Origin of the sequence: Microbispora sp. H10670, assembly GCF_014161385.1 — a bacterium.
Taxonomy (GTDB): domain Bacteria; phylum Actinomycetota; class Actinomycetes; order Streptosporangiales; family Streptosporangiaceae; genus Microbispora; species Microbispora triticiradicis.
This window is the reverse complement of the sequence record NZ_JABBWW010000008.1, coordinates 1-115,343: the sequence shown is the minus strand read 5'-3', so window position 1 is coordinate 115,343 and position 115,343 is coordinate 1. Positions and strand designations below refer to the sequence as shown.

The following is a 115,343-nucleotide window of genomic DNA, read 5'->3' as shown; positions in this document are numbered from 1 at the left end:
CTGCCCACGACCGCGAGACTCGAAAAGGTCAAGTGTTGGACCAGTGCGGACACCTTCGTGATCAGCACTTATGGCTACGGGCCCAGCCACTACTACCGGATCGTCATCGAGACCGGGGAAGCCGAGCCTCTGCCTGCTCTGGTCCCGGAAGACATGAAAGAGGTGCGTTTCCCCGGGTGTGTGTGATGATCGACAAGCCTGGGGCCGACAGTGGTGTGCGGGCGCTGGACAGGTCTCGCACAGCGACATCCCCTTACACAATCGTCACAGGATAAGCAAGGGCCCCAAGCGATTCACCAGACCGTAGCGCCCGAAAGCAGATCAATCGATCGCATTTCGATAATGTTGGGGATAAATTTCCGAATCGCCCCCTGAAACGCGACACTTCGATACAGTGGCCGCGATCTTGCAGTCCCATTGTTGACATCGTCAACGGACTCCGTTCAGGGGAGACAACCGAGTGGGTACAGCGCTCACATCCGCGGCGTTGATCGATCACGATCTGCCGGAACCGACAAGCTACCGCGGGCAGCACGTCATCCCGCTGGAGGTCCCTTCCGACGCCTGGCTCGCCTATCACGGGCTCAGCTACTGGCTGGACCCCATTGTCGACGGACAGGAGGGCACTTGCGCTATATCTCTAATCTCGGATGACGGGTTGGAGCTCACCTGCGCCGTCTACGACGAAGCCGGACGGGAAGTACCGCTCGCGGACAACTTCGCCGACCCGCGGAACCCCGACGCCCGATCGTTCCTCATCGTCCTGCGGGAGGGGGAGCCGAATCCCGGCACCAAGGCCGACGAGCCTGTCTGGAGCGAGCGGGTGCACGGCAACTCACTCACCTTCCGCTTCAACTACACCGGCAGCCGCGAGGTGCCGGACGTGGTGCTCCCGCTGGAGTTCGGGGCTCCGGTCGTGCAACTTCTCGACCGGCGTAGGCTGTGCTTCCGCCTGAAGAGCCAGTCGGCGACCTCGACCCTCCTGGCGCAGCGGGACCAGGACCGGTCCCCGTCCGCCAGCCCGCTGATCTACCTGCACGGTTACGAGGACCCCGACACCGGTGCCGAGACCATCGGAACACGCCTGCCGCCGATCGCCCTGACCCACGAGCGCATCGCCGCCGCCTGGCAGACCGCCAAGACCACCGGCTACTTCGACCCCACGGTGTTCCCCAACGTGCCGGGCGACCAGGACCAGGCCACCCGCGCCGGACTGATCCAGACGGTCGCCGACCTCGACGAGGCGACCGTGGTACAGCAGTTGTCCTCCGGCGCCCGCCTGGTGATCCGCCGGACCGAGACCGGGGCCTACACCTACCGCTTCCTGCCCGCCCCCTCGCACTGCCGTCCCGGGCTGGTACTGGTGGAGTACTACCGGCTGACCTCGTTCCCCGCCCGGTACGGCCCTGGACGCACGATCAAGACGTTCTCGCTGCTGCCCGGGGAGAAGACCACCATCCGCGTCAGCACGTACAAACGCTCGACCGAGAGTCTGCAGAAGACCGCGTCCATCCTGGACGCGAGCAACAGCGAAACCGAAAGCGAGTTCGCCCGCACCGTCAACTCCGAACAATCCAACCAGGACAACGCGAGCAGGAGTCTCGAATATCGGGTCGAGACCGAGGCAGAGGGGCAGGCCAACTGGGGCTGGGGCAGCGCCAGCGCCAAGGTCAGTGGCGGGGTGTCCGGAAGCTCCAACAGTGCCAGGCAGGAGCTCAGCAAGAACCTCACCAACGCGGTCAGCCGGAACGTCGCCCGCGCCTCCTCACGCCGGGAGGTGCAGATCGACACCAGCCTGGATGTGAAGCTGGAGCAGGGGGAGGAGCAGGCGGTCGAGCGAACGCTGGAGAACATCAACGTCAGCCGCACGCTCAACTTCGTCTTCCGCCAGATGAACCAGGAGTTCATCACGCTGCTGCACCTCGTGGACGTGCGTGTGGCCTTCTTCAACGGCCACGCCGAGTCTCGCGACGAGGTCCCGCTGACCGAACTCGACCGGCTGCTGAGCGACTGCCTGCGGCCCGAGAGAATCGCCGAAGTCCGCGACGGCATCCACCGGGAGGTGAGGGCGATCCGCGACCTCGACGGGCGGGCTCGTCCGGACTTTGTCCGGACGGTCTCCGGTGCTGAGGACGACCCGGCGGCCGCTCTCTTCGTCGACCCCGATTGCAGTTCCTCCCACGCAGGACCCAACAGTGTGGAGTACACCGTCCCCGGGGTCCTCGTCGCTGCCGGTCGGCACATCCTGCGGACGGACGGCATCGTCGTGGACGCCTTCCTCGGCGAGGGCAACGCGTTGGACGACTACTCGATCGGGCTACAGACCCAGGCCGTACGGGCGCGGCAGGTCGAGAACGGCGCCGGCGAGGCCGACAGCCGACTGCGCCGGATCGAGGCCGAACGGCTCGAACTGGCCCTCAAGATTGTCGCGGACAACGACAGCGAGCGCGCCGCGCTCTACCAGCAGCTGTTCGTCCGGCCGCAGATCGTCAACCAGATCGATCACGCGGCGGTGAACGCCCTCCTGGACAACGGGCCGGTGTCTCAGCCGGCCCCGGCGAACTGACCCGGCACGGCCACGATGATGCCGATCGAGGAGCAGGAAGCACTGGGGACGAAGGCGCTGGGAGAGGAAAGCAAGATCACCCCGCAGGCCCGCGTCCTCCGTCCCGACGCGACCCGCAACGCGACGAGAGCGCTGACGGCGTCCGCCCCGCGTCAGGCGCCACCGGCGGTCCCGGTGCAGGTGTCGTGGCTCGACATCCCCCTCCTCCCCCAGTCGGTGGCGACCAGGGATGCGTTGGAGTCCCAGCTGGACAACCGTTTGACCCTGATAGACGCCGCGATCGCGCAGGCGGAGGCGTCGGTCCTGCATGATCTGTACGGAATGATCATGCCGCTCAGTCTGCTGCGTGAGGTGGTGACGACGATGCGCGCGAAGCCACAGGCAAAGCCCGTCGAAGTGCCGGAGACGGTCATGGCGATCAACACCGCCATTGCCCGGATGCGCGCACAGGTGCCACAGCGCAGGACGCTCATCGTCTTCGACAAGAGCGCGGGAGCCTCGGTCGACCGCTTGACCAAAGAGACCAGGAAAGGCCCGTACCGCTCCCGCTGGACCGAGATCCATCCGGTGGGCTCGATCTACGACATAGCCCGGGTGATGGAGGACCTGAAGCGGACGTTGACGACGCTCGACCGGCTCGTCATTCAGGGACACGGGAAGTCGGGCTATCTGTGGGTGGGCGGCGGCACCAATCCAAACACCAAGTATGACAACACGGACAAGGCGTTCTCCGCCTCGGTCGTGACTCCGGGGGAACGGTCGTACGCCGTCACAGACGGTCTGCGCAAGCAGGCGCAAGCACTGGGCCTGGGTTACCAAGGCGGCTTCGCCGACTGCCCCGCCGTGATCCTGACCGGGTGCAACGTCGCCTACAGAGAGATCGGCCGCGACCTCGTCCGGCTGATCTCCGCGAACGTGTTCCCCCTCTGCGTCGTCGTGGCCTTCGTCGACTACACGACCATCTACGACGATCCCGACAACCCGCAACACGGCATTATCTGGAAGCTCGGCGGCACCGGGGTCGAGAAACGACTCCCGCAACCGGACACGATGGTGGTGGCCTATCAGGGTGAGTTCCTGGACTGGGAGCAGTACCAGAACCACCGGCTGATCGGGCAGCGGGGGATGGAGCAGCCGGGGCAGGGACTCCTCACCCAGATGCGGACCATTGGGGTCGATCTCGGACGGCCCCTGAAATGACCTGGCACCGGGTCGCCGTGATGAGGGCCATCTCGGCCTCCCGGCGTCGATCTGCCGCCATCCGGTGCCGGACGTGCCGACGCACGAGAACCCGGACACGGACACGCTCGTGATCTCCCACCGCGCCGGCCTGGTTACCGGGTGGCTGTCCCGCGCCTGCGTGCTCCGGAGCGCGGACGAAGTGGTGGGTTCAGCGCGACTGGTGGCAGACCGCCTCGACGTTGTTGCCGTCGGGATCGCGTACGAAGGCGCCGTAGTAGTCCGGGTGATACTCCGGCCAGACTCGCGGCTCGTGCAGGACCTCCGCGCCGGCGCCGACGGCCGCGGCGAAGAAGGCGTCGACCAACTGGCGGTCGGTTGCCGTGAAAGCGATGTGCGACTCGCGGAAACCGTCGCCGGTCGACTGCCGGCCGATCCAGAACGTGGGGCGGTCGACGCCGTATCCGATGACCGGACCGAACTCCATGATCCGTCTGCCGCCGAGCGGCGCCAGAACGGCGTCGTAGAAGGCCGCGCTCTTGACGAGGTCTCCGCACTGAATCGAAAAGTGATCAAGCATGGCGGCAGTCTGCCAGACGGCACCGACAGCAGCGGGGCACCGGGACAGCAGCGTGATGGAGTGCCGCGTCCTCCGCGGCAGCGTCAGCGGAACTCCTCATCCACCACATCGTCAAGACTGAGAAGTCGAGCTCAGAGATCCGACGCGGGGACGCGCCGCCCTGGGTAGCGTACTTACGCCGGCTAGATCACTTGGTCGGAGTTCTCTACGTCCGGGGGTTGTCCATGTCGATCACGTCTCGTCCGCTCACACAGACGGAGCTTCTCCTGGAGCTCGAACCCGTGGTGGGGCGGGAGCTGGATCGGCATCTCGCGGTGGCCAGGGAGTGGTTCCCGCACGAGTACATCCCATGGAGTGAGGGCCGGACGTTCGACGGTGTCCTGGAAGGCGAAGCCTGGTCGCCGGAGGACTCCTCGATCTCCGAGGCCGCCCGTGTCTCGCTCGTGGTCAACCTCCTGACCGAGGACAACCTTCCGAGCTACCACCACGAGATCGCCACCACCTTCGGCAGGGACGGCGCCTGGGGCACGTGGGTGCACCGGTGGACGGCGGAGGAGGGGCGGCACGGGATCGCCATTCGTGACTACCTCACCGTCACCCGGGCCGTCGATCCGGTCGCTCTGGAGCGGGCCAGGATGCGCCACATGCAGAACGGCTTCGCCACCGAGTACGACGGCATGCTCCGGCAGTTGGCATACGTCTCGTTCCAGGAGCTGGCTACCCGTATCGCCCACCGGAACACCGGGAGGGTGTCGGGGGACGGGGTATGCGAGAGGCTGCTCTCGAGAGTCGCCGCTGACGAGAACCTGCACATGATCTTCTACCGGAACCTGCTCGCCGCCGCGTTCGAGCTGGCCCCTTCGCAGACCATGCGAGCGGTCACCGATGTCGTGACGTCGTTCCAGATGCCGGGCCAGGGCATGGAGGGTTTCCCCCGCAAGTCGGTGACGATCGCCATGGCGGGCATCTACGACCTGCGACAGCACTCTGACGAGGTCCTGCTCCCGGTGCTGCGGCACTGGAAGGCATTCGACATCGAAGGGCTCGACGCCGAAGGGGAGCAGGCTCGCGAGGAGCTGTCGGCCTTCCTGGCTCAGCTCGACGCGGCCGCCGCCCGCTTCGAGGAGCGACGGGAGGCCCGGCGGGCGAGGGCCGAAGCATGAAACAGGGCGGCCGAAGCCTGAAACGGGGCGCGGGCAACCAGGGCAATACGTAGCGAGCGGTCTCTCTGGCGGCACATACTGGAGAGGATGAAGCCAGCCAGCGGCGAGCATCGCCGTCACCTGTCCACAAGTCCCTTCAAACCCCCGCCCCCCGCCGCGCCTCTCGAGCGGTTCAGTGTGAACGACCAGGTGACCCACGATCGGTACGGCCTCGGTGTGGTCATCGGTGTAGAGGACGGCGTAGCCGTGTTCGTCGACTTCCGATCACAGCAGGAACGGATCACGGCTCCGTTCAAGCGGCTGTACAAACTCTGAGACCGTTGCACCCCAGGGGAGACGCCCCCGGGTGTGGAGCGGCGGATTCGGGTTCGCCGGAGAATCCGAGGTCACAGACGGCAACCCCGACGGCAACGTCCACCGCCCAACCGTCGTTCGGCGAGGACGTTGTCGTGGGGAAGCTGAGGACGTGAGTCTCCACGTACCTCCGCATGACCGCGTCGGCCGCCCCGTTCGGCGATGCGACCCAGGAGAGGTTCGTCCTGTCACGCCGGTATGCCGCGGGCACAGGTGGCGTCCGGAGACCCCAGCATCGCCGCTCGCCCGGTCTGCTCTTGACGAGTGGCCAACGTTCGGCATGCTCTTGACGGCGGTAAAAAAGCTGCCATAGCTTCGGGGAGTTCCGCGTTCACAGGACACCCTCCTCTTCCGATATGGGAGCGCTTTCGTGCCTCGACGCCTCCTCCGCATTCCCGCCGCCGTCGCCGGCTCTCTCGCCCTCGCCGCGGCGACCCTGACCGGAACCGCCGGGGCCGCGACGGGCACCCGGACCGGCGCCACCGCTGCGGCCGCCGCCCCCTCGCACCTGTCCGGCACCCTCGCCGACGGCGCCACCTGGATCGCCGACGTGCCCGCGGACTGGAACGGCACACTCCTGCTGTTCAGCCACGGCTATGGTCCGGCCGTCGCGCAGAACGCGCCTTCCGACGAGGCCCGTACGGCCCTGCTCTCGGAGGGTTACGCGCTCGCCGGCTCCTCCTTCGATCCGCAGGGCTCGTGGTGGGCGCTGAACAGCGCCGAACGCGACCAGTTCGCCACCCTGGACGCCTTCGGCCGTACGGCCGGCCGGCCGTCCCGCGTCCTGTCGGTCGGGCTGTCCATGGGCGGCCTGGTCAACGCCCAGATCGCCCGCGACGGGGCCGGCCGCGTCCACGGGGCTCTCGGGCTGTGCAGTCTCGTCGCGGGAGGCGTCGACCTGGACGACTACCAATACGACGCCGAGTACACGATCGCCTCGCTGCTGATGCCCGGCCAGGAGGTGCGGCTCACCGGCTTCGCCGACGCCGCGGACGCCGCAGCGACGGCGCAGCGGCTGACCGACGCCGTGATCGCCGCGCAGGCCACCCCGCAGGGACGGGCCAGGATCGCGCTCGCCGCCGCCTACCTCAACCAGAGCGACTGGGCGCCCGACCACGACCCGCCGGCGGCCGGCGACCCCGAGGGGCAGGAGGCCCAGCAGTTCGCCTGGCTCTCCCAAGGGGTGCTCGGGTTCATCGAGAACGGCCGCTGGTCCATCGAGCAGTCCGCCGGGGGCAACACGTCCTGGAACGCCGGGATCGACTACGCGGCGCTGCTGCGCGACTCCGAGCACGCCGGCCAGGTGCGGGCGCTGTATCGCAAGGCCGGCCTCGACCTGCGCGCCGACCTGGCCACTTTGACCCGCGGCGCTCACCTGCACGCCGATCCGGGGGCGCGGCGCAGGCTGGAGGCGTCCTCCACCGCCGGTCAGAGCCTCGCGGTGCCGCTGCTCAACCTGCACACCATCGCCGACCAGCTCGTTCCGGTGCAGCAGGAGACGGCGTTCGCCGAACGGGTCCGGGCGGCCGGTGACGACCGGCTGCTCCGGCAGGCGTACGTCGCGCGCCAGGGCCACTGCGCCTTCACCACTGCGGAGATCGTCGCGGGTGTGCGGGCGATCGACAGGCGGGTCACGACCGGCCGCTGGGGCGACGTCGCCGAACCCGCCGTGCTGCAGCGCTCCGCTCTGTCGCTGAACCTCGGCGGGGCCGCCTTCGTCCGCTACCGGCCCGGCCGCCTCGTCGTCGGCCGGTGATCGGCTCGCGAGCGGTTCGGGCACACCGCGTATGGTCCCTTCGGTAGTGGTTCGTGCTCAGACCTGGCTGGCGCCGCCGTCCACGTAGATCTCGGAGCCGGTCATGTAGGTGCTGGCGTCGGAGGCGAGGAAGACGACCGCGTCGGCGACCTCCTCCGGGCGGCCCAGCCGGTTCATCGGCACGCCCGCGGCGAGGTTCTCGAGCAAGTGCTGTGAGCCCGCGGCGTCCGGGGCGAGGCCGCTGAGGCCGGGGGTCTCGATCGGCCCCGGCGCGATGCTGTTGACCCGGATGCCGCGGTCCACGAGCTCGCTCGCCCAGCTGCGGGTGAAGGAGCGCAGTGCCGCCTTGCTCGCGGCGTAGACGCTGAACGCCGCCGCGCCCTTCACGTCGATGTTGGAGCTGGTCACCACGATCGAGGCACCGCGGTTGAGCAGGGGCAGCACCGCCTGCACGGTGAACAGGGTGCCGCCGACGTTGGTGTTGAAGGTGTCGGCGTAGTGCTGCCAGGTGATGTCGCCGAGCGCGGCGAACTCGCCGCCGCCGGCGTTGGCGAACACGATGTCCAGCCCGGCGCCGCGGTCCCGGATCGACGCGGCGACGCGGTCGAGGTCGGCCAGGTCGGTCACTTCGGCCGCTACGCCGGTGGCGTTCTCGCCGATCTCGGCGACGGCGGCGTCGAGAGCCTCCTGCCGGCGTCCGGAGAGGAAGACGTAGGCGCCCTCGGCGGCGAGGCGGCGGGCCGCGGCGAGGCCGATGCCCGCTGTGGCGCCGGTGACGAGGGCGGTCTTGCCGGTGAGCTGTCCCATGGTGATTTCTCCTTCGTTCACTTCGTCAGAGCGGCCAGTCCGCGCCGCCGCGGAAGCGGCAGGCCGGGTGAGCCGGGTTCGTTCCTATTTCTGTATCGATCGGTACGCAATAGAGAACCCTGGCGCGCGTCCAGATATTTCTGTACTGATCGGTTAGGATGAGGGGCGTCACCGAGGTGGGAGACGAGAAGATGGCGGAGAAGACCCGGGAGCGGGGCCGTCCGCGAGGCTTCGACGCGAACGCGGCCCTCGACCGCGCCGTGGAGGTGTTCTGGCGCCGGGGCTACGAAGGCTCCTCGCTCAGCGACCTCACCGAGGCCATGGGCATCAACCGGCCGAGCCTGTACGCCGCCTACGGCAACAAGGAGGAACTGTTCCGCCGGGCGGTCGCGCGCTACGCCGAGGCCGACATGGCGTACGCGCGGGTAGCGCTCGCGGAGCCCACGGCTTACCAGGTGATCGCCAGGTTCCTGCGCGCCAACGCCGACGCCCTCACCCGGACCGACCGCCCGCCGGGATGCCTGTCCATCCAGGGCGGTCTGTCCGACGGCAGCGACGGCGGCAGCGTCGCCCAGTTCCTGGCCGCCAGCCGGCTCGCGGGGGAGCGGGCGCTGGCGGAGCGCCTGGCCCGCGCGGTCGACGAGGGCGATCTGCCGACCGGGACCGATCCGGTGGCCCTCGCCCGCTATGTCATGGTCGTCAGCGAGGGCAACGCGGTGCACGCCGCGGCGGGCGCCGATCGGGCAGGCTTGCACGCCACCGTGGACATCGCACTGCGAGCCGTACCACGAAATCCGCAGGGGGCGGGGTGGGGGTATCGATGAGTCCCCCGTCACTCGGCGCCGGCATTTCGGCGAGGGCGTTGTGGTGGGGCAAGCTGAGGGCGTGAGTGTCGTCGTATCTCCGGATGACGTCGGAGTCCCACGGGCGCAGGCCGGCCCCACTCCGCAGCACCTGCTCACGACCCTGCTCGGTGAGTATCTCGACTCCTCGGATGCCGATCTTCCGTCGATGGCGGTGGTCGCGATCCTCGGGGAGTTCGGTATCAGCGAGTCCAGCGCGCGGGCCGCGTTGTCCCGGCTGACCAAGCGTGGCCTGATCGCCGTACGGGGGTCGGGGCGGCCGCCGGTGTATCACCTCACGCCCGCGGCGATCGCCAGGCACCGGTCCCGGATGGATCATTTCCTGAGCTTCGGCGCGCGCCCGCCGCAGTGGACCGGGGAGTGGGTGACCGTCTCCTTCTCGGTCCCCCAGTCCGGCCAAGGCCAGGCCCCGCGGCACGCGGTCCGCAAGGCTTTGGGGTCGCTGGGTTTCGCGCGGCTGTACGACAGCGTGTGGATCCGGCCGGGATCCGATTCAGGTCCGGTGACCCGAGCGCTCCACGACGTTCTGGACGGGGTCGAAGGTAGCCGTTGGTCGGTGACGCGCGCCCGGTTCGAGGAGGAGGCCGGCCCGCACGGTCCGGCCGCCGCCTACGATCTGGCCGGTCTCGCCGCTGCTTATGAGGGTTTCATCGCGCGATACTCCGATTTGCGGGTGGCCGTGCGCAACGGGGAGGTCGACGCGGCCCGGGCGCTGGTGGCCCGGACCTCGGTCATGGATTCCTGGCGGAAATTTCCGGACATCGACCCGAACCTCCCCGAGCACCTCCTGCCGGAACCGTGGCCCTGCCAGGCCGCCAGGACCCTCATGCTGGAGATCCATTCCGCTCTCGGCTCGCTCGCCGAGGCGCGGCTCGTTCAGGTGGCGACCCCGTACTGGCCGGACGCCGCGTCCTGGATCACCCACTTCCAGGCGTCGGAGAACGGCGTTTCGGTCCCGGCCGCCGGAGACGGTCGCAAGAAACGGGCGTTGACACGAACATCGCGGAGCGCAAGGCCCGACAGCGCGTACGGCTGATGCTTCTACAAGGTGCGGAACGGTGTACAGCTCCGTTCCGGCAGTCGCACGAGGGGAAGGGTCTCCGGCTTCCAGGGCGGGTGGTCAGGCGCGAACGAACTCGACGATGGCGCGGGCGAACTCCTGAGGCTGCTCGAGATGGCCCATATGCCCGCTGTTCTCGAGCACCGTCAGGCGGGAACCGGTGATGCTCTCATGGGCGACGCGCGCCCAGCGAGTGCCGCCGAAGAAGTCGTGCGCACCGGAAATGATCAGTACGGGAACCTCCAGCGAACGGAGTTCGTCCCGCACGTCGAACGGCACGGGTTCCTCGCCGCGCATCGGGCCGATCCAGGCGTTCAGCGCGGCGCGCATCGGCTCCAGTTTCTGCTTGTGCGCCCAGTAGTCGGCGAAGTACGCCGGAAGGATCTCCCTTAGGGACGTGGTGTACGCCTCGTCGTCCTGCGCGTCCAGCGCTCGCTGGAACGCGTCGGGGATCTCGCCGGCTGCGGGCCGGTGCGGGAGTCGCTGCGGAAATCCGCTGATGTTCGCCATCGCGTCGGCCCAGAACTCCTCGCCCGTGACCGGCGAGGTGGAGTAGAGGATCGCTCCGGCGACGTGACCCGGGTGATCGAGCGCGTAGCGCTGGACGACGAACCCGCCGTGCGAATGGCCGAGCAGGAAGACGGCGGGTACGCCCAGATGCTCGACCACGTCATGGACGAACCGGGCGTAGGTGTCGATCCGGTAGTCCCGGCGGTCGTCGAGGCGGCCGGAGGATCCTGTGCCGATCGGCTCGAGGTACACCATGGTCAGGTGCTCTTCCAGGGCCGGCGTCCGCAGGTACTCCCAGGCGATGCCCGGACCGCCCGAATGCACCAGGCACACCGGGCCGGTGCCCGCGACATGGAAGACCTGCCGCGTGCCCTCGATGCTGATCTCATGCCTGCCCCGCGCGAGGGAGGGGGAGGTGATGGAACTCATTCGTCATTCCCTTGTCTCTCGGCCGCCGACCGGCTCGTGTGCTCGAACGGGGAGAACAGGCCCCGGGCCCTGACCCCGGCGAGCGGATCAGGGCCGTACGCCGAAGGCCGCGTCTGTCCGCCGCTCAGCTGGGGGAGCCGGATGCCGACTGGATGGCCGCTCGGACCTGCTGGGCGAATCCCCGCACGGTGTAGTCCGCGGGAAGGCTGTCGATCAGCACGAGATCGGAGATGGCGTTGTTGACACGCAGGGGCAGGATCTTCTGGTATTCCGCCGAGTTGTACCACCGGTCGGCGGCGGCGCGGTCGGGGAACTCCATGAGGACGACCAGGCCTGGCCACGCTCCCTCCACGACGCTGACCTCCCCGTTGGCGAGCCACTTGCCGCCGTAGGGCTTCACGGTGGCCTCGACCTCTTCGAGGTAGGTCAGACCCGCTTCGTTCGGGACGTCCCCGGGGATGCGGAGGTGGTTGATCAGGTAGGTGCTCATGTCGAGCCTTCCGTCGAGTGGCTGGGGATCGCTGCAGCGACTCTTAGATTACGCACATAATCTTTCGGTCCGTCCCGTGCGGCCGGGTTCGTGACGCATCTCACGTCGCTCTCGTTGATCCATGGCCGGATCGGCGGGTCTGGGCATGGCGTTGCCCACAACGGCGCCTCGTAAGTGATCGGGTGGAGGCGCCCGGGGGTGCGCGCCCGGAGCTCTGGGGGTGCGGCGGCGCGTATAGATTGCGACTATAATCTACGTCTCACGCGGCAGGCCGGCCCGAACGCCTGGTATCCAGCTTCCGACCCGTTGGTGAATCGAAGCGACGAGGGATCGAAGATGAGTCGAGTATCACAGGCTGAGGCACGGGAAAATCGAAAGCGTGTGGTGGAATCCGCCTCGCGACTCTTCCGCGAGAAGGGGGTGCGCGATGTGAGCGTCGCCGACGTCATGCAGTCGGTCGGCATGACGCAGGGCGGCTTCTACAAGCAATTCGCCTCCAAGGCGGCGCTCGTCGACGAGGCCACAGCCAGGGCCTTCTCCGACATGCTGCGGTATCTGGCGGCCTTGGACCACGACCAGGGTGGTCACGATGCCGCGTGGTCGTCGCTGATCGACTCCTACCTGGCACCCGAAGCACGTGACAACCCCGGCAGCGGATGCCCGGCAGCCGGGTTCGCCGGCGATTTCGCCCGAGACCCTGAATGGCGCGACACCTACGCCGCCGGAGTTCGCGACATGGCCGGCTGGATCGCTCCCGGGGACACCGGGCTGGCGGCCCTGTCCACCCTTGTGGGCGCTCTCCTGCTCGCTCGAGCGACGGCGGGCTCCCCTCTGTCCGAAGAGATCCTGCGAGCAGCGAGAAAGGCAGCAGCTCGACTGACCGACTGACATGGCGATCGTGACCGATGGGACGGCGTTCAGGGGGTGGTTGAGACGGGCCTCCTGATGATCATCCACGCAGGAATGAGCGGATGGCGGGGACGAGGTCGGCGTGGGCGTCTTCGAGCAGGTAGTGGCCCGCGCCGTGATACCGGCGAACCCGGGCGGCGGGGAAACGCCGCCGCCATTCGTCCAGTACGGCGCGGTCGAAGACCGGGTCGTCCATTCCCCAGGCGATCAGTGTGGGCCGGTCGGCGAACCGCGCCAGCGACGCGCCGGTGGCCCGCAGGAGCGGCCAGGAAGGGTCGCCGGGGCGCAGCGGGATGTCCTGGACGAAGCGCTGGATGGCCACACGGTGCTCGGGCCGGTCGTAGGGGGCCAGGAACGCCGAACGCACCGGAGCGGGCATCCGGCGCCGGACTCCCAGCGGGCGCCAGGTGGCGCCGCGGGCGAACAGGTTGTGGCGCAGGAACAGGCGGGTGCCCAGCCGGGTGTCACGCAACACCCGGTACGGCAGGCGCAGCAGGGGACGTACGCGTTCGCCGTGCGGGTTCGGAAAGGCCGCGGTGTTCAGCAGGACCAGGCGGGCGATCCGGTCCGGATGGCGGCAGGCCCAGGCCATGCCGATCGGCCCGCCCCAGTCGTGCAGGACGAGGGTCCACCCGTGTTCCGGGGCGCCTCCGCCGGTGATGAGGTGTTCGGTCAGCGCGTCCAGGTCGTCCACGCGGGCGGCCAGGTCGTAGGGGTAACGGCCGGCGTCCGGCTTGTCCGACAGGCCCATGCCGATGTGGTCGGGGGCGACGCAGCGGAACTCCGCACGCAGCGCGAGGATCGGCCGCCGCCACAGGTAGCTCCAGGAAGGGTTCCCGTGCAGGAACAGCACCGGCTGCCCCGCCCCCTCGTCCAGGTAGTGCTGGCGCAGGCCGTCACGGCGCGGGTGGGCGAACCACCGGGAGGCGAACGGATAGTCCGGGAATCCGGTCACCGGATCTTCTCCGTGGAAAGGTGGGCGGTGAGCCGGGCCAGTCCGTCCGCCATGCTCACCCGGGGCCGGTAGCCGAGATCGCGGCGGGCCGCGGAGATGTCGAACCAGTGCGCCGTCGATGCCTGCTCCACCAGGAACAGCAGCGGTGGCAGGCGCCGCGTTCCCGGCAGCCGGCGAGCCCGCTCCAGCAGCCGGGCCGCCCGCAGGACGGGTCCGACGGGCGCCCGGCGGGTCACCGGAGGCAGACCGGCGGCGCGCAGCAGCAGGTTGAGCCATTCCCCGAAACCGCACGGCTCGCCCTGGGCGATGAAGTAGGCCCGGCCGGCCGGAGGTGAGCCCGGACGCAACCGGTCGAGAGCGAGCAGGTGGGCGTCGGCGGCGTTGTCGACGTAGACGGTGTCGACGGTCTTGTCGGCCTCGCCCAGCAGGCACAGCAGACGGCGTCCCGCCACCAGCCTGGGCAGGAAGTGCGGATCTCCCGGCCCCCAGATGAGATGCGGGCGCAGCGCGACCGCCGTCACCCGCCCGGCCGCGGCGTCGGCGAGGACGAGCCGCTCGGCTTCGGCCTTGGTCCGGGGGTAGGCGGCGGGAAAACGGCGGGCGTACGGCACGGACTCGTCCACGCCCTCCAGGTCCCGCCCGTCGTGGACGACGCTCGGCGAGGACGTGTGGACCAGGCGGGCCCCGTGGCGCGCGCAGGCGTCCAGCACGTTCCGCGTGCCCGACACGTTGACCTCCTCGTAGTCCCGGTCCCGTCCGTGCACGCCGGCCTTCGCGGCGCAGTGCACGACCGCCTCGCACGGGGCGACGGCGGCCGCCACCGCCGCGCGGTCGCGTACGTCGGTCAGGTGCTGGACGACCCCGAGCGCCGCCAGCGCCGGGCTGTGGTGCCGCTGGAGGGCGTGGACGGTGTCACCGCGGGCGGCCAGCCGCCGGCAGACGGCCTCTCCCAGGAAGCCCCCGCCCCCGGTCACCAGGACCCTCATGGCCTGACCGGCCGTACGCGCCGCGCGGCCCACCGGGCGAGCTCGGACCGGCGGATCTTGCTGTTGTGCCGGGCGTCGACCGGGAACCCGGGATGGAACAGCACGTCCCGGAGCCCGGCGGTGTGCGGATGGCGGGCCGCCACGTCCAGGACGTCGGCCGTCACGCGTGCGTCGTCCCGGGATCCCGGCTCGCGCTCCACGACCAGGACCGGGCGCTGCGCGCCGGCGGGACCGACGCCGACCAGCGCGGTGCGGCGGACCCCGGGCACGGCGGCGAAGACGGGTTCGACCTGGTCGGTGTGCAAATCGCCGCCGGTGGTGCGGACCCGTTCCGATTTGCGTCCGGCGAACCAGAGCCGTCCCTGCTCGTCGAACCGGCCGACGTCGCCCATGCGGTGCCAGACGCGGTCGCCGTCGCGGATCCGGGCCAGCGCGGTCGCCTCCGGATCGTCCAGGTAGGGATCGCTGACGGTGGGGGCGGCCACGGCGATCTCCCCGATGGCGCCGGGCGGCACGACCAGATCCGCACTCCACCGTTCGACGGGGTCGTCGCTGAGGGCGATGACGCGTACCTCGGTGCCCGGGAGCGGAGGGCCCAGGCAGGTGCCCGCCCCGGCGGCGGTGGCCGCGGCGTGCTCGGCGAGCAGGCGGCTCTCGATCGCGGCGACCGGCATGCACTCGGTGGCGCCGTACACCGACACCACCCGCGCGTCGTCGCGCAGGCAGCCGCGCAGGCGGTCCATCACCGGCATCGGCAGCGGCGCACCGGCGGACACCACGTCGCCGAGCGTGTCCAGCACCAGGTCATGGGCCGCGCAGTGCCGTGCGAGCCGATCCAGCAGCGCGGGGGCGGCGAACATCCCGGCCACGCGATAGCGCCGGATGTCCGCGACCAGGGCGGCCGGGTCGGCCCGCACCGGATGCCGCGGGTCCATGTCGGGGATCACCACGGTGGCCCCGAACGCCGCCGCTCCGAGGGCGAACGGCGCGAACGTCGACATCACCGGCGTTCCCGGTTCCACCGTGCCCAGCGCGCCCAGCAGGGTGAGCTGTGCGGCCAGGTGCCGGTGCCGCAGCGGCACCCCCTTGGGCGGGCCGGTGGAACCGGAGGTGTACGCGATCAGCGCCAGGTCGTCGGGCCCGGCGGAGGGCTCGCCGGGCCGAAGGCCGCGTGCGGGCACTCCGGACGGCCAGGCCGAGCCGTGGGCCCGCCGCGAGGGAACCGTGACGGACACGCGGACGTCAGGGGCCCAGCCCAGCAGCCTCCTGGCCAGGTGTACGGCGGGGATCGCGACGAAGGCCTCGGGCGCCGCCTGGCGCAGACAGCGCTTGATCGCGGAGAGCGGCAGCCCGGGATCGACCAGCACCGGCACCGCGCGGAGCCGTACCAGGGCGACGGCCAGCGCGCCCAGTTCCGGGCCCGGCGGGACCAGCAGGCCGGTACGCATGCCGGGGCGGATTCCGGCCCCGGAGAGGACCGCGACGGCGTGGTCCACCGACCGTGACAGCTCTCCGTAGGTGGTGGCCGCCGGGCTGCGGCCGCCGACCTGGCAGGCGATCACGTCGGGCTGCTCGCGGAACCAGTGCTCGGCGCGGACGATCAGCTCGCTGACCGGCTCGGCCGGGCCGGAGCCGGTGGGAGGGGTCGCCCGGGTCGTCACCGGATCACCACCGTACGACGACGATTCCGGCGCTGGCCCCGCTGGCCAGGCCGACGAGGGCGACCAGGTCGCCGCGCCGGACCCGTCCCGACCCGACCACCCGCGCCAGTTGCACGAGCAGCGTCGCCGCGACGAGGTTGCCGTGCTGGGCGATGGTGACGACGACCTTGCCCTGCGGTATCCGCACCTGGTCGCAGAACCACCACAGCGTCGGCAGCGTCGCCTGGTGTACGCAGACGGCCGCGAAGTCGTCCCAGGTCAGCCCCAGATCGGCGAGGGGTTTGTGGAAGACGGCGTAGTCGATGTTCTCGATGCCGCGCACCAACCCCGCGGAGTCCACGACGAGCGGCCCGATGGTGGGCCGGCCCGCCCACGGGTCGGTGGTCAGGTTGTCCACAGCGGAGACCGCCGCCTCCCACCCGGCGGAGTACGCGGAGAACCGGTGGGCGAGCACCCCCGGTTCGGAGCCGGCCTCCAGCAGCAGCGCGGCGCCGGCGTCGGAGACGGTGTAGGACGCGGCGACGGTGACGTACTCCTCGGCACTCGCCACCGTCCACGGTGTGCCGGCGGTGGGCAGCTCTCCGCAGCAGACGAGGACCCGCCGGTGACGGCCGGCGGAGATCAGCGCGTCGGCCACCTGGATGGCGTTCAGCACGCTGTTGCAGGCGTTGCGCACGTCGAACACCGGGCAGCAGGCGCCGATCTTGGCGGCCACGATGTGTCCCGTGGCCGGCTCCACCGCGTCGGACGACACTCCCGCGTAGATGAGCAGATCGAGGTCGGCGGCCCGCAGGTCGTTGTCCTCCAGGACCCGGCGGGCGGCGTGCGCCGCCAGGTCGGACGGTTTCTCGTGGGGGAGGGCGATGTGCCGGCGCCGTACTCCGCTGTGCTCGTGGATCAGTCCCCGGGGCAGGTCCAGGGTGGGGTTGCGCTCGGCGAGCCGGTCTTCCAGCTCGGCCGTGCTCAGTGTGGTCTCCGGCAGATGGGCGGCCACCCCCGCCAACCGGGTGTGCGACTGGGTCACTGCGGTCCTCACCTCTCGTTCGCTTCAGGCCGGCCCGCCGGTATGGGGCCCGCACCGGCGGGCGGCTCTTCACGGCGCGGGCCGAGGCGGACGAGGACGCTGTGCGCGATGTCGGCGACGGTGCCGCCGCCGCGCATCAGCTCCATGGGCGGGATGTCGATGCCGAACCGGCCGCGGATGGAGGTCAGCAGTTCGGTGGCCATCAGTGAGTCCAGGCCGTACTCGTCCAGCCGCCGGTCGCTCGCGATCTGGTCGGCCGGGACGAGCATGACGGTGGACAGCAACCGGGTGATCTGCTCGGTGAGGTACGCGTACCCCTGCTCGTGGCTCATCTCCGCCAGCAGCGACGGCAGGTCGGGCCCCGGCTCCTCCGTGCCGGGCGGCAACACCAGCGACAGCCACGGACGCCGCAGGCCGGGCAGGACCTGCCGCAACCGGCCCCAGTCGCAGCGGCCGACCATGGCGACGTCGGCGTGCTCGCCGAGCATGTCCCCCACGGCGTCCAGCGCCCGGGCGGGCGACATCGGCGGGATCCCGGCCTTGGCCAGCGACTCTCCCTGCCTGCCCCGGGTCAGCACCCCGGTCTCCGCGAGCGCGCCCAGGCAGGCCGTGAGGCCGGGCAGGCCCTCCCGGTTCCGCCGCCGGGCCAGCGCCTCCAGGAACAGGTTCGCGGCGACGTACGAGGTCTGGCCGATGTTTCCGACGGTGGTGAGGGAGGAGTACATGACGAACAGGTCGAGGGGGAGGTCCCGGGTCAGTTCGTCCAGCACCGTCGCGCCGGCGACCTTGGGGTGCAGGACCGCCCGGATCCGGTCGTCGCCGAGGTCGGCGAGCAGGCCGTCGTCGAGATGCATGGCCGCGTGGACGACGCCGCGCAGCGGACGGCCGCCGGCGTCCAGGTCGCGCAGGATCCGCCGTACGGCGTCGCGGTCGGCCACGTCGGCCGCGTACGCGCGGACCTCCACTCCCGCCGCCTCCAGTTCCGCCAGCAGAGCGGGCGCCTCGGGCGCCTCGGCGCCCCGGCGGCCGACCAGGGCCAGGTGGCGGGCGCCCCACTGGGCGAGGCGGCGGGCCGTCGCCGCGCCGAAGCCGCCCAGGCCGCCCGTGACCAGGTAGGTTCCCTCCGGGTCCAGGCGCGGCGCCGTCCGCTGGGGCCGTACGGTGACCGGTTCGTCGCGTGGGTCGAAGGACACCACGACTTTTCCGATATGCCGGGAATGGCGCATCATGGCGAAGGCGTCGGCGACGCGGGCGGCCGGGAACACCGTGTGCGGCAGCGGCCGGAACCGCCGGGAGTGGTAGAGGGGAGCGGCCTGCGACGTGCTGTCCGCCATCAGCTCGGGCGCCTTCCACATCAGGGTGCCGATGTCCACGCCGTAGAACGCGATGTTGTCGGAGAACGGGCGCAGCAGCAGGGACCTGTTCTGGTAGATGTCCCGTTTGCCGAGCTCGACGAACCGGCCGCCGTGCCGCAGGCATTCGACACCCCGGGTGATGGCCTCACCGGCCAGCGAGTTGAGCACGATGTCCACGCCCTGGCCCCCGGTCAGTTCCCTGACCTGCTCGGCGAAGTGCAGGCTGCGCGAGTCGAGGACGTGGTCGGCTCCCATCGCGAGCAGCAGGTCGCGTTTGGCGGCCGTGCCGGCGGTCGCGATCACGCGGGCGCCGTGGTGCCGGGCGTACTGCAGCGCGGCCAGGCCGACCCCACCGGCGCCGCCGTGGACCAGGATCGTCTCGCCCGCCCTGACCCGCGCGCAGTAGCCCAGCGAATGATGCGCGGTGGAGAACGCCATCGGCATCGTGGCGGCCTCGGTGAAGGTCATCCCCTCGGGGACGGGGACGGCCGCCCACGCCTTGACCCTCGCGTGACTGGCGAATCCGACCGGTCCCGCGGCCATGACCCGGTCGCCCGGCCGCGTCCCGGTGACAGCGGCGCCGACCGCGGTGACGATCCCGGCGCATTCCAGGCCCAGTCCGTGCCCGCCGAAGACCGCTTCGACGGCCTCGGCGGGCAGCAGGTTCACCGCGTGCATCACGTCGCGGTAGTTCAGCCCGATCGCCCGCACCTCGACCACGAGCTCGTCGGGCTCGGGCTCCGGGACAGGGATCTCCTCCCAGGCCAGCGTGTACGACAGCCCCGGATCGCACACCTTGAGCCGGTAGGCGTCGCCCGAGCCGTTGGCCACACCCCGGCCGGGCTCGCCCGGCTCCAGCAGCCGCGGCACGAAACGTCCCCGGCGGGTGAGCAGGATCTCGTCCTCCTCGTCCGGGGCGAGCAGTTCCGCCGCCAGGCGGCCGGCGTCCTGCGCGGCGTCACCGGTGGGATGCAGGCAGAGCCGGCGTATCGCCGGCCGCGGCTGCTCGTTGCCCAGCGAACGCGTCGTCCCCCAGGTCGCCGCGTCCTCGGGATGGAGCCGGACGCCGGTGAGGCGAGGTTCCGGCAACGCGCCGCAGGGACGGGCGACCAGCCACACCGTGACCGCGACGTGCTCGGGCAGTTGCTCGCAGGCCAGCGCGACGGCCCGCAGCGCCGCGGCCCGCCGGGTGATCCGCTCGACCGCCGCATTCGGCTCGGTGTCGATGGTCGCCTTCGGCTCGGTGCCAATGGTCGCCGCAGGCTCGGCGTCGTCGGCTCCGCCCAGGACGACCGCGATGGTGACCGTCCCGGCGGTGAGCGGGAAGCGGTCGGTCCAGTGGTCGGGGTCGTCACTGAGCGCAGAGTGGAGCACGTCGCCCCCACGGGTTCGCAGCAGCGCGCCCAGCTCGGCGGTCAGCGCGCCGGTCCCGTCCTCACCGGCGAGGATCCACGTGCCGGAGGCGTCCGGCACGGCGTGCACGGTGGCCGGGGCGTCTCCAGCGGTGGCCGGAGCGTTTTCAGCGGTGGCCGGGGCGCCCTTGGCGGTGGCCAGCGTCACCGAGAAGTCGCCGGCCGCGAGTTCGTCGTCGTCGCCGGTCTGGACGACCTCGGTGTAACCGGCCTCCGCCAGCACCTCCGGCCATTGCTCCCGGGACAGCAGCGGTGAGTGCGGGCGCAGGTGCCGGTCGGTGAAGTCCCAGAACTCCTCCTGCACGCCGAGGAACGGCAGCAGGGTCCCCACCCGGTGCGGTTCGGCGATGAGCAACTGGCCGCCGGGCACCAGGAGGGTGGACAGGTGGTGCAGCGCGGCGGGCAGGTCACGGGCCAGGTGCAGGCTGTTCGCCGCGACCACGAGATCGAATCCGCCCGCGGCCAGACCCTGCCCGGCCGGGTCGGAGTCCAGGTCGAGTACGGCGTAGTCGACGAAGTCGAAGCCGGCGAAGCGCTGCCGCAACCGGGGCAACGCCGCTTCGGCCCGGTCGGTGACGAGGTAGCGGGTGCGGTCGGCGGGCAGGACGGGCAGCAGCATGGCGGTGGTGCCGCCGGTCCCCGCACCGGCTTCCAGGACACGCAGCGGCCGGTCGGCCGGCCAGCGCCGGACGATCTGCTCGACCAGTGCCCGGGCGATCCGGTTGGTGAACAGGTTGACCGGCCCGACGTCGTGGAACTGTTCCAGCAGTTCCTGACCGCCGCCGGAGCCCAGGACCTCGGAGGCGGCGAGCCGGCCCGTGAGCAGTTCGGGCAGGCACCGCCCGGCCCGTACGGACAGGGCGCTCTGGGCGGCGAAGGCGGCTCCCCGGGTGAGGAGGTCCCGGTGCAGATCCCGGACCAGGTTCCGGTGCAGGTCACGGTGCAGGTCACGGTGCAGGTCATGGTTGGGGTCCCGGCTGGGACCCCGGGGGAGGTCGCCGTGCGGCTCGCGCGGGTCCCCGCCCGCCGGCGTCAGGCGGAGGCCGCCCTCGCGCTCCAGCAGTCCGTGCCGCTCCAGCAGCGGCAGGGCCGCACGCAGCATCCGCCGGTGGTGCGCCTCCGGGCACGCCTCGATCAGTTCCTCGACGCCGACCGGCCGCCCGTCGGCCGGCCGCGCGCTCGGCTCGGTGCTCGGCTCGGTGCTCAGCTCGGTGCTCGGCTGGGTGCTCAGCTCGCCGAGCGCGCCGGCCAGCGTACGGGCGAAGACCTCTTCGAGCCGCGCCGCGTACCGCGGGTAGTCCAGCTCGTGCCACGCCGAGCGCAGCCGGTCGATCCGCTCGGCCGCGCCGGACAGGATCTCCCCGGGGCCGGGCGCCGGCCACGGCTCGGCGGGGGAGCCGGCCCGGGGCGCGGCCCGCAGCGCCGTCTCGTACCGGGTGACCGGAGTGATGTGGACGCCGGGCATCCGGCGGAGCCGGCAGCCCTCCACCTCGGCGGCGATCCGGCCGTCGTCGTCGGCGACCACCAGGTCCCAGCAGACCTCCTCGGCACTGCTGGAGCGTTCCCGCACGTACACCAGCCCTCGCGCCGAGGGCCTTCCCCACAGGCGGACGGAGCCGATCGCGGCGGGCATGTAGCCGCGGCCCGAGCGCAGCGACTCCACCAGCCACAGCACGCCGGCCTGCAGCGCGCTGTCCAGCACCACCGGATGCATCTGGTAGCGCCCCTGTCCCTGCTCCGGGCACGAGTAGGCGCCCAGCACCTCCCGCTCGCCCATCCACAGCTCGGTCAGGACCTGGAACTCCGGCCCCCACACCATCTGTCCTTCGGCGGCCCGCGCGTAGTAGCCGGGCACGTCCACGCGCGTGCGGATGCGGGCGCGCAGCGCGGCCACGTCCAGCGGCGGCGGGATCCGGCGCAGCAGCGGCCGCACCCGGGCCCGGAAGTGCTCGCGCGGCTGCTCGGCCTGCCGCCCGGCGCCGGCCACGGTCACCACTCCGGTCTCGGCGCAGAGCGACGTCTGCGCGTACACCGGATCGGCGGCGGCCTGCGACGGCACCACCATGGCCCGGCTGATGTCGACCCTGTCCACCTCCACCGCCTCGGCGGTGTCCGGGATGGCCAGCCGGGCCGCGGCGATGGCCATCTCCACGTATCCGGTGGCCGGCATCACGGCGGCGCCGCCGGCCCGGTGATCGGCCACCCAGGGCACCCGTACCCGGTCGATCTCCCCCTGCCAGGTCGGGTCCAGCACCGGCAGCCGCTGTCCGAGCAGCGGATGCTGGATCGTCGGGTCGACGTCGGTCCGCACCCAGGTGTGCGGGCCGCCGATCCAGTGCCGTTCGCGCTGCCAGGGGTAGGCCGGCAGCGATCGCACCGCGCCGGGACGGGGGAAGTACCGATCCCAGTCGAGCCGCGCACCGGCCGCGACGAGGTCCGCGACCGCTCGGCGGACCCGCGCCGGGCCCGGCTCGTCGCGGCGCAGGGTGGCCACGACGGCCGCGCGTACCCGCGCGGAGCCGCTTATCCGGCGCAGGTACGAGCGCAGCACGGGATGCGGGCCGATCTCCAGCAGCACGTCGAAGCCGTCGCCGAGCACCCGCTCGACCGCCGCGGCGAACCGGACCGGCTCCCGGACGTTCCGCCACCAGTACGTCGCGTCGAGTTCCGGCCCTCGGACCAGGTCGCCCGTCACCGTGGACACCAGGGGGACACGCGCAAGGCCGGGCCGCAGCCCGGCGAGTCCGTCGGCCAGGGGCTGCCGCGCCGGCTCCATGGCACCGCTGTGGAAGGCGTAGTCCAGGTCCAGCTCGCGGAAGAAGACCCTGCGTGCGGAGAGGTCCTCACCCAGGGACTTCAGCGACCCGTCCGGTCCGGCGATCGTGACGTCGCGGTCGGAGTTGACCGCCGCGAGCTCCAGATCCGGGTAGCCCGCCAGGATCTGCCTGGCCGCGGTCTCGGGCAGCCCGAGCGCGGCCATCCGGCCCTGCCCCCTGGTGATCGACTGCGCGACGCCGCGCTCGGAGATCACCCGCGCCGCCTGGGCCAGTGACAGGGCGCCGGCGGCGTGGGCGGCGGCGACCTCGCCGACGCTGTGGCCGAGCACCACTCCCGGCCGTACGCCCGCCGCCTTGAGCATCTCCACCAGGCCGACCTGGACGGCGAACAGCAACGGCTGCGCCACTTCCGTGGCCGAGAGCCGGGACCGTTCGGCGGGCAGGGACAGCTCCTCGATCACCGACCAGCCGAGCGCATCGGACAGTTCGGCGTCGACCGCTTCCACGGCCGAGCGGAAGTCGTCGTCGGACAGCAGGTCGGCGCCCATCCCGGCCCACTGAGAACCGTTGCCGGAGAACGCGAACGCCACCCGCCCGTGCTCCACCGCCTCCGACTCCGCCACCGCCGCGTCCCCGGCGCCGAGCCGCCTGCCCGCACCCGGCCCACCGGATTCACCCGACGCGCTCGCGGGGGCGGCCGGCTCCGAAGCGTCCACCAGGCTCGCCAGCGCCCCTGCCGCCGCCTCCGCGGTGCCGGCCAGCACCACGGCGCGATGCCGGTGGCCGCCACGCCGCCGGGTCGCGGTGTGGGCCACGTCGTAGAAGTCCCGTTCGTCGAGTGACGCCAGGTGGGCGGCGGTCCGTTCCACGGCTTCCCGCAGCGCCGGCCGGCTGCGCGCGGACACGACGACGGGCAGCGCTCCTGTGGGGGGTGCCGGTGCCTCGCGGGGGGCGGCCGGTGCTTTGAGGGGAGCGGGTGGCGCGGCCAGCGCCACATGGGCGTTGGCGCCCCCGAATCCGAAGGAGTTGATACCGATCACGGGCCGCTCGCCTGCCGCGTCCAGTGGCCGCGACTCGGTGGCGACGCTCAGCCCCAGGGCGTCGAAGTCGATGCGGGGGTTGAGCGTGGCGGCGTGCAGCGAGGGCGGGATCACCCGGTGCCGGAGCACCAGCAGGGCCTTGAACAGCCCCGGCATGCCGGAGGCGGGTTCCAGGTGCCCCAGGTTGGTCTTCACCGAGCCGATGGGCAGGGCTCCGCGCGTACGCCGGTTGCCCAGCGCCCGCCCGAGCGCCTGACACTCGGCCGGATCACCGGCCTGGGTGCCGGTGCCGTGCGCCTCCACGTACGCGATCTCGTCGGGACTCACGCCCGCTGTGGTGTACACCTGCCGTAACAGGGCCTCCTGCGCGTCGGCGTTCGGCAGCGCCAGCCCTCTGGTGTGGCCGTCGTTGTTGGTGGCGGCGCCGACGATGACGCCGTGGACCCGGTCCCCGTCGGCGAGCGCGTCGGCCAGGCGCTTGAGCACCACCACACCGCCGCCCTCCGCGCGTACGAACCCGTCGGCGTCGGCGGAGAAGGCCCGGCACCGGCCGGTCGGCGACAGCATCGACGCCTGACTGAAACCGATGAAGGGGCCCGGGCTGAGCAGCAGGTTGACCCCGCCGGCCAGGGCCACCCGGCTGGAGCCCTCCGCGAGTGACCGCCAGGCACGCTCCACGGCCGTCAGTGACGAGGAACAGGCGGTGTCGATGCTCATGCTCGGCCCGCGCAGGTCGAAGAAGTGCGACAGCCGGTTGGCCGCGATGGACAGCGTTCCCCCCGACATCGAGTACGGGCCCAGGCCGCCCGGCTCCAGCGCCTGCATCGTGCCGTAGGCCGGATCGGAGATGCCGACGAACACGCCGGTGTCCGTGCCCGCGAGCACCGCCGGGTCGATGCCCGCGTCGTCCAGGGCCTCGACCGCCATCTCCAGCAGCAGCCGCTGCTGCGGGTCCATCGAGGCGGCCTCTTTGGGGGAGATGCCGAAGTAGGCGGCGTCGAAGGCGGTGACGTCCCCGTCGAGGAAGCCTCCGGCCCGGGTGTAACTCCTGTTCGGCCTCGGCGTGACCTCGTCGACGAACCGATCGGCCTCGAACCTGCTGGGCGGAATCCGGCCGACCAGATCGGCGCCCTGCCGCAGCGCCTGCCACAGCCCGTCCAGGTCCACGATCCCACCGGGCAGGCGGCATCCCACGCCCACCACCGCCACCGCGTGCTCCGGCCAGGCCTGTTCCGCTGTCGGGTCGTCCGCGCTCATGTCGCCCTTCCTGCTCAGGTCCACCACGACTCGGCACTTCGCCGGTCGGCTCGCTGTCTCGGCCAGGGTCCACCGTGTCTGACGTGCGCACCTGACACAGGCCAGGCGGATTCGTCACCATGTCACCACAACTGGTGGTATGTGCCTAGGTACACTCCGTATTTGTCCGGAAGAATGATGTTGTGCGAGGAATGGCCAAAACCATTGCGGCCCGTACCCGCCCGTCGTTCAGGCCAGGACAATCGGCGGCTGAATCAGAATCTGATTGAATGAAGGTGATGACTGCCACTGAGGCGTCCCGGAGCTTCGCGACCGTTCTGGACGAGGCTGAGCGTGGAGAGACGATCGTGGTCACCCGTGGTGGAAGGCAGATCGCTGTGATCGGTCCTGCCCCCACGGCGCCAGGTCCTATGGTGAAGGCGTTTCTGGCGAGAAGCGCGAGGAGCCTGGACGACGATTTCGAGACCGACGTGGCGGCGGCCCGTGAGATGGTCCGTGACGAGATGAGGGCCACGTGGCCCGACGCCTGATTCTGGGCACCGGGGTCCTGATCGCGGCCGAGCGAGGCAAGGCGTCCGTGGACACGGTGCGAGAACTGTGATCACGATGGATTCCTCGGCCGCGTTCGACGATCTTCCCGGTGTGCGCGCTCAGGTCGTTCCCCGCTGACTCGACGACTCCAACGCCGACGTCTCCTGCCGGAGGTTCGCATGGAGCTGTGGGAGCGCTCCGGGCAACTGGAGCTCCTCGGCGATCTGCTGCGGGCGACCGCCCACGGCGGTCGCGTGGCGGTGGTGGCGGGCGAGGCCGGGATCGGCAAGTCCGTGCTCGTTACCGAGTGTGCCCGGCGGTGCGGGCCGGCGGCGTGGGTGCTCTGGGGCGGTTGTGATCGGCTGATCACTCCGCGGGCGCTTGGTCCCCTGCACGACATCGGCCGCCAGACCGGAGGCGCACTGGCCGAGCGGCTGAACACCGGTGCCTCGCAGGAGGAGCTCTTCACGGCGTTTCTGGACGAGATCTCCGGCCCCGCGCAGCGCCCGCGCCCGGTCGTCGTCGTGGAGGACGCCCACTGGGCCGACGAGGCCACACTCGACTGGCTGACCTGGTCGGCCCGGCGGATCGGCCGCACGCCGGTCCTGTTCGTGGTGACCTACCGCGACGACGAGGTGGGCGCCGAGCACCCGCTGCGCGGCGCCCTCGCGACCCTGCCCAGCGCGATCACGCGGCGCGTGTCGCTGCCGCCGCTGTCGCGGGAGTGCGTGGCGGAGCAGGCACGCCTGACCGGGCGCGATCCGGAGCCGGTCCACCGGTTGTCCGGCGGCAATCCGCTGCTGGTGACCGAGCTGTTGAAGGCGGAGGGGCGGGCGGTTCCGGTCACGGTGCGGGACCTGGTCCTGGACCGGCTGCGGTTGCTGCCCCGGCCCGCCCGGGAGCTGGCCCACCTGGTGTCGGTGATCCCCACCCGCGCCGACGCCGCCGTCGTGGCGGAGGTGCCGGACCTGGTCGACGCGTGCGTCGACGCGGGGGTGCTCGTGCCGTCCGGTGACGGTGTGTCGTACCGCCACGAGCTGCTGCGCGGCGCGGTGGAGGAGTCGCTGTCACCCGCGCGCCGCGCCGCGCTGCACCGGCGGGTGCTGGGCACGCTGTCCGGGATCGCAGGGGTGGACCCGGGCCGTCTGGTCCACCACGCGACGCGGGCGGGGGACGAGGCCGCCGTCCTGCGGTACGGACAGGTCGCCGGGGCCGGCGCCGCCCGGCAGGGCGCCCATCGGGAGGCGACGGCGCACTACCGGGCGGCCGCCGGGTACGCCGACAGGGTGCCGGCCGCGCGGCGAGCCGAGCTGCTGGAGGCGTACGCCTTGCAGGCGTACCTGGCCGGGCTGGCCGAGGAGGGGTTGCGGGCCCGGCGGGCGGCGCTGGCCGTACGCGAGGATCTGGGGCAGCCCGGACCGGCCGGGGAGAACCTGCGCTGGATCTCCCGGCTCGCCTGGTGGGCGGGGGACGCGCGGCAGGCCTGGGAGGCGGCCGAGCGAGCGGTGACCCTTCTGGAGACCGAGCCGCCGGGCCGGCCGCTGGCCATGGCCTACAGCAACCGGTCCCAGTTGCACATGCTCGCGGGGGAGCGGGAGGCGGCGGTTTCGTGGGGCGAGCGGGCGCGAACGCTGGCCGTCCGGCTGGGGGACGTGGAGACCTCCCTCCACGCCGAGATCAACGTGAGCACCGCCCGGCTCGTGGGCGGTGACGCGGCCGCGGCGGCGGCGCTGCGGGAGGCGCACGAGCGTGCCGCGGCCCTCGGGCTGGCCGATCACGCGGCCCGGGCGCTCGTCAACCTGGCGACCACGCTGGTGCAGCTGGCCGAGTACGAAGCCGCCGCACCGGCGGTCGAGCGCGCGCTGGCGTACGTCACCCGGCAGGACCTCGACGGCTACCTCCAGTACCTGCTCGGCGTGCGGGCGGGGGTGCGGCTGACGCGTTGTGACTGGGCGGGCGCTCTGGCCGACGCGGACGCCGCGCTGGACCGGCCGGTCCGGGACGGGGTCGCCGTGGTGCCCGCACTGCTGGCGCGGGGCCGGATCCAGGCGGCCCGTGGCGAACGCGAGGCGCGGGCCACGCTCGACGAGGCCGCCCGCCAGGCCGAGCGCACCGGCGAGGTGCAGCGGGTCTGCCCGGTGGCGGCGGCCCGTTCGGAGTACTTCCTGCTGTACGGCGACGTCGGGCGTGCCGCCGAGGAGGCCCGGTACGGCCTGGACCTGGCCGTCCGGGCCCGTCATCCGGTGTACGCCGGTGAGCTGACCTACCGGCTGTGGCGGACCGGGGAGACCGGGTTACCCCGTGTGGAAGCCGGGCCGTGGCAGATGATGATCGACGGAGACTGGGCGGGCGCGGCCGCGGAGTGGGCCCGGCGCGGGGCCGCGTACGCGCGCGTCGAGGCGCTGGCGGGCGGTGACCGGGACGCCGCGGCCGAGGCCCTGCGGGTCCTGGACGGGCTGGGGGCCACCCGGGTGGCGGACAGGGTGCGGGCCGACCTGAGAGGGCGAGGCCTCACCCGGGTGCCGCGCGGCCCTCGCCGGACGACGGCCGCCCACCCCGCCGGCCTCACGCCGCGGCAGGCGGAGGTGCTCGCACTGGTGGCCGAAGGGCTGTCCAACGCCGAGATGGCCGCGCGCCTGTCGTTGTCGGTCAAGACCGTCGATCACCACGTCTCCGCGTTGCTGGACAAGCTCGGCGTGGCCACCAGGGGCCAGGCGGCCGCGGTGGCGCACCGGCTGGACCTGGCCGGGAAGCCCGCAAGTTAGGCAGTTCTCCCCAGTCGCGGATCGTCGCGAGGACCTACCGTTCCGCGCGAAGACGCCGTCCCAAGGGGGAGACATGAGCTATCTCGGCACACCTGACGAATCACCCCTCTACGAGGCCGAGCGATCCGCCCGGGGGTACGTGCCCAACTACCTGAGGGTGCTGGCGCTGCGGCCCGAGGTGTACGGCGCGTGGCTGCGCCTGGCGGAGGAGGTCAGGGCGGGCATGGACCTGCGCCGGTACGAACTGGTCACGCTGACGGCCGCCCGCCGCCTCGGTTCCTCGTACTGCGGTCTCGCGCACGCGGCCGTGCTGCTCGAACGGTTCTACGACGACACGGAGTTGCGGTCGATCATGACCGACCGCCGCGATGCGGGGCTGGCGCCGGTGGACGTCGCGGTGATGGACTTCGCGGACCGCGTCGCCCGGGATCCCACGGGTGTGACCGAGGGAGACGTCGCGGTCCTGCGCGGGCACGGACTGGCCGATGCCGACATCCTCCAGATCGTCCTCGCCGTCTGCCTGCGCCGGTTCTTCAGCGGTGTCCTCTCCGCCGTCGGCGCCGTCCCCGATCCGGTCTTCGACGGGCTGCCGGCGGGTGTCCGGGCGGCTTTCGGAGGAACCGCCGAGACCTTCTGATATGGCAACGCCCTGTCGCTGTCGAACCAGGTTCGGGGATCCGCCGTCCAAGACACCATGACGGCAGACGCGCTGCGCCCGGGGGACCCGGAGAGGCTGGGCCCCTACCGGCTGGCGAGCAGGCTCGGCTCGGGCGGTCAGGGTGTCGTCTACGAGGGCTACGACGAGGCGGCCAACCGCGTGGCGGTCAAGGTCCTGCACGCCTACCTGTCCGGCGACTCTCCCCTGCGCCGCCGCTTCACCCGGGAGGTCACCGCGGCGCGGCAGGTGGCGTCGTTCTGCACGGCACGCATCCTGGATCACGACCTCGACGGCGAGCGCCCCTACATCGTCACCGAGTTCGTCCCCGGCCCGAGTCTGCGTACGGCGGTGCGGGAGGAGGCTCCGCTCTCGGGAGACCGGCTGCACCGGCTGGCGCTGGGCGTGGCCACCGCGTTGGCCGCCATCCACCAGGCGGACGTGGTGCACCGTGACCTGAAGCCGGAGAACGTCCTGCTGGGCCCCGACGGGCCACGAGTGATCGACTTCGGCATCGCCCGGGCGGCGGGCCTGTCGCTGACCTCGCTGGGGGAGCTGGCCGGCACGCCCACGTACATGGCGCCGGAGCTGTTCTCGGGAGGACGCGCCGAGCCGGCGGCGGACGTGTTCGCCTGGGGCGCGGTGGTCCTGTTCGCCGCGACGGGACGCGACGCGTTCACCGCCCCGACGACGTTCGCGGTCGTCAACCGCCTGCTCAACCACGACCCCGACGTCGACGTCCTGCCGGAAGGGCTGCGCGAGCTCGTCCGGGCCGGGCTGTCGAAGGACCCGTCCGCGCGTCCGTCGGCGCGGCGCCTGCTGCTGGCGCTGCTCAGTGGTGGCAGTGGTGGCAGCGGTGGCGGGCGCGTCACGCTGGCCGAGGGCGCCCGGGCCGCCGCCGACGTACGGCCCCCGGGCGCGGGGCCGGGCGGCGAGCCGGCGTTGGGCGCGGTGGCCGAGCGGTGCTACGCCGGGCTGACGCCGTCCGAGCGTCAGGCGGCGCGGGATCTGCTGCTGCGGCTGGTGGACGTCCGCGACCACGACGAAACGCCGCGCAGCGCGGCCTTGGACGAGCTGATCGAGGTACGGCACGCCGAGCCGGTGCTCGCCGCGTTCGAGCAGGCCGAGGTGGTACGCCGGCAGGGGGACACGGTCGCGCTGCGCAACGCCGCTCTGCTGTACGCCTGGCCCAGGCTGCGCGAATGGGTGACCGGCGACCGCGACGCGCTCGGCCGCCACCGCGAGCTGGGCGAAGCCGCCCGGCGGTGGGCGCGGAACGGCCGCCGCCCGGAGGACCTCCTCCACGGCACCGCCCTGCGTCAGGCGCTGGAGTGGACCGCCGCCACGCACCTGACCCTCAACACCACGGAGCGGACGTTCGTCGAGGCGAGCAGGTCCGGGTCGGTGCGGCGGACGAGGCGGCGCCGCCTGACCACCACGGGCCTCGCGGTCCTGCTGGTCACCTCGCTCACGGCCGGCGCCTTCGCCTGGCAGCAGTCGGTCAGGAGCGACGAGACCGGCGGCCGCCTGGCCGACGAGCGGGCGCGGGCCACGGCCCGGCGGGTGGCGCTGCAGGCGGACGCGCTGCGCGAGGCCGACCCGGTGAAGGCGATGCTGCTCAGCGTGGCCGCCTACCGCATCGCGCCGGTCCCCGAGGCCGGATCGGCGGTGCTGAGCTCACTCGCCCAGCGGGAGCGGTCGGTCTTCACGGACCCCGCCCCGGCCAACGAGGGACGCACGCTGAGCCCCGACGGGCGGACGCTGGTCAGCGCCGGCGCCGGCCGGGTGACGGCCTACAACGTGGCGACCGGACGGCCGGTCAGGACCTTCGCCGGGATCGGCGAGGCGCCCGCCACCGCCGCGCTGGGCCCGGACGGCGACACACTGGCGCTCGCGCGGGGCAAGACGATGGAGCTGTGGAGCCTCCGGACCGGCAGGCGGCTCGGCGGGGGCCGGTGGGGGCCGAAGGAGATGATCGGCGACGCCGGCCGTCCGGACAGTGTGGAGTTCAGCCCGGGCGGGGGCTACATAGTCGTCCGGGACAACATCGGCGGGCCGTACACCGCGCTGTGGAAGGTGGCGCGGCGGGCGCCGGAGAAGCCGGAGAAGCGGTACGGATACCTTGGCGGCGCGCTGCTCGGACCGGGCGACGGATTCGGCGTCGTCGACGGAGCGCTGCGGACGTTCCCCGGCGGGGGGACGCCGGCGGGCAAGCGACTTCCGCCCGGCCGGGCGGGGGCCGTGCTCGCCTTCAGCCCCGACGGCGCGCTGGCCGCCGTGCAGGGCACCGGGACGAGGCTCTGGAACCTGTCCACCGGCAGATGGGACCGGCGCGTCCTCCCCGGGCTCTCCACCGACGCCGTCTTCGGCCCGGACGGCCGCTTCCTGATCACTTACGACGACTCCGCGGGTGGACACCTCACGCTGTGGCGGCTTGAGGACGCGGCCCCGATCCTCCGGCTCACCGTCGCCTCCGAGATCGTCGGATCTCCGCGGCTCGACTCCGGAAACCGCACGCTGAGCATCCTGGACGACGCCGGACGGGTGACCGCCTACGACGTCGGCCGGCTGACGGGTCCCCGGCGCGTCCTGCCTCCCGGCGCTCGGCAGGCGCGGTTCACCGCATCGGGAGACGCGTTGTTCGCCCTGACCGGCGACACCGTACGGCGATGGTCGGTGCCCGGCTTCCGAGAGACTGGACGTATCGGGGCAGGCGGGAAGGGACTGATCATGCGGGTCGGTCCCGACGGGCGCACCGTGGTCACTCTGCACCCCGACGGCCTGGCCGGCCCCACGATCTGGGACGCGGCGTCCGGGCGCAGGCTGGGCGAGGTGCCCCTGACCCACGAGCACGACAGGTCGGACATGCGGATCAGCCCCGACGGCCGCCTGCTCGCCGTCAGCCACGCCCTGCCCAACGACTACTACGGCCAGGGCACCGTCGTCATCGTCGACCTCGCGCGACGCGAGCAGGTCATGCGGTTCGGCGACGTCGCGGGAGGCGCCCTGTCCTTCAGTTCCGACAGCAGATACCTGGTGACCGCCGACCAGGGCGGCGCCGACGTCATCGACCTCGTCGCCCGTAAGGTGCTCGACCCGGCCGAAGGCCCCGGCACGCTCGCGAGGAGGTGGATGACGTTCGCGCCGAGGGGCCCGCTGGCCGCCTCGCCGTACGGGAGCAGGGCGGTGGCCCTGTGGGACACCCGCTCCTGGCGTACGACGGGTCAGGTGTTCAGGGTGCCGGGAGACGTGCTGGGGGTCACGTTCTCTCCCGACGGGCGAATCCTGGCCGTCGCCCACGACACCAGGGTGACAATGTTCGACACGGTCGCGGGCAGCCGGCTCGGCGGCAGTTGGACGGTGACCACCGGCGGGTTCGATTCGAGCGTGATGGACGGGCCCACACCCGCGCTCGCCTTCACGGCCGACGGCGCACTCCTTCGCGTGGTGGGGCACGACGGCGCGTCCCAGGATCTGCCCGCCGACCCCGCGAAGGCCGTCCCCGCCGTGTGCGAACGAGCGGGGCGCCCGCTCACCCAGCAGGAATGGCGCGAACACGTCGGAGCGGAGCTCGACTACCAGCAGGTCTGCACTCCCTGACACGTGGCCCCCACCGGACAGAGCCACGCGCGGGAGGTCGCTTGTGGAGCTCTCCCCGGCGAACGCCTGTCTCTGCCCGCTGGGGCAGGGTTGACCCTGACACCGTGTGAGGTCGTAGACCGGAGGCGTCATGTTCAGTATCGGAGATTTCGCCCGCCTCGGCCGGGTGTCCGTGCGTATGCTGCGGCACTACGACGCGCTCGGACTGCTCCGGCCCGCGAGGGTCGACCACGCCACCGGCTACCGCTACTACGAGGCGGGGCAGCTGTCCCGGCTCAACCGCCTGATCGCACTCAAGGATCTCGGCCTGACACTCGAACAGGTGGGGCGGATCCTTGAGCAGAAGGTCGGCCCGGAGGAACTGCACGGCATGCTGCGGTTGCGCCGGGCCGAACTGGCGGCGCGGCTGGCCGACGAGAGCATGCGGCTGGCCAGGGTCGAGGCGAGGCTCCGATTGATCGAAACGGAGGGTCTCATGTCCGTGGACGTCGTCGTCAAGAGTGTTCCCGCGGTCCGTCTCGCCGAGCTGAGCGGCATCGCGGAGAGCTACGAGTCCGAGAAGATCAGCCCCGTGATCCAGCCGCTGTACGACGAGCTGTGCCGGCGGATCTGCGAGGCGGGCCTGGCCGTCACCGGCCCGACGGTCGCCTACTACGAGCAGGTCCCCGAGGGGGTGCGGGTGCACGCGGGAGCCCCGGTGAACGCGGAGCCGGGCGGCGCCTACGACTTCGACGTCGTGGACCTGCCCGCGATCGAGCAGGCGGCCACCGTCATCCACCACGGCACCATGGACCAGGCGGATCTCACGACCCAGCGGCTCGCCCAGTGGATCGAGGAGAACGGCTACCGCAGTTCCGGCTTCGCCCGGGAGGTGTACCTCACGTACGGTCACGGCGATCCGACCACCTGGGTGACGGAACTGCAGGAGCCGATCTCCCGGGACGCGTAGCGGACTGGGAGCCGCGCCCTCGGGCGTCGCTCGCCGCCGGTGAGCCGCGTCGCGCTCCCACTTCCGGAGGGCTGCGATGTCTTCGGCGACCCCTTCCCTTGGATCTATCCGGGAAGGCGTTGAATTACTTTCGATCGAGGGTGGTATCCACTCCACATTCCTCGGCGCCCTCTTTTTCTTGCACGGGATTTTGGCGGCGCGCCCCCGGAAAGACACACCGGTGTTTATCGATCGCGGGCCCGGGGACGGTTGTCCGCGAATCACCCCTTTTAGGGGTGTCGCCCAGTTCCGGGAGGCTGACATGAACGGATTCTTGCCGTACCGCGATTCGACTCCGGCTACCCGTGTCGGCGGCGTACGCGGCTGGCAGGCGGACATTCTCCGCGGTGAGTGATAGCCGAGGCGAGTCACAGCTGAGCGATTCAGCGAGTCGAGGTGCTGCGGTGCGCAGAGGCCGCAGTGCCTCGATCGACGGCAGGCGGGTCGGCGCATTCCGGGGGGCGTTTCATGGCGCGCTTGTGCTATCCCGCCGCATTTCGCGGCGACATCGTGGAGGATCTGTTCGGAATTCCGGTCTCCGATCCCTACCGATGGCTGGAGAACGGCGACGACCCGCGCGTACGGGAATGGGCAGAGGCCCAGGACCGTCTCTTCCGGACCTGCCGCGCCGGATGGCGTGAGAGGCGGTCGTGGGCGGCTCTGGTGGACCAGGTGTCGTCCTACGGCGTCTCAGAGCCTCCGATGGCGCGCGGTCCGTTCCTGTTCCTGACCGAGTGGCCCCGCGGGGACGAGCAGCGGCGCCTTCTCGTCGTCGACGCCGAGGGGAACAGGCGGGTGCTTGTCGATCCCGCGCGGATCGATCCGTCCGGGCAGACCGGGCTGCACGCCTGGTGGCCGTCCCGGGAGGGCGAACGCGTGGCCGTCCAGATGGAGGTCGCCGAACAGCCCGGCAGCGACATCGTGGTGCTGGACGCGCGTACCGGCGAGACGGTGGACGGCCCGTTGCCGCGCGCCCGCAACACCTCGCTCGCGTGGCTGCCGGGAGGGGACGCGTTCTACTACGTCAGCCGGGTGCCCGACGAGGACCTCGCCCCGGGCGACACGCGCCTGCATCGGCGGGTGCGTCTCCACCGGATCGGCACTCCCGACCGGCGGGACACGGTGGTGTTCGGCGGCGAGGACGCCCCCGACCACTACTACGGCCTCACGATCAGCGCCGACGGCCGTTTCATGGCGATCACCGCGACGGCCGGGCCCGCCCCGCGGAACGACGTGTACGTGGCCGACCTCACCGATCCGGAGGCTCCGCGCGTCGTCAGGTTCGTGGACGGTGCCGCCCTGGGCGCCCGCGTCCTCCCACGCTTCCTCGCGGACGGCGATCTCCTGCTGGTGACCGACCACCAGGCCCCGTGCGGCCGCGTCTGCGTCGCCCGCCGGCCCGACACCGGCCCGCACGCGCGGCACGACACCGATCCGGCCGCGTGGCGCGACCTGGTGGCCGAGGACCCCGAGGCGCCCCTGGACGAGTGCGTGGTGCTGGACGACCCGGCGCTCGCGCGGCCCCTGCTGCTGGTGGCTCGCGCCCGGCACGGCACGTCCACCCTGACGCTGCACGACCTCGGCACCGGCCGGCCGCTCACGGACCTGCCCCTGCCCGGCGCGGGCGTCGTGTCGTCCCTGCGTACGGCCCTCCCGCACGGGCGTCGGGCGTGGTTCGGCTACTGCGACGCGACCACGCCTCCCGCCGTCTACCGCTACGACGGCGTCACGGGGACGGTCGAACACGAGACGGGCGCGACGGCGGGCCGTACCCCGGAGATCCGCAGCCGCGTCGTCCGCTACCGGGCCGGTGACGGCACCGAGATCCCGCTGTTCCTCTTCACCCCGGCGGGGCGACTGGAAGGCCCAAGCCCCACCCTGCTGTACGGCTACGGCAGCTTCGGCATGCCGATGCGCCCGTGGTTCTTCCCGGCCGCGGCGGCATGGGTCGCCGCCGGAGGGATCTACGCCGTCGCCTGCGTACGCGGAGGCGGCGAGGAAGGGCAGCGGTGGCACGACGCCGGTCGCGGGCCGCACAAGCACCGCGCGATCGGCGACTTCAACGACGCCGCGGCCTGGCTGACCGGCACCGGCGTGACGACCCGCGACCGGCTGGCGAGCTACGGCCAGTCCGCGGGCGGGCTGCTGGTCACCGCCGCGGCCGTCCGGCGGCCGGACCTGTACGCCGCGGTCGTCGCCGAGGGCCCGCTGTGCGACATGGCGCGGTACGAACGCTTCGGCCTGGGACGCACGTGGACCGAGGAGTTCGGCACCGCCTCCGACCCGGAGCAGCTTCGATGGCTGCTGGAATACTCCCCCTATCACCACGTCACGCCCGGAACCTCCTATCCCGCGTTCCTGCTCACCGGCGCGGTGACCGATCTGCAGACCGGAGAGGCCCACGTCACCAAGATGTGCGCGGCTCTCCAGCACGCCACCGGCGGCGACCGGCCGATCCTGATGCGCCGGGACCCCGGCACCGCCCACGCCGCCTCTCCCGCGAGCAAGGAACGCGCCCTGACCGCGGACATCCTCGCCTTCGCCGCGGAACACACCGGTCTCTCACCCGATCGCCACGGCGGAACGAACCGGAGCGGCGACCGGCGGTCGGTGCTGGTGAACCCACCGGAGGGGACGTACGTTTCTGGGGCATGAGATTGCGAACGATCCTGCTCGTGGCGGTGTTGTCGCTGGCAGCGGCGTGTGGAGAGGCGACGTCGGCCACAACGGCGGCCCCCGCCGGCGACGGGCCGGCCACGCCGGTCGCCCTGTGGGGCGCCGAAGGCGGGTTCGTGACCCCGACCGTGAACGTGCTGCGTCCGCCCCGGGTGGTGCTGTACGGCGACGGCCTGGTGGTCGCGGACGCGAGCAGGCAACTGAGGCTCACCGACGCCGAGACCGTCGGTACGGTCGCGGCGATGGAGAGGTATCTGACCGGGCAGCCGCCGACGGCCCGGCCGAGCCCGGGCGCGCCGTCGGTGGCGGACGTGCCGACCACCGTCCTCGCCGTACGGGGGAAGGACGGGAAGATGCGGGAGGTCCGGGCCGAGGCCCTGGAACAGGTCGCGGAGTTCTACCCCAGGGAACTCGTGGACGCGAAGAAGCTGATGGAGGGTCTGGCGGCCCGCGCCGGCACGGAGGGCACCGCCTACACCGCCCCGCGCGTACGGATGGTCGCCGAAGGGGTCGATTCGGCGGAGGGCAGGCCGGCACGGTGGCCCGCGAAGGTCCCCGAGCCCGACGGCCCGGCCGACCCGGTCTGGCGGAAGGACCTGGACGGCGAGGCGGCGAGCGCGCTCGCCAAGGCCGTTCCCGCCGGGCAGGACCACGGCCGGCCGATCTTCAAGACCGCTTCGGGGAAGGTGTTCGTGCTCTCCTGGCGATATCTGCTGCCCGACGAGTGACCCGCCGCCCGGCGGCCGGAACGGCCAGAGCCGTGACGACGAGCCCGCCGAGGACGACGAGGACGAGCAGCGCGGCCCAGGGGACGGCCCAGGCGTTCGTGGTGCTCTCGACGGCGGCGAGCGGGGCGACCGAGCCCGCCGCGTCGGCGAGCAGCGGGACGAGGGTGACCGTCCCCGTCAGCCTCAGCGCGGGAGCCACTCCGCGCACCGGCACCGAGACCTTCCAGGTCTCGCCCGGCAGCAGCGGGGGCGAGTCGGCGATCCGCCCCGCGCGGACGCCGAAACGCCCGAAGGGGCCGGAGGTGGACACCTCCTGCCGCGCGGTGAGGATGGCGTTGCCGGTGTTGCGGATCGTGTACGTGACGGTGGCGTCGCCCTTCCCGAACGGATCGGGCGTGCCGGAGTAGCCGACGTGCAGACCCTCCACCGACAGGCTCGGCCTGAGCTCCCCGCCCACCCGGAGGCGGATCCGGATGCCGAGACGCCGCCCGTCCGCCTCGCCGGACCGGGGTGGGCCGGTCACGACGCCGCCCATGTACTCGCCGGGTGCGGCGTCGTCCGGCAGGGCGACCGTGAACGGCACCTCGGCCGACCCTCCGGGCGGGACCGTCACGTCGGGCCGGGCGGGGTGGACCCACGCGCCCACCCCGGCGGGCGTCGCGTCCTCGCCGGCGAGGTCGAGCCCGCCCTGTCCGGTGGTGAACGCGTCCGCGGCGTACATGGCGAGGTGGAGCGGCGTCGTGCCGTGGTTGACGACCACGAGACCGTCCTCGATCCGCCCTCCGGGGTCGAGGGTGTAGGCGTAGTTGCGCCGGTCGGACCCGAAGTCGTTGGAAGCCGTCCGCACCGTCCAGGAGACCTCGCCGTCCGCCGCCGCGGCGGGTCCCGCCCCCGCCGCGAGGAGACCGATCGCGGCGAGCAGCGCCACGACGACGGCCCGGGCGAGGGCGGCGCGGGCGAGGGCGGCGCGGGCGAGGGTGTCGGCCGCCGTGGTCGTACGTGGTCCGGGGGAGTACATGCGAATGGTCCTCGGGTGGGTCGGGAGCGGAGGGAGGGAGGACGTGCGGTGGGGCGGGTGCCGGACGGCGCCCGCCCCACCGGGCCGAGCGGGCCGGATCAGCTCGTGGTGACCGGCCGCGCGTCACCGCCGGTCGGCTACTGCAGCCAGCCGGACTCGGCCGCCGCCGGTGCGTCCTCCGTGGCCTTGCCCTCGTTCGTGTGGATCACGACCTTGTCGACCGTGGAGCCGACCGGCTGAGCGGCGGTGGCGCCGCTGTCCGGGCCGCACCAGGACTCCTGGCCCAGCTCCACCGCGGCGTTGGGGGCGGCGCAGGTGCCGCTGCGGATGTTCTCGACGACGAGCTTGTTCCCGCGCACCTGGACCCGCACGTAGGTGCGGACGTGCTCCTGGTTCTCGACCGAGTTGGCCCAGTGGCTCTTGGGGTTCAGCGGGTCGGGACCGTAGTTCGGGTCCTTGGTGGTGTCCGGAGCGGTGAGGTCGTAGTACTTCGAACCCGACGCCGAGTTGGCCGTCACGTAGATGACGCCGCCGGGGCCCTTGGACACCTGGGCGGCGCCGGGCTGCTCGTCCTTGTTCGCCTTCTGCCCGTTCTTGATCACGTAGCTGCGGGAGTAGCTGTGGTCGTGGCCCTGCAGGACCAGGTCGACGCCGAGCTTCGAGAAGGCCGTCGGGAAGTCCTGGCGGCGCACCTTGTTGTCGCCGTCGTTCGCGTGGCTGGCCGGCGAGTAGATCGCGTGGTGGTAGACGAGCACCGTGTGCTTGACGCCGGCGCCGTGCTTGTCGACGACATCGGTGATGTAGGCGATGTGCGCGGCGTCGGAGCCGCTGGCGTACGCGTTGCTGTTGATGTCGATGAACAGGATGCTCTTGTACTTGAACCAGTAGTCGCCGCCCGACCTGGTCGTCGCGCTGCCGTTGTAGTACGGCGCGGACCGGTCGGTGTTCGGCGTCCAGAAGTGCTGCTCGTACGCCTTGCCGCCGACGTCGTGGTTGCCGATGGTGGCGGCCCAGGGGTACTGGCGCAGCTTGTCGGACGCGAGGAACGCGTTCCACTGCGTCTCGGTGTTGGCGGTCTCGACCTGGTCGCCGCCGGAGACCAGCAGTTCGGCCTTCGGGTTGGCGGCGAGGGCGACGTCCAGGGTGTCCGCCCAGCCGGCGCCGTCCTTCGCCACGTTGCCGGACGAGCCGATCTGCGGGTCGCCGAAGAACAGGAAGTCGAGGTTGTTGCCGTTGAAGTCCTGCGTCGTGAAGGAGTACGCCGGGGACCAGCTCCCCTCGGCGCCGACCCGGTAGGAGTACTCCGTGTTCTGCTTCAGGCTGTCGATCGTGGCGTGCGCGTTGTAGCCGCCGTTGACGCTGTTCGCGGTGACGGTGGCGGAGAAGGTCACGGCGTTCGCGGGGAACTGGCCCTTGACGAGCTTGGCCGTCGGCGCGACCTGGACCACCTGCGGGGTGCCGGTCGAGGAGTACCACGACACGACGCGCTGCGTCTCGTCGGCGCCGACGCCGAGGACGACGCCGGTGAGCGTCGCGCTGTCGGCGTGGGCGGCGGTCGTCAGGCCGCCGCCGAACACGGCGGTGGCGCTGAGAGCCGCCGCGCCGGCGCTGACGGCGACCCGCCGCAGCACCTGGCCGGGGCCCTTGGTCCCGTTGTCGAACTTCATTACTTTCCATCCATTTATGGGATATTGGAGCGATTTGCACGCTTTCGGGGTTTGGTGTCGCGAAAGTGAATATCGGGCGGGCGGGCCGTTGCGCCTGCCGGAAGTTGTGATGCGATCTCGGATTCCGGCTCAGACTCCGAGCACGCGTTGCGCGAACCACACCAGGCCCATCGCGGACACCCCCGCCGCGATCGCCCCGGTCGTCCACAGCCCCGCGACCGGCCGGCGGTGCCGCAGCAGGGCGAGCAGCGGGAAGACGGCGACGATGATCGCCAGCTGGACGACCTCGATGCCCACGTTGAAGACGAGCAGCGACCACAGGAGCGTCCACGACCAGGCCTGGTCGATCCCCAGCGCCGCGGCGAAGCCCAGCCCGTGCACGAGGCCGAAGCAGAAGACCACCGCGAGCCGCGCCAGGCCCGCGCGGTCCAGGCCGAGGCGACCGTGCCCCGCAGTTTCAAGATCCGTGGCGTGCGATCGGCGCCGCCAGACGCGCCACAGGTGCCACCCGGCGACGACCGCGATCGACAGGGCGATGACGGGCTCGACGAACGACGCGGGCACCCGTACGAGGCCGAGGGCCGCGAGGACGAAGGTCACCGAGTGGGCCAGCGTGAAGGTCGTCGCCGCGAGCACGATCTCGCGCAGGCGGCGCGATCCCGCGATGAGCGCCAGCAGGAAGAGGATGTGGTCGACTCCGCCGAGCAGGTGCTCGGCTCCGAGCCGGAAGAACTGCCAGAACCGCTCGGCCCAGGACTGTTCCGTGGAGAACGACCGGTGCCGGGAGTCGAGAGCCGTGCTTCCGGACCTCAGGTCGAGGTCGTAGGTGACGATCGTCTTGCTGTCGCGCACGTAGCCCTCGGAGCCCGGGAACAGCCCGCTGCGCACCTCGTGCGCTCCGGCGGACTCCGGGCACCGGTAGTCGAGGACCAGCCGCGCGTACGGGACGCCCTCGCGTCGCCCGATGGTGAAGCCGCCGTCCCGGGCCGGGGCGCACGCCGCGCCCCCGGCCGCGACGCCGAAGCGCTCGGTCACGTACGCGACGACCGAGCCGGCGTGCCCGTCGAGCGCGGCGGCCTGCTCGGCCGCGTCACCGCCCTCGAACGCGGCGGTGCCCTCCCTGAAGAGCGGGTCGTCCTTCCCGGAGTCGGCGGCGGAGACGACGAGCAGGTCGTACTCCAGCTGGAGCTCGGCGCGGACGTGCCCGGTCCGGGGCGAGGCGAGATGGACGTAGGCCGTCGAGGTGAACCCGTGGGCGATAGCGGGGACGGATCCGAGCACAGCGGGCAGGACACTGGCCAGGACGGCCACGGCTACGGCGGCGGTGACGGAACAGACGCGACGCCGCGCGGCGGGGGACATATTACTCCTTTTCGGGCTTGGCGTACGAAATCTGGCCGATCCGGATGAACGACCGATATCTCGTGAATAAACCGATGACGAACCAATCCCGGTGAAGGACGCTTGAGGTCGGAAAGGGCGCAGGCGATGAGATAGGAAGTAGGCGCACTTCCCGCGCCTCCGGAGGACGATCCCCATGCGCTCTCGGCTTCTGCCTGCCGGCACACTGGCCGCGGCGGTCGCGACCGCCCTGCTGGCCGGTGGGTGCGGCTCCGGTGACGACTGGTCCCGGCCGCACGCGAAGGCCACCGCAGTCGGCACCCCGGGCCCGGGGTTCCTCCCCGCCTCCTCGCCCGCGCCGGAGGCGACGATCACGCCCCGGCCCGGCTCGTGGAACGGGGTCCGGCCGTCGGAGGGCTACCGCGTGGTGCTGCTCACCGCGGGAGCGGACCGCCGGACCCGGACGCTGGTGAACGCCGTGACGGAGTGGGCCGAGGAGGAGCGGGTCAGCCTGAGGACCATCACGGCCACGAAGCCGGCCGACTTCGTCCCCAGCATCAGCAGGGCGATCGAGCTGAAGCCCGACCTCGTCGTCAGCGCCGGCGACGACCTCGTCGATCCCCTGGCCCTGGTCACGCCCAACCACCTCGACCAGCAGTTCCTGGTGGTCGGCGCCGAGCTGGCCGAGCCCACGGCGAACGTCACCGCCGCCGACTGGGCCGGTGCGTCGTTCCGCGGCGAGGGACTCGGCATGTCCTCGACGTACGACTCGGCCAGCTTCACTCCCGAGCGCGCGGGGCGTGACGTCCGGGCCGGTGTCGCCGCCGTGCTCACCGGCCTCACCGGCAACGTGATCTGGCTGGACTAGGCGGCGGAGGAGCTGACGGAGGAGCTAGCGGCCGTGACGAGGTGGGCGTAGACGATGACGTTGTCGCGGTAGTGCCCGGTGGCGGAGTCGAAGGTTCCGCCGCAGGTGATGAGGCGCAGGCCGGGGAACCTCACCATCCCGTAGACCTTGCGGGTGGGGAAGCGGTCCTTCGGCACCCTCTCCAGGGAGTCCACCTCGAAGGTCACCCGGCTGCCGTCCTTCCTGGAGATCTTCACCGTGTCGCCCGGGCGCAGCTCCCCCAGGCGGAAGAAGACCCCGGGCCCCTTCGCCGAGTCGACGTGACCGGCGATGACGGCGGGACCGCGCGCGCCCGGCGACGGGCCGAGGCGGTACCAGCCCGCCTCGCCGACCCTGGAGAGAGGCGGGACCTCCAGCGTGCCGTCCGGGTTCTTGCCCAGCGTCATCAGCGTGGTGCGCACGCCGATCTCCGGGATCTCCAGCATCACCGGCGGTGACGCGGGCAGCGCGCGTGCCGTGGCCTTCGGGTGCGCCGGCGGGGTGGAGACGGCGGCGGGAGGGGCGGGCGGAGCCGCCGGGCGGCCGCCGGTGCGGCCGGCGACGACCACGACGGCGGTGACGGCGGCGAGGGCCGCGGTCAGGCCGACGAGGACGGCGGCGGGCCTGCCCAATTGATCACCGCTTCTGATCGAAAGCTACCGGCCACATCATATGTCGCTTTTATGTAATCCAGTCCCCTGAGTCACTCGTGTACGCTCATGGGAGTAGTAAACAGTTATGTGGCGGCTTGCAAAGATCTGGACGGTTTTTTAGTGGTTCAGTCAGAAACTCTGTGCAGGCCGCCGCAGCCGGACCACGTCCCCGCGATCTTCGATCGCGAGCGGGCCGGCCCGGGCCGCCACCGGGCCGCCAAGGGTGCGGACGGCAGGCGGGACCTCCCGGAGGTCGACCACGCGCGCATGCGCGTCACCGTGCTGGTCCCGGCCCACGACGAAGAGGACCAGATCGCGGAGACGATCACCTCGCTGCACGCACAGCGGCGCAGGCCCAACCGGATCATCGTGATCGCGGACAACTGCACGGACCGGACCGCGGACATCGCGCAGGCGCACGGCGCCGAAGTCATCAGGACGGTCGGCAACCGCCACAAGAAGGCGGGCGCGCTCAACCAGGTGCTCGAAGTGCTGCTTCCTCTGATGGGGTCGCGGGACGCCGTGCTGGTCATGGACGCGGACTCGGCGCTCGATCCCGGTTTCGTCCACCACGCCGTGCTCCGGCTCGCCACCGGCCGGCTGGCCGCGGTGGGCGGCACCTTCACCGGCAAGCCGGGCGGCGGGCTGGTGGGCATGTTCCAGCGCAACGAGTACGCGCGCTACGCCTGGGACGTGCGGAGGCTGCACGGAAAGGCGCTGGTGCTCACCGGGACGGCGACGCTCTTCCGTGCGCTCGCCCTCAAGGAGGTCGTCAGGGCCCGCCGCGCCGGACGCCTCCCCGGTCGCGACCAGGTGTACGACGTGCGCGTCCTCACCGAGGACAACGAGCTCACCCTGGCGCTGCTGCACCTGCGGTTCCGCATCCTGTGTCCGGCCGAGTGCACGCTCACCACCGAGGTCATGGAGACCTGGAAGGACCTGTTCAAACAGCGCCTTCGATGGAAGCGGGGCGCGCTGGAGAACCTCACCGACTACGGCTGGACGCGGGTCACGTTGCCCTACTGGGGCCGCCAGCTCCTGTCGCTGGTCGGGATCGTCGTGATCTTCGCGTACCTCGGCGCCACGGCCTGGTCGATCGCCGTCACGGGCACGCTCGACTTCCATCCGCTCTGGGTGGCGGTGACGGGCGTCTTCATGATCGAGCGGATCGTCACCGTCCGGAGCAGGGGCGGCGGGCAGATGGCCGTCGCCGGCCTGCTGTTCGTCGAGATGATCTTCGATGTGTTTCTGCAGATCGCACAGGCGAAAGCCTTCTGGGATGCCGCGTGGCGTCGGGAAAGGAAATGGTGAACATGTACAACAATCCACCCATCGGGGGCGTGGCGGCGGGCTTCGGCGGTGCGGCGCTGACCGCCCCGTTCATGGGCTGGAACGCGCTCTGGATCGCTCTGGGCCTGTTCACGCTGGTGTCGGCCGCGGTGGCGGTCAAGCGGATCATCCCCAAGCGCGAGGCCTGACCCGGTCAGGCGCTCCCGGCCCTCGCGTGGGGTGGGACGACGGAAGGACGACGCGGCGGCCGGGAGCGGGGCGCGAGTGCCTACGCCTGGAGCTTGCGGCGCAGGTCGGCGGCGTGGGGGTGGCCGAGATCACGGAAGATCTCGTACGCCTCCCGCCAGTGCTCGTGGGCCGTCTCCGGGTCGCCGACGGCCTCGCTCGCGTCACCGAGGTGTCCGAGCAGCTGGGCCCGCAGGGCCGGGTGGTCCGTCGGGCCGGCCAGCAGCAGGCCGCGCCGGAAGTGCGGGATCGCGCTCATCGGGTCGCCGAGCCGCTGGTGGAGCAGGCCCAGCGTGTCGAGGGCGACCAGCTCGTTCGGCCGGTCGCCGGCCCGTCGCTGCAGCTCCAGCGCCTGCAGGTGGTAGGGCAGGGCCTCCTGGAGGGAGCCGAGCTCCGACAGGTACCAGCCCACGGCGAGGGCGGCCTTGCCCGCCCAGTAGGGGTCGTCGATCTCGGTGAAGAGCGACAACGACCGCCCGGCCTGGTCGAGCGCGTGCTCGCCGTCGCCCTGCAGCCAGTAGACGTAGGACAGCACGAAGCGGTTCTCGGCCTCGCCCGCCCGGTCTCCGGCGGCGAGGCTCAGCCGGAGCGCCTCCCGCATGTGGGCGTGCGCCTCCTCGAACCGGTCGAGCCTGCCGTGCACGGCGCTCAGGAAGCGGTGCGCGTGCGCCGCCGCCGGCCGGTCGGTCATGGCGGTGGCCGCGCGCAGCGCCACCGCCCACGCCGCCCCCTCGTCGTGCCAGCGCCGCTCGTCGTTCAGGAACGTGTCCAGCGCCCAGCTCAGCTGCCAGGCGTGCCGGTGCATCCCCTCCTCCTCGGCCTGCCGCAGCGTGGTCAGCAGCACGGCGTACTCGGCCTTCAGCCACCGCACGGCGGCCGCGAGGTCGAGCACCGGCTTCGGCTCGGCGCCGTCCACGGGCGCGCCGAGGGCCATCGGAATGGGCGCGCGCACCGGGTTCAGCACGAGTTCGGCGTGGTACGCGGTGTGCGTGTAATGGTCGAGCAGCCGGGTCAGCGCCTCCTGCCGCGCGGCCTCGGACTCCTCGGCCCGGACGCGTTCGGCGGCGTACGCGTGCAGCAGGTCGTGCATCCGGTAGCGGCCGGGCGCGTGCTCCACGACCATGCTGGCGTCGGTCAGCTCGGCCAGCGTGCGCCGGACCTCGGGCAGCGCCCGGCCGGCCAGCGCGGCGGCGGACGCGAGCGCGATGTCGGCGCCCGCGACGAGCCCGAGCAGCCGGAACAGCCGTGCGGCGTCCCGGCTGAGCGCGTCGTAGGACCAGGAGAAGACGACGTCGATCTCCAGCGCCGCGATCCTTCCACGGGGATTGCGCAGCTCCGTGGCGATCGCATCGGGCGGGAACCCGGTCAGCTGCGCCCGCGCGCCGACCAGGGCCAGCGCCAGCGGGAGCCGTCCGCACGCGGCCGCGATCGCGGCCACCGCGTCGCCGCGCCGGGTCCGTGCCGTGCCCGGGCCGAGGCGGCGGCCGAGCAGTTCGACCGCCTCCGGCAGGTCCGGGACGTCGAGCGTCAGCGCCGTGGCGCCGGTCTCCGCCACAAGGGCGGTGAGCCGCCGGCGGCTGGTGACGATCGTACGGGCGGCGGGTCCGGCCGGCAGCAGGGGCCGGACCTGTTCGGCGTCGCGGGCGTTGTCGAGCACGACGAGCAGGGTGCGCCCGGCCGTGTGGCTGCGGTAGAGCGCCACCTGTGCCGTGAGGCCGGACGGAACGCGGTCGAGCGGCACCCCGAGCGCGTCGAGGAACCCGCGGACCACCTCCGCCGGCTCCATGGAGTCGTGGCGGGAGAAGCCGCGCAGGTCCACGTACAGCCGGCCGTCCGGGAAGCGCGGCGCGGCCAGATGGGACCAGTGCACGGCGAGGGAGGTCTTGCCCACCCCGGCAGGACCGGAGACGGCGACCACCGCGGACGTGGCCGCGTCCAGCGCGCGCAGCGCCTCGGCCCGGCCGGTGAAGCCGTCGACGTCGGCGGGCAGCTGCTCCGGCGCCGGAGGCCGCCCGGCGTCCCCCTGTGCGGCGTGCTGGAAGTCGGCCCGGTCGTCCGGGGACAGGTTCAGCGCGCCGGCGAGCATCCGGACGGTGCCGGCGCGGGGCACCGGGACCCGGCCCGACTCGATCTCCCGGATCTGCCGCTCGCTGACGCCGGACAGCGCGGCCAGCTCCTCCTGCGTGAGCATCGCCCGGATCCGCAGGTCACGCAGCATGTCGCCGAACATCGATTCCCCTCCGTCGGCCCACGGTATTCGATCACGTTCGCGCGGACGGCAGCCTAACCGCCGGTCAACCGCCGGTCGAGCGCCTGCCCCCCGTACCGCCGCCGCTGGTTGGCTGGAGGGGCCTCACCGGTCCTGACAGGGCGTGGAGACGCACCGGGTCGGCGCTCGCGACGGGGGCAGCGCTGACAGCCATCGGGCTCTGGAGCCGCCGGGGGCTCCGGAGGCGCCGGGGAGGGCGGGAGGGACGGGAGGAGCACGGGGGCCTCGCCGATCGCGACGGCCGAAATCACGGGGGTGATGGTGTTCGAGTTCGACGTTCTCGGGCCGCTGCGGGTGAGCCGTGACGGAGTTCCCGTGAGGCTGGGCGCGGCCATGCTGCGCCGCCTGCTCGCGACCCTGCTGTGCACGCCGGGCAGGCCGGTGGCGGTGCCGGCGCTGGTCGAGGCGCTCTGGGACGATGATCCGCCGCGCAGCGCGCACAAGACGCTGCAGATCTATGTGCTGCGGCTCCGGCAGGCAATGGGCGATCGCGACCGCGTCGTCCACGGCCCCGGTGGTTACGCCGCCGCCGTCTCGGAGTCCGAACTCGACGCGCTGCGGTTCCGTGAGCTGACGGCGGCCGGACGGGCCGCCAGGAGGAACGGGGACCCGGCGAAGGCGGGCGCGTTGTTCCGGCGGGCGCTCGGCCTGTGGCGGGGGCCCGCCTTCGCCGACGCCGGAGACGGGGCGCTCGTGGCGGACGAGGCGCGGCGGCTGGAGGAGGAGCGGCTGCTGACCTGTGAGGAACTGGCCGTGGCCGACCTGGCGTGCGGCCGCCACGCGGAACTGGTCACCGGCCTGACCGAGATGGCCGCGCTGCATCCGTACCGGGAACGGCTGCACGCCTGCCTCATGCTGGCCCTCTGCCACGCCGGGCGGCAGGCCGAGGCGTTACGGGTCTACCAGAGGGTGCGCACCATGCTCGGGGAGGAACTCGGCGTGGAACCCGGCCACACGCTGCGGCGGGTGCACGAGGCGGTCCTGCGGGGCGACACCGGCGATGACGGCCGCGATCGCCGTAGTCATCACTGCGGCGATCACGGCGGTGCGCCCGGCTCGGTCGCCGCACTGCTCCTCGGGCCCGAGGAGGAGCCGTACGGGGAGAGCGCGGGGTTCCCGTACGCCCGCCGCACAGACACGGCGGACCAGGCCGGTGCGGAGGACGCCGGGCCCGTGGTGGCCGCGCCGTGCCATCTGCCCCCGGACATCGGGGACTTCACCGGACGTCACGAACTGGCCGATTCGCTGCGGCAGTGTCTCACCGGTGCGCAGGACCCGCCCGCGACACCGGTCGTGGCGCTGTACGGCAGGGCGGGCGCCGGCAAGACGACGCTGGCCGTCCACGTCGCCCACAGCCTGGGGGAGGTGTTCGCCCACGGCCGGCTCTACGTCGACCTGCACGGGACCCGCCCGCGGCCGGCCGACCCGGCCGATGCGCTGGCGCGTCTCCTGACCGCCCTCGGCGTGGCCGCGCGGGCGTTGCCGGACGGGCTGGAGGAGCGCGGGCGGCTGTTCCGCGCCGTCCTGGCCGACCGCCGCGTACTGGTGGTGCTGGACGACGCCGCGAGCGAGGAGCAGGTCAGGCCGCTCCTGCCGGGCGGCCCGGGCTGCGCCGTGCTGGTGACCAGCAGGCGCAGGCCGGCCGGGCTGAGCGCCCGCGCCGTACGCGTCGACGCGCTCGGCCCGGCGTCCGCGGCGGCGCTGCTCGGGCGGATCGCCGGACCGGAGCGGGTCGCGGCCCGGCCCGCGGTCGTGGCCGAGATCGTCCGCCTCTGCGGCCACCTGCCCCTGGCGGTGCGGATCGCCGGGGAACGGCTCGCGCAGCGCGAGCACTGGACTCCCGAACACCTGGCCGACCGCCTGCGGGATGAGCGGCGGCGCCTGGACGAACTCGTCGCGGGCGACCTGTCGGTGCGCGCGAGACTCGACGCCGACTACCGCGTGCTCGGCGCGCCCGCCAGGCGGGCGCTGCGGATGCTCGGCCTGCTCGACGTCCCCGAGTTCGCCGCGTGGGTGCTCGCGGCGGCCCTCGACGTCCCGGTGCGCGAGGCCGAGGCGTACGCCGACCTGCTCGTCGACGCCCAGTTGCTGAGCTGCGCGGCCGACGACGCCGGCGGCCGGTTCCGCTACCGCTTCCACGACTTCGTGCGGGCCTACGCCCGGGAACGCGCCGAACTTGAGGAGACCGGCGGCGAACGGGAGGAGGTGATCGCCCGTGTCCTCGGCGCGTTGCTCGCCGTGGCCGAGGCGGCGGAACGCGGCCTGCCGCAACACGTGGCCTCCGCCGTCCCGGGCGGCCCGATCAGCGGGACAGGCTGCGGATGACCACACCGAGCACCTCGTCGGTCCGCAGGTAACCCCAGCGCCGGGAGTCCATGCTGGCGGGGCCGTCGCCGAGGACCACCAGTCGTCCGGCCGGGACGAGGTCTCCGGGCGCGGCACGCACCCCCGCCATCACCTGGTCGGGCACCCTGTCACCCGGCACCGCGGCGATCCGCTTGATCAGCCACGACGTCCCGCCCAGCCGCGCCACCTCCGTCGCCGCCCCGCCGTACGGCGAGCGCCCGCCGTACGGGCCGGCGTTCGTGCCGCCGGGGAAAGGGGAGCCCGGCCCGCCGGGCGTGCCTGGGCCCGACCCACCGGGCATGCCCGGGTCCGTGCCGTCGGGCGTGCCGGGGCCCGTGCTGTCGGGCGTGCCGGGGCCCGTGCCGTCGCGGGAGCCGTGCCGGAAGACCACGACCTGGCCGCGCCGCAGGGCCGTGCGCCCGCCGCGCCGTACGAGCACCCGGTCTCCCGGCCGGTAGGCCGGGACCATGCTCGTCCCGGACACCCGGACGACGACGAAGCGACGCCGGGCGAACAAGCCGGCCACGACCCCGGCGACCAGCAGCCCGGCGACCAGCGGCCCGGCGACCGCTGCCGAGGCCGGCAGCGGAGTAACGAGATGTCGCATGGCCACCCTCCGGACCCCGTCAGCCGGTCCCGGCCCCCCGGCCGGGCCGGATCCCGTACGGCCGGCCCCGCACGCCCGCGGATCCGGCACGGCGCCGACTCTGCCCGGATCCGGTTGCGCGCCGGTTGCGCCGCGCCTGCGCGGCGCCTGCGCCTCGGCCCCGGCCGGCCGCGACCGCGGCGCAGGTCGCACCGCGCATCCTCACAGGGCGGGCGGCCTACCACGCCCGCGAACCCCCTCCGAAGGGAGCAACACACATGATGCGGACGCTGAACCGTCTGGGAGACCGGATGCTCGAGCGGCTCCTTCCCGCCGCCGAGGCCAAGGCGGACCGGTGTGTCGAGTACTGGCCGACGGGCGGCTGCAACCGCTACAAGGACTGCTACCCCAACCCCACCGGCTTCCTGTGCATCACGTACTTCCGCAGCAGCTGCAGCGGCGCCTGGCAGAACATCGGGTACTGCTGAGGCCGGCTGACAGGTTCGTGATCCACGCCGTCATGGTCTACGCCGTGCTGACCGTCCGGCTCGTGCTGGCGGGGGTCTTCCTGGTCTCCGTCCTCACGAAGCTGCGCACGCGGCGGGCTTTCGGCGAGTTCACCACGGCGGTACGGCGACTCGGCGGCCTTCCCACGCCCCTCGTCGCGCCGGCCGCCGTGGTCGTCGTCGCCGCCGAGGCCGGAACCGTCGTCCTGCTGGCGGCGCCCGGCCTCGACGGCGACGCCACCGCCGGCCTCGTCCTCGCGGGGGCCCTGCTCCTCGGCTTCGCCGTCATCCTGGCGAGAGCCCTGCGGCGGGGCGCGACCGGACCCTGCCGATGCTTCGGCGGGTCGGACGAGCCGATCGGTCTCCGTGACGTGGCGCGCAACGGCGTGCTCGTCGCGTGCGCGGCCGCCGGGGTGGTCATGACCTCAGCCGGGGCGGGCGCGTCCGCGGGGACCGGCGCGGCCGTCTCGCCGGCCGCCGCCGCGCTGTGCCTGCTCGGGGCCTCGGTCGCCGTCGGCGCCGTCGTGCTCCTCGACGACCTGCTCGACCTCCTCCGCTGACCACCGAAGCCCTCTCCGCTGTCGAAGGGAACGCCCATGGCCGTCCTGGTCGCCGCCGTCATCGTGCTCGGCGGGCTCGTCCTGGTCAACCTCCTCCTGACCGCCGCCGTCATCAGGAAACTCCGGAAGATCACCAAGGAGCTCCCCGCCGGGAGGGCGCGGGACGGCTTCGGGCTCCCGGTGGGCGCCGAGGTCCCGGCCTTCTCCGCGCTCACGGTCGCGGACACGAAGGTCACCACCGACGACCTCGCGGGCGGGCGCACCCTCGTCGGGTTCTTCAGCACCGACTGCCGGCACTGCCTGCCCAACGCGCCCGGCTTCGCCGCCACCGCCCGCGACGCCGCGGCGGACGGCGTACGCAACCTGGCGGTGGTCGTCGCGGGGGAAGAGGAGCCCGCGGGCCTGCTCGACGCGCTCGGCGACGCCGTCACCGTCGTCGTGGAGAACGAGGGCGGCGCGCTGACGGACGCGTTCGCGGTCGCGGGGTTCCCGTCGTTCTTCCTGGTCGGGCCGGACGCGACCATCGCCGCCAGCGGCCACGAGCCGGAGTCGCTGCTCGCCGCGCCGTCCCTCACCTGACATGGCCGATGTGAGGGCGCGGCTCGGGCCGCTGCGACCCACCCTGGCGCTCGTCTGGCGGGCCGGGCCCGGGCTCGCCCTCACCCATCTCGCCATGGCGGTCCTGGGCGGCGCCTCTCCCGTCGCCATCACCTGGCTCACCAAGCTCCTGATCGACCGCCTGACCACCGGCACGGGCCCGGCGACGGCCCCGCTGGCCGCCGCGATGGCCGCACTCGGGGCACTGACCGCGCTGCTTCCCCACCTGTCCGGGTACATCCAGCAGGAACAGCGGCGCCGTATCGCCTGGCGCACCAGCGACGAACTGTTCACCGCCGTGTGCCGCATGCAGGGCCTGAGCAGGCTGGAGAACCCCGGGTTCCACGACCGGCTCCAGATGGCCCAGCAGTCCGCGCAGACCGCGCCGCAGCTCATCACCGAGTCGGCGCTCGGCGTGCTGCGCGGCGGTGTCACCATCGCCGGGCTCCTCGGCGCGCTCGCCACGCTCAGCACGCCGCTGGCCGCCGTCGTGGCCGCGGCGGCCGGACCCGAACTGGTGATGCAGTTGCGGCTCAGCCGCCGCCGCGCGCACCTGCGCTGGGAGGTGGCCCCCGCCGAGCGCCGCCGGATGTTCTACCAGGCGCTGCTGCTCGACCATCAGGCCGCCAAGGAGATCCGGCTGTTCGGGATCGGCGGTTTCCTGCGCGGACGCATGCTGACCGAGCTGGCCGCCCAGCAGCGGGCCGAACGCCGGGTGGACCTCGCGGCCGTCCGTTACAACGGAGCGCTCACCGCCCTCAGCACGGTCATCGCGGGCGCGGCGCTGATCGTCATGGTCTCCCGCATAGCGGCGGGGCACGCCGGCATCGGCGACCTGGCCGTGCTCACCGCCGCCCTGGCGGGCACCCAGTCGTCCCTCTCCGGCATGGTGATCCAGCTGGCCCACCTGAACGAGGCGCTCGTCCTCGCCGGTCACTACACCCATGTCGTCACCATCGGGCCCGACCTGCCGGAGCCCGCCACCGGTGGCGGCGTCACGCCGCTGCGGCGCGGCATCGAGCTCCGTGACGTGTGGTTCCGGTACGACCCCGACCATCCGTACGTGCTCCGCGGCCTGAACCTGACCATCCCGTACGGCCGCAGCGTGGCCCTGGTCGGCCTGAACGGCGCGGGCAAGAGCACCGTCGTCAAGCTGCTGTGCCGCCTGTACGACCCCGAGCGCGGCAGCGTGCGCTGGGACGACGCCGACGTACGGGACCTGCGGATCGACGACCTGCGCCGACGGATCGGGGCCGTGTTCCAGGACTACATGGCCTACGACCTCACCGCGGCGGAGAACGTCGCCGTCGGCGACGTCGGCTCCCTCGACCGGCCGGAACGCCTCCACGAGGCGGCCCGCCGGGCGGGCATCCACGACAGGCTCGCCGGCCTGCCCCGCGGCTACGACACCATCCTGTCCCGGTTCTTCGCCGCCGACCCGGACGAGGACCCCGGCCAGGGCGTGCTCCTGTCCGGCGGGCAGTGGCAGCGCGTCGCCCTCGCCCGCGCCCTCCTCCGCGCGGACACCGCCGACCTGCTCATCCTCGACGAGCCCAGCTCCGGGCTCGACCCCGACGCCGAGTACGCCGTCCACCGGCGGCTGCGCGACCTCCGCGCCGGTCGTACGAGCCTGCTCATCTCGCACCGCCTCAACACCGTGCGCGGCGCGGACCACATCGTCGTCCTCGCCGACGGCCGGGTGGCCGAGCAGGGCACCCACGACGAGCTGATGGCGCTCGGCGGCGAGTACGCCCGCCTGTTCACCCGCCAGGCGGCCGACTTCCAGCTCGCCCGGCCGCTCGGTTCACCGGCCGACACGTGACGAGACCCGGGCGCCGCGTCACCTCGCCCACCCGGCCAGGAACTCCTCCCAGGTCCGCCCGCCCGCGCCGGCGCCGTCCAGGGGCAGGTTCGCGCCGTTGCGGAACGCGTGGGCGGCCCGGCCCGGAGCCGGCATCGGCATGACGAGCCGGCGCCTGCCGACGGCCTTCAGGTAGTCGCGGGCGAGATCCTCCATCGGATACACGCGCGGCCCGGCGACGTCGGGCACCAGACCGGCCGGCGCGCCGAGGGCCAGCCCGGCGAGCCGGGCCGCCACCTCGCCCGCGTCGACCGGCTGGAACCGTACGCCGGCCCAGGTCGGCAGCACCGGCGGCAGCGCGCTCAGCCGGCTCAGCGTCGTCCAGACGAACTCGTGGAACTGGGTGGCGCGCAGGGTGGTCCACGGCAGTCCGCTGTCCTCGACGATCCGTTCGGCCTCCCGCTTGGCGGCGAAGTAGCCGAACATCGCCCGGTCGACGCCGCTGACGACGGGGACGCGATCGGCGCCGACGACCGAGACGAACACGAGGTGCGGCCCGTCCGCCCGGGACGCCGCACCCACCAGGTTGCGGGCCTTGACCTCGTCGCCCTTGGCGCTGCCCGCGCAGTGCACGATGGTGCCGGCGCTCTTCACCGCGGCGTCGAGCCCCTCGCCGGTCGACACGTCACCGGTCACGAACTCCACGCCGTCCCGGTGATCGCGGGCGCTCCTGCTGAGCACGCGCACGCGGTGGCCCGCGTCCCGCAGCAGCGGTACGACGAGCCGCCCGAGCGTGCCGGTGCCGCCGGTGACCAGGGTGAGCGAGGTCATGATGGTCAACTCCTCGGGTCCGGGGGCCCCGGTCACATCGGCCGGGCCCTCTGGGTCTACCAATGAGGGACACCGGGGCGGAGAGGAATGTGACGCGGTGGACGAGCGGGAGTGGTTGACGGAGCGTTTCGAGGAGCACCGCACCCGGCTGCGGGCGGTGGCCTACCGGATGCTCGGCTCGATGAGCGAGGCCGACGACGCCGTACAGGACGCCTGGCTGCGGGTCAGCCGCGCCGGCGCGGGCGGCGTGGAGAACCTCGGCGCGTGGCTCACGACGGTGGTGGCGCGGGTGTGCCTCAACGTGCTGCGCTCCCGTGAACACCGGCGCGAGGAGCATCCGGGGGTGCGTGTGCCCGACCCGGTCATCGATCCCGAGTCGGGGGCCGACCCCGAGCACGAGGCGGTGCTCGCCGACTCGGTCGGGCTCGCGCTGCTGGTGGTGCTCGAAACGCTCTCTCCGGCCGAGCGGCTCGCGTTCGTGCTCCACGACATGTTCGCCGTGCCCTTCGAGGACATCGCCACGATGATCGACCGCTCCCCGGCCGCGGCGCGGCAACTGGCGAGCCGCGCCCGGCGGCGCGTACGGGGACAGGCGCCCGCCCCCGATCCCGACCTCGCCCGGCAGCGTGCGGTCGTCGAGGCGTTCCTGGCCGCCGCCCGCGACGGCGACTTCGGCGGGCTCGTCGCCGTGCTCGCCCCCGGCGTCGTGCTGCGTTCCGACGGCGGCGTCGCGCGGGCCCGTCACAGCACGGTCGTCACGGGGGCGCGGGAGGTGGCGGCGCAGGCGGCCGTCTTCGGCTCGCTCTCGCCGTACGCGCGGCCGGCCCTGGTCAACGGGGCCGCCGGAGTCGTCGTCGTGGCGAACGGCCGGCCGCTGTCCGTCATGGCCTTCACCGTCACCGGCGGGAGGATCGCCGCCGTCGACGTGCTGTCCGACCCCGAACGCCTGGCCGGGCTCGACCTCACCGTTCTCGGCGACTGAGCACCGCCACCGGCCGCCGTCGAGCGCCGCCGGCCGGGCGGCGTTCGTCCCGGTGCCGGCTCAGCGGCCGGCGGAGCCCGCCTCGCAGCGGCGCCTGAGGCTCTCCGCCTCGGTGCGGACGTACCTGCGGGTGCGCCCGCCGGTGAGCAGGCCCACCAGCGGCGCCAGCGGGCCGGACTGGGCGATCGTGAGAAGGACCGACACCCCGCCGCCCGGCCGGGGCGTGAGCACGTGGCCCGCGACCGTGACGACGCCCCCGCTCGCCGCCCGCCACGTGAAGGACGTGCCGTCGGTGAACTCCGTCACCTCCCAGACCATCGGGGGAAGCCCGGGCTGCTTGATCCGTACGCGGACGCCGTGCCCCAGCGGGCCGTCGCCGGCGTACGCGACCCGGGTCATGGTGGGGAGGAACTCCGGCCACCTGACGACGTCCGCCAGGATCCGCCAGACCCGTTCCTGAGATGCGTCGATGTCGACGCCGGTCTCGAACCGCATCGCAGTGGTCGCTCCTTCTCCGTACCGGAGCCGCGCGGGGGCCCGGGGGCGGACCACCGTGGCTCACGTCACGATGATCACACCTTGAGCCGGCGGCGCCGCACCCGGGCCGCGACCGGGGCTCCCCCCGGCTCACCCCGGCCGGGGTGAGCCGGCCGCGGAAGGGCCGGGCGCCCGGAGGACGCCCGGCCCGCGACATCAGCCGGTCGGCCTCGTCAGACCCGCTTCCACGGGCCGTTCGGGTCGCCGGGCGCCTGGTTGCGGCTGTACCACTTCGCCTGGTAGACGACGCCCTGGTACTCCGCCCGGTCTCCGGTGAGGAAGATCCGTGACGGGGTCCACACGGGGGTGCCGTCCGCCGTGGACACGATCTGCTGCCAGGCCCCGTACGGGTTGCCGGGGATCTGGTTTCTGGAGTACCACGAGTTGAGCCAGACGGTGCCCTGGTAGGTCACCTGGTCACCGGTGTGGTAGATCGTGCTCGCGGCCCAGGCCGGCGGGTTGTCGATCACGATGGAGACGGTCTGCTCGGTGGTCAGCCCGTTCGTGCCGACCGCGTCGATCCTGAGCTGGTAGGTGCCGTTCGGATAGGCGGTGGTGTCGACGACGAGGTCGGGGTGGAGCCCGTCGTCGTGACTGCCGGGCGCCTTGGTGTTGTCCGTCAGCGCGACGCCGTCGCGGACGAGCGCGATGGTGGTGTGGGCCACGTCGGACGCCTCGCCGCCGAGGTCGACGGTGAAGGTCGGCGTGCCGGAGACGGAGGCGCCGTCCGCCACCGAGACGTGCTTGATCGTCAGGTAGGGCGCGAGGGTCCAGAAGTGGTCCGGGACGCCGGCGTCACTCGTCGCGGGTGCCGGGCTGGCGACGAGGGTCGCGTTGCGTCCGTTGCCGGACGAGTCCGCGACGGCCGTTCCTCCGTTCTCGTCGAACGTGTAGCGCAGCACGTCGCCCGAGCCGGCCTGCCCGGCCGCGAGCGCGGCCACCTCCGACGCGGTCAGCGCGCGGCCGTAGACGTTGAAGTCGTCCACCGCGGCGGCCAGGTAGGGGTCACCTCCGTACTGCGAGCGGCCGATCCAGTTCTGGGTGGTGGCGCCGAGGTTGGCGGGGCGCCTGGTGAGGCCGGGGTTGGTGCCCACCACCTGGTCGTTGACGTAGAGGGTGCCGGTGGTACCGGACACGGTGACCGTCACCAGCGACCAGGTGTTGAGCGGGAGCGTCGTGGTGGAGCTGATCTGCTGCTCTCCGCCGGCGCCGCTCGTCGTGATGGCGAACCGGAGCCCGGTGTTCTTGTTGAGCGTCAGGAACATGTAGGCCGACGTGCCGGTGCCGAAGTCGAACACCCGCGACCAGGTCGAGTTCTTGGCCGGGTTGACCCACGTGGAGACCGTGAAGTCGCCCGTGACGCCGCTCACCGCGCCCCGCGGCACGTTGACGTACTGGTTGGTCCCGGACAGCGCGACGGCCTTCCCGAGCTTGCCGGTCACCCGGGTGCCGCCGATGCCGGAGGACGTGACGGTGGTGTCGTTCCACTGCACGACCTGGGCGCCCGGGTCCTTGCTCATGCCGTCGACGGCGAGCACCAGACCCGTGCCGTAGTTGACGAGCTGGTTGTGGCCCTTCCCGTCGGGGACGACCTGCCAGAGCTGGGTGTTGCCGCCGGTGTCGGTCTCCACGACGGCGGACGCGCCGTTGCCGGACGAGGCGTCCTTCACCCCGAGCACCAGACCGCCGGCCGCGTTGACCACCTTGTACAGGCCGGAGCCGGTGGAGACGAGCTTCCATCTCTGCGTGGCGCCGCCCGCGGCGGTGGCCTGGTTCACCAGGGTCCCGGCCGACGTCCCCGCATCGTGGGTGTCGAGCGCGAGCCCGCTGTTGAGGTTGGTGATCCGATACGTGTTCTCGAGGTCGGTCGCCGTACCGGCGCCGCTGATCACCAGGTGGTAGGCGTCGGCGGAGCTCATCGCCACCGGCACGGTGATGGACCCGTCGGTCACCTTGTAGACGGTGTCGGAGATGGTGATCGGTCCGGCGACGGGGTTGGTGCGCCCGTACGACGGGGTGTACTCGAGCGTGGCGTGGACCGTTCCGCCCAGGTCGAGCTTGTCCAGCCCGTCGACCTTGACGGCGGTGGCGCCGCTGCCGCCGCCGAAGACCACGCTGACCTGCTTCTTGTCGGCGGGCACGGCGGCGGCGCCGTCGAGGCCGCTCGTGGCGTTGGGCGGGGTGGTGGTGACCATGTCCCCGCTCATGTCGGCGTACCACTTGTAGAGCCAGTAGGCGCCGTTCGGGCTTCCGCCGGTGCCGGTCAGCAGGTCGCCGAGCGCGCCGTAGCCGTTCCAGAACGCGAGCTCGGCGTCGTGGATGCCGTATCGCTCGAACTTCGCGATGTACCCCACCAGGGAGCCCGGGATGCCGACCTCGGAGGGCGCCGCGTACTCCTCGATGGAGATCGGGCGCGGGCTGATGCCGAGGTCCTTCATGATGGCGTTGACCTTGGCGAGGTCACTCACGATCTTGCCGGAGTTGATCAGTTCGTGCCAGGCGAGGATGTCGGGGACCGTGTCGGTCGCGACCGCGTTCCTGAGGAACTTCTCCATGTCGTTGATGTTGTCGGAGAAGCTCGGGCCCTGGATCGGCGTGGTCGGGTCGAGCGACCGCACCTGGCGGAAGGTCTTCGTCCAGAAGTCCTCGTAGGTGCCGTTGGACGCGAGCCAGGTGTTGTCCGACTCGTTCCACAGCTCCCACGCCGCCATGTTCGTCGCGCCGGACGCCTGGACGGCCTTGACCTGCTGCTCGACGACCGTCGGCCACGTGCTCCAGCTGAACTGGTACGGCCAGCCCGCGTAGTAGTCGGACAGGCGGTTCACGACCTTCGCGCCCGCTCTGGCCGCCTTGTCGGCGACCACCAGCACGTCGCCCTTCGCCTGCTGCCTGCCGCCCACGGCCATCTGGACGAACGTGTTCGGCTTGATGGCCTTGACCAGGGCGTCGGAGGGCGTCGCGTCGTCGGCGAGGCCGTACAGGGATCCCGTCGCGACGTGGGTGACCGGGCGGAAGGGCTGGTCGGCCTGCACCACGAGCGTGGCCGCGGGGGCCGGGTCGGCCGACGCGGGCGAGGCGGGGAGGGCGGCCCCCGCGGCCGCGATGGTGAGCGCGGCCACCAGAACCGCCGCCTGGTGGGAAGTGCCCTGGCGCCGGTTCGGGCGAAGGCGCGGGGCCGATGCCCTTTCCGGGGGGGATGCCGCTCGAGACATGCGTACTACTCCTTTGCGTTCGTGAACGAGGGAGTCGTTCACACTTGCGTTACGCGTCGTCTCGGAGAGCGGGGCCGTATCAGCCGGGCGATGTTATCGCTAACATCGGCACGCATGATGCGGCACGTCCTCCAAGAGGGCGCGTGGCTCCGGGGACCGTTCGGCCCGCGGGAAGCAGGGGATCGTCGAGGATGACTTGCGAGGTGGCCGGGCGGAGGGGACTCCTCAGTCCTTGACGGCGCCGGCGGTGACTCCCGCGGCGACGTAGCGCTGCGCGAGGACGAGGAGCACGGTGGCGGGGATCGAGGCGATCACGGCGGTGGCCATGATGGCGTTCCACTGCTGGTTGTTGTTGCCGATGTAGTGGTAGATGCCGAGCGTGATGGGCTGGTGGTCGCCGCCCTGGTCGAGGGTGCTGGCGAAGACGAAGTCCGACCAGGCCCACAGGAACGCGAACAGCGAGACCGTGATGACCGCGTTGCGGCTGACCGGCAGCACGATCGACCAGAACGTCCGCAGCGCCCCCGCGCCGTCCACCCGGGCGGCCTGCAACAGCTCCTCCGGGATCCCGGACATGAACGTCGTGAAGATCAGCACCGCGAACGGCACCGCCAGGGTGGAGTCGGCCACGATCAGCCCCGGTACGGTGTTCAGGACCCCGGTGCTCAGGTAGATCGCGTAGAACCCCATCGCCATGATCACTCCGGGGATCATCTGCGCGACCAGCAGCAGGAAGCTCAGCACGCCGCCGCCGCGCGGGCGCAGTCTGGCCAGCGAGAAGGCGGCCGGAGCGGAGATCACCAGGGTCAGCGCCACCGTGCCGAGCCCCACCACGAGGCTGGTGGCGAGGTAGGGCCCCTGCTGCTCCAGCACGGCCCGGTAGCCCTCCAGCGTCCCGTTCACGGGGAACCAGTCCGGCGGCGACTTGCGCATGTCCTGGTCGCGGGTGAACGACACGTTGATCATCCAGTAGACCGGGAACAGCATGAGCGCGGTGAACACCACGCCCAGGCCGGTGTGCCACCAGGTGCGCCGGTTCGCCGTCATGCCAGTGCCTGCCTTCGCTGTACGCGGATGTAGACGAGGCCGGAGACCAGCGCGATCACGATCAGCAGGTTGCCGACCGCCGCGCCGGGGCCGAAGGAGGGCAGCAGGTTGCCGAAGCCCAGCCGGTACGACCAGGTGGCCAGCGTCGTGGACGCGTCGCTGGGCCCGCCCTTCGTCATGATCCAGATGATGTCGAACACCTTCAGCGTGTAGACCAGCCCGAGCAGCAGCGTGATCGCCGAGACCGGCCGCAGCAGCGGGAAGGTCACCCGCCAGAACCGCTGCCACCCGCTCGCGCCGTCCAGGGCCGCCGCCTCGTGGATGTGGGACGGGATCGCCTGCAGGCCGCTGTACAGCACCACGAGGTTGAACGGGATGCCGATCCAGATGTTGGCGATGGTCACCGACCACAGCGACCAGTCGGGTGAGGTCAGCCAGTTGACCGGTCCGATCCCGAACGTGTGCAGGACGGCGTTGACCACACCGGAGTCGCTGTTGAGCATCCACGACCAGGTCGAGGACGACACGATCAGCGGCAGCAGCCACGGCACCAGGAACAGCGCGCGCAACGTGGCCGACAGCCGGAAGTGCCGGGTGAAGAACACCGCCAGGGCGAGCCCGACGGTGAACTGGAAGGCCAGCGACACCAGGGTGAACACCACCGTGTGCCACAGCGCCGGTCCGAAGGTGGCGTCGCCCACGGCCTTCGCGTAGTTCGCGAGCCCGGTGAACGGCGCGTCCCCCTGCACGAACGACCGTACGGTGTAGTCGCGCAGGCTCAGGTCGACGTTCCGGTACAGCGGGTAGGCGTAGAACGCGAGCAGATAGATCACCACCGGCGCGAGGAACGCCCACGCCGTCCACTGCCCTGCGCTCTTTCCCGGCGCGCTCTTGCCCGGCGCCCGCTGTCCCGGCCGTCGTACGATCCGGCGGAGGGCGCCCCCGGCCGCCCCGGCCGGCGCCGGTTCCCGCCCGTCGTCCGCCGTGGGCGCGGCCGGCGTCTCTGTCGCGTGTCTCATGCTTTCCTTCGTCTGACGTCCGCGGGACGGCGACGTGCGCGCGGGTGGATGCTCCTGGGGCCCGCGCGCACCGTGCCTGCTTGCTGCGCGCCTGCTGATTACGTGCCTGCTGAGTGCGTGCCTACTGGGTGGCGCTCGCCGCCGTGCCCTGGGCGGCCGTCAGCGCCTCCTGCGGCGGCTGCGATCCGCTCAGCGCGGCCTGCATCGCCTTCCACATGGGCTCGGAGATCTTGGGGTACTTCGTGCCGAGGTTGTCGCTGGTGCGGCCCTTGGCGGCCTTGACCGCCTCCACCCACACCTTGAGCTCCGGGTTCTGCTCGACCTGCTTGGCCTGCACCGCCTCCGTCGGGGCGATGTACGACAGCGTGGTCGTGGTGTTGAGGGAGTTGTCCGTGCTGGCCAGGCAGGTCACGAGCTTCTGCGTCGTCGCGTAACGGGCCGCGTCCTTCTGCGCGGGGATCGTGACGAACTCGCCGCCGGTCGGCGCGGGGGCGGTGCCGCCGTCCTTGGCGGGGATCGGGATGATGCCGTAGTCGAAGCCGGCCTTCTTGGCGTTGGCGAGCTGCCAGGTGCCGTTCTCGGCGAAGGCGAAGTCGCCGGTCGCGAACTCCTGCCAGCTCGTGGTCTGGGTGTTGTTGATGACGGAGTTGGGGGCGTACCCCTTCTTCACCCAGTCGGCCCACAGCGACAGCGCCGCCACGCCCTGGGGGGAGTCGAGCTTGGTGAGGTTCGCGCCCGAGCCCCAGAACCACGGCAGGAACTGGAAGCTGCCCTCCTCGGTGCCGATCGCCGAGAACGTGATCCCCTTCTTGCCGGCCGCCTTCACCTTCTCCAGCGCCGCCGTCAGCGACGCCCAGTCCTTGATGCCGTCGGCCTCCACCCCGGCCTTCTTCAGCACCTCCTTGTTGTAGTACAGCGCGAGGGTGTTGGCCCCGATCGGGATGCCGTACGTCTTGCCGCCGAGCTGGCCCGCCGCCAGCAGGTTCGGCGACACGGCCGAGGTGTCGATCTTCGTCTCGTCCGTCGAGGTCAGCACCCCCGCCTCGGCCAGCGTCGAGACGACCGGGTTGTCCACGATGAGCACGTCGGGCGAGTTGCCCTGCTGCGCCGCGAGCAGCGCCTTGTTGGTCAGGTCGGTGGTGTCGTAGCCGGTCCGCTTGACGGTCACGCCGGCCTGGGTGCCGCACTGGGTGAGCAGCTTCACCCAGTCGGAGGAGTCGTCGAACTGCGGGTACGGGTCCCAGATCGTGTAGGTCCCGCCCCCGGCGGCCGCCTGGCTCGCGCCCGCCGAGGCGGTGTCTCCGTCACCGCCGCCGGACGACCCGGAGCACGCGGTCAGTCCGCCCGCGAGGGCGAGAGCCGCCAGGCCCAGGCCGGTGGCGCGCCGGCCCCTGTCGAGGCTTTCCATATCGTTCTTCCTTTCGACGGCCGGCGTCCGGCCGATGTCATCTCTTCCACCGGCGCGGATCCGCTTTCTGCGCTTGGGGGGTAGAGCAGGAGGTGAAGCGGGGCCACCCGCCCCGAGTCCGGCGAGGCGCGCCACGGGCGGTTCCCATCGGCTTTCGCGGGCCGCGTGCCAGGCGCGGCCCGCGCGGTCATCCCGTGGCGGCGATCGGAATCCAGACCCGCATCGGGCCCTCGCTCCGGTTGCCCCACAGGAAGTACGGCACCGCCGTGAGCGTGAAGGGGGTGCCACGTCGCCCCCGTCCGCTCGTGGCGGTGTAGAGCGCGTCGCCGGTGTCGGCGAGCGTGCCGCCGGCCGTGAGGACGACCGGGAACTCCGGCAGGTCCTCCCGGCGGTCCGCGACGGCCGGTGCCGCGGGGTCCAGCCGCACGTCCTCCATGACCGCGCCGGGCGGCAGGTCGGCCTGCTCCAGGCAGTACACGAGCGGCCCCCGGGCCAGCGCCACGCAGCCGCGTACGGCGTCCACCCGTGGGTGCGCGCTCACCTGCCGGACCGGCATCTCCAGATCGAGGACGACGGTCGTGCCCGGCGCCCAGGCCCGGGTGAGCCGTACGTAGCCGTCCCGGACGGGGGCTATCACCGGGCCGCCGTCGATGCGCACGGTGTGCGCTTCGCACCATTCCGGCACGCGCAGCGCGAGGGTCCAGGGGACGGTCGCGGCACCGTCCAGGGTCAGCTCGATCCGGCCCCGCCAGGGATACTCGGTGCGCATGTCCACCCGTACGGCGGAGCCCGCGACCTCGGTGTCCACGCTGCCCGAGGCGTACAGGTGGATCTGCAGGCCGTCCTCGTGCGCGGTGGCCAGGTAGCCGTGCAGGGAGGCCATCAGCCGGGCGATGTTGGGCGGGCAGCAGGCGCAGGTGTACCAGGGCAGCCGCCGTGCCGCCGACTCCTCTCCGGCGCCCGTGTGCCCCGTGCGCAGCTGCAGGGGGTTGGAGTAGAAGAAGTGCCTGCCGTCGTGGGACACGGCGACGGCGACCGCGTTGTACAGCGCCCGTTCCATCTCGTCGGCGTACCGCGCGCGGCCGGTCGCCAGCAGCAGCCGCCAGTTCCACTGGAAGCTCGCGATGGCCGCGCAGGTCTCGGCGTACGCCCGGTCCGGCGGCAGTTCGTACGGATCGCCGTACGCCTCGTCGCGGTGGCGCGACCCGTGTGCCCCGGTCACGTAGGTGCGCCGGCGCACGGCGTCCTCCCACAGTCGCTCGGCGGCGTCGAGCAGTGTGCGGTCGCCGGTCTCCACGCCGACGTCGACCATCCCGGCCAGGAGGTAGAGCTGGCGTACGGAGTGCCCGGCGACCTCCGTGGCCTCGCGTACGGGCACGTGGTCCTGGTAGTAGACGGGGCCGAACCGGCCGGGCCCGAGCAGCCCCCGTCCGCGCAGGTCGAGGAACCGGCGGGCCAGGTCCAGGTAGGGCCGGTGCCCGGTCAGCCGGTACAGCTCGGCCAGGGCGGTCTCGATCTCCGGGTGCCCGCAGACCTCGTCGGCGCCGCCCGGCCCGAAGCGCTCCACCAGCAGGTCGGCGAAACGGCGGGCGACGGCCACCAGGCCGGGACTCACGCCGGTCCTGGCGGCGGCCACGGCGGCCTGGATGAGATGGCCGGCGCAGTACAGCTCGTGGCTCCACTCCGGCCTGCGCCACCGGTCCTCGGGCGCGGCGACGGTGAAGTAGGAGTTGAGGTAGCCGTCCGGCTGCTGGGCGCGGGCGAGCAACGCGGCCGTGTCGTCCACGAACGACCGCAGCCCGGCGTCACCGGGTGAGCGCCCGAGCTCCCAGGCGGCGGCCTCCAGGGTCTTGTGGACGTCGGAGTCGGCGAACCACATGCCCGCGAACGCCTCGTCCGCCTCCCCCGCGGCGGCGCGCAGGTTGCCGATGTTCCCGGCGCCGTGCAGGTTGTCCACGCAGTGCGGGAGCGTGACCGTGGCGTTGCGCCGCTGCCACCGCCCCAGCAGGCCGTCCGGATCGAGACGGACCTGGTCCGGACCCAGCGGCCACAGCGCGGCGACCGCCCCGGGCCCCGGAGCGACCGGCCCCGTGGCGCCGTCGGGGACGGACGGGGCCGGCGCCTGGATCGGGCGGACGCCGGGAGCGGCGGGTGTGTCTGACAGCTTCTGCTGAGTCATGCCTCAATCTTTCGTGCGACAGGGACGTCCTTCACGCCGCCGAGGACCTGTCCCGGTTACGGCGAGGAACATGCAGCAGGAAAAAATTAGGAAAGAAGGAAAACGATTGCCGTCACGGTATCCAACCTGGATCAGGACCGTCAATAGCCTGTTTCCACGCTGTTACAGTGACCTTGCGGCCGATTGCGGGGCCTATAAAGTGAGGCCTAGGCAACCGGCAAGGAAAGTGGGGGAAACGTGGGGAAGTCGGAGCGTCATGCCACGATCGCCGACGTCGCGGCGCTCGCCGGGGTGTCGGTGGGCACGGTCTCCAAGGCCCTCAACGGTCGCGGGTCGTTGCGCGAGGAGACCCGGATGCGGGTGCGCGAGGCGGCCAGGCAGTTGGCGTTCGAGGCCAACGCGGGTGCGCGGAGCCTGCACTCGGGACGCACCTACACAGTCGGCATGATCACCACCGACACGATCGGGCGGTTCAGCATCCCCGTGCTGATGGGGGCGGAGGACGCGTTGGGCGCCGGGGAGATGTCGGTCTTCCTCTGCGACGGGCGCGACGACCCCATCCGCGAGCAGTACTACGTCAAGACCCTCCTCAGCCGCCGGGTCGACGGCATGATCGTGACCGGCCGGCGCACCGAGGCGCGGGCGCCCATCGGCGCCAACCTGCCGGTGCCCGTCGTCTACGCCTTCATCAGCTCCTCCGACCCCCAGGACTGCTCGGTGGTCCCGGACGAGGCGGGCGGCTCGCGCAAGGCGATCGAGCATCTGCTGGCCGTCGGGCGCACCCGGATCGCCCACATCACCGGACCCGAGCACCACGACTCCGCCCGGGTGCGCGCGGCCGCGGCGACGGAGCGGCTCACCGAGGCCGGGCTGTCCCTGGTCGCTCCGCCGCTGTTCGGCGGGTGGAGCGAGGTGTGGGGACGTCAGGCCGTCGGCATCCTCCTGGCCGGCCGGACCGAGTTCGACGCCGTCTTCTGCGGCAACGACCAAATCGCCCGGGGCGTCTGCGACGCGCTGCGGGCCGCCGGGCGCCGCGTTCCCCAGGACGTCGCCCTCATCGGCTTCGACAACTGGGATGTCATGACCGAGGCCAGCCAGCCGCCGCTGACCAGCATCGACCTGAACCTCGAAGGGCTCGGCCGTTCGGCGGCCGAGATGCTGCTGGCGGCCATCAACGGCTCCCCCTCCCCGGGCCGCCACGCCCACCCGTGCCGGCTCGTGGTGCGGGAGTCCACCTCGGTGCCGCTCTCGTGACCGGTCCGGCCGCCCGGCCGTAACGGCCCGGCCGCGCCGCGGCACCCGTTCCAGTGTCTTGTTTGCGGTGACTTGCCTAGATCGTCCCTCCCAACCTAGTATTCCGGCAGAGTTACTAGGAAATGCCTGCCGCCCCTGAGCGCGCAGTGCGGGAAGGGGCGCACCATGCCCACGACCACGCCCGCGACCCTGCCGTCCACGGCCCAGTCCGTGGACACCCTCTGGTTCACCCGCTGTCCGGTCCCGACGGCGAGCGGACTCGCCCACGCGCTCGGCTGGCTGGCCGGCCGCTACGCGGACCTGGGCGTCGACATCGGGGTCCTGCAGGACGCGCCCCTGGAGATCGCCAGGCACCACTACGACCACGACCTCGTCGGCCTGATCCGCGAAGGGGGGAACGTCCCCGCCATCGCGGCCCGCGCCGAGGGCGCCAGGACCCGCCTGATCGGGCTGACCTGGATCGACGAGGGACAGTCGATCGTGGTCCGCGGGGACTCCGCGATCGACTCGCCGGCCGCCCTGCGCGGCGCCCGGGTCGCGGTTCCCGGCTGGGCCGCGACCAGGGACACCAGCATGGCCCGCGCCATGGCCCTGCACGGGTTCAAGGGCGCGCTCGGCCTCGCGGGCCTGTCGCTCGACGACGTCGAGTTCGTCGAGCTGCCGCTCGACCCGGTGGTGCCTCCCGGGCGCGTCCGCGCCGAGCGGGCCGCGCCGCGCTTCCCCGAGCTGGACGCGCTCGCCGCCGGCCGCGTCGACGCGGTGTACGCCAAGGGCGCCGCGGCGCTGGAGGAGGCCCGCCTCCGCGGCGCCGTGGTCGGCATCGACCTGGACGCGCTGCCCGCGCGGCGCTCCAGGGTGAACAACGGCACCCCGCGGCCGATCACCGTGCACGAGGACCTGCTGCGGTCACGGCCCGAGCTCGTGGTCGAGTTCCTGGTCCAGTCGCTGCGCGCGGCCGACTGGGCGGCGGGCGACCTGGAGGGCGTTCGCGAGGTGCTGGCCGCCGAGACCGGCTCCGGCGCCGACGGGGTGCTCCTCGCCTACCGCGACGGGTTCCACCGCACCCTGCACCCCACGCTGGACGACGAGCGCGTCGACCTGCTGCGGACACAGAAGGCGTTCCTCCAGCGCCACGGCTTCCTGAGCGCCGACTTCGACCTCGACTCCTGGATCGACCCCGACCCGCTGCGGCTCGCGTACGAGCGCGTCTCCCGGCGGGACTGACCCGAAAGGCCATGCAGTGATCAGCACACCCACGCCCGGCGGCCCCGGCTCCGCGGCCCGCCCCGCCGGACGTGCATCCGTCCGCCGCCTCCTGTTCCCGACGGCGGTCGCCGCCCTCGGCGCGCTGCTGGCCGCCTGCGGCGGTCCCGCGGCGTCGTCCGAGACCGGACAGGGCTCCGGGCAGGGCTCCGGACAGGGAGTCGACACCGTCCGCGTCGGCGTCATCGCCGGATCGCCCCCCGGCGTGTACTCCGCGATCGAGAACGGGTTCTTCGCCAAGGAGCGCATCAAGGTCGAGCTCGTGACCCTCAGCGGCGGTCCCGCCCTGGTGGCGGCCACCGAGGGTGGGTCCATCGACATCGCCTGGGCCGACATCTTCGCCTGGACCTCCGCCATCCAGCAGGGGTTCAAGCTGACGATCATCAACCCGGCCAACGCCCTGAAGCCCGGTCAGCCGGTCAACGTCATCGTGGCCAAGCCGGGCAGCGGCATCACCTCCGCGAAGGACCTGGCCGGCCGGAAGCTCGGCGTCCCGGCGCAGGCGCTGACCACCGTACAGATCAAGAAGTGGCTGGAGGACCAGGGGCTCGACCCGAACGGGCCGAAGTACACGACGGTGCAGGACCGCACCACCTCCGGCGGGCTGGTCGCCCAGGGCACGCTCGACGCGGCGGCCACCAGCGGGGCGTACGTCACCGCCTGGCAGGCGCAGTACGGCCTGACGGTGGCCGGCGCGTTCGACTCCGGCGTCCCGGACGGCGCGGCGACCTCCGGCTACGGCGCCAAGCGCGCGTACGCCGAGGCCCACCCCGACCTGGTCAAGCGTTTCGTGCGGGCCGTCCGGCAGGGGGTGACCGCGTTCCAGTCGGTCGCCCCGCTGGAGCAGAACACCCTGCTGGTGAAGTACGGCGGCGCCGACGTCGGCAAGCTGGAGTCCAAGTATCCGGGCGCCCTGCAGAAGGCCTCGGCGGCGACCAGCGGCGAGTTGCGCGGCCCGTTCGACGTGGCGGCGGAGAACAAGTGGATCGAGATCGGCGCGCGGTACGGCGCGCTGAAGCAGGCGATCGACCTCACGCCCTACCTGTGGCCCACCGCCACGGCCGCCAATCCCTGACCTCACGACGAACGCTGGGAGCTCTTCGGATGGCGATTTCGACGACATCGACGACATCGACGACATCGACGACATCGACGACATCGGCGGCATCGGTCGCGTCCCCGGCCGGCGGCGCCGGACGTCCCGCGCCCCTGCTGGAGGCGGAGGACGTCCGGATGACCTACCGCGGCCGGCGGCGCGAGGTCACCGCACTGCGCGACCTGTCCCTGCGCGTCGGCACGGGGGAGTTCGTCGCCGTGGTCGGCCGTTCCGGCTGCGGCAAGTCCACGTTGCTGCGGCTCCTCAGCGGGCTGCTCCCCGCGTCGGCGGGGGAGATCCGGGTGGCGGGGCAGCCGATCGACGGGCCGCCGCGGCAGGCCCGCTGCGTCTTCCAGGACTACGCGCAGTCCCTGCTGCCGTGGAAGACCGTGGCGGGCAACGTCCGGTTCGGCCTGCGGCACGCGTACGCGGCCCCGGCGGGGGACCACGACGCGCTGGTGGCGCACTACCTCGACCTGGTCGGCCTCGGTCACGCGGCCGACCGCTACCCCTGGGAGCTGTCCGGCGGGATGCAGCAGCGGGCGGCCATCGCCCGGGCGCTGGCCGCCGGGCCCCGGCTGCTGCTGATGGACGAGGCGTTCAGCGGCGTGGACGCGCTGAGCCGGGCCACGCTGCAGGACGTGATCCTGCGTGCCTGGGCCGAGGCCGGGGTGACCGTGCTGTTCGTCACCCACGACATCGACGAGGCCGTCTACCTCGCCGACCGGGTCGTGGTGCTGCACCCGGAGGGCCACGGCGTGCTCGCGGACGTGCGTACGGACCTGCCCCGCCCACGCGAGCAGGTGACCACCCGGGAGCTGCCGGACTTCCTCCGGCACCGGCGCGACCTGCTGAACCTGGTGCTGGACTGAAAGGACGCGGCCGATGGCCACAGACTCCACCGTGACGACGCCCCGGCGGGCGGGCCGCCTGCCGCGTGCGCTGCGCAGCAGGTTCTTCGGCTGGCTCGTCTTCGCCGGCGTCCTGCTCGCCTGGCAGCGCTACGCCTCCACCCATCCGTCGCCCAGGTACGCCACCGTGACCGACGTCGCCGCCAAATGGTGGAGCGAGATCCTCGGCGGGCCGCTGCCGGCCGCGATCCTGCAGACGCTGCGCACGATGCTGATCGGGTACGCCGTCGCCGCCGTCCTGGCGGTGGCCGTCGGCGTGCTCATGGCCCGCGTGCGGTTCGTCTACGTGCTGGTCGAACCCCCGCTCGAACTGCTGCGGCCGATGCCGATCTCGGCGGTGATCCCGCTGCTCATCCTCTATCTCGGCATCGACGACGCGATGAAGATCAGTGTGGTCGCGCTGGCCTCGTTCTTCCACATCCTGCTGAACGCGTACTCGGGGGCGGGCTCCACCCCGCGCACGATGATGGACACCGCCCGCACCTTCGGGCTGACCTGGCGGCAGACCATGGCCGAGGTCGTGATCCCGGCCGCCGCGCCGGCCATCTTCGTCGGCCTCCGTTCGGCCCTCGCCGCGTCGCTGGTCATCTCGGTGGTGGTCGGGATGATCGCCGGAAACGACGGGCTCGGCCACCTTCTGATGATCCAGCAGCAGAGCTTCCTGGTGACCGACCTGATCGTCGGCGCGGTGACGATCGCGATGCTCGGCTACCTCCTCAACTTCGCGTTCCTGTTCGTCGAGAGACGGATCCTGCACTGGCACTTCGGCGCCACCCGCGCGCAGGACTGAGATCCACGAGAAAGAAAGAAGACCAATGACGTCGACACTGACGAGCCCCGTCCGGGAGGACGGCTGGCTCACCGCCGGAGAGGTCGTGCTGACCGGCGCCGACGCGGCCGTGCGCGCCGACCTCATCAAGGCCGTGCACCTGCTGCACCAGCTGGGCGCGCTGCGGAACCCCTACTCGGCCAACGCCAGCGTCCGGCTCCCGGGCTCCCCGGGGCATGTGCTGATCAACGCCAAGGGGCTGCCCGCCGACATCTCCGAGCAGGATTTCGGCGTGGTGACGCTGGACGGCGACCTGGTCGCCGGGAGGCTCGGCCCCGGCGTGCGGCAGGTCCTCCAGATGCACACCCTGGCCTACGCCCGCCCCGGCGTGCACGCGGTCATCCACACGCACTCGCTCCACGCCACCGCGTTCGCCCTGGCGCACCGGCCCATCCCGCCGAACTACGAGCCGCTGGTCAACCGCGGGCAGACGGTGGAGATCCCCTGCGCGCCGTACCGCGCGCGCAACAACGGAGATCTCGGCGCCTCGATCACCGCGCTCCTCGAACAGCACCCGGACACCAGGGCCGTGCTGCTGGCCAACCACGGGCTGCTCGCCTTCGACGACGGCCCGCTCAGCACGGCGCGGCTGGTCGCCACGATCGAGGAGGCGGCGGCCCTGGAGATCCTCGCCGCACCCCTGGGCGGCTCGAAGCCGATCGTCCGATGAGCCGGAACACGATGAGCCGGAGCACGACAGCAGGAGCGAACTCATGACCGACCCCGGCTCCCTCCCGCCGCTCCCCGAGCGCCGCCTGGAGATCCTCTGGTACCTGATCGCGGGCGACGGCCGGTATCCCTGGGACCCGGCCTGGAGGCGCAGAGTCGACTTCGAGTACGTCCAGGCGTGGGCGAAGTCGATCGACGTCAACGGCTTCTACGGGGCGCTGCTGGCCACCCAGCCGACGAGCGGCATGGACCCCTGGATCACGGCGGCCTCGCTGGTCCCGACCACCCGGCGGATGAAGTTCGTGATCGCCGTCCACCCCTCGGTCTACACGCCGACGTCGCTGGTCAAGCTCGCGACCACGCTCGACCAGAACTCCGGCGGCCGGGTCGTCCTGAACGTCGTCAGCGGCCACACCGGGCTGGAGGCCGCCGGCGTGCACCTCAAGCACGAGGAGCGGTACGAGCACACCGACGAGTTCCTCACCGTCTACCGGGCGCTCATGCGCGGGGAACGGGTCGACTTCGACGGTAAGCACCTCAAGATCCGCGGAGCCGAGGCGGCGTTCCTGTCGCTCCAGCAGCCGTACCCGCCGCTGTGGTTCGGCGGCGCCTCGCCGATCGCCCGCGACGTCGCCGCCAAGCACATCGACAACTACCTGACCTGGGGCGAGCCGCCCGCCGAGACCGCCGAACTGATCGCGGACGTCCGCGCCCGCGCGGCGCGGCACGGCCGGAGCCTCCGATTCGGCATCCGCCTCAACCTCATCGTCCGGGACACCGACGAGGAGGCGTGGGCCGCCGCGCAGGACATGCTCGACCACCTGGACGACGACGTCGTCGCCCGGGTGCAGGCGGAGTCCGGGCGGCAGGAGTCGGTCGGGCAGGCGCGGCAACTGTCGTTCCACAAGGGCGTCAAACCCCGCTTCGCGAGGGACCTGGAGGTCTACCCGAACGTCTGGTCCGGCTTCGGCCTGATCCGGGGCGGTCCCGGGCTGGCGCTGGTCGGCAGCCCCGAGTCGGTCGCCGCCCGGATCCGCGAGTACCACGCCCTGGGGATCGACTCGTTCATCGTCTCGGGCAACCCGCTGCTGGAGGAGACCTACCGTTTCGGCGCCCAGGTGATGCCGTTGCTGCCGGTGACGCACGACGACCCCGGAGCGCTGCGGCCCGCGGGCTACACGAGGCCCAAGCCCGCCGGGCCGCCGTCATCCGGTCCGGCACCGTCCGGTCCGGCACCGTCCGGTGCGTCACAGCCGGGTTCGCCGCTGGTCGCCGCCGGCTGAGCCCCGGAACTTCCCGGAACCGTCCGTACGCGGCACCGCCCTCCTCGTCGCGAAGAACGAGGAGGGCGGGCTTCATGCGGTTTTTCGCCATCACAACACCGGGCGGCTTTGTTGGCGATGGGCCGCGGGGTCGCGCCCGGCGAGGCGGGCGCTTGTGAGAAAGCCTCTCACGGCGGAATTCAACCCTCAGCGGCATCGAGGGCAAGAATTCGCCGCGTTTCACCCAAAATGCGGCGCACCGTCATTCGAGACGTCCGGGAATCCCGCCGCGGCCGCGAAATTCCTCCCGGCAAAATTTCCTTGATGCCGTACGTGAAACCGGATGACCTCGCCTGCCGCGCGCCTACCGTTGGGGCATGCAGCGACAGCCATACGTGAAAAGGCCGCGGTCACGTCTCAGCTACCAGGTGGCCTACGCTCTGCGTCATCCCGGAAAGGTCTGGCCGCATCTGCGGCGGGTGACCCGCGACACGCGGCTGCGGCTGACGACCGCCGACCACGTCTCGTACTACCGGGAGGTGATGCGGGCCGACATCGCGGAGATGAACGCGGACGCCGCGATCGGCAGTCACGGCAGGGAGAGCTGGCTGCGGATCGGGAAGCTGCAGTTCGACTACCTGGTCCGGCACGGGCTGACGCCGCGCGACCGCGTGCTCGACATCGGCTGCGGCAACCTGCGCCTGGGGTGGCGGCTGATCGACCACCTGGAGCCGGGCCACTACCACGGGCTGGACATCTCGCCGGAGATCCTGCTGGCCGCCGCGGACACGGTCGCGCAGCGCGGGCTGCAGTCGCGGCTGCCGCACCTGACCCTGGTGAACGACCTGACCTTCGGCTTCCTCCCCGACGCGCACTTCACCGTGGTCCACGCGCACAGCGTCTTCTCCCACAGCCCGATCGAGGTGATCGACGAGTGCCTGCGGCACGTCGGGCGCGTCCTGCACCCCGACGGCTTCTTCGACTTCACCTTCGACCGTACGGAGAAGGCCGAGCACCACGTGCTGCGCGAGGACTTCTACTACCGCACCGAGACGCTGGTGCGGCTCGCCGAGCGGTACGGCCTGAAGGCCAGGTTCATGGACGACTGGGAGCGGTCCCGGCACAAGCAGTCCAAGCTGCGCGTCACCCACTGAGGGCGTCCCCCTGACGAGTCCAGTGGGGACGCCCTCAGTGGGACGCCAACGGTGGGGACGACTACAGCGTCGAGCAGACGGCGCCGTTCAGGCGGAAGACCGTGGGGGACGGATACGCCCCCTCGTTCGCGCCGACGAAGCCGACGGAGACCGAGCCGCCCGCGGGGATCGTCCCGTTCTGTTCACCGGGGACGACCCGCACGTCCTGACCCTCCGACGTCCACGTGCCGCCCGACCCGCTGCTGACGCGTTCCCCGGCCACCGGGAAGCGGAACGCCAGCGTCCAGCCGGACACGTCGGCCGCGCCGCGGTTGGTGACGGTGACCGTGGCGACGAAGCCGCGGCCCCAGCCCTGCGTCACCCGGTAACGGACCGCGCAGGCGCTGTCCGGAGGCGTGGGAGCGGTGAAGGTCACCGGGGCGGAGGGCCGCGACAGCCGTCCGGCCCGGTCCCGGGCCAGCACGTTGACCGTGTAGGCGGCGCCGGGCTCCAGACCGCGCAGCGTCAGCGAGGTGTCCCGGGTCGTGCCCAGCAGCGTGGTCTCCGTGCCCACCTGGCGGTACACCTCGTACCGGTCCGCCCGCGGTCCCCCGATGGCGGGCCAGCTCACGGTGACGCCGTCCGCGGCGCCGCGCGCCGCAGGCGTCCCCGGGGCCGGCGCGGGCTTCGGGCCCTTCGCCGCGCTCAGCGTCATCGTCGTCACCGAGTACGGCGGCAGCGTCGTCGTGTACGGGCCGCCCTGCCCCGCCCGGACGATCGAGTCGGCCCCGCGCGTGAAGGCGTACGTCACGGGGGTCCGCCCCGAGGGGGTGAACCCGTCGTACCGGAACCGCACGGGATAGGCGGTGGCCGGATCCTTGTTGATCAGCACGACGGACAGGTCGCCGCCGGCCCGCCGTACGGCGTGCACGGCCACCTTCGACTGGTCGGAGGCCGCCCTGACCAGGTCGTCGCCGGGGCGGGCGGCGGTGCCGAGGATCTCGATGCCGTGGTAGGAGGGGAACGGCGTGTTGACGGGGGGCTCGCAGACGCCGTCGGCGCACTGGCCGAGCGACAGGAAGCCGATGTCCTGGAAGTCGGTCTCGCCGTCGATCGTGCTGACCTTCTCGACCGTGTTGTGGGTGTCGAACCAGTCCACGGTGAAGACGCCGTTCTCCAGCGCGGTCAGGTAGGCGTCGGCGGCGAACAGTCCGGCCGCGTGCACGTTGCGCCCGATGTTGGAGGCGACCTCGGTCAGCGCGAGCGGCACGTCGCGGCCGCCCAGGGCGGCGACGTCGGCCCGCACCTGGGCCAGCATCTCGGCGAGCCTCGGCGGGGAGGCCAGCAAGGCGGTGACGTCGCCGGTCGTGTCCGGGATGCTCGTGCCCGGATACCAGTGCACGGTGAAGAAGTCGACCTCGGAGGCCAGCACCGGGATGACGGTGTGGTTCCAGTTCGCCGAGTCGCCCGCGGCCACCACGCCGTCCGGCCAGCTTCCGGGGATGGTGAGCACCGCCCCGACCTTGACGGCGGGATCGACGGCCTTCATCGCGCGGACGTAGTCGAGCGCGTTGCGGGCGTACGCCGCGGGGCTCTTGTCCGGGTGGTCGTCGGACTCCCAGGTGGCGCCGTAGTGGCCGTTGCCGTAGAGCTCGTTGCCGATCTCCCAGTACTTGACGCCGTACTTCTTGGTGACGTTGGCGTACCGGACCCATCCGGCCGCCTCCTCCGGGGTCCCGGTCCCGTAGTTGGCGATCACCACCGGTTGGGCGCCGGCGGCCCTGACCGTGCGCATGAACGCGTCGAAGTCCGTGCCGGGCGCCACGGTCCCGCCCGGCGCCGTGTGGGTCTTCCAGTGATAGAGGTCGCCGTACGAGCCGCCCGGGTAGCGCACCGCGGCGATGCCCGCCCGCCGGTACAGCCGCGCGACCTCCGGGTCGTTCATGTGCGCGTCCCAGATGGCGGCGTTGGCGCCGGACGCCGCCTCGTGGACGGCGCCGAGCCCGGCGTTCGCGTTGACCGTGACCGTGACGGCGTCGCCCCGCACCGGTGGGGCGGGCGGCGGCGGAGGGCCCTGGGCGGGGGCCGCGGCGGCCAGCAGGGGCGCGGCCACGAGCGCGGCGAGCGGAACGGCCAGGGCTCTTCGCATGTAGTACTCCGGGTTGCGGGGAGGGGTGCTTCCAGTGTCACCAGGCTCCGACGATCGAGCGCTGTGATCGTTTAGTCAAGCCCGGCGCCCGCCCGTCCGGCGCCGTCCCCGGGGCCGGCGCCGATCAGCGCCGATCAGCGCCGATCAGCGCCGATCAGCGGTGTCCGGCGGCGGGCACGGCCGTGATTCGTTCAGCCCCGCTCGGCCGCGGTCGGCGGGGGGCCGGCGGCGGGCACGGCCGTGATTCGTTCAGCCCCGCTCGGCCGCGGGTTCGGCGTCTCGCGGGCCGGTCACCCCGAGCCCTCCCTCGCCGTGCCCTCCTTCTCGGCGGGCCCGCAGGACGGCCGCCGCGGCGGCCACGGCCGGCAGCATGATGACCGCGGCGGCGATGTTGACCGCCTGGAACCCACCGGCGGCGAGGATCGGGCCCGCCAGCGCGGCCGCCACCGCCCCCGCGTAGCTCATGCCGGCGTCGGTGGCGCCCTGCAACGGGATCCGCAACCGGTCCGGTGCGGCGTTCGCCAGCAGGACCGACGCGGAGAGCATCGACGCCGACCAGCCCAGGCCGAGCACGGTGAGAGCGGTCGCGGTGAGCACGCTCCCGGCCTGCAGGGCGGCGGCGGAGAAACCGAGGACCACGGACGCCGCCAGCATCGCCAGACCGGCGAGGGCGACGCGGACCGGGCCGAACCGGTCGGCCAGCCACCCGAAGAGCGGGCTGAGCGCGTACATCCCCAGCACGTGCAGGGAGATCACCACGCCCACCAGTCGCAGCGACATGCCGTGGTGCTGCATGTGCAGCGGGGTCATGACCATGACCATGACCATCACCGCGTGCGCCACCGCGATCAGCACCACGCCGAGCCGGGCCGCCGGATGCCGCAGGGCCCAGCCCAGCGCGGCGCGCGCCCCGCCCGGGGACTCGCCCCGAGAAGCGCCGGGAGACGTGCCCGGGGATCCGCCGGGGGATGCACCGTCCGCACCTGTGGGATCACCCGCTCCGGCCGGCGCTGTGCAGGTCGCTGTGCCGGTCGCCGTGCCGGCCGCCGGGAGGGGGACGCGGGCCGCGCGCGGCAGGAACAGCGCGGCCACGGCCGCCAGCGCGAAGGACAGGACCGCGAACAGGTACGGCCCGGTCAGGGCGGGCAGGCCCAGCAGGCGGCCGGTGCGCTCGCCCGGCTCGCTCAGGTTGGGCCCCGCCACCGAGCCGATCGTGGTCGCCCAGATCACCAGCGACATCAGCCGGGCCCGGGTCGCGGCGGGCGCGCCGTCCGCCGCGGCGTACCGGGTCTGCAGGTTCACCGCCTGGGCGACGCCGAAGAGGGCGAGCCCGGCCAGCAGGACGACGACCTGCGCGACCACCGCCGCGGTGATGATCAGCACGGCGCCGGCCATCGCCAGCGCGTATCCCACCGCGAGTGACCTGCGCCGCCCGTACCGGGCCGCCAGAGCGGCCAGCGGGACCGCCGCGACCGCCGAGCCGAGCACGCTCGCGCCCTGGCCGAGCCCCGCGAACGAGGTGCCGCCCAGCCGTTCGACCAGCAGTCCGCCGACCGCGAATCCACCCGCGACCCCGATGCCGCCGAGCAGGTTGCCGGTGACGAGGAGCCCGATCCTGCGCGTCTGGAACCCCGCCCCGCTCACCGGCGGCCCCCTTCTGTCGGTGCGGCCCACCGTCCAGCGGACCGGCACCGATCGTACGCACTCGAACCGACACAACCCGGGCGCGGGCGGCGGCCCTCGGTCGCTGCTCCGGGCGGTGGGCCGCCCTATCGGGAAATCGTCCCATGACGAATTCGCGGCGCCGGCTCCCGGCAATTGCGGCGAGCGCGTTAAAAGGTGATGCCGAATCGGTCGCGGCCCTGACAGGGGGCCATTCGGGTTCTATCCTTGACGGCGTCCTTGACAGAACTTCTCGCGGATTGCGGGAGAAAACGTGCCCAAGACCACGTGTACGCCGCGAAGGGAGAAAGCGCGAAGCGAGATTTCGTGGGGAGAGGGGCTTCGTGATCGGGATGTCGAGTCTTTCATGGAGGTGATGCGGGCGCGCATCCGCGCCGACGCCGAGACGACAGGGGTGGATCTCCGGGCCCTGGAGATCCAGGTGAGGTTGCACCTGCCGCGGCTGAGCAGAACGGCGATCGTCGGATGGTCGCCGGACAAGGTCTACGAGGAGATCCGGCTGCCGGCCGTCGTACGGGCGGCGCAGGTGGAGCAGTCGGCGCAGGACGCGGCGCACCAGGCGCACGCCTCCGTCCTGCTGAACGTCGAGAAGGTGCGCCGCGACCTGAGCCTCTCGTTCACCGACGGGTACCGGACCCGGCTGCGCTTCGGGAAGGTCAGGCCCAGCGTCGGTCATCTCGTCCAGTCCCGCCTGCACTACCTGCACAGCGAGCGGGCCGACACCCTCCTCCAGTTCGGGCTGTTCCTGCCGGGCGCCACGATGCCGCTCACGTACGTGGCCTTCTCGCGGTGCGACCGGCAGTACGTCATGGAGGCGCTGGCGGGGCACGGGCTGCGGGTGGAGCCCGGCCGGGTGCTGGTCCTGACGAGGATGCACGGACTGGCCGGGATCCCGGCCAACCTCATGAGCCTGACCGTCGCCCGCGCCGTCAGGGAGATCAGGCTCGCGGACGCCGGCGACTACGTCGTCACCGCCTGCAACCCGATGCTCGGCTTCGACGGCGCCGCGTTCCTGGCGTCGGGGTTCGTCCCCGTCGCGCTGTCTCCCGTGGCGTACCGGTACGACGAGACGGGGCTCTTCCAGACGCGGCGGATGCCGGGGAGGTCGGTGCCGCAGCTTCTGGACACGCCGCGCAACGTCCTCATGATCCTCGGCGTCACCACGGCGGCGAAGCGGACCGTCCGGGCGCTCGACGGCCTGATCACGGTGCCGCGACGCACCCACTCAGGCGGTGAGCACGTGAGACCCCGGCAGGCGGATCTCGCCTCGCCCGAGTGGCGGGCCCGGCTCCTCGGCTACCGGCGGATGCTGGAGGCCTGCTGGTCGGACCGGACGGTCCACCCGCGCTACCAGGAGGAGCGGGCGGGCGACGGAGACCCGCGCGGGCAGTGCGGTGTGACGTCGGTCTGGCTCGCCCGCGAGCTGCGGGCCGGCCTGCTGCTCGAACCCGCGTACTGCTACGGCCGCCTGCGGGTCGGCCGCCGCGACGACGAGGACGTGAGCCACCACTGCTGGGTCGAGATCGGCCCGTCCCACGACCCCCGGCGGCTCGTCGTCGACCTCACCGGAGACCAGTCGAGGAGCGTGCCGGAGCCGATCGTCCTCGGCGAGCACCGGGCGCTGGCCGACCGGGGCCTGCGGTACGAGCCCACGACGAGGCTCGGCCTCGACGAACTGCCGAAGGACCGGGTGTGGCCCCGGTTCCTCGCGCTCGACGACCACCTGCTCGACGGCCATCCGCTCGACGGGCGATCGGAGGCCCGGCGATGAGGGCCCCGGGTCTCCTCCGGACGAGGGCGGCGGGCCCGGCGGACGCCCGGCCCTCGGTGCTCCTGCTCTCGTCCGACCTGCGGCGGAGATACGCCGAGGACGTCCTGACGGCGCTGGCCCTGCCCCGAGGGGCGGTCATCCAGTTCCGGTACAAGGCCGGTTACGTCGCGCGGGCCCTCCAGCGGGCGGTCGCGGACCGCTCGGTCGTCGGGCGGCGGTGCCTGCTCGGTTTCGTGGCCGACGCCCAGGCTCCGGCGCCCCTGTTCCCGACGGCGCAGTCCCCGGTGCCGCAGTCCCCGGTGCCGCAGGGTCCGGTGCCGCAGGGTCCGGCGTCGCGGTCCCCGGGGCCGCCGCCGTTCGTGGTGCCGGTGCGCCTCGCCGTGATCGTCGCCGCCGTCCGGGTCGCCGACATGTTCGTGTTCCGCCTGCGGGTGGACGACTACGCGAACCTGGACGACTTCCCCCTCACCGAGGCGGAGATCAGGGAAAGGGGCGCGTCGTTCGTCGCCGGGCTCGAAGCGGTCAACGGCGCCCGCTTCTACCCGGCCACCGCCCGGTTCCCCGACCCGCTCCCGCCACCACGGACCCGTGCCGACGACCCGCACCTGTGGCTCGGCGTGGCCCGGCGGCTGGCGCAGCATCCCACCTTCAGGTCCTCCTACTTCGTACGGGTGGAGGAACCCGTGCTGGGCGACGACAGGAGGGCCGGGCTCGACGCGGCGGGCCGGCTGAGCCTCAGCGACAGCGACTCGGTGAAGGTGCGGGTCACGTTCTACGCGGACGGCTACTGCGAGCCGATGCGGCAGCTCGCCTGCGCGACCGACGGCACCTACCTCAAGATCTCCTCCGACTGGTCGTACGACCTGTCGCTCCGCTACGACACGGTGGAGTTCTGGCTCCAGCCCGAGGCGCTCGCCTTCGACGCGCTCGCGCGGGTGACGATCAGGCTGGCGGCGGACGGGCAGGCGGAGCAGGCGCCGGGCTCACTGACGACGAAGGTGGGTTTTCCCGTGGTCGTGCACCGGTCGCGGTCGCGGCTCTTCCTCCGGGTGTCCGCGAACGCGGCCGGCGCCTTCCTGGTCGCCCTGCCCGCCGTGCTCGGGCCGTCGTTCCCGTTGCACCTGCGGATGCTGTCCGCCGTCACCGGGGCGGTCCTGCTCGCCCTGGCGACCATCGTCATCTCCCGCGGCGGGAGGTGACGACCCCTGAAGTGGCGCCCCGCCGGAGAAGAGGTGGGGCCGCCGGGCGAACTCCCGGCACAGCTCCTCGAAGAGAGGCAGCAGTGCCGGGCAGCTCGCCGCGATCTTCCGCCTGGCCGTGATCTCGGTGCGCCGGTACGCCGCCCAGGTCGGCCGCAGCGGGTGGTGGTCGGCGAGGAGCACGTTGACGTGGGGGAGCAGCTTGTCCAGCGCGTAGACGAACCTGCTCTCCGCGTCGCGCTGCGCCCGGTAGCCGTCGAGGTCCTCGACGAGCCAGGGGAACGTCCCGCCGAAGTCGCGGGCGATGATCTCCCGCGCCTCCTCCTCGCGTACGGCCTTCTTCTCCCGTTCCGCCGGGCCGGCGTAGACGGAGACGTCCCCCGCGTGGACCTCCGGCAGGTCGTGCACCAGCGCGTACCTGGCGATCCTGCCGAGGTCCAGCGCCGGGTCGACCAGCGGGGCGAGGCAGACGGCGGCCAGGCCCAGGGCGAAGGAGTGCTCCGCGTCGTTCTCGCGCCGCGTGACGTGCTGCGGCACGACGGAGGACCGTTCGATCAGGTACGGCGGGAAGACAAGCTCACGCATGACGGCCAGCAGGGCCGGCGCGTCGGCGGCGCCGGCGTGGCCCGGCGGCAGCGGGGTGCCCGTGCCGTTCGCGTCGTCCCTCGCCATCGGGCCGCCCTCGCGTCGTCCGCCCGTACCGGGCCGCCGCGCCACGCGCGGGCCGTACGGGGTCGCCCCTGGGGGACGTCCCCACCCGCGTCGTCGCGCTTCGGCCTTCCGATCAGGGTAGCGACCGTGCGGCGACGGGGGAAAGCGTCACGCGCCAGGCGTCCCCGGGAGGCCGGACACCCGCCGCGCGCCGGGGCCCGGGGTCACGGAGGAGTAGGGGGGCGGAGGTCCCACCAAGAGCGGCGAGGAGATGTACGCGCTGGGCCTGCTCCATATGCGTGACATGCACGGGGGTGCATTAGAGCTCGACCGGCGCGAGGAACACCGCGAAAGGGGGCCCACATATCCGGCGGGCCCCTTCGTCGTACGTCAGCGGCGGTCGAGCACCATCACGTCCATGACGGGGGCGTCGGGCGCGGGACGGCAGGTCCCCACGACGTTCCAGCCCCAGTGCTCGTACATCGCGTGTGCCGGGGCGTCGGGGTGGGAGAGCAGCGTCGCGTACGGCTCGGGGCGCGGAGCGACGAACTCCGCCAGCAGTCGCTTGCCATGGCCGTGCCCCCGGTAGGCCGGCAGCAGCACCAGCTCGATCACCGCGACGTCCGGCACCGCCTTGACCCCGGCGGGCGCTTCCGACACCTCCCCGCCCCACCAGCGTTCTTCGCCGAACGTCAGGCCGAAGCTGAACCCGGCCAGTGCCCCGGTCCCGGCATCGAGCGCGGCCAGCAACTCGAACCCGGCTTGTTCCACCTGGGCGCGGGTCCGCTCAATGAAGCGGTCACGGGAGAACAACGGTCCCCCGTGGTAGGGCGGCTCGGAGTAGATGACGCTGTAGGCGTTCGCGTACTCGTCGGACAGCGCCTTGGCGGCCTCCTCGCCGTGGTAGCGGACGAATTCGACGTCACCCATGTCAGGCCTCCAGGGGGCGGCGGGCGGGCGGAAGGGACAGCCTTTCACGGTAGTCGGCTACGGGAGCGCTGGCCGCTGCGACGGCGGGCACGGCCGTCAGGACCCACTGGGCGGCTCTGCGGACGAACATGGTGTGGTGCCGCGTGTCCAGGTGGTCGAGTGCGGTGGCCGCGTGGCCGATCCCTCCGGGCACGTCGCCGTGGGTGCGTAGGGCGAGCACCGACCGGTGCATCTCTACCTGGGTGATCTGCCGTTGCCTCCAGGCGGGGTAGGAGGCGACGGCCTCGTTGATGGCGGCCTCGGCCACGGGCGCTGGCGCTGTCCTGGACAGCACCAGCGACCGGGTGTGCAGCAGCCGCGCGGGCGGCCATCCGAAGGCTGTGGTGGTGTCGTCGGTGGTGAACGCCGGGAGCCGGTCGTACAGCTCCTCCAGCGCGTGCAGCGCGTTCAGCGCGGCCGGTTCGTCACCGGCCAGGGCCGCCGCCTGGGCCAGGACGCTGTGCGCCTCGGCGGCGCCGGCGCAGGGCCGCCCGGCGGCGACGGTGATCGCCGAGCGGGCCCGCTCCATGATGACCTCGGCGGGCCGGTTGGAGTATTGGGCCTGCCCGGCCTCGAAGCCGAGGACGGCTGCTTCCACCTCGGGGTCGGCGGCCTGCTGCGCCGCGCGGCGGGCCGTTCGCCACCAGTGGCGGGCCTCGCGCGTCTCCTCCATGAAGCCCAGGCACTGAGCGGTGAGGTACGCCATGCGCGCGTACGCCCGTGCCCACGCCGCGGCGTCGCCGGGAGGGCCGCCCCGCATGACCCTGTGCAGCGCGTAGGCGTCCAGGACCAGGTCAGGCAGAACGTCGGCTGGGGGGTCGCGCCACAGCAGGTGCCCGTACTCCCACGCGGTTTCCTCCCAGTCGCCGACGCGGTCGCTGCCGGTGGTTTCGTTCATGGCGAGGCGGACCCGTTCGACGGCGTCGATCGAGACGGCTCCCGCAGCCGCGATCACTGCGAAGGACCGCAGGATCTGCCGACGTTCCATGTGCATGTCATCAGCATCCACCTCCAGGCGCGGTAGTCCAGACCGCTGTGGCTGGGCGTCGGCGGCCTCGGCCATCGCGTGCAGGCTCCTCAGCACGCCGTCAGCGCCGTAGATGGCGTCGAGCGCGGCGACGGCCTCCCCGGGTGGGCGGCGTTCCCCGCGCTCCCATTTCGCCAGGTGGGAGTGGTCGAGGAACGCCTGGGTGGCGGCGGGGCGCAGGCCCAGGCCCGCATTCGTCCGCCATATGCGTAAGACAGCTCCCAGCGTCTCCCACGGCCCACAGGCGGGCGGGATCGGGTCGGGCATGTGTGCTCCCCATGGTGTGGCCTGCTGTGGCCATTTGCTTTGGCCACAGTGATCACCTTGGCTCCCCCGCGTTCTGTGGCGACTATTGCACAGCAGCCCACTTTTCGCACTCGTCCCAACGCGCACAGTCACAATCGGGAATGGGTGCTTACCGCCGGATATTCGCCTCGGAGACGACTCCCATGCAGACGCTCGCACCCCCACCGCCCACCCGCACCCGCGGGGCCGCCGACGTACTGGGGCACCTGCGCGACGCCCTGACCAGACACCACGCCATGCCGCGCGCCCGGGTCACGATCAACGACTACAAGCCGGACGCGGGCGTCCTGGTCCTCGACGACGTGTACGTCTGGTACACCGACGGCGAGTTCCACTGGCGGGACCTGCGGCCGGACGACCAGGGGCGCAGGCGCGGGCGGGAGGTCGTCAAGCCCGTCGCCGAGCTGGACGAGGTCGTGAAGGCCACCGCCGAGCGGTGGGCCGATCTCGGCGCCCCCGCCTACGGGTTCTGCCTGCCGCGATGATGATGCTGTTCGCCGTCGCGCTGACCAAGCTGGGACTGCGGGCGCCTGCGCCGCCCGCCGTTCACCTGTTCGTTCGTGAGGATCTTGAGGGCGCACCGCAGGAGTGGCGCGTCACCCTCGGGCGGCTGGAGGCCACCGAAATCTGGACGGCTGCCGACCAGGAGATGAGCCGGTCGGGCACGCGCCTGACCGGGACCTCGCCCGACGCCTGGTTCGCCCGGCGCTGCGCGGAGCTCCTCGACGCCGGGTGGCGGTACGCCGGCAAGGAGCCCGCCACCCCCTAAGAGCACCCGGCGGCGTGGTCGAGCCGCCCTCCAGCCGGTGGAGGGCGGGCACCCCATCTCCTGCGCCGCCGGGGTGGCCCTCCTCAGGGCGAGGGAGGAGCGACCCGCCCGAGGGGGTCGCCTCCGTGAGGGGACCGCGAAGTTCCTGTCACCGTTACGGAAGGAGCCCGATGATCATGCCTGACTTAGCAGGTGTTGTGCGGGTGCAAAGCCCGTACAGCTCAAACAACGGCGCCTGCGTGGAGGTAGGCCTGCTGGACGGCGGCGACATCGCCGTACGCGACATCGCCGTACGCGACAGCAAGGACCCTGACGGCCCTGCGCTGAGGTTCACCGCCGCCGAGTGGGACGCCTTCCAGCCGCCAGGCCGCCACCATTCGGGGCCGATCACCAGCCCCACAAGAGAGAAGGCAGACCTTTGGACACGATGAGCGCCGATGAACTCCGAAACGCGATGGTCGAACGGATCGCGGTCCGGCACCAGGCGCTGGGGCTGGTACTGCCGCCCGAGATCGAGCGGGCACTGCGGACGGTCCCCCGCCATCTGTTCACCGGGGACGTCCCGCTGGAGGATGCCTACGGCGACGGTTCGATCATCACCGTACGCGGCGAGGACGGCCTGCACCTCAGCTCGGTGTCAGCGGCGTGGCTCCAGGCGATGATGCTCGGCCAGGCGGCCCTGAAGCCCGGTGATCGGGTTCTTGAAGTGGGCTCGGGCGGCTACAACGCCGCCCTCATCCGGGAACTGGTCGGCCCGACAGGATCAGTGACCACCGTCGACATCGACGAGACGGTCACCGACCGGGCCCGGCGCTGCCTGGCTGAGGCCGGGTACGGCGATGTCGAGGTGATGTGCGCGGACGCCGAGTTCGAGATCGACCCGGGCCGGCGAACCTTCGATGTCATCATCGTGACCGTCGGGGTGCCCGACATCTCCCCAGCGCTGTGGACCCAACTCGCCGACAACGGTCGGCTGGTCATCCCGCTCCGCACCCTCGGTTTGACCCGCTCGTGGGTGCTGCACCGCGACGGCCCGGCGCTGGTCAGCAGCGGCCACCTGATGTGCGGGTTCGTGCCGCTGCGCGGCGCGGGTGCACGGCCGGGCCTCAGCATCCCGCTGCGCGAGGACCCGTCGGCCAACCTGTGGCTGGGCGAGGGGAGGGGCATCGACGGGGCCGGGGAACTGACCGGGGTCCTGGACCTACCGCGCGTCCAGGCCCGCTCTGGCGTCACGATCGGTGAGGCGCAGCCGAGTGATGACCAGGACGTGTGGCTGGCCGCGACCGTGCCCGGCTTCTGTCTCCTGGTCGCCGACCAGACGGCGATCGACACCGATGTCGTCCGGCTGTCCTGGCCATACGGCAGCCCCGCCTGCGTCAACAGGAACACCCTGGCATACCGAGGCATGCCGGTTCCGGTCGATGGCCGGGACGGTGTGCGCGAGTTCGTCACTTATGCCCACGGGCCCGACGCTGAACAGGTGGCCGCGTTCCTTGCCGGACAGATCACGGCCTGGGACGCCGCCGGACGGCCCGCCCCCTGTCTGCGGGTCTATCCCGCAGGCACATCAGACGCCGACCTGCCGGATGGTTACGTGCTGGACAAACGGCATTCGCGTCTCGTGATCTCCTGGCCGACGGCCAGGTAGCACCACCACTTCCCAACGAAAGGATTTGTGATGCAGGAGGACTTCCACCTCAACGTCCGTCTCGTGGCCACCGGACCCGCGATCACCAGGGCGGACACCGAGGACTGCACCAGCGACACCTGCGGTTCCACCCCGGGCAGCGCGGGCATCGCCAACTGCTGACCCCGTTCCAGCGCTCCCGACCCCTCTCAGGGGGTCGGGAGCGCCCCCTCTCGTCCCCTCGGAGGCTGGACCGACATGGCGTCATCATCATTCGATGCCGTGGACGCGGCGCTCATCCGGGTTGCCGCCTACCCCGACAGTCTGATCCTGCCGCCCTTGCCCGACCTGACCGGCGACGACACTGCCGCGCTGCTGGTCTGGCTGCGCCAGGTGTGGCCGCTGGAAGGCGTCGCCCGCGCCGTCACGGTCGCCAGCCCCGACCTGGCCCGCACCCTCACCCACCTGCATGACGGCCTCCCCCCGGCCCGGCCGCGGCAGGTCCACCGCGCGGTCGAGGCACTCGTCCGGTACCTGCTGCGCTGGACGACCCGACCGACCCCCTTCGGCCGCTTCGCCGGGATCGCCCCCGTCGACCTGGCCGACCACGCGTTCGTGCGGTGGGGCGGCCAGCACGTGATCGCCGAGCGCGCCGACGCGACCTGGCTGGCCGACCTGATCACCCGCTTGGAGGCGCGGCCGGACATCCTGCGCCGTACCCTGGTCCAGGCGAACAACCTGGGGTTCCGGCGGGGTGCGGAATGGATCATGCCCTGCCAGCCCGCCGAGGAGGGCCGATTCGCCGACGTTGCCCTCACCCTCTCCCCGCCGATCTCGCGGGTCTTGGCCGAGACGTCGACCCCGATCAGGTTCTCGCGGCTGCTGGCGCGCATGAGCGCGGCATACCCGGATGTTCCGGCAGAGGCCATTGAGGACATGCTGACCGGACTGGTGAAGCTCGGCGTCCTGGTCACCGCCCTACGGCCGCCGATGACGGTCACCGACCCGCATCACCACGTCCTCACTCGCCTCCAGGACCTCGACGCCGCCGTGCCCACCGGACCTGGGGAGCGGCCGGCAGTGGATGTGCGGCTGGACTGCTCGGTGGCGCTGCCGCCCGCCGTGGTGCGCGTGGCTGAGCAGGCCGCGTCGCTGCTGTCGCGGGTCGGCCCGCAGCGGCCCGTCTGGCAGGCCTACCGCGCAGCGTTTCTCGAGCGGTACGGGCCCGGCGCTGTCGTTGCCGTCCGCGAGATGGTCGACCCAGACCGGGGGATCGGCTACCCCGCCGACTACCGCGGATCAATCACACCGATGCCGCAGCGGCTGTCCCGCCGCGACGCCACCCTCGCCCGCCTCGCCCAGACGGCCGCGCTGGAGGGATGTAGCGAGGTGGTCCTGGACGACCGGCTCATCAACGACCTGTCCTGGAGCACGCCTGGCGACCTCGCGCCCCACACCGAACTGCGGTTCAGCCTGTCCGCCGCTACCCCGGCCGCCCTCGACTCCGGCGACTTCACCCTGACCGTGGCCAGCGCCTCCCGGCACGCCGCAACGACTGTCGGCCGGTTCCTGTACCTTCTGGAGCCCTCCGACCGGGACCGGATCATCAAGGCATACCGGAATCTGCCGACCAGCGTCCCCGACGCGGTCACCGTCCAGCTGTCCTGCCCGCCACTGCGAGCCCGCGCCGGCAACCTCGCCCGCACCCCCGCGGTGTTCCCGCTGCTGCCGCTCGCTGAGCACTACACCCCGCAGCAGGCCGCGTTCCGCCTCAAGGACCTGGCCGTAACCGCTGATGCCCACCGTCTCTACCTCCTGTCAACCACGACCGGGCAGATCATCGAGCCCGTCATGCTCAATGCCGTCGACCTGCGGTTCGGCACCCAGCCGATGGCACGGCTGCTCTGCGAGATCAGCACCGGCCACACGATGCCGTGCCGACCGTTCCTCTGGGGCCAACCCGCCGAAGGCTTCCCCTTCCTGCCCCGCCTGCGCCACGGCCGCATCATCCTCAGCCCCGCCCGCTGGATAATCACCGCCGACCAGTTACCGTCGCTTACCGCGCCGAACAGCGAGTGGATCAGCGCGTTCGATGTGCAGCGGACTCTGCGGCGCGTCCCCGACCGCATCCTGGCTGGTGACGACGACGTCGTGCTCGGCCTCGACCTCACCGAACCGGAGCACCTGGTCATCCTGCGCGGCCAGCTCAACCGGGCGGGGACGGTGACGCTGACCGAGGCGGACATCGACGCCGGCTGGATCGGCGGCCGCCCGCACGAGATCGTGCTCGCTCTGGCCAAGGCCGCCACCGCTCCCACGGCCCCGGCGCGGCCCATCGGGCGGCGCCGCACCGCCACCGGCCCGGGGCACCTGCCCGGCGCCTCACCCTGGCTGTACGTCCAGCTGTTCGTCCACCCCGGCCGCCAGAACGACCTCCTCACCACCCACCTGCCCACCCTCCTGTCCGGCTGGACCAGCGGACCCCCCGACGACTGGTGGTACCTGCGCTATCACGAGCCCGAACCTCACTTGCGGGTCCGGCTCCGCCTCCACCACCCCGACCAGTACGGCAACGCCGCCCGCGCCCTCGCCGAGTGGGCCGCCCGCCTGCACGACCACGGGCTGCTGCGGGACCTCGTCCTGGCCACCTACCGGCCCGAAACCGGCAGGTTCGGCCACGACGCGGCGCTGCGCGCGGCCGAGACGGTATTCGCCGCCGACTCCGCGCTTGCCCTCGCCCACCTGCAGTCCGGCAGCAACCCCCAAGCCGCGACGGCCGCCAGCTACCTCGATCTGGCCACCGGCTTCCTCGGCGCTGACGCCAAGGGCTGGCTGATCGACCACGTCAGCCCCGGCGGCGCGCCCGCCCTGGACCGGACCGTCCTCACCCAAGCCCGCCATTACCAGGGGCCGGCCGTGCTGGTCGAGCGCCGCCGCAACGCGCTTGCCGCCTACCGATTCCACGTCCTGGACATCGACAGCGCACTCGCCGACCTGCTGCATCTGCACCATGCCCGCATGATCGGAATCGACGCGGCATCCGAGCGGACCTGCATGCGGCTGGCCCGCGCCGTCGCCCAGACACTGATCACACGAGGACGCTGACCATGGACATCCGCCAGCGGGCCCGCTTGCACGCCGAGGCCGTAGCCCGCCACCTGACGACACCTCACCCGGTCGCGGCGCCGGATCAGTCACTCGGCGGTGGAGCTGCCGGGATCGCGCTCTTGCACATCGAGCGGGCCACCGCCGGAATCGCCGAGTGGCAGGCCGCGCATGACTGGCTGGCTGCAGCGACCCGCAACGACGTCACCGTCGGCGCCGGCGCCTGTCTCTTCCACGGGGCTCCCGCGCTCGCGTTCGCCCTCCACCCCGCACGCCAGCCCGGCTACCGGCCCGCGCAACAGGCTCTGGACGAGGGCGTCGCCGCCATCACCCGAAACCGGCTCGACGCCGCATCCCAGCGCCTCGCGCGGGGGGACCGGCCCGCCCTCACGGAGTTCGACCTGATCAGCGGACTCACCGGCCTCGGCGCTCATCTGCGCAGACACGACCCGGACGGCGACCTGCTCAAGCAGGTGCTGGCCTACCTCGTCCGACTCACCGAACCGGTGGGCGCTCTACCCGGCTGGTGGTCGATGTCATCGCCCGGCCGCACGACGCAGACCCCGCCGGGCGGGCACGGCAACAACGGGATGGCGCACGGCATCAGCGGGCCGCTGGCGTTGCTGTCGCTCACCGCCCGGCGCGGCCTGCTCGTGCCTGGCCAGATGGACGCGATCGGCCGTATCTGCGACTGGCTGGACTCCTGGCAGCGGAGCCACCATGGCCACCCGTGGTGGCCGGAGACCGTTACTCTCGCCGAGGTCCAGCAGGGGTCGACCGCCCAACCCGGGCCGCTGCGTCCTTCCTGGTGTTACGGCACTCCCGGTATCGCCCGCGCCCAGCAGCTCGCCGCCCTCGCGACCGGCGACCCCTCCCGCCTCCGCACTGCCGAATCCGCGATGACCGGATGCCTCAACGACCCCCACCAGCTCCAGCGGATCACCGACCGCAGCCTGTGCCACGGTTCGGCGGGACTGGTCATGACCGTCACCGCCTTCGCAGCCGACGCGTCGGCACCCCACGCTCTCCCCCTGTCCAGGCTCACCGGATCGCTCCTGGACGCCCCCGCTGTGACAGGCGCTCCGCCCGGGTTCCTGACCGGGCACGCAGGCTACGGGCTCGCTCTCCACGCCCTCGCCTGCGATGCGCCCACCAGCGCGTGGGATGCCTGCCTGCTGCTTCGCTAACCCACTGGAGGTCCACCCCGTGCAGCCCAACCGCTGGCGGCAGACCAACGTCGCCTTCGCCGACCGAAGCGAGGCCCAACACCTTGCCGTCTCACGCATCGGACCCATCCTGCGGGACGCCGAGGACCGTGGCCTCATCTCCGCCTGGTGGTTCATCCGCAAACAGCAATGGCGGTTTCGCTGGCTGCCCGCCGGCCATGCCGAAGCCGACGCCGTCCTCCACGCACTGGCCGACGCCGGCGAGTCGATGAGCTGGACCTCGACCGTCTGCGAGTTCGAACCTGTCGCCTTCGGCGGACCCGCGGGCATGGAGGCAGCCTGCGCTCTCTTCCATGCCGACAGCGACCACCTCCTGTACTGGTTGGAAGCCGACCGGCCGCTCGGACAGCGGGAGACGTCGATCTTGTTGTGTAGCGCCCTGATGCGTGCCGCTGGGCTCGACTGGTTCGAGCAAGGGGACGTGTGGGCCAAAGTCGCCGATTTACGACCGCACAAAACCTTCATCCCCACCCACCGAGACCGAGTCCGAGAACTCCACGACGCGATGGGCATCCTCATGGCAACCGACGCCCACGGTCTGTGTGACCCCGCGAGCGACGGACCGCTATCGAGCCGGCAGGCATGGATGAGCGCATTCGAGACGGGCGGCCAGTCCCTTGCCCGCCTCAACCGCAACGGCCAACTGGAACGCGGCCTGCGCGCCGTCCTCGCCCACCACCTCATCTTCCACTTCAACCGGGCCGGCTTGAGCGGAGCCGACCAGGCTGCCATGGCTGCACTCGCCGTCGACGTCGTCTTCCATGGGTCCTGAAGCCAACACCACTGTGGTCACCACAGGAGAGGCCGTCTGGGCGGGCGGATGCTCACATATTGATCATGTGGCCGGCCAGTCCGTGGATCGCCTCCTTCACCGCCTCGCCGAGGGTGGGGTGGGCGTGGACGTTGCGCGCCACCTCGTGCACGGTCAGGTCCCACTGCTGGGCCAGCGTCAGCTCCGGCAGCAACTCGGTGACGTCGGGCCCGATGAGGTGGGCGCCGAGGAGCTCGCCGTACTTCGCGTCGCTGAGCACCTTGACGAACCCGGCCGGGTCGGCGAGGCCGTGGGCCTTGCCGTTCGCCGTGAACGGGAACTTGACCACCTTCACGTCGAAGCCCTGCTCACGCGCCTGGGCCTCGGTGTAGCCGAAGCTCGCGATCTGCGGCTGGCAGTAGGTCGCGCGGGGGATCATCACGTAGTCGAGTTCCATGGTCTCGGCGCCGGCGATCGTCTCGGCGGCCACGATCCCCATCGACTCGGCGGCGTGCGCCAGCATGAGCTTGGCCGTGACGTCGCCGATGGCGAAGATGTGCGGGACGCTGGTGCGGCACCTGCCGTCCACGGCGATCGCGCCGCGCTCGGTCAGCCGTACGCCCGTGTTCTCCAGGCCGTATCCCTCGACGCGCGGCTGGAAGCCGATGGCCTGCAGGACCTTGTCGGCCTCCAGTACGGACGTCTCGCCGTTCCGGGAGACCGTGACCTTCACCTTCTCGCCGGTGTCGTCGATCGACTCGACCCGGGTGGAGGTCAGCACCTCGATGCCGAGCCGCCGGTAGCGCCGCGCGAGCTCGGCGGACACCTCCTGGTCCTCCAGCGGGACCATCCGGTCGAGGAACTCGACGATCGTCACCTTCACGCCGTAGTTGTGCAGCACGTACGCGAACTCGACGCCGATCGCCCCGGCGCCCGCGATGACGACGCTTTCCGGCAGCGTCTCGCTGAGGATCTGCTCCTCGTACGTCACCACGCGCTCGGACAGGGACGTCCCGGGCAGCAGGCGGGTCGTCGCCCCGGCCGCGACGATGCAGTGGTCGAAGGTGATCGTCCGCGCCGAGCCGTCCGCACCGCGCACCTCCACCGCGTCGGGGCCGGTGAAGGCGCCCCGGCCGTCGTACTCGGTGATGCCGTTCTTCTTCATCAGGTAGTGGACGCCCTTGACCCGCCCGTCCGCGACCTGCCGGCTGCGGCGGAAGGCCGCGCCGTAGTCGAGCGTGATCGGGCCGTCCGCCTGGATACCGAACGTCTTGGTCTCGTTCGTGAGGATGTGGGCGAGCTCGGCGTTGCGCAGCAGCGCCTTGGAGGGGATGCACCCGACGTTGAGGCAGACACCACCCCAGTAGCGCTCCTCGACGACCGCCGTGCTGAGCCCGAGCTGGGCCGAGCGGACCGCGGCGGTGTAACCGCCGGGTCCCGCGCCGAGGACCACGACATCGTAATGATCGGTCATGCACCGGACCCTACGCCGCCGCCTTCTCCCGCGTTCCCCGGGGCCGGATGGACGGGCCCGCCCGGGGTAGGGGCCGGTTACGCGCTAGACAGGGAGGAATGACCGACCATGAGCGAATTCGAGCGTTCCCGCAGGATGCCCGCCCCGGCCGACCAGGTCTTCCGGCAGGCGAGCGACGTCGGCGGTCTCGATCTGTGGATGCCGCGCGACCTGCACGTGCGCGAGGAGGAGCCGCCCGCGGTCACCGTCCACGAGGACCAGACGGGGGAGGACGAGCGCGCGCTGCTGCGGGCCGAGCGGGACCAGCTGCGCATGGAGTGGGGCACCCGGGACGTCGATCGGTACGCCGGCTGGCTGCAGGTGGCCGGCATCGACGACGACAGCAGCGACGTCACGGTGCATCTGTCGTTCTTCGACGAGGGGCACACGCCGCCCGCCGAGGCGATCGAGCGGGCACTCGACGAGAGCCTCGAACGCCTCGCCGAGCAGGTGCGCCACGAGGCCGCCTGACCCGCCGGACCCGTTCCCCGGAGGACGGTTCGCGGAGCCGCGCGCAGGCGCACGGCGCGGCTCGCCGGGACCCCCGTGCCGCAGGGACCGCCATGCCGCCGTGTCCATGCGCCGCCGTGTCCATGCGCCGCCGTGTCCATGCGCCGCCGTGTCAGGCGCCGCCGGTGTCGTCCGTGTCCGGCCCGGCGGCCGGGTTCCCGGCCCGGGCGGTGTCGGCATGAGCGGTGTCGGCATGAGCGGTGTCGGCATGAGCGGTGTCGGCATGAGCGGTGCCGGGCTGAGCGCCTTCGGCCGGGGCGGCGTCGGCGGGGGCGGTGGGCCGGGGCAGCGGAAGGGTGAACGCCGAGGCCCGGGCCCCGGCCAGGCCGAGGACCTGCCTTATCCACGCCTCCAGACCCGTGGGGTCCGGCGAGATCATCCCGTTGGGTTCCGGCGAGCCCGGCGCCGTGTGGTCCGGTGAGGCCAGGCCCGCCGGGTCCGGAGAGGACGGCCACGCTCCCGCACGGCCGATCGGGCGTCCGACCTCGGACGGCTCGACGGCGGGCAGTCGCGTGTCCTCGGTCATGCGGATACTCCTTGTCTTCAGCGGCATCGGCGACAGGGTGTCCCGGCGGGGGGCGTCATCGGCATCCCCCCGTCGCCGGCCTGCCGGCCGTGCCCACGGGCCGCCGCGGGTTCAGCTTCGCACCGCCCGGGGCGGACGCCCGCGTACCTCCTCGTGATCGTTCCGCGTGTCGGCGCGCCCTCCGCCGGCCCTCCAGGGGACCTCGCGTGGACGCGGCGCGGCTGTACGGCTTCGGGTCGTCTTCCCGGGACGCGGCGGTTCATCCGCGGACGTCCGTCCTCCGCCGCGAAGGGGCGGGAGATCGGTGAGGAGGAACCCACGGAACGGCAAAGCCCTGTCCCCGATCTTGGCGTCCGACGGCGGCAGCCCCGGCGCCGCGTGTGTCCTTGGAGCCGACTCGCCCACTTCCGAGGAGGCCGAACATGAGGAAACTGCTGTATGCCGGCGCGGTCGCGCTCAGCCTGCTGGCCGCCGGATGCGGCGGTGCCGGTGACAACGAGGCGAACCGTGTCGCCAACGACCGGGTCGAAGAGCCGACCCCGGCGGAGCCCTCCGAGTATCCCTCGGGGACGGTCGCGCCGAGCACCGGAGTCCCGGCGACGCCGACCTCTCCCGTCCAGGCCACCCCGACCGGTCCCGCGCGTCTCGACGCGGCGTCCACCTCGCTCGGCACCGTGCTGGCCGGTGTGGACGGCCGGACGGTCTACCTGTTCACCAAGGACAAGGGAGGCGTCTCCGCCTGCACGCAGGCCTGCGCCGCGGCCTGGCCGCCGGTGCTCACCGCGGGCACGCCCCAGCCGGGCTCGGGAGTGCGCGCCGACCTGCTGGGGACGATCAGACGGCCGGACGGCGGCACCCAGGTGACCTACAACAAGCACCCGCTGTACTACTACGCCAAGGACCGGAAGGCCGGGGACGTGACCGGCCAGAACGTCCGCGACTTCGGCGGCGAGTGGTACGCCGTCACCCCCGAGGGGAAGAGGGCCAAGCACTGACGCCAGGGCCGTTCGAGGCCCGCCATCCGCCCTCCCGTACGGCTCCCGCCGAGCCGTACGGGAGGGCGGTTTTCCGTGTCCCTCACCACAGCCGGGGCGGCCTGTCGGCCAACCCTGAGGATCACCTGGCTTCAACTGCTCAGAGCCCACTAGGCTTAGGGGCAATCCGCCCTGTGTCCGCGGCCGCTTGATCGTTTGAGAGTGGGCTCGCGATGGCATCGGACGCGTCGTCGGTATTGGAGAACGTCCTCACCGGCATGGCCGGTCTGTTCGGCGTCGACGGCGCCGCGTTGATGCTCCTCGACGCGCAGGACCGCCTTCGCGCGATCGGTGCGACGGACGACGACGGGGTCCTGCTGGAGTCCGCCCAGGAATACGTGGGCGACGGCCCGGCCATCGCGAGCGCCGCGAGCGGCGGTCTCGTCGCGATCCAGGATCTGCACGCCGATCGCCCCCTGGGGTTCCCGCACGTGGCCGTCCACGCGCTCCCGGTCCGGGCCGTTCTCTCCGTACCTCTCGTCGAGGGCGGGGAGCTCATCGGCGTCCTGGACTTCTACGCCCGAGCGGGGCACGTCTGGGACCGCACAGAGGTGGAAGCCGGTTACCGCCTCGGTGAGCTGATGGTCATCGTTCTGCAGGTCCTGGCAGAGAACAGGACTGATCGCGCCCCTCTGGGGCAGTTGTGATGGCCGAATCGCCACCTCTCCCACGGCCACGGCGGTGCGAGGTGAGGTTCACGAGAGGATACGGAATGACCCATATCGATCCTGAGGCTCTTGTCGCCAGCCTGCGACGTCTGCAGAAGGACAGGTCGGCGACCGGGATCGTGCACCACCTCGAGCGCATCGTCCAAGTGGTCGATCGGCTTTTCGGCTACTCCGGCGCCGGCCTGATGTTCGCCGAGGAGGATCGCACCCTGCGCTACCTTTTCGCGACGGACGAGCGCGGCCGCAGCCTCGAACGGGCCCAGGCGGTGACGAGCCAGGGCCCGTGCGTGGCGGCGTACGTGGGGGACACCGCGGTGACGACGGTCGACGTGCGGGCCGACCGGCGGTGGCCGGCTCTGCGTGACCTGTTGCACCCCGAAGTACGCGGGGTGGCGGGGGTGCCGATCCGGCTCGGCGGTGTGCCCGTGGGCACCCTGAACGTCTACCAGGACGCGCCGCACGAGTGGCAGGAGACCGACACCCAGGCCCTCCACGCGTACGCGCACGTGATCGAGCAGGTCCTGCTCGCGTCCATGGAGGCGGACGAGAAGGCGGTGCTCGCCGACCAGCTCCAGTACGCCCTGGACTACCGGGTCGTGATCGAGCGGGCCATCGGCTATCTCATGGGCAAGCACGATCTGACCGCGTCACAGGCGTTCACGGGACTGCGCAAGCAGGCCAGGGACAGCAGACGGAAGGTATCCGAGCTCGCGGCGGAGCTGCTGGGCGAGCAGGGTCCGCGGAATGTTGCGAATCCAGACCACGTCGTCTGAGGCCGGCGTCGGGCTCGTCCTGAGCGGCGACCTGGACCTGTCGGGGGCGCCGGAGTTCCGCGCGTGCCTGGGGCAGGTGCTGGAGACCTGCCGGCCCGGGCACGTCGAGGTCGACCTGTCCGGGGTCGGCTTCCTGGACTGCGCGGGCGCCCGGAGCCTGCTGTGGGCCGACGAGCGCATACGGAGCTGGGGCGGCAGCGTGACCTTCCATCACCCCGGCAGAAGCCCGTTGCGCCTGCTGCGGCTGCTGGGCTTCGACGCCGCGCTGTCCATCCGGGTGGCGAAGCGGGTGCCGCTCGTCCAGCCCACCGCCCAGGCCCGTCCTCGGCTCAACTGACCCGCGCCCGGACGATAGTCTGGCCGTGATGTATCGACTCGTGTTCACGCAGGTCCTGAGCCGCCTCGACGCCGAGGCCGCCCACCATCTCACGATCAGGCTGCTCCGCCTGCTCGCGATGTTCCCGCCCCTCACGCGGCTGCTGCACCGGCTGCTCGCGCCGCGGGCGGAGTCGCTGCGCGTCCAGGCGTTCGGCGTCCACTTCCCCTCGCCGTTCGGGCTCGCCGCCGGGTTCGACAAGGACGCCCGGTGTGTCGAGCCGCTGTCGGCGATCGGCTTCGGGCACGTCGAGGTCGGCACGATCACCGCGCACGCCCAGCCGGGGAACCCGCGCCCGCGGCTGTTCCGGCTGCCCGAGAGCCGCGCGGTCATCAACCGGATGGGCTTCAACAACGCGGGAGCGGCCGCCGCCGCCACCCGGCTGCGCCGGGTGCGGCATCTCCCGGCGGTGGTCGGCGTCAACATCGGCAAGACCAAGGTGGTGCCCGAGTCCGAGGCCGTACGGGACTACGTGGACAGCGCCCGCAGGCTGGCGCCGCTCGCCGACTACCTGGTCGTCAACGTCAGCTCGCCCAACACCCCGGGCCTGCGCGACCTCCAGGCGGTCGACCGCCTGAGGCCGCTGCTCTCGGCGGTGAAGGAGGCGGCCGGGCGCACCCCGCTGCTCGTGAAGATCGCGCCGGACCTGGCGGACGAGGACGTGGACGCGGTGGCCGAGCTCGCCGCCGACCTGGGCCTCGCCGGGATCATCGCGACCAACACCACGATCAGCCGTACGGGTGTCTCCAGCACCGAGACCGGAGGGCTGTCCGGACGGCCGCTCAAGAGCCGCTCGCTCGAAGTGCTGCGCCGCCTGCACCAGAAGGCCGGCGACCGGCTCACGATCGTCTCCGTCGGAGGCGTGGAGGACGTCGACGACGTGTGGGAACGGCTGCTCGCCGGGGCCACCCTCGTCCAGGGATACACCGGCCTGATCTACGAGGGCCCGCTGTGGCCGTCCCGGATCAACCGGCGGCTCGCCCGCCGGCTGCGGCGGCACGGATACGGCTCGGTCCGCGAAGTGATCGGCCGGACCGCCTGAACCCCGTTCTCTCGGATAGGAAGACCGTCATGAGCGTGAAGACCTACACCGTCGAAGGCATGACCTGCGGCCACTGTGTGAGCTCGGTGAAGGAGGAGGTCGGGGAGATCCCCGGCGTCACCGGCGTCGAGGTCGATCTCGGCAGCGGCCGCCTGGAGGTCTCCGGCGACGTCACCGACGACGCCGTGCGCGAGGCCGTGAAGGAGGCCGGTTACACCCTGGTGTGACCCGGCCGGCCTCTGTGGCGGAAGGGCCGAACGCGATCTTTTCGGGGGGAAAGTGCGAGATCATGCATGGGCGACGTCTCGCAGCCCGCCCCGACGAGAACTGGTAAGCGTGACACCCCCATGAGCGCCATCTACGACCAGGCCGACGGCGAGAGGATCGCCGTGGCCGACAGCGGTGATCTCGTGAGCATCGTCAACCGCTCCGGGCGGATCGTCGTCGCGAAGAAGGACGTCCGCAGGCTCGCGGAGCGGATCCTCGCCGCGGCGGGCAGGGTGGCCGTCGTCCTGTTCCCGCCCGCGCTGCGGAAGGACACCCTGTCGGTCGCCGCGCGGTCCGGTGGCTGGACGGTCCGCGTCTCGCCGAAGAACGGCGCCCGCGTGCTCGCCGAGATCGACCCACAGGGGCTCGGGCCGGACGACGCCTACGAGTTCGCCGCCGCCGTCGCGGTGGCCGCCCACCACATCGGCGACGCCGCCCACGCCGACCTGAGCCTGACCACCAGGATCCGGGAGGTCATCGAGGCCCACCGGGACCTCGACACCGAGAAGATCGCCGCCGCCATCGTGGCCGAGGTCCTCGACGGGGCCTGACCGTCACATGCTGGGACGGGTGGAGTCGGCGGAGAGGCTCAGCTCGTGCAGGTGGCGCATGACCTCCTGGACGGTGACGATCCCCGGGCGGTGCCGGCGCCGGCCGGTGCCGCCGCGCTGCCAGGGCCGGGGCCCCGAGAGCGGGCGATACTCGACGCCGATCGCGTCCAGCCGTCCGAGATGCCTGCCGAGACGGCGTGCGAAGTCCTCGGACGCGGGCGGGCCGCCGGTCCAGGCGACCTCCGCCGCCGCGCAGCCCCGGGGCCAGGCGCGGTAGTCGAGCGAACGGCCGTCCGGGATGAACTCGCTCCACAGCTGGAACTGCGTCCCGACGACCCGGGCCCGCTCCTCGGGCGACCACGACGCGGGCGCCGGCTCGAACGCCGCCACGTCGGCCACCGTGATCGCGTCACCCAGGCCGGCCGGCTCCTCGGGTGAGGCGGCCTCGGCGTAGTCGAAGTACATCGGGAAGACCGGCGTCGCCACCACGTCGTGCCCCGCCGCGGCGGCCCGCCGGGCGACGTGCTCGCCGCGCCACGGCATCACGATCGTGTCCGGCCTGAGCCCGCCGCTGACGAACGCCTCGTCCCACACCACCGCCCGGCTGCCGTGCTCGGCCAGCGCGTCGGCCAGCCGCCGCAGGAACCACGCGTGCAGGTCGCCCGTGCTCTCCAGCCCCAGCGACGCGCGGTACGCCGAGATCTCGGCCGAGGCGGCCCAGTCGTCCAGCACGCACTCGTCCCCGCCGATGTGGAAGTACGGCACCTCGCCCAGGGCGTCGGCGATCTCACCGAAGACGGTGAGCAGGAAGTCGACGGTCGCCGGAAGCGGGGAGAGGATCGCCGGCGAGATGCCCCACCGGTCGAGCACCCGGTAGCGCTCGCCCGGTCGCGACGCGAGCGCCGGATAGGCCGCCAGCACGGCCGAGGCGTGTCCCGGCACGTCGATCTCCGGCACGACGACGACCGCCCGCGCCCGGGCGTAGGCCGCGATCTCGGCCAGGTCGGCGAGCGCGTAGTGACCGCCGTGCGGGACGTCGTCGAAGGCGAGGTCCTCCCCGTGACGGCTGACGACCGTGCGAGGGCGGTGCGAGCCCACCTCGTGCAGCAGCGGGAACGCCCTGCTCTCCACCCGCCAGCCCTGGTCGTCGGCCAGGTGCAGGTGGAGCCGGTTCAGCTTGTGCGACGCCATCAGGTCGATCATGCGCAGCACCTCCCGCTTGGGCAGGAAGCTGCGGGACACGTCGAGATGCGTGCCGCGCCAGGCGAAGGCCGGCGCGTCCGCCACCCGCCCGCAGGGGAGGGTCCAGCGTGTCCCGGGCGGAAGGGCCGACCGGAACGCCTCGTCCGGCAGCGCCTGCCGCAGCGTCTGCGCCGCGTAGAAGGCGCCCGCCCGGTCCCCGGCCGCGATGCGCACGCCGTCCGGGGCGATCGTGAGCACGTACGCCTCCGGCCCGAGCCGGGGGTCCTCTTCCACCCGCAGAGCCGCCGTGGCGGCGTCGCCGGGCCGCGGGTCGAGCACGCCGAGCGCGAGCCGTACGGCGTCGCAGAGGGCGGCCGGGCCCGACACGACGGCCCCGGCCGCGATCTCGGCCGACCCGGCGCCCGTCTCGATCGACCTCGGCAGGGGTAGCAGGTCATCCATCCCGCGCCGCCTCTACTGAGTGGTGAGGTAGGCCTTGAGGCCCTTCGCCAGCGACTCGGCGATGGTCTGCCGGAAGCTCGCGTCCCTGAACCTGCGGGCCTCGCCGGCGTTGCGCATGTTGCCGCACTCGATGAAGATCTTCGGCACGGTCGACAGGTTGAGCCCGCCGAGGTCGCTGCGGTAGTTCAGCGCCTGCCTGCCGATGTAGGTCGAGTACGGCAGCCCGGTGCCGTTGTGGAAGGCGTCGCGGACCTTCCGGCCCAGCCGCTGGGAGTCGCCGACGACCGGGTCGACCGGCCCGCCGATCTTCTTCGGCATGATGACGTGGAACCCGTGCGCGCCGGGCGCCGCTCCGTCGCCGTGGATGGAGATCGCGGCGTTCGCGTGCGCCTTGTTGCCGATCGCGGCCCGCTGGTTGATGCACGGGCCCCAGCCGGTGTTGTCCGCCCGCGTGAGCCTGACCGTGGCCCCCTGGTCCCGCAGCAGCCGGGCGAGCCGGTTGGACACGTCCCAGGTGAAGGCCGCCTCGGTGTAGCCGTCGTTCGTCGACGTCCCGGTGGTGTCGCAGGCCTTCTTCTGGGTGAGGATGTTCACCTGCCTGTTGATCTCCCGGGTGTGCCGGAAGTTGCCCCCGTTGTGGCCCGGGTCGATCACCACGATCTTGCCGCTCAGCGGCCGGGCGGCGGACTCGGACGCCGTACGGGTGACCGGGGCGGCCGTGCCGGTGTCCGGGGCGGCCGGCGTGCCGTCCGCGGAGCCCGCAGCGGTGCCGCCGGCCGTGCCGGAGGCGGTGTCCGGGGCCGCGGCCGGCGGAGAGGCGGCGGGGGCCGCGGCCCCCGTGCCGGTGGCCTCACCGCCGCCGCAGGCGGCGGCGCCGAACCCGCACAGGGCCAGGGCTGCGGCGGCGAGCGGGCGTCTGATCACGCTGGAAGTCCCTTCCCGGAGGTGTGGTCTCACCAACCTAACTGGAAGGGGCTCGTGATCAGACCGTTATGCCGGGAACCTGGCTATCCAGGCCGGCTCGGGGATCTCCTGCCGGTGCAGGAGGGCGGCCAGCTCACGGGCGTCCTCGGCGTCGAGGCCCAGCACCACGCGGGGCCGTCCCCACGGATGGTCGATCGAGTGGGCGACGTAGCTCGCCACCGACTCCGCGACGTCCTCGCCGTCCAGCCCCCGGCTCTCCCGCCAGTGCGCCCAGGCCCGCTCCAGCTCGACCGCGGCCCGCTGGGCGCAGGAGACCAACTCAGGATCACGCATGAATCCCCCCGATTCTCGGTCGCCGGCCCGCGGGAAGCCACTCGGCGACCCGCCGGGGGGCCGGCGTCACGGCCGCAGTCAACACCGGCCGCGAGGGGACACGTCGCCGGTTGACCTAGCTTTTGGCGTCGCTTGGCGCGGGGCCGGTGCTGCGCCGTACGACGAGCTGGGGGGTCACCTGCCGCAGCCGCGCGGTCTGGCCCGGCTCGGTGATGCGGTCGCTCAGCAGCGCCGCCGCCGAGCGGCCCATGGCCCGCCGGGGCTGGTCCACGCTGGTCAGCGAGATGTGTGTGACGGACGCCAGGTGCGTGTTGTCGTATCCGACGACCGACAGGTCCTCGGGCACCCGCAGGCCCAGCTCGCTCGCCGCGGACAGCACGCCCATGGCCACGATGTCGTTCGCCGCGAAGATCGCCGTCGGGCGGGGTTCGCGCCGGAGCAGCGCCAGCGCCGCGCGCCGGCCGCCCTCCTCGCTGAAGTCGCCGTGCTCGACCATGATGTACGGCGCCAGCGCGTGGCGGCGCATGGCCACCAGGTATCCCTCGCAGCGGCAGCGGGCCGCCGACGACGGAGCGCCCTCGATGTGGGCGATGCGCCGGTGCCCCTGCTCCACGAGGTGGTCGACGGCGAGGCGGGCGCCGTACTGGTCGTCGTCGACGACGATGTCCACGCCCTCGAGTTCGACGTCGCGCTCGCCCACCACCACGGTCGGGGTGTACGCCGCGGCCTCGGCCAGCGTGTCGCTGGAGGGCGCGACGCCGAGCAGGACGAGGCCGTCCACGCGAAGTTCCAGGAAGGCCTCCACGGCCTCGTCCTCGAACGCCGGGTCCCAGCGGCCGCTGCCGATCAGCAGCCGCAGTCCGTCGCCGTGCAGGCTCTCCTGCAGGCCGTCGAGGAACTCGGCGTAGAACGGGTTGTGCAGGTCGGCCACGAGAGCGCCCACCAGGTGGGTCCGCCCCTCGACGAGGCTGCGCGCCACCGCGTTCGGCCGGTAGCCGAGCTCGCGGGCGGCCTGCAGCACCGCTTCCCTGCGGTGCTCGCTGACGTGCGGGGAGCCCCGCAGTACGAGTGACACCAGCGACTTGGAGACGCCGGCGCGTTCGGCCACGTTGCGGATCGTGGGACGTGGCCGAGGGCTGAACCCGTCGGACAGTCCGCAGTCGGGTATCCCGACCCCGGCGTCTTTCCGGGCAGTGGTCTGCATGGACGGTCCTGACATGGTTCTCCCCACGATGCGTGGACGTGCACCTGACACACCAAACGATCGAGTTGCCCTGAGGGTACGGGTTGACCGCCTTAAGAGCGCCTTAAAGCGGGATCATTCCTTCCCAGCGGGTGTGGGAAGGGTAGCCGGAACGCGGGTACGGCGCCCGCCGCGGATGCGGTTCCGGGGTCAACCCTTGATCTGCCCGATCCCCCCATAACGAGGACGATTCGCTAGGGTGCGGGATGTGGGTGCCACACGCCAGGCGGAGAAGGGCGCACGGCCGGCGCGGCGCAGGCTGAGCGTCGACAGGCGGCGGGAAGAGCTCATCGCCGCCGCGCTGGAGCTGTTCAGCAGGCATGACGCCGAGGACGTCTCGATCGACGACGTGGCGGTCACCGCGGGCGCCTCCCGGGCGCTCGTCTACCACTACTTCGGGGGCAAGCAGGAGCTCTACGTGGCCGCCCTGCGCAGCGCCGCCGCCGAGTTACAGGCGCGGTTGCAGCCGCAGAGCGAAGGCGGGCCCCTGGAGCGGCTCGCGCTGGGCCTGACGCGCTACTTCGACTTCGTGGAGGAACGCGCGGCCGGGTTCGCCGCGCTGCTCAGGGGTGGCCCGGCCAACCGCGCGGGTGAGATCGGCGAGATCGTGGACGGCGTGCGGCAGCGCATGCTCCGCATGATCACCTATGAGCTGGGCGTCGAGACGCCCGGCCCGGCGCTGCGCGTCACGCTGAGGTCGTGGATCGCGTCGGTGGAGACGGCCGGGCTCGACTGGCTGGAGCACCGCGACATGGCGCGGGGCGATCTGGAGCGGCTGCTGGTGGGCCAGGTGGTCGCGCTCCTGGAGGTGGCCGGTGGGCACGACCCCGGAGTCGGGACGCTGCTGGGCTCTCCGGTGCTCGTTCCGGGCGGCGAGCCGGTCCCCTGAACCGGATCAGGTCAATCGCCGAACGGGCCGGTCTGATCGCCGAACGGTCGGGTGTGCTCCCCATGCGGGAGCGGCGAGGGCGCCTGCTCCGGGCGTTCCGGTAAGGATCGGATCGCCGTGGAGGCAGGGAAGAAAGACGCACGGGACAGCGTGTGCGCGGGGAGGCGCCGGGCGGGCGGCGCCGGCCCCAGATCCCTCCCGTGACCGGTGATCGGTCACGGGAGCATGGTGGGCGCGCTCACATCCCCGACGCGAGCGCGCCGTCGTTCCCCCGTGACGCGGCGGCCACGTCCTACTCGGACCGCTGCTGCGGAATCCCCGCGAGCAGTGCGCGGACCTCGGTCTCCCGGTACCGCCGGTGACCGCCGAGGGTGCGGATCGACGTCAACTTGCCCGCCTTCGCCCACCGCGTGACGGTCTTCGGGTCGACGCGGAACATCGTGGCGACCTCCGCCGGGGTGAGCAGTGGCTCGGCCTCGGGTGTACGAGCTGACATTTGTGCGGCCTCTCCTCCGTGTGGACCGTCGGCAGCGATCCTCCGACTTGTCTGACGCTCGTGCCGCTCCGTACAGCACAATGCTGTCGGCGCGGCACTGTCACGGATGTCCGTCAATGATCCAAAAACGTGCGGTTTCTAGGATCATTTACGGCATCACCCGATGTGACCATACAGCCACGTAGCGCGATTGGCGAGCCCTCCGGGCACAACGTCTCGACCACGGGTTGATGTCACGCTGGGTGATTCTAGCGACACGTTTCGTGGTATCGCAGTGAAAACGGCAAACTACTCAGTTCGTAGATGTGTGATCGACTATCCCATGACCAGAATCTGCAGGTCGGGGCGTGTTGATGACCCTCAGTTTGCCGATTCGAGGGCGCGGATCGACCTCCAGCGGACAATCACCCGCTGGTACATCGCGAAGGCAAGTTCTTCCTGACCCGTATCCAGGCCCGCCAGGGCCGCGGCGACCTCCGCGACGGACTGGTCGCCCTGGAGCGTCCGGTCGTCCATCAGGTGGACGAGGCCGCCGTAGTCGAGCTCGACGAGCGAGTGGGGATGGAACTCCTCCAGCCAGCGGCCGATGTCCTCCACCTCGGTCAGCGCGGCGACCTGCCCGACATGGCGGCGGATCACCACCAGGGCCCGGGCCACCCGGCGGCGGGCCTGCGCCATCGAGGTGACGTACAGCATGTTCCTGGGCGGCGCGGCGGTGGTCTGCGAGACGGGCTCGGCCGGCTGCTCCGAGCCCAGCACGAGCCAGCGCTCGGCCGAGTCGAACGGCACGAACCACGCGGTCGGGACATGCCAGGTGCTCGTACGGATGTAGGTGCGCAGGGACTCCTCCCCGCGTTTGAACCGGTCGAAGTCGTCGGCGGTCTGCTCGGCGATGGCCTGGGGGACGAACCGGGAGGCCAGCCTGACCGGCGTGCTGCCGCGGAAGGAGGCGAACGCCAGCCACGACCGGAGCCTGCTCTGCCAGGGGCAGACGTAAAGCGTCTCCTCCACCCGCCGCAGGTAGGCGTTGGGGCTCTCGCGCTCGGGCGCGGGCAGGGGCGGGACGCTCAGCAGGCGGCGGACCGCCTCGCCGTGCTCGACCTCGAGCGCGCCGGCCCGGCGCGGCCGGTCGCGCGACCCGGCGTACCGGGCCCACCGCGCCCGATCCTGAGGGGTGAAAGCGGTCAGCGGCTCGTACACACGGAGATAGGCGGCGTAGGGGAGCACACCAGAATCGTGCCATGTCGGGGGAGGAACGCGCAGCACTGTCCCGGTTTTTCATGATCGTTTCATGGCCGGGTCGGCTAAGCTGGAGGCGAATCGCCGCGACGAGGCGGCGTACACGATCAGGAGTCACTACCGTGACCGACGTTTTCGGGCTGTCCCACAAGGAATCCGGCTCGGGTGACGGCGTCAACCCCGTTCAGCCGATACGGCACGAGCAGGTCGTCTTCTGCACCGACGAGCGCAGCGGCCTCTACGCGATCATCGCGATCTACAGCACCGCCCTCGGACCGGGGCTCGGCGGCACCCGGTTCTATCCCTACGAGAGCGAGCAGGCCGCCCTCGCCGACGTCCTCAACCTCTCCCGGGCCATGGCGTACAAGAACGCGCTGGCCGGGCTCGACCACGGCGGCGGCAAGGCCGTGATCATCGGCGATCCCTCGGCCGACAAGAGCGAGGCGCTCCTTCGCGCGTACGGCAGGTTCGTCCAGTCGCTGGGCGGTCGCTACTACACCGCCTGTGACGTGGGCACCTACAGCGAGGACATGGACGTCGTGGCGCGGGAGTGCTCCTACGTCACCGGCCGGACCCCGGCGCACGGCGGCGCCGGAGACTCCTCCATCCTCACCGCCTTCGGGGTCTTCCAGGGCATGCGGGCCGCCGCCGACCACATGTACGGCACCTCGTCCCTGAGGGGCCGGCGGGTCGGGGTCGAGGGGGTCGGCAAGGTCGGCCGCCGGCTCGTCGACCACCTGATCGAGGACGACGCCGAGGTCGTCGTCTGCGACGTCGACGAGCGGGCCGTCGAGTGGGTGCGGCAGCGCCATCCGGCCGTCGAGGTCGTGCCCGACGCCGCCACGCTGGCGGCGTCCGACATCGACGTGTACGCCCCCTGCGCGCTCGGCGGGGCGCTGGACGACGAGACCGTCCCCCGGCTCAAGGCGAAGATCGTCTGTGGCGGGGCGAACAACCAGCTCGCCCATCCGGGCGTCGAGAAGCAGCTCGCCGAACGGGGCATCCTGTACGCCCCCGACTACGTCGTCAACTCGGGCGGGGTCATCCAGGTGGCCGATGAAATCGAGGGATTCGACATGGAACGCGCCCGCGCGCGGGCCGCGATGATCTTCGACACCACCCGCAGGATCTTCCGGTCGGCCGAGGAGGAAGGGGTTCCTCCCGCGGTCGCCGCGGATAGGCTGGCGGAGCGCAGAATGTCGGAAATGGGTCGGCTTAGGGGGATTTGGCTCCGGCGCTGACCGCCGCCGCTCTTACGACGTACCGAGCGGCGCACAAACCAGGTACGGTAATAGGCGAACGAGAGACTGACGCCTGAAGTCAGGTGGCGTCGGTGCGCGGTGCGTTAGTGACGAGGGGTCGGGCACGACCCCGCATGAGGGGGTCGAGCCAATGGGGCGCGGCCGAGCCAAGGCCAAGCAGGTCAAGGTCGCCCGTCAGCTGAAGTACAACAGCGGCGGGACGGATCTTGAGCGCCTGCGCGCGGAGCTCGGAGTCGTGGACGCCGACGATTCCGGCCACAGTGACGAGCATGACCCTTACGACGAGTTGGCTGATCGCTACAGCGATTACGCGGCCGTCGACGACGATGACGGCGACGACGGCAGCCCCGGGCGGCGCTGAGCCGTTACCGATCGCCAGTTGAGTGACCCGGCGGGGACCGTTCCCCCGCCGGGTTGCTGACTCATATGCGGTGATCAGCGTGTCCGCGACCTGCGACGCGCCTTCACGCGAGGTGGTACGCCCGGTTGTGTGCGTGCCCGCCTCGCGCACTCGCCACGTCGGCCTGTTCGGGAGCCTGTCAGGGGAGTGCCCGAGGATGCCCGCGTTCTTCCGCTGACGGGCGCCCTGCGACGGGAGTCCGTGCGACAGGAGCCGAGGCGAGCCCTCGCCGCCGGTCGGGGTGAACGGCGGACACGCGGTGAGACGTGTCACACACCGGCCGCCGGACGACGCGGGCTCACCGACGGAAACGCGCCCGCCCCTCTCCGGCGACGATCTCGCCCAGCACCCAGGCGGGCAGGCCGCGGCCGGTCAGCAGCGCCAGCGCCCTGTCGACCTCCGCCGCCGGGACGATCGCGCACATGCCCACGCCGAGGTTGAACGTCCTGTCCATCTCCTCCTGGGGCACGCCGCCGTGACCGGCCAGCACCTCGAAGATCGCGGGAGGCGTCCAGGAGCTCCGGTCGAGCACGGCGTCGGCCGTCGCGGGCAGGGACCTGGCCAGGTTCGCCGCGAGCCCGCCGCCGGTGATGTGGGCGAGCGCGTGCACCTCGGTCTCCCGGATGAGCGCCAGGCAGTCGAGCGAGTAGACGCGGGTCGGCGTGAGCAGTTCCTCGCCGAGCGTGCGGCCCAGCTCGGGCAAATCCCGCTCCAGGTCCAGCCCGGCCTTCGCGATCACATGCCGGACCAGCGAGTAGCCGTTGGAGTGGACGCCGCTGGAGGCCAGCCCGAGCACCACGTCCCCCGGCACCACCCGGTCGGGCCCGAGCATCTCGTCGGCCTCGACGACCCCGGTGCCGGCGCCCGCGAGGTCGTACTCGTCGGGGCCCATCGCGCCGGGATGCTCGGCGGTCTCGCCGCCGACCAGCGCGCAGCCCGCGAGGCGGCAGCCCTCGGCGACGCCGCCCACGATGTCGGCGATGCGCTCCGGCACCACCTTCCCGCAGGCGATGTAGTCGGTCATGAACAGCGGCTCGGCCCCGCACACGACGAGGTCGTCCACCACCATGCCGACGAGGTCGATGCCGATCGTGTCGTGCTTGCCGAGCCGCTGCGCCAGCATGACCTTGGTGCCCACGCCGTCGGTGGACGTGGCGAGCAGCGGCCGGCGGTAACGCAGGAAGGCCGAGGCGTCGAAGAGCCCGGCGAAGCCGCTGGCGTCGTCGACGACCTCGGGCCGCCGGGACCGCGCCACCCGCGACTTCATCAACTCGACCGCGCGGTCGCCCGCCTCGATGTCGACGCCGGCGTCGGCGTAGCTGGTCATCGCTGGGCCTCCAGCACGAACTTGCCCACCCGGTCGTCCTCGATCGGGATGGGGTACTCACCGGTGAAGCAGGCGCGGCAGAGCCGGTCGGCGGGCAGCGTCGTCGCCCGGGTCAGCCCGTCGAGCGAGATGTAGCCGAGGGAGTCGGCGCCGAGCGAGGAGCGGATCTCCTCCACCGACAGCGACCCGGCGATCAGCTCCGCCCGGGTGGCGAAGTCGATGCCGTAGAAACAGGGCCAGGCGACCGGGGGCGAGGAGATTCGGACGTGCACCTCGGTGGCGCCCGCCTCGCGCAGCATCTTCACGATCGCCCGCTGGGTGTTGCCGCGGACGATCGAGTCGTCCACGACCACCAGGCGCTTGCCCTCGATGACCTCGCGCAGCGGGTTGAGCTTGAGCCGGATGCCGAGCTGGCGGATGGTCTGCGACGGCTGGATGAAGGTGCGGCCGACGTAGGAGTTCTTCACCAGGCCCTGGCCGTAAGGGATGCCGCTCTGCTCGGCGTAGCCGATGGCGGCCGGGGTGCCGGACTCGGGCGTCGGGATGACGAGGTCGGCGTCCACCGGGTGCTCGCGGGCGAGCACGCGCCCGACCTCGACCCGGGTGGACTGCACGCCGCGCCCGGCGATCGTGGTGTCGGGCCGGGCGAGGTAGACGTACTCGAACAGGCAGCCCTTCGGCTCGGCCACCGCGAAGCGGCGCGAGCGCACGCCGCGCTCGTCGATCGTCAGCAGCTCGCCGGGCTCGATCTCCCGGATGAACGACGCGCCGACGATGTCGAGCGCCGCGGTCTCGGAGGCGACCACCCAGCCGCGCTCCAGCCTGCCCAGCACGAGCGGCCGGATGCCCTGCGGGTCGCGGGCGGCGAACAGCGTGGTCTCGTTCATCCAGACGAGCGAGTAGGCGCCCTTGACCTCCGGCAGCAGTTCGGCCGCGACGTCGTCCACGGGGCGCGAGGCGTCCTGCGCGAGCAGCGCGGTGAGCACCTCGGTGTCGGTGGTGGCCCGCATCGCACCGGACGTGAGCCGTTCGGCGAGCTGCGCGGTGTTGATCAGATTGCCGTTGTGGGCGAGCGCCAGCCCGCCGCCGTCGGTGGAGTTCAGTGTCGGCTGCGCGTTCTCCCAGACGCTCGATCCCGTCGTGGAGTAACGGCAGTGCCCGATGGACAGGTGCCCGCGCAGGGTGCCGAGGATCGACTCGTCGAAGACCTGGGCCACCAGGCCCATGTCCTTGTAGACGAGGATTCGGCTGCCCTCGCTGACCGCGATGCCCGCGGACTCCTGTCCACGGTGCTGCAGCGCGTAGAGGCCGTAGTAGGTGAGTTTGGAGACGTCCTCCCCAGGCGCCCATACGCCGAAGACGCCACAGGCGTCCTTCGGAGCGCGGTCCTGGGGGTCGAGGTCATGGCCCAGCCGGCCGTCGCCCTTCAACACACAGTCGAGTCTATTCAGGCATTGACGCTGCTCAAACCGGCGCATGCCCTTCGGCCGCCGTAACCCTCAACCGCTCTTTGCCGTGTCGTCCCTGCTCACACGGTGATTCCGGGAGAGCCTGAGGGCCGCGGCAGAGGCCAGAATCACGTACGGGAGGGATCATCGTGGCGAGACCCGGCGACCCCGGGCCCCCGCGCGGGCCGTACGGCGGGCCCCCGTACGGGGGACCTCCGGGCGGGCCTCCTCACGGCGGGCCGCCCTATGGCGAGCCCCCTACCGGTGGGCCTCCGGGCAGGCCACCGTACGGCGGGCCGTTGCCGCCGCCGCCCTGGGGGCCGGACGGTCCCGGCGGGCCCTGGGGACCCGGAGGGCCGGGCGGTGGGCCCAGCGGTGGGCCCGGTGGACCCGGTGGCGGCCTCGGTACGGCGGCGCTGGTGCTCGGGATCTGTTCGCTCGTCCTGCTGCTGTTCTGCGGCGTCGGGACGGTCCTGGCCGTCGTCGGACTGGTCCTCGGCATCGTGGCGATCGCCAGGAACTCCAACAGGCGCAGAGCCACCGCCGGGGTCGTGCTGAACGCGCTGACCCTGGTCCTCGCCCTGATCCTCGGCGTGGTGCTCTACAACTGGTTCCAGAGCAGGCGCCTCGGCGAGTGCTTCGACTCCCGGCTCTATCCCACCCAGGAGGACGCGCGGCGCTGCGTGGACGACAGGCTCGGCCGGCCGCGGTGACCCCGGCGCGCCGGTCACCGCGCGCCTCGGGGTCGCCGCATGACAGGCCGGTGGCGGCGGGGCGTCCTGGCGTAAGGCCATGCCAGGGCGCCGGAGCGCGAGGTCATGCCAGCGGCAGGAGCCAGGACAGGTCGGCTCTGGCGCCGCTGGCCGCGATCTTCCCGGCGTCCGTCGCGTCGGCCCAGGACAGGCGGCCGGTGGCCAGTTCGAGCCAGGTGCGCGGATCGGTCTCGATCACGTTGGGCGGAGTGCCCCGGGTGTGCCGGGGCCCTTCCACGCACTGCACGGCCGCGTACGGCGGGACCCGCACCTCCACCGACCGCCCCGGCGCCCGCGCGGCCAGTTCCTCCAGCAGGTGCCGTACGGCGGCGCGGGCGGCGGTCCTGACCGGCGCCCGCCCGGCCTCGAAGGCGTCCAGCACGGCCCCCACACACGCGCCGGCCGCCCTGGTCGCGGGGCCGTCGTACGGCGGCCGTCCGAGATCGGCGAGCTGGGCGTCGAGCGCCTCTCTGATCTTTTCGGGGTCGAGTCTGCGTGCCGGCACCGGCCCATTGTCCCGGATCCCGGCCCGCGGCCCGGCTCCCCGTCGGGTCGCGTCCGCGCCGCGGTCCGTGCCGCGCGGCTCGCCCTGCCCGGCGCCCGGCCGTCCGGCTGGGGCTATGAACTTCGGGGGACGGTGCGTCGATCCTCCTGGCGGTCCGGGAGCGGGTCCTGACCGAGGATCCGAGTGCCGTTGGCGGCCGAGGCGCGTACCGCGGCGAAGCCCGAGTCGATCATCTCGCGCTCGTAGGAACGCAGCCCCGGGATCGGCGGGCCGCCGCAGGCGAGAGCGGCGGTGAGCCGCGCGGCGTCCTGGAGGGCGAGGTTGGCCCCGGCCCCCGCCGCCGGGCTCATCGCGTGGGCCGCGTCGCCGAGCAGCGTGACGCGGGTGGTGCACCAGGGGTCGACGGGGATGCTGGTGCGCAGCGCCAGCGGGACGATCTCCCGCCAGTCTTCGAGCATCTGCCGGACGCGGGGGTGCCAGCCGTGTGTCATCTCCATGACCAGGGACTTGAGCTGCTGCTGGGTCATGCGGTGGAGATCGGGCGGCAGTTCGTCGATCCGGGCGCTGAACGAGCAGGTGGCGTAATCGCGGGTGCGGGCGACGCCCACCACGCGGTGGCCGGGTCCGGTGACCGCGCTGAACACGTTGTCCAGGTCCTCGGTCAGGCTGCGGGAGGTCTTGCCGTAGAGCTGTGCGAGGCCGGTGCCGACGACGCGGGCGTGCGGCAGGTACTGCCTGCGGACCGTGGAGTTGACGCCGTCGGCGCCCACCAGCACCTCGCCGCCGGCCGTGGTGCCGTCGTCGAAGTACGCGGTCACCCGTTCGGCCTCGTTCCGGAAGGCGGTGAGGCGCCTGCCATAGCTGATCATGTCGTTCACATCCGTCAGCAGGACGTCGCGTAACTCCTGCCGGTCGACCGACAGGTGCCGGCCGCCGAAATCATGCTCTTCCACAACGTGGAGTGCCGTATCGAAACGCACGAACCGGGCCTTGGGCGCGTGAGCGCCGGCCAGGAACGCGGACGCCCGCGCGGGCGCGAGCACCGATGTCAGCGCGTCGATGCCCAGGTCGCCCAGATGCAGACGGTAGCCCTGGCCGCGGACCACGGGCGAGGGATCACGCTCGTAGACGGCCACGTCGATGCCGCGCCCACGCAGTCCGTTGGCCAGGGCCAGGCCGCCCAGGCCGGCTCCGACGACGATCACTCTCATCGCGGCCCACCGCCGAAGCCGGCCGCGCGCTCAGCGGCCCATCGCGACAGCGGCATGGCCGGAGCAAGGCGTTCCATGGCGGAGTCCGCCCCGACGAGCCGCTCCACGAATCGCCTTCCGGCGTTCCCTGTGGCGCCGGAAACCAGATAGGTGCTCATGCGTCCACGATCGCCGCGGCACGGCCGGGCCCGCAGCTCAACGGCCTGTACGTGGCGGCAAATCGCAGGAAACCATGCAATATGGCGAAAACTGGCGTGCTGGACGACATTGACCGCGCTCTCGTGCACGCGCTCCAGATCGACGGCCGGGTGCCCTTCCGCCGGGTCGCCGAGGTCATCGGCACCTCCGAGCACACCATCGGGCGCCGCTACCGCAGGCTGCGCTCTCAGAGACTCCTGCGGGTGGTCGGCATGCTGGACGGCACCCGCTTCGGGCAGGTCTCCTGGGCGGTGCGTCTGGTGTGCACGCCGGACGCCGCCGGGCCGGTGGCCGAGGCGCTGGCCCGGCGCGAGGACACCGTCTGGGTACGGCTGCTGTCCGGCGGCACCGAGATCGCCTGCGGGGTCCAGGCCGGTGAGGAGGGGGACGACCTGCTGTTGAAGAGGCTTCCCAGAACTCCGCGCATCGCCTCGATGTCGGCTCACGCCACGCTGCACATGTTCGCCGGGTGGCGCAGCCGGACGGCCGCGCTCTCCGAGGAGCAGGCCGCCCGCCTGCGCCCGGATCCCCTGGACGACGAGCACGAGATCACCCTGAGCGGCGAGGACCACGCCCTGCTGCGGGTGCTGGCCCAGGACGGCCGGGCCGGCCTCGGTGAACTGGCCGCGGCCGCAGGATGCTCGCAGACCACCGCCCGCCGGCGACTCGAGCAACTGCGCGCCGCCGGGGCCCTGCGTCTCGACGTGGAGATCCCCGCACAGGTGCTCGGCTACCACGCCGAGGCATGGTTGTGGATGAAGGTCGAGCCACGGGCCCTGACCGCCGTCGGCGCGGCCATGGCCGGTCACGCCGAGGCCGACGTGGTGGCGGCCACCACCGGCCCGGCCAACCTCATGGCCGGGGTGACCTGCCGCGACACTCGGGCCCTCTACCGCTACCTGACCGAACGGGTGGCGCCTTTGAGCGGGGTGCTCGAGGTGGAGACCGCTCCGGTGATCCGCACGATCAAGCGGGCCGGCGCCCTACTGCCCGCCATCCCGCTCCCCGGCCTCGCCCTGTCGTCCTGAACCGTCGCCGCCCTGCACCCTGTCGCCCTGCACCGTCAGCCGGCCCGCCGGCCTGCGCGGCGGCAGGACGCGGGCGGTGCCGACGGCGCGGGAGCGCGAGGTGCGGGCGCGACCGGCGCCCGGCCGTCCGGCCGTCCGGAGAGTCAGGCGACGGGCTCGGGCACGGCCGATTCGGCGGGCACGGACGCGGCGGTGCGGGTGCGGCGCAGCGAGTAGAGGCTCACCGGCACGCCGACCAGCACGATCGCCCCCGCGATGAGCAGCGTGAACCGGTACGCCTCCAGGAAGGTGTGCAGCGGAGGGCCGGTGAGCGCGCTCTGCCTGGCGCTCAGGACGGCGCCCAGGATCGTGACCCCGAGCAGGCCGAAGACCTCGCGGGAGACGTTGAGCACACCCGAGGCCACCCCCGCACGGGCGGGGGGCATGGCGTTCAGCACGACGTTCGTCAGCGGGACGAGCAGGCCGCCGCCCAGGCCGTACACGAGGAACCAGGGGAGCAGATCGCCGTAGTGGGAGCCCTCGCCCGCGCTGGACAGCCCGGCGACGGCCACCGCCATCAGGCCGAGACCGGCCGCGACGGTCGGCCCGCTGCCGAAACGCTCGGCGAGCCGGGGCGCGACGGTCGCCGACACCGCCATGAGCAGCGCCATCGGCACGAAGCCCGCACCGGCCTCGATCGGGGAGAACCCGAGCGCGCTCTGCAGATAGATCGCCGTGAAGAAGTAGATGCCGAACACCCCGAACGCCCACAGCCCCATCGCCAGCAGCCCGCCGCTGAAGACCCGCTCCCTGAACAGGGTCAGGTCGATCATCGGCTGTGCCGTACGGGACTCGACCACGAGGAAGGCGACGGCGGCCACCGCGGCGACGGCGAACGCGCCGAGGATCGGGCCGGAGGTCCACCCGCGGGACGCGCCCTCGATCAGCGCGTAGGTGAGGGCGAACAGCGAGACGGCGGAGGTGGCCAGGCCCGGCAGGTCGAGGGAGAGCCGCCCGGTCGCGCCCCGCCCGGAAGCGACCGTGGCCTGCCCGGTGGCGACCTGCTCAGGCGTGACCCGCTCCACCCGGATCGCCCGCGCGCCGATCACGGCCGCCACCACGCCGATCGGCGCGTTGATCAGGAAGATCCAGCCCCAGTGGGCGTTCTCGCTGAGGAAACCACCGGTGAGCGGGCCGATCGCGAGGGCCAGGGCGCCGACGGCGCTCCAGACGCCGACGGCCGTCGCCCGCTCACGCGGGTCGGGGAAGATCCGCGGCAGCAAGGCCAGCGTTGCCGGAGTCACCAGCGCCGCGCCGAGCCCCTGCAGGGCCCGCGCGCCGATCAGCGTCTCCTGGTTCCAGGCCAGGCCCGCCGCCACCGAGGCGAGCGTGAAGACCGTCAAGCCGGTGAAGAAGGCGGCCCGGGGACCGAAGACGTCAGCGAGGCGTCCCCCGGCGAGCAGCAGTCCCGCGAAAACCAGGATGTACGCACTCACGATCCACTCCAGGCCGGAGATCGTGAGCGCGAGGTCGCGCTGGATCGTGGGCAACGCCACGTTGACGACGTTGTTGTCCAAATACGTCATGAATGTCGCAAGCGCCACCGCGACGAGCGCCCACCACCGTCCAGACATGAGTCCTCCTCTTGTACGGAGTACATGTACGGCGTACATGTACAGTGCATAGGAGAACTTGTACGTCGTATAGTTGTCAAGTGCGGAGGTAGCGAGGGAGCGGACCATGGCTGACACGGAGCGGTTGAGCCGCCGGGCGCTGGTGGAGAAGGCCGTCGAGGTGGCCGACTCCGAGAGCCTCGACGCCGTCACGGTGCGGCGGCTGGCCCAGGAGCTGGGCGTCACGCCGATGGCGCTGTACTGGCACGTCAAGAACAAGGACCAGTTGCTCGCCTGCCTCTCCGACCACCTCCTGGCCGAGGTCACGCCCGAGTTCGACCCCGCCGCGCCGTGGAACCTCCGGCTGCGCGCGATGGTCGAGGCGCTGGTGGGCGTGATGCGGCGGCACCGGTTCATGCCGCAGCTGTTCGCGCTGGTCAAGGAGGAGGAGGTGCCCAGCTTCACCCGCGCGACCGAGGCCGCGCTCGACCTGCTGTCGCTGGCGGGTTTCACGCTCTCGGAGGGCTGGGCCGTGTCCCACTACCTCCTGCAGGGCGCGATCGCCCTCGTCGGCGGCGAGCCGGGATGCCCCCGGACGCTCACGGCCGCGCAGGCGGCCGAGTGGCGGCGGCAGAAGCGGCTCGCCCTGGAACGGCTGCCGGCCGACGAGTTCCCCCGCATGGTGGAGTTCGCGAAGCTGATGGAGAACGAGGCCGACGTGGAGGCCTACTACACGTTCGGCCTGGACCTCCTGATGGGCGGCGTCGAGACCATGGCCGCGAGGAAGTCACGGGGCGGTGCGACGGGCGACGCGGCGTCGTAGGCGCTGTGGTCGAAGTTGCACATCCGTGATGTTTCGGACGTCAACCAAAGCACCTTCCGGCACGTGTGATACGCGCGTACAAATGTGATCTTCACGCTCCGCGTGCCGCAGAAAGGGAAGTCCCGTGGCTATCAAGTTGCCGGGCGGTCGGACCATCGGCCTTGTGACGGCTGGTGCTCTGGTGGGGTCGGTTCTGGTTCTGGGTGGGGCGGCGACGGCCTCGTCGGCGAGTGGTGGCGCGTACTACGCGTGTGTGAACAAGTCGACGCGGTACATGCGTCTGGTCGGGGTGACGACCAGGTGTAAGGCGACCGAGTACAAGGTGTCGTGGAACCAGGCGGGTCCGCAGGGGCCGCAGGGTCCGGCGGGGATCGGCGGCACGGGTGCGCAGGGTCCCCAGGGCCCGCGCGGTCTGCAGGGCCCGCGCGGCCTTCAGGGCCCCAAGGGCGATACGGGCGCCCAGGGCCCGAAGGGCGAGACCGGCGCGCAGGGTCCCAAGGGCGACGACGGCAAGCAGGGGCCGCAGGGCGAGCGCGGTCCGGCCGGTCCGCAGGGCCCGAAGGGCGACGACGGCAGGAACGGCGTCACCGGGCCGCAGGGCCCCAAGGGGGACACCGGTCCGAAGGGTGACAAGGGCGACACGGGCGCGCGTGGTCCCGCGGGCCCGGCGGGTCCGGCAGGCCCCGCGGGCCCCGCGGGCGAGGGAGGTTCCGCCACTGTCGTCACCAAGTCCGACTCCCTCTACCTGCCGGCCGCCGGTGGCAGCGACTCCGTCATGTGCCCGAGCGGAACCGTCGCGACGGGAGGCGGCTTCGTCGCCGGTGGCTCGGGCCAGCCCTTCATCACCACCAACGCGCCGTACCTGAACGACGACGGCAAGGCGGTCGGCTGGAAGCTCTACGGCAAGAACGTCAGCGGCACCATCTACGTGCTGTGCCTCAAGAGCTAGTGCCATACGCCTGAAATTCGTCGGCAATATCGTGCGAGGGATTCGAGGATCTCCTCTGCGGTCTTCTTCCATACGAACGGCCGGGGGTTGTCGTTCCACTGGGCGATCCAGTCCCGGATGTCCTTCTCCAGGGA

At 72.1% G+C, this 115,343-nt stretch carries 98 protein-coding genes (1 of these 98 running past the window's edge); 57 read left to right on the top strand and 41 right to left on the bottom strand.

Annotated elements, in window-relative coordinates:
- The 3 genes from HHX33_RS14155 to HHX33_RS14145 form a co-directional block, all read left to right on the top strand.
- Positions 1-186 carry the 3' end of a TolB family protein gene (locus tag HHX33_RS14155; RefSeq protein WP_182874995.1) on the top strand. The gene continues 1,131 nt to the left of window position 1, outside the view, so only the last 186 of its 1,317 coding nucleotides appear in the window; its start codon lies off the left edge, out of view; the stop codon is at positions 184-186.
- A 301-nt stretch (positions 187-487) separates the two neighbouring features.
- The gene (locus HHX33_RS14150; protein WP_182874994.1) at positions 488-2,566 is read left to right on the top strand and encodes a hypothetical protein; all 2,079 of its coding nucleotides are present in this window, start codon (positions 488-490) and stop codon (positions 2,564-2,566) included.
- A 15-nt stretch (positions 2,567-2,581) separates the two neighbouring features.
- Positions 2,582-3,766: a hypothetical protein gene (locus HHX33_RS14145; RefSeq protein ID WP_182874993.1), complete on the top strand. Its 1,185-nt coding sequence runs from the start codon at positions 2,582-2,584 to the stop codon at positions 3,764-3,766.
- Positions 3,767-3,956: 190 nt separating this feature from the next.
- On the opposite strand, the gene HHX33_RS14140 is transcribed toward HHX33_RS14145, so the two are convergent.
- Positions 3,957-4,325: a VOC family protein gene (locus HHX33_RS14140; protein WP_111699142.1), complete on the bottom strand. Its 369-nt coding sequence runs from the start codon at positions 4,323-4,325 to the stop codon at positions 3,957-3,959.
- Between the two features lie 224 nt (positions 4,326-4,549).
- On the opposite strand from HHX33_RS14140, the gene HHX33_RS14135 reads away from it, so the two are divergent.
- The 3 genes from HHX33_RS14135 (at position 4,550) to HHX33_RS14125 (ending at position 7,598) form a co-directional block, all read left to right on the top strand.
- Positions 4,550-5,488 carry an acyl-ACP desaturase gene (locus HHX33_RS14135; protein WP_182874992.1) on the top strand — a complete coding sequence of 313 codons (939 nt, stop codon included), beginning with the start codon at positions 4,550-4,552 and terminating at the stop codon, positions 5,486-5,488.
- Positions 5,489-5,575: 87 nt separating this feature from the next.
- Positions 5,576-5,803 (top strand): hypothetical protein, encoded by a 228-nt coding sequence (locus HHX33_RS14130; RefSeq protein WP_111699146.1) that lies wholly within the window; start codon positions 5,576-5,578, stop codon positions 5,801-5,803.
- A gap of 409 nt (positions 5,804-6,212) precedes the next feature.
- A complete protein-coding gene (locus tag HHX33_RS14125) occupies positions 6,213-7,598 on the top strand; it encodes an alpha/beta hydrolase (protein WP_182874991.1) in 1,386 nt (461 codons plus the stop codon).
- 57 nt (positions 7,599-7,655) lie between these two features.
- Here the strand turns inward: HHX33_RS14125 and HHX33_RS14120 are convergent, their stop codons facing one another.
- Entirely contained in the window at positions 7,656-8,405 is a 750-nt protein-coding gene (locus HHX33_RS14120; RefSeq protein WP_182874990.1) for an SDR family NAD(P)-dependent oxidoreductase, read from the bottom strand.
- Between the two features lie 158 nt (positions 8,406-8,563).
- On the opposite strand from HHX33_RS14120, the gene HHX33_RS14115 reads away from it, so the two are divergent.
- Positions 8,564-9,229 (top strand): TetR/AcrR family transcriptional regulator, encoded by a 666-nt coding sequence (locus HHX33_RS14115; protein ID WP_259402448.1) that lies wholly within the window; start codon positions 8,564-8,566, stop codon positions 9,227-9,229.
- 61 nt (positions 9,230-9,290) lie between these two features.
- Positions 9,291-10,304, top strand: a complete 1,014-nt coding sequence (locus tag HHX33_RS14110) for a PaaX family transcriptional regulator C-terminal domain-containing protein (protein WP_182875156.1) — start codon at positions 9,291-9,293, stop codon at positions 10,302-10,304.
- Positions 10,305-10,388: 84 nt separating this feature from the next.
- On the opposite strand, the gene HHX33_RS14105 is transcribed toward HHX33_RS14110, so the two are convergent.
- Positions 10,389-11,267, bottom strand: a complete 879-nt coding sequence (locus tag HHX33_RS14105) for an alpha/beta fold hydrolase (protein WP_182874989.1) — start codon at positions 11,265-11,267, stop codon at positions 10,389-10,391.
- A 124-nt stretch (positions 11,268-11,391) separates the two neighbouring features.
- On the bottom strand, positions 11,392-11,757 hold the full coding sequence (locus HHX33_RS14100; protein WP_111699153.1) for a DUF1330 domain-containing protein: 366 nt from the start codon (positions 11,755-11,757) through the stop codon (positions 11,392-11,394).
- A gap of 336 nt (positions 11,758-12,093) precedes the next feature.
- Between HHX33_RS14100 and HHX33_RS14095 the strand changes: the two genes are divergently transcribed.
- Positions 12,094-12,645, top strand: coding sequence for a TetR/AcrR family transcriptional regulator (locus tag HHX33_RS14095; protein WP_182874988.1), 552 nt, complete (start codon positions 12,094-12,096; stop codon positions 12,643-12,645).
- A gap of 61 nt (positions 12,646-12,706) precedes the next feature.
- On the opposite strand, the gene HHX33_RS14090 is transcribed toward HHX33_RS14095, so the two are convergent.
- The 5 genes from HHX33_RS14090 to HHX33_RS14070 are packed head-to-tail and all read right to left on the bottom strand — an operon-like array spanning position 12,707 to position 25,133.
- Positions 12,707-13,621, bottom strand: coding sequence for an alpha/beta fold hydrolase (locus HHX33_RS14090; RefSeq protein ID WP_182874987.1), 915 nt, complete (start codon positions 13,619-13,621; stop codon positions 12,707-12,709).
- A complete protein-coding gene (locus tag HHX33_RS14085; protein ID WP_182874986.1) occupies positions 13,618-14,607 on the bottom strand; it encodes an NAD-dependent epimerase/dehydratase family protein in 990 nt (329 codons plus the stop codon). The genes HHX33_RS14090 and HHX33_RS14085 overlap by 4 nt, the downstream gene beginning before the upstream one ends.
- Positions 14,604-16,268, bottom strand: a complete 1,665-nt coding sequence (locus tag HHX33_RS14080; RefSeq protein WP_220501808.1) for a fatty acid CoA ligase family protein — start codon at positions 16,266-16,268, stop codon at positions 14,604-14,606. Before HHX33_RS14080 ends, HHX33_RS14085 begins: the two co-directional genes overlap by 4 nt.
- 4 nt (positions 16,269-16,272) lie before the next feature.
- Positions 16,273-17,304 carry a 3-oxoacyl-ACP synthase III family protein gene (locus tag HHX33_RS14075; RefSeq protein WP_208868257.1) on the bottom strand — a complete coding sequence of 344 codons (1,032 nt, stop codon included), beginning with the start codon at positions 17,302-17,304 and terminating at the stop codon, positions 16,273-16,275.
- A complete protein-coding gene (locus HHX33_RS14070) occupies positions 17,301-25,133 on the bottom strand; it encodes a type I polyketide synthase (RefSeq protein ID WP_182874985.1) in 7,833 nt (2,610 codons plus the stop codon). The genes HHX33_RS14075 and HHX33_RS14070 overlap by 4 nt, the downstream gene beginning before the upstream one ends.
- A 269-nt stretch (positions 25,134-25,402) precedes the next feature.
- Here HHX33_RS14070 and HHX33_RS14065 point away from each other — a divergent pair, with 269 nt between their 5' ends.
- The 7 genes from HHX33_RS14065 to HHX33_RS14035 all read left to right on the top strand — a co-directional run bounded on the left by HHX33_RS14065 (position 25,403) and on the right by HHX33_RS14035 (position 37,076).
- Positions 25,403-25,663: a type II toxin-antitoxin system Phd/YefM family antitoxin gene (locus HHX33_RS14065; protein ID WP_182874984.1), complete on the top strand. Its 261-nt coding sequence runs from the start codon at positions 25,403-25,405 to the stop codon at positions 25,661-25,663.
- Positions 25,664-25,843: 180 nt separating this feature from the next.
- Positions 25,844-28,429 carry an ATP-binding protein gene (locus tag HHX33_RS14060; RefSeq protein ID WP_182874983.1) on the top strand — a complete coding sequence of 862 codons (2,586 nt, stop codon included), beginning with the start codon at positions 25,844-25,846 and terminating at the stop codon, positions 28,427-28,429.
- A 73-nt stretch (positions 28,430-28,502) separates the two neighbouring features.
- Entirely contained in the window at positions 28,503-29,066 is a 564-nt protein-coding gene (locus HHX33_RS14055; RefSeq protein WP_182874982.1) for a carboxymuconolactone decarboxylase family protein, read from the top strand.
- Between the two features lie 57 nt (positions 29,067-29,123).
- Entirely contained in the window at positions 29,124-32,684 is a 3,561-nt protein-coding gene (locus tag HHX33_RS14050) for a WD40 repeat domain-containing serine/threonine protein kinase (RefSeq protein WP_182874981.1), read from the top strand.
- Positions 32,685-32,814: 130 nt separating this feature from the next.
- Positions 32,815-33,633, top strand: a complete 819-nt coding sequence (locus HHX33_RS14045; RefSeq protein ID WP_182874980.1) for a MerR family transcriptional regulator — start codon at positions 32,815-32,817, stop codon at positions 33,631-33,633.
- 549 nt (positions 33,634-34,182) lie between these two features.
- Complete coding sequence (locus tag HHX33_RS14040) at positions 34,183-36,327, top strand: prolyl oligopeptidase family serine peptidase (RefSeq protein ID WP_182874979.1); 2,145 nt, start codon at positions 34,183-34,185, stop codon at positions 36,325-36,327.
- Positions 36,324-37,076 (top strand): hypothetical protein, encoded by a 753-nt coding sequence (locus tag HHX33_RS14035; RefSeq protein WP_182874978.1) that lies wholly within the window; start codon positions 36,324-36,326, stop codon positions 37,074-37,076. The genes HHX33_RS14040 and HHX33_RS14035 overlap by 4 nt, the downstream gene beginning before the upstream one ends.
- On the opposite strand, the gene HHX33_RS35995 is transcribed toward HHX33_RS14035, so the two are convergent.
- The 3 genes from HHX33_RS35995 to HHX33_RS14020 form a co-directional block, all read right to left on the bottom strand.
- Positions 37,015-38,094 carry a DUF916 domain-containing protein gene (locus HHX33_RS35995; protein WP_182874977.1) on the bottom strand — a complete coding sequence of 360 codons (1,080 nt, stop codon included), beginning with the start codon at positions 38,092-38,094 and terminating at the stop codon, positions 37,015-37,017. The genes HHX33_RS14035 and HHX33_RS35995 overlap by 62 nt on opposite strands.
- Before the next feature lie 137 nt (positions 38,095-38,231).
- Complete coding sequence (locus HHX33_RS14025; protein WP_182874976.1) at positions 38,232-39,761, bottom strand: purple acid phosphatase family protein; 1,530 nt, start codon at positions 39,759-39,761, stop codon at positions 38,232-38,234.
- A 129-nt stretch (positions 39,762-39,890) separates the two neighbouring features.
- Positions 39,891-41,123: a HupE/UreJ family protein gene (locus HHX33_RS14020; RefSeq protein WP_182874975.1), complete on the bottom strand. Its 1,233-nt coding sequence runs from the start codon at positions 41,121-41,123 to the stop codon at positions 39,891-39,893.
- Between the two features lie 175 nt (positions 41,124-41,298).
- On the opposite strand from HHX33_RS14020, the gene HHX33_RS14015 reads away from it, so the two are divergent.
- Positions 41,299-41,970: a hypothetical protein gene (locus HHX33_RS14015; protein ID WP_182874974.1), complete on the top strand. Its 672-nt coding sequence runs from the start codon at positions 41,299-41,301 to the stop codon at positions 41,968-41,970.
- On the opposite strand, the gene HHX33_RS14010 is transcribed toward HHX33_RS14015, so the two are convergent.
- Entirely contained in the window at positions 41,967-42,620 is a 654-nt protein-coding gene (locus HHX33_RS14010; protein WP_220501807.1) for a class F sortase, read from the bottom strand. The genes HHX33_RS14015 and HHX33_RS14010 overlap by 4 nt on opposite strands.
- 141 nt (positions 42,621-42,761) lie before the next feature.
- Here HHX33_RS14010 and HHX33_RS14005 point away from each other — a divergent pair, with 141 nt between their 5' ends.
- Positions 42,762-43,952 carry a glycosyltransferase family 2 protein gene (locus HHX33_RS14005; RefSeq protein ID WP_220501806.1) on the top strand — a complete coding sequence of 397 codons (1,191 nt, stop codon included), beginning with the start codon at positions 42,762-42,764 and terminating at the stop codon, positions 43,950-43,952.
- A gap of 2 nt (positions 43,953-43,954) precedes the next feature.
- Positions 43,955-44,119 (top strand): hypothetical protein, encoded by a 165-nt coding sequence (locus HHX33_RS14000; protein WP_165900532.1) that lies wholly within the window; start codon positions 43,955-43,957, stop codon positions 44,117-44,119.
- An 80-nt stretch (positions 44,120-44,199) separates the two neighbouring features.
- Here HHX33_RS14000 and HHX33_RS13995 read toward each other — a convergent pair whose 3' ends face one another.
- On the bottom strand, positions 44,200-46,386 hold the full coding sequence (locus HHX33_RS13995) for an ATP-binding protein (RefSeq protein WP_182874973.1): 2,187 nt from the start codon (positions 46,384-46,386) through the stop codon (positions 44,200-44,202).
- 354 nt (positions 46,387-46,740) lie between these two features.
- Here HHX33_RS13995 and HHX33_RS13990 point away from each other — a divergent pair, with 354 nt between their 5' ends.
- Positions 46,741-48,750: an AfsR/SARP family transcriptional regulator gene (locus HHX33_RS13990; RefSeq protein WP_182874972.1), complete on the top strand. Its 2,010-nt coding sequence runs from the start codon at positions 46,741-46,743 to the stop codon at positions 48,748-48,750.
- Here HHX33_RS13990 and HHX33_RS13985 read toward each other — a convergent pair.
- Positions 48,728-49,378 carry a S26 family signal peptidase gene (locus HHX33_RS13985; RefSeq protein ID WP_182874971.1) on the bottom strand — a complete coding sequence of 217 codons (651 nt, stop codon included), beginning with the start codon at positions 49,376-49,378 and terminating at the stop codon, positions 48,728-48,730. The two genes, HHX33_RS13990 and HHX33_RS13985, sit on opposite strands and share 23 nt — an antisense overlap.
- 257 nt (positions 49,379-49,635) lie before the next feature.
- On the opposite strand from HHX33_RS13985, the gene HHX33_RS13980 reads away from it, so the two are divergent.
- Genes HHX33_RS13980 through HHX33_RS13965 form a run of 4 tightly spaced genes read left to right on the top strand, consistent with a single transcriptional unit; the run spans position 49,636 to position 52,842 of the window.
- Positions 49,636-49,845, top strand: a complete 210-nt coding sequence (locus tag HHX33_RS13980; protein ID WP_111699192.1) for a hypothetical protein — start codon at positions 49,636-49,638, stop codon at positions 49,843-49,845.
- A gap of 17 nt (positions 49,846-49,862) precedes the next feature.
- Entirely contained in the window at positions 49,863-50,423 is a 561-nt protein-coding gene (locus HHX33_RS13975; RefSeq protein ID WP_182874970.1) for a MauE/DoxX family redox-associated membrane protein, read from the top strand.
- Positions 50,424-50,459: 36 nt separating this feature from the next.
- Complete coding sequence (locus tag HHX33_RS13970; RefSeq protein ID WP_111699196.1) at positions 50,460-51,002, top strand: peroxiredoxin family protein; 543 nt, start codon at positions 50,460-50,462, stop codon at positions 51,000-51,002.
- Position 51,003: 1 nt separating this feature from the next.
- Positions 51,004-52,842, top strand: coding sequence for an ABC transporter ATP-binding protein (locus HHX33_RS13965; protein WP_182874969.1), 1,839 nt, complete (start codon positions 51,004-51,006; stop codon positions 52,840-52,842).
- A gap of 18 nt (positions 52,843-52,860) precedes the next feature.
- Here HHX33_RS13965 and HHX33_RS13960 read toward each other — a convergent pair whose 3' ends face one another.
- Positions 52,861-53,652, bottom strand: coding sequence for an SDR family oxidoreductase (locus tag HHX33_RS13960; protein ID WP_182874968.1), 792 nt, complete (start codon positions 53,650-53,652; stop codon positions 52,861-52,863).
- Between the two features lie 97 nt (positions 53,653-53,749).
- Between HHX33_RS13960 and sigJ the strand changes: the two genes are divergently transcribed.
- Entirely contained in the window at positions 53,750-54,634 is an 885-nt protein-coding gene (gene sigJ, locus HHX33_RS13955; protein WP_310741367.1) for an RNA polymerase sigma factor SigJ, read from the top strand.
- Between the two features lie 60 nt (positions 54,635-54,694).
- Here the strand turns inward: sigJ and HHX33_RS13950 are convergent, their stop codons facing one another.
- The 6 genes from HHX33_RS13950 to HHX33_RS13925 all read right to left on the bottom strand — a co-directional run bounded on the left by HHX33_RS13950 (position 54,695) and on the right by HHX33_RS13925 (position 64,036).
- Positions 54,695-55,129, bottom strand: coding sequence for an SRPBCC family protein (locus HHX33_RS13950; protein ID WP_182874967.1), 435 nt, complete (start codon positions 55,127-55,129; stop codon positions 54,695-54,697).
- Between the two features lie 215 nt (positions 55,130-55,344).
- Entirely contained in the window at positions 55,345-58,290 is a 2,946-nt protein-coding gene (locus tag HHX33_RS37200; RefSeq protein ID WP_220501805.1) for a LamG-like jellyroll fold domain-containing protein, read from the bottom strand.
- A gap of 318 nt (positions 58,291-58,608) precedes the next feature.
- Positions 58,609-59,430 (bottom strand): carbohydrate ABC transporter permease, encoded by an 822-nt coding sequence (locus tag HHX33_RS13940; RefSeq protein ID WP_182874965.1) that lies wholly within the window; start codon positions 59,428-59,430, stop codon positions 58,609-58,611.
- A complete protein-coding gene (locus HHX33_RS13935; protein ID WP_182874964.1) occupies positions 59,427-60,449 on the bottom strand; it encodes a carbohydrate ABC transporter permease in 1,023 nt (340 codons plus the stop codon). Before HHX33_RS13935 ends, HHX33_RS13940 begins: the two co-directional genes overlap by 4 nt.
- A 121-nt stretch (positions 60,450-60,570) precedes the next feature.
- Complete coding sequence (locus tag HHX33_RS13930; protein ID WP_182874963.1) at positions 60,571-61,857, bottom strand: sugar ABC transporter substrate-binding protein; 1,287 nt, start codon at positions 61,855-61,857, stop codon at positions 60,571-60,573.
- A gap of 187 nt (positions 61,858-62,044) precedes the next feature.
- Positions 62,045-64,036: a glycoside hydrolase family 127 protein gene (locus tag HHX33_RS13925; RefSeq protein ID WP_182874962.1), complete on the bottom strand. Its 1,992-nt coding sequence runs from the start codon at positions 64,034-64,036 to the stop codon at positions 62,045-62,047.
- Between the two features lie 237 nt (positions 64,037-64,273).
- On the opposite strand from HHX33_RS13925, the gene HHX33_RS13920 reads away from it, so the two are divergent.
- The 8 genes from HHX33_RS13920 (at position 64,274) to HHX33_RS13885 (ending at position 72,474) form a co-directional block, all read left to right on the top strand.
- Positions 64,274-65,290: a LacI family DNA-binding transcriptional regulator gene (locus HHX33_RS13920; RefSeq protein ID WP_182874961.1), complete on the top strand. Its 1,017-nt coding sequence runs from the start codon at positions 64,274-64,276 to the stop codon at positions 65,288-65,290.
- Between the two features lie 165 nt (positions 65,291-65,455).
- The gene (locus HHX33_RS13915; RefSeq protein ID WP_138461712.1) at positions 65,456-66,514 is read left to right on the top strand and encodes an ABC transporter substrate-binding protein; all 1,059 of its coding nucleotides are present in this window, start codon (positions 65,456-65,458) and stop codon (positions 66,512-66,514) included.
- Positions 66,515-66,530: 16 nt separating this feature from the next.
- A complete protein-coding gene (locus tag HHX33_RS13910; protein WP_182874960.1) occupies positions 66,531-67,628 on the top strand; it encodes an ABC transporter substrate-binding protein in 1,098 nt (365 codons plus the stop codon).
- A gap of 158 nt (positions 67,629-67,786) precedes the next feature.
- On the top strand, positions 67,787-68,521 hold the full coding sequence (locus HHX33_RS13905; RefSeq protein ID WP_182874959.1) for an ABC transporter ATP-binding protein: 735 nt from the start codon (positions 67,787-67,789) through the stop codon (positions 68,519-68,521).
- A gap of 13 nt (positions 68,522-68,534) precedes the next feature.
- Positions 68,535-69,350, top strand: coding sequence for an ABC transporter permease (locus HHX33_RS13900; protein WP_182874958.1), 816 nt, complete (start codon positions 68,535-68,537; stop codon positions 69,348-69,350).
- 25 nt (positions 69,351-69,375) lie between these two features.
- A complete protein-coding gene (locus tag HHX33_RS13895) occupies positions 69,376-70,059 on the top strand; it encodes a class II aldolase/adducin family protein (protein ID WP_138461714.1) in 684 nt (227 codons plus the stop codon).
- 43 nt (positions 70,060-70,102) lie between these two features.
- Positions 70,103-71,341, top strand: coding sequence for an LLM class flavin-dependent oxidoreductase (locus HHX33_RS13890; RefSeq protein WP_182874957.1), 1,239 nt, complete (start codon positions 70,103-70,105; stop codon positions 71,339-71,341).
- Between the two features lie 356 nt (positions 71,342-71,697).
- Entirely contained in the window at positions 71,698-72,474 is a 777-nt protein-coding gene (locus HHX33_RS13885) for a class I SAM-dependent methyltransferase (RefSeq protein WP_182874956.1), read from the top strand.
- Between the two features lie 61 nt (positions 72,475-72,535).
- On the opposite strand, the gene HHX33_RS37195 is transcribed toward HHX33_RS13885, so the two are convergent.
- The gene (locus HHX33_RS37195) at positions 72,536-74,602 is read right to left on the bottom strand and encodes a cellulose binding domain-containing protein (RefSeq protein ID WP_182874955.1); all 2,067 of its coding nucleotides are present in this window, start codon (positions 74,600-74,602) and stop codon (positions 72,536-72,538) included.
- Between the two features lie 249 nt (positions 74,603-74,851).
- Entirely contained in the window at positions 74,852-76,246 is a 1,395-nt protein-coding gene (locus HHX33_RS13875; RefSeq protein ID WP_182874954.1) for an MFS transporter, read from the bottom strand.
- 394 nt (positions 76,247-76,640) lie between these two features.
- On the opposite strand from HHX33_RS13875, the gene HHX33_RS13870 reads away from it, so the two are divergent.
- Positions 76,641-78,056 carry a hypothetical protein gene (locus HHX33_RS13870; RefSeq protein ID WP_182874953.1) on the top strand — a complete coding sequence of 472 codons (1,416 nt, stop codon included), beginning with the start codon at positions 76,641-76,643 and terminating at the stop codon, positions 78,054-78,056.
- 983 nt (positions 78,057-79,039) lie between these two features.
- Here HHX33_RS13870 and HHX33_RS13865 read toward each other — a convergent pair.
- From HHX33_RS13865 to HHX33_RS13855, 3 genes are all read right to left on the bottom strand, one after another.
- On the bottom strand, positions 79,040-79,927 hold the full coding sequence (locus tag HHX33_RS13865) for an HD domain-containing protein (RefSeq protein ID WP_182874952.1): 888 nt from the start codon (positions 79,925-79,927) through the stop codon (positions 79,040-79,042).
- Between the two features lie 369 nt (positions 79,928-80,296).
- Positions 80,297-80,836, bottom strand: a complete 540-nt coding sequence (locus HHX33_RS13860; protein WP_182874951.1) for a GNAT family N-acetyltransferase — start codon at positions 80,834-80,836, stop codon at positions 80,297-80,299.
- Position 80,837: 1 nt separating this feature from the next.
- On the bottom strand, positions 80,838-82,169 hold the full coding sequence (locus HHX33_RS13855; RefSeq protein WP_182874950.1) for a helix-turn-helix domain-containing protein: 1,332 nt from the start codon (positions 82,167-82,169) through the stop codon (positions 80,838-80,840).
- A gap of 182 nt (positions 82,170-82,351) precedes the next feature.
- On the opposite strand from HHX33_RS13855, the gene HHX33_RS13850 reads away from it, so the two are divergent.
- The 8 genes from HHX33_RS13850 to HHX33_RS13820 all read left to right on the top strand — a co-directional run bounded on the left by HHX33_RS13850 (position 82,352) and on the right by HHX33_RS13820 (position 89,707).
- On the top strand, positions 82,352-82,693 hold the full coding sequence (locus HHX33_RS13850) for a hypothetical protein (RefSeq protein ID WP_182874949.1): 342 nt from the start codon (positions 82,352-82,354) through the stop codon (positions 82,691-82,693).
- The gene (locus HHX33_RS13845; protein WP_182874948.1) at positions 82,690-82,977 is read left to right on the top strand and encodes a hypothetical protein; all 288 of its coding nucleotides are present in this window, start codon (positions 82,690-82,692) and stop codon (positions 82,975-82,977) included. The genes HHX33_RS13850 and HHX33_RS13845 overlap by 4 nt, the downstream gene beginning before the upstream one ends.
- A 170-nt stretch (positions 82,978-83,147) precedes the next feature.
- Entirely contained in the window at positions 83,148-83,408 is a 261-nt protein-coding gene (locus tag HHX33_RS13840; protein WP_182874947.1) for a DUF397 domain-containing protein, read from the top strand.
- Positions 83,405-84,625: a methyltransferase, FxLD system gene (fxlM, locus tag HHX33_RS13835; protein ID WP_182874946.1), complete on the top strand. Its 1,221-nt coding sequence runs from the start codon at positions 83,405-83,407 to the stop codon at positions 84,623-84,625. Before HHX33_RS13840 ends, fxlM begins: the two co-directional genes overlap by 4 nt.
- A gap of 30 nt (positions 84,626-84,655) precedes the next feature.
- Entirely contained in the window at positions 84,656-84,787 is a 132-nt protein-coding gene (locus HHX33_RS35975; RefSeq protein WP_259402447.1) for a hypothetical protein, read from the top strand.
- Positions 84,788-84,886: 99 nt separating this feature from the next.
- Positions 84,887-87,709: a lantibiotic dehydratase gene (locus HHX33_RS13830; RefSeq protein ID WP_182874945.1), complete on the top strand. Its 2,823-nt coding sequence runs from the start codon at positions 84,887-84,889 to the stop codon at positions 87,707-87,709.
- A gap of 2 nt (positions 87,710-87,711) precedes the next feature.
- On the top strand, positions 87,712-88,896 hold the full coding sequence (locus HHX33_RS13825) for a lanthionine synthetase C family protein (RefSeq protein WP_182874944.1): 1,185 nt from the start codon (positions 87,712-87,714) through the stop codon (positions 88,894-88,896).
- A gap of 19 nt (positions 88,897-88,915) precedes the next feature.
- Positions 88,916-89,707: a thiopeptide-type bacteriocin biosynthesis protein gene (locus tag HHX33_RS13820; RefSeq protein ID WP_182874943.1), complete on the top strand. Its 792-nt coding sequence runs from the start codon at positions 88,916-88,918 to the stop codon at positions 89,705-89,707.
- 52 nt (positions 89,708-89,759) lie between these two features.
- Here the strand turns inward: HHX33_RS13820 and lpdA are convergent, their stop codons facing one another.
- Positions 89,760-91,160 (bottom strand): dihydrolipoyl dehydrogenase, encoded by a 1,401-nt coding sequence (gene lpdA / locus HHX33_RS13815; protein ID WP_182874942.1) that lies wholly within the window; start codon positions 91,158-91,160, stop codon positions 89,760-89,762.
- Positions 91,161-91,268: 108 nt separating this feature from the next.
- Here lpdA and HHX33_RS13810 point away from each other — a divergent pair, with 108 nt between their 5' ends.
- Positions 91,269-91,670 carry an SRPBCC family protein gene (locus tag HHX33_RS13810; RefSeq protein ID WP_182874941.1) on the top strand — a complete coding sequence of 134 codons (402 nt, stop codon included), beginning with the start codon at positions 91,269-91,271 and terminating at the stop codon, positions 91,668-91,670.
- Positions 91,671-91,821: 151 nt separating this feature from the next.
- On the opposite strand, the gene HHX33_RS13805 is transcribed toward HHX33_RS13810, so the two are convergent.
- A complete protein-coding gene (locus tag HHX33_RS13805; RefSeq protein ID WP_182874940.1) occupies positions 91,822-92,235 on the bottom strand; it encodes a hypothetical protein in 414 nt (137 codons plus the stop codon).
- Between the two features lie 422 nt (positions 92,236-92,657).
- Between HHX33_RS13805 and HHX33_RS13800 the strand changes: the two genes are divergently transcribed.
- The 7 genes from HHX33_RS13800 (at position 92,658) to HHX33_RS13770 (ending at position 96,946) form a co-directional block, all read left to right on the top strand.
- Entirely contained in the window at positions 92,658-93,230 is a 573-nt protein-coding gene (locus HHX33_RS13800; RefSeq protein ID WP_182874939.1) for a hypothetical protein, read from the top strand.
- Positions 93,231-93,442: 212 nt separating this feature from the next.
- Positions 93,443-93,916, top strand: coding sequence for a GAF domain-containing protein (locus tag HHX33_RS13795; protein ID WP_182874938.1), 474 nt, complete (start codon positions 93,443-93,445; stop codon positions 93,914-93,916).
- Between the two features lie 65 nt (positions 93,917-93,981).
- On the top strand, positions 93,982-94,710 hold the full coding sequence (locus tag HHX33_RS13790) for a GAF and ANTAR domain-containing protein (protein ID WP_165900800.1): 729 nt from the start codon (positions 93,982-93,984) through the stop codon (positions 94,708-94,710).
- Positions 94,682-95,047, top strand: coding sequence for an STAS domain-containing protein (locus tag HHX33_RS13785; protein ID WP_182874937.1), 366 nt, complete (start codon positions 94,682-94,684; stop codon positions 95,045-95,047). Before HHX33_RS13790 ends, HHX33_RS13785 begins: the two co-directional genes overlap by 29 nt.
- A gap of 28 nt (positions 95,048-95,075) precedes the next feature.
- Positions 95,076-96,128: a quinone-dependent dihydroorotate dehydrogenase gene (locus tag HHX33_RS13780; protein ID WP_182874936.1), complete on the top strand. Its 1,053-nt coding sequence runs from the start codon at positions 95,076-95,078 to the stop codon at positions 96,126-96,128.
- Positions 96,129-96,157: 29 nt separating this feature from the next.
- Positions 96,158-96,355 carry a heavy-metal-associated domain-containing protein gene (locus HHX33_RS13775; protein ID WP_117408511.1) on the top strand — a complete coding sequence of 66 codons (198 nt, stop codon included), beginning with the start codon at positions 96,158-96,160 and terminating at the stop codon, positions 96,353-96,355.
- 120 nt (positions 96,356-96,475) lie between these two features.
- A complete protein-coding gene (locus HHX33_RS13770; RefSeq protein ID WP_182874935.1) occupies positions 96,476-96,946 on the top strand; it encodes a hypothetical protein in 471 nt (156 codons plus the stop codon).
- Positions 96,947-96,949: 3 nt separating this feature from the next.
- On the opposite strand, the gene HHX33_RS13765 is transcribed toward HHX33_RS13770, so the two are convergent.
- The 4 genes from HHX33_RS13765 to HHX33_RS13750 form a co-directional block, all read right to left on the bottom strand.
- Positions 96,950-98,590, bottom strand: a complete 1,641-nt coding sequence (locus HHX33_RS13765) for a beta-N-acetylhexosaminidase (RefSeq protein WP_182874934.1) — start codon at positions 98,588-98,590, stop codon at positions 96,950-96,952.
- 12 nt (positions 98,591-98,602) lie between these two features.
- Positions 98,603-99,514 carry an N-acetylmuramoyl-L-alanine amidase gene (locus HHX33_RS13760; RefSeq protein ID WP_182874933.1) on the bottom strand — a complete coding sequence of 304 codons (912 nt, stop codon included), beginning with the start codon at positions 99,512-99,514 and terminating at the stop codon, positions 98,603-98,605.
- Positions 99,515-99,580: 66 nt separating this feature from the next.
- Complete coding sequence (locus HHX33_RS13755; protein ID WP_138461723.1) at positions 99,581-99,847, bottom strand: hypothetical protein; 267 nt, start codon at positions 99,845-99,847, stop codon at positions 99,581-99,583.
- A 115-nt stretch (positions 99,848-99,962) separates the two neighbouring features.
- Complete coding sequence (locus tag HHX33_RS13750) at positions 99,963-101,066, bottom strand: LacI family DNA-binding transcriptional regulator (RefSeq protein ID WP_117410313.1); 1,104 nt, start codon at positions 101,064-101,066, stop codon at positions 99,963-99,965.
- 232 nt (positions 101,067-101,298) lie between these two features.
- Between HHX33_RS13750 and HHX33_RS13745 the strand changes: the two genes are divergently transcribed.
- Positions 101,299-101,979, top strand: a complete 681-nt coding sequence (locus HHX33_RS13745; protein WP_310741365.1) for a TetR/AcrR family transcriptional regulator — start codon at positions 101,299-101,301, stop codon at positions 101,977-101,979.
- A gap of 292 nt (positions 101,980-102,271) precedes the next feature.
- On the opposite strand, the gene bldC is transcribed toward HHX33_RS13745, so the two are convergent.
- Both bldC and HHX33_RS13735 read right to left on the bottom strand, forming a co-directional pair.
- Positions 102,272-102,475 (bottom strand): developmental transcriptional regulator BldC, encoded by a 204-nt coding sequence (bldC, locus tag HHX33_RS13740; protein WP_013133571.1) that lies wholly within the window; start codon positions 102,473-102,475, stop codon positions 102,272-102,274.
- Positions 102,476-102,835: 360 nt separating this feature from the next.
- Positions 102,836-103,702 carry a hypothetical protein gene (locus HHX33_RS13735; RefSeq protein ID WP_117410312.1) on the bottom strand — a complete coding sequence of 289 codons (867 nt, stop codon included), beginning with the start codon at positions 103,700-103,702 and terminating at the stop codon, positions 102,836-102,838.
- 134 nt (positions 103,703-103,836) lie between these two features.
- Between HHX33_RS13735 and HHX33_RS13730 the strand changes: the two genes are divergently transcribed.
- Positions 103,837-104,955: a Leu/Phe/Val dehydrogenase gene (locus HHX33_RS13730; protein WP_310741364.1), complete on the top strand. Its 1,119-nt coding sequence runs from the start codon at positions 103,837-103,839 to the stop codon at positions 104,953-104,955.
- A gap of 151 nt (positions 104,956-105,106) precedes the next feature.
- Positions 105,107-105,337 (top strand): DUF3073 domain-containing protein, encoded by a 231-nt coding sequence (locus tag HHX33_RS13725; RefSeq protein WP_117410310.1) that lies wholly within the window; start codon positions 105,107-105,109, stop codon positions 105,335-105,337.
- 337 nt (positions 105,338-105,674) lie between these two features.
- Here the strand turns inward: HHX33_RS13725 and purM are convergent, their stop codons facing one another.
- Entirely contained in the window at positions 105,675-106,703 is a 1,029-nt protein-coding gene (gene purM, locus HHX33_RS13720; protein WP_182874931.1) for a phosphoribosylformylglycinamidine cyclo-ligase, read from the bottom strand.
- Complete coding sequence (gene purF, locus HHX33_RS13715; RefSeq protein ID WP_182874930.1) at positions 106,700-108,136, bottom strand: amidophosphoribosyltransferase; 1,437 nt, start codon at positions 108,134-108,136, stop codon at positions 106,700-106,702. The genes purM and purF overlap by 4 nt, the downstream gene beginning before the upstream one ends.
- 434 nt (positions 108,137-108,570) lie before the next feature.
- On the opposite strand from purF, the gene HHX33_RS13710 reads away from it, so the two are divergent.
- The gene (locus HHX33_RS13710; protein WP_117410244.1) at positions 108,571-108,864 is read left to right on the top strand and encodes a DUF4190 domain-containing protein; all 294 of its coding nucleotides are present in this window, start codon (positions 108,571-108,573) and stop codon (positions 108,862-108,864) included.
- 103 nt (positions 108,865-108,967) lie between these two features.
- Here the strand turns inward: HHX33_RS13710 and HHX33_RS35970 are convergent, their stop codons facing one another.
- The 3 genes from HHX33_RS35970 to HHX33_RS13695 all read right to left on the bottom strand — a co-directional run bounded on the left by HHX33_RS35970 (position 108,968) and on the right by HHX33_RS13695 (position 110,777).
- Complete coding sequence (locus HHX33_RS35970) at positions 108,968-109,408, bottom strand: sterol carrier family protein (RefSeq protein WP_117410245.1); 441 nt, start codon at positions 109,406-109,408, stop codon at positions 108,968-108,970.
- Positions 109,409-109,521: 113 nt separating this feature from the next.
- The gene (locus HHX33_RS35965) at positions 109,522-110,619 is read right to left on the bottom strand and encodes an FAD-dependent oxidoreductase (protein WP_182874929.1); all 1,098 of its coding nucleotides are present in this window, start codon (positions 110,617-110,619) and stop codon (positions 109,522-109,524) included.
- Positions 110,616-110,777, bottom strand: coding sequence for a hypothetical protein (locus HHX33_RS13695; RefSeq protein ID WP_182874928.1), 162 nt, complete (start codon positions 110,775-110,777; stop codon positions 110,616-110,618). The genes HHX33_RS35965 and HHX33_RS13695 overlap by 4 nt, the downstream gene beginning before the upstream one ends.
- 96 nt (positions 110,778-110,873) lie before the next feature.
- On the opposite strand from HHX33_RS13695, the gene HHX33_RS13690 reads away from it, so the two are divergent.
- Positions 110,874-111,845 (top strand): Lrp/AsnC family transcriptional regulator, encoded by a 972-nt coding sequence (locus HHX33_RS13690; protein WP_220501802.1) that lies wholly within the window; start codon positions 110,874-110,876, stop codon positions 111,843-111,845.
- A gap of 143 nt (positions 111,846-111,988) precedes the next feature.
- Here the strand turns inward: HHX33_RS13690 and HHX33_RS13685 are convergent, their stop codons facing one another.
- Positions 111,989-113,458 (bottom strand): MFS transporter, encoded by a 1,470-nt coding sequence (locus HHX33_RS13685; protein WP_182874926.1) that lies wholly within the window; start codon positions 113,456-113,458, stop codon positions 111,989-111,991.
- Between the two features lie 106 nt (positions 113,459-113,564).
- Between HHX33_RS13685 and HHX33_RS13680 the strand changes: the two genes are divergently transcribed.
- The gene (locus HHX33_RS13680; RefSeq protein WP_182874925.1) at positions 113,565-114,260 is read left to right on the top strand and encodes a TetR family transcriptional regulator; all 696 of its coding nucleotides are present in this window, start codon (positions 113,565-113,567) and stop codon (positions 114,258-114,260) included.
- A 253-nt stretch (positions 114,261-114,513) separates the two neighbouring features.
- On the top strand, positions 114,514-115,209 hold the full coding sequence (locus HHX33_RS37190; protein ID WP_182874924.1) for a collagen-like protein: 696 nt from the start codon (positions 114,514-114,516) through the stop codon (positions 115,207-115,209).
- Positions 115,210-115,343: the final 134 nt, after the last annotated feature.

Bases quoted from the DNA above. Each gene is read 5' to 3' on its own strand.
- HHX33_RS14145 (WP_182874993.1), top strand. From the start codon at position 2,582: ATGATGCCGATCGAGGAGCAGGAAGCACTGGGGACGAAGGCGCTGGGA.
- HHX33_RS14140 (WP_111699142.1), bottom strand. From the start codon at position 4,325: ATGCTTGATCACTTTTCGATTCAGTGCGGAGACCTCGTCAAGAGCGCG.
- HHX33_RS14135 (WP_182874992.1), top strand. From the start codon at position 4,550: ATGTCGATCACGTCTCGTCCGCTCACACAGACGGAGCTTCTCCTGGAG.
- HHX33_RS14130 (WP_111699146.1), top strand. From the start codon at position 5,576: ATGAAGCCAGCCAGCGGCGAGCATCGCCGTCACCTGTCCACAAGTCCC.
- HHX33_RS14120 (WP_182874990.1), bottom strand. From the start codon at position 8,405: ATGGGACAGCTCACCGGCAAGACCGCCCTCGTCACCGGCGCCACAGCG.
- HHX33_RS14115 (WP_259402448.1), top strand. From the start codon at position 8,564: ATGAGGGGCGTCACCGAGGTGGGAGACGAGAAGATGGCGGAGAAGACC.
- HHX33_RS14105 (WP_182874989.1), bottom strand. From the start codon at position 11,267: ATGAGTTCCATCACCTCCCCCTCCCTCGCGCGGGGCAGGCATGAGATC.
- HHX33_RS14100 (WP_111699153.1), bottom strand. From the start codon at position 11,757: ATGAGCACCTACCTGATCAACCACCTCCGCATCCCCGGGGACGTCCCG.
- HHX33_RS14095 (WP_182874988.1), top strand. From the start codon at position 12,094: ATGAGTCGAGTATCACAGGCTGAGGCACGGGAAAATCGAAAGCGTGTG.
- HHX33_RS14085 (WP_182874986.1), bottom strand. From the start codon at position 14,607: ATGAGGGTCCTGGTGACCGGGGGCGGGGGCTTCCTGGGAGAGGCCGTC.
- HHX33_RS14070 (WP_182874985.1), bottom strand. From the start codon at position 25,133: ATGAGCGCGGACGACCCGACAGCGGAACAGGCCTGGCCGGAGCACGCG.
- HHX33_RS14065 (WP_182874984.1), top strand. From the start codon at position 25,403: ATGAAGGTGATGACTGCCACTGAGGCGTCCCGGAGCTTCGCGACCGTT.
- HHX33_RS14060 (WP_182874983.1), top strand. From the start codon at position 25,844: ATGGAGCTGTGGGAGCGCTCCGGGCAACTGGAGCTCCTCGGCGATCTG.
- HHX33_RS14055 (WP_182874982.1), top strand. From the start codon at position 28,503: ATGAGCTATCTCGGCACACCTGACGAATCACCCCTCTACGAGGCCGAG.
- HHX33_RS14050 (WP_182874981.1), top strand. From the start codon at position 29,124: ATGACGGCAGACGCGCTGCGCCCGGGGGACCCGGAGAGGCTGGGCCCC.
- HHX33_RS14045 (WP_182874980.1), top strand. From the start codon at position 32,815: ATGTTCAGTATCGGAGATTTCGCCCGCCTCGGCCGGGTGTCCGTGCGT.
- HHX33_RS14035 (WP_182874978.1), top strand. From the start codon at position 36,324: ATGAGATTGCGAACGATCCTGCTCGTGGCGGTGTTGTCGCTGGCAGCG.
- HHX33_RS35995 (WP_182874977.1), bottom strand. From the start codon at position 38,094: ATGTACTCCCCCGGACCACGTACGACCACGGCGGCCGACACCCTCGCC.
- HHX33_RS14025 (WP_182874976.1), bottom strand. From the start codon at position 39,761: ATGAAGTTCGACAACGGGACCAAGGGCCCCGGCCAGGTGCTGCGGCGG.
- HHX33_RS14020 (WP_182874975.1), bottom strand. From the start codon at position 41,123: ATGTCCCCCGCCGCGCGGCGTCGCGTCTGTTCCGTCACCGCCGCCGTA.
- HHX33_RS14015 (WP_182874974.1), top strand. From the start codon at position 41,299: ATGCGCTCTCGGCTTCTGCCTGCCGGCACACTGGCCGCGGCGGTCGCG.
- HHX33_RS14000 (WP_165900532.1), top strand. From the start codon at position 43,955: ATGTACAACAATCCACCCATCGGGGGCGTGGCGGCGGGCTTCGGCGGT.
- HHX33_RS13995 (WP_182874973.1), bottom strand. From the start codon at position 46,386: ATGTTCGGCGACATGCTGCGTGACCTGCGGATCCGGGCGATGCTCACG.
- HHX33_RS13985 (WP_182874971.1), bottom strand. From the start codon at position 49,378: ATGCGACATCTCGTTACTCCGCTGCCGGCCTCGGCAGCGGTCGCCGGG.
- HHX33_RS13980 (WP_111699192.1), top strand. From the start codon at position 49,636: ATGATGCGGACGCTGAACCGTCTGGGAGACCGGATGCTCGAGCGGCTC.
- HHX33_RS13970 (WP_111699196.1), top strand. From the start codon at position 50,460: ATGGCCGTCCTGGTCGCCGCCGTCATCGTGCTCGGCGGGCTCGTCCTG.
- HHX33_RS13965 (WP_182874969.1), top strand. From the start codon at position 51,004: ATGGCCGATGTGAGGGCGCGGCTCGGGCCGCTGCGACCCACCCTGGCG.
- HHX33_RS13960 (WP_182874968.1), bottom strand. From the start codon at position 53,652: ATGACCTCGCTCACCCTGGTCACCGGCGGCACCGGCACGCTCGGGCGG.
- HHX33_RS13950 (WP_182874967.1), bottom strand. From the start codon at position 55,129: ATGCGGTTCGAGACCGGCGTCGACATCGACGCATCTCAGGAACGGGTC.
- HHX33_RS13940 (WP_182874965.1), bottom strand. From the start codon at position 59,430: ATGACGGCGAACCGGCGCACCTGGTGGCACACCGGCCTGGGCGTGGTG.
- HHX33_RS13935 (WP_182874964.1), bottom strand. From the start codon at position 60,449: ATGAGACACGCGACAGAGACGCCGGCCGCGCCCACGGCGGACGACGGG.
- HHX33_RS13930 (WP_182874963.1), bottom strand. From the start codon at position 61,857: ATGGAAAGCCTCGACAGGGGCCGGCGCGCCACCGGCCTGGGCCTGGCG.
- HHX33_RS13925 (WP_182874962.1), bottom strand. From the start codon at position 64,036: ATGACTCAGCAGAAGCTGTCAGACACACCCGCCGCTCCCGGCGTCCGC.
- HHX33_RS13915 (WP_138461712.1), top strand. From the start codon at position 65,456: ATGCCCACGACCACGCCCGCGACCCTGCCGTCCACGGCCCAGTCCGTG.
- HHX33_RS13905 (WP_182874959.1), top strand. From the start codon at position 67,787: ATGACCTACCGCGGCCGGCGGCGCGAGGTCACCGCACTGCGCGACCTG.
- HHX33_RS13900 (WP_182874958.1), top strand. From the start codon at position 68,535: ATGGCCACAGACTCCACCGTGACGACGCCCCGGCGGGCGGGCCGCCTG.
- HHX33_RS13895 (WP_138461714.1), top strand. From the start codon at position 69,376: ATGACGTCGACACTGACGAGCCCCGTCCGGGAGGACGGCTGGCTCACC.
- HHX33_RS13890 (WP_182874957.1), top strand. From the start codon at position 70,103: ATGACCGACCCCGGCTCCCTCCCGCCGCTCCCCGAGCGCCGCCTGGAG.
- HHX33_RS13885 (WP_182874956.1), top strand. From the start codon at position 71,698: ATGCAGCGACAGCCATACGTGAAAAGGCCGCGGTCACGTCTCAGCTAC.
- HHX33_RS37195 (WP_182874955.1), bottom strand. From the start codon at position 74,602: ATGCGAAGAGCCCTGGCCGTTCCGCTCGCCGCGCTCGTGGCCGCGCCC.
- HHX33_RS13870 (WP_182874953.1), top strand. From the start codon at position 76,641: ATGCGGGCGCGCATCCGCGCCGACGCCGAGACGACAGGGGTGGATCTC.
- HHX33_RS13865 (WP_182874952.1), bottom strand. From the start codon at position 79,927: ATGGCGAGGGACGACGCGAACGGCACGGGCACCCCGCTGCCGCCGGGC.
- HHX33_RS13860 (WP_182874951.1), bottom strand. From the start codon at position 80,836: ATGGGTGACGTCGAATTCGTCCGCTACCACGGCGAGGAGGCCGCCAAG.
- HHX33_RS13855 (WP_182874950.1), bottom strand. From the start codon at position 82,169: ATGCCCGACCCGATCCCGCCCGCCTGTGGGCCGTGGGAGACGCTGGGA.
- HHX33_RS13850 (WP_182874949.1), top strand. From the start codon at position 82,352: ATGCAGACGCTCGCACCCCCACCGCCCACCCGCACCCGCGGGGCCGCC.
- HHX33_RS13845 (WP_182874948.1), top strand. From the start codon at position 82,690: ATGATGATGCTGTTCGCCGTCGCGCTGACCAAGCTGGGACTGCGGGCG.
- HHX33_RS13840 (WP_182874947.1), top strand. From the start codon at position 83,148: ATGATCATGCCTGACTTAGCAGGTGTTGTGCGGGTGCAAAGCCCGTAC.
- fxlM (WP_182874946.1), top strand. From the start codon at position 83,405: ATGAGCGCCGATGAACTCCGAAACGCGATGGTCGAACGGATCGCGGTC.
- HHX33_RS35975 (WP_259402447.1), top strand. From the start codon at position 84,656: ATGCAGGAGGACTTCCACCTCAACGTCCGTCTCGTGGCCACCGGACCC.
- HHX33_RS13825 (WP_182874944.1), top strand. From the start codon at position 87,712: ATGGACATCCGCCAGCGGGCCCGCTTGCACGCCGAGGCCGTAGCCCGC.
- lpdA (WP_182874942.1), bottom strand. From the start codon at position 91,160: ATGACCGATCATTACGATGTCGTGGTCCTCGGCGCGGGACCCGGCGGT.
- HHX33_RS13810 (WP_182874941.1), top strand. From the start codon at position 91,269: ATGAGCGAATTCGAGCGTTCCCGCAGGATGCCCGCCCCGGCCGACCAG.
- HHX33_RS13805 (WP_182874940.1), bottom strand. From the start codon at position 92,235: ATGACCGAGGACACGCGACTGCCCGCCGTCGAGCCGTCCGAGGTCGGA.
- HHX33_RS13800 (WP_182874939.1), top strand. From the start codon at position 92,658: ATGAGGAAACTGCTGTATGCCGGCGCGGTCGCGCTCAGCCTGCTGGCC.
- HHX33_RS13795 (WP_182874938.1), top strand. From the start codon at position 93,443: ATGGCATCGGACGCGTCGTCGGTATTGGAGAACGTCCTCACCGGCATG.
- HHX33_RS13790 (WP_165900800.1), top strand. From the start codon at position 93,982: ATGACCCATATCGATCCTGAGGCTCTTGTCGCCAGCCTGCGACGTCTG.
- HHX33_RS13785 (WP_182874937.1), top strand. From the start codon at position 94,682: ATGTTGCGAATCCAGACCACGTCGTCTGAGGCCGGCGTCGGGCTCGTC.
- HHX33_RS13780 (WP_182874936.1), top strand. From the start codon at position 95,076: ATGTATCGACTCGTGTTCACGCAGGTCCTGAGCCGCCTCGACGCCGAG.
- HHX33_RS13775 (WP_117408511.1), top strand. From the start codon at position 96,158: ATGAGCGTGAAGACCTACACCGTCGAAGGCATGACCTGCGGCCACTGT.
- HHX33_RS13770 (WP_182874935.1), top strand. From the start codon at position 96,476: ATGAGCGCCATCTACGACCAGGCCGACGGCGAGAGGATCGCCGTGGCC.
- HHX33_RS13765 (WP_182874934.1), bottom strand. From the start codon at position 98,590: ATGGATGACCTGCTACCCCTGCCGAGGTCGATCGAGACGGGCGCCGGG.
- HHX33_RS13755 (WP_138461723.1), bottom strand. From the start codon at position 99,847: ATGCGTGATCCTGAGTTGGTCTCCTGCGCCCAGCGGGCCGCGGTCGAG.
- HHX33_RS13750 (WP_117410313.1), bottom strand. From the start codon at position 101,066: ATGTCAGGACCGTCCATGCAGACCACTGCCCGGAAAGACGCCGGGGTC.
- bldC (WP_013133571.1), bottom strand. From the start codon at position 102,475: ATGTCAGCTCGTACACCCGAGGCCGAGCCACTGCTCACCCCGGCGGAG.
- HHX33_RS13725 (WP_117410310.1), top strand. From the start codon at position 105,107: ATGGGGCGCGGCCGAGCCAAGGCCAAGCAGGTCAAGGTCGCCCGTCAG.
- purM (WP_182874931.1), bottom strand. From the start codon at position 106,703: ATGACCAGCTACGCCGACGCCGGCGTCGACATCGAGGCGGGCGACCGC.
- HHX33_RS35965 (WP_182874929.1), bottom strand. From the start codon at position 110,619: ATGAGAGTGATCGTCGTCGGAGCCGGCCTGGGCGGCCTGGCCCTGGCC.
- HHX33_RS13695 (WP_182874928.1), bottom strand. From the start codon at position 110,777: ATGAGCACCTATCTGGTTTCCGGCGCCACAGGGAACGCCGGAAGGCGA.
- HHX33_RS13685 (WP_182874926.1), bottom strand. From the start codon at position 113,458: ATGTCTGGACGGTGGTGGGCGCTCGTCGCGGTGGCGCTTGCGACATTC.
- HHX33_RS13680 (WP_182874925.1), top strand. From the start codon at position 113,565: ATGGCTGACACGGAGCGGTTGAGCCGCCGGGCGCTGGTGGAGAAGGCC.